This window comes from Nocardia sp. NPDC049149, from assembly GCF_043197455.1.
GTDB lineage: Bacteria > Actinomycetota > Actinomycetes > Mycobacteriales > Mycobacteriaceae > Nocardia.
This window is the reverse complement of the sequence record NZ_JBICTD010000004.1, coordinates 569,719-684,092: the sequence shown is the minus strand read 5'-3', so window position 1 is coordinate 684,092 and position 114,374 is coordinate 569,719. Positions and strand designations below refer to the sequence as shown.

103 protein-coding genes and 2 pseudogenes (2 of these 105 only partly in view) are annotated in these 114,374 nt (G+C 67.8%); 51 read left to right on the top strand and 54 right to left on the bottom strand.

The features are described 5' to 3' along the window. From ACGFNJ_RS18810 to ACGFNJ_RS18790, 5 genes are all read right to left on the bottom strand, one after another. Nucleotides 1-231, bottom strand: the start of a protein-coding gene (locus tag ACGFNJ_RS18810) for an APC family permease (RefSeq protein ID WP_393449215.1). 1,173 nt of this gene lie to the left of the window's left edge; the window shows 231 of its 1,404 coding nt (coding positions 1-231); it begins with the start codon at nt 229-231; its stop codon lies off the left edge, out of view. Between the two features lie 417 nt (nt 232-648). Further along, complete coding sequence (locus ACGFNJ_RS18805; protein ID WP_393449212.1) at nt 649-1,794, bottom strand: LLM class flavin-dependent oxidoreductase; 1,146 nt, start codon at nt 1,792-1,794, stop codon at nt 649-651. Between the two features lie 11 nt (nt 1,795-1,805). Beyond that, nucleotides 1,806-2,810: an ABC transporter substrate-binding protein gene (locus ACGFNJ_RS18800; protein WP_393449209.1), complete on the bottom strand. Its 1,005-nt coding sequence runs from the start codon at nt 2,808-2,810 to the stop codon at nt 1,806-1,808. After that, nucleotides 2,807-3,487, bottom strand: a complete 681-nt coding sequence (locus tag ACGFNJ_RS18795) for an ABC transporter ATP-binding protein (protein ID WP_393450042.1) — start codon at nt 3,485-3,487, stop codon at nt 2,807-2,809. The genes ACGFNJ_RS18800 and ACGFNJ_RS18795 overlap by 4 nt, the downstream gene beginning before the upstream one ends. Before the next feature lie 230 nt (nt 3,488-3,717). Next, complete coding sequence (locus ACGFNJ_RS18790) at nt 3,718-4,536, bottom strand: ABC transporter permease (protein WP_393449206.1); 819 nt, start codon at nt 4,534-4,536, stop codon at nt 3,718-3,720. A gap of 237 nt (nt 4,537-4,773) precedes the next feature. Between ACGFNJ_RS18790 and ACGFNJ_RS18785 the strand changes: the two genes are divergently transcribed. From ACGFNJ_RS18785 to ACGFNJ_RS18765, 5 genes are all read left to right on the top strand, one after another. After that, nucleotides 4,774-6,282, top strand: coding sequence for a flavin-containing monooxygenase (locus tag ACGFNJ_RS18785; protein WP_393449203.1), 1,509 nt, complete (start codon nt 4,774-4,776; stop codon nt 6,280-6,282). A 254-nt stretch (nt 6,283-6,536) separates the two neighbouring features. Beyond that, on the top strand, nt 6,537-9,758 hold the full coding sequence (locus tag ACGFNJ_RS18780; RefSeq protein ID WP_393449200.1) for a carboxyl transferase domain-containing protein: 3,222 nt from the start codon (nt 6,537-6,539) through the stop codon (nt 9,756-9,758). A gap of 122 nt (nt 9,759-9,880) precedes the next feature. After that, a complete protein-coding gene (locus ACGFNJ_RS18775) occupies nt 9,881-10,117 on the top strand; it encodes a hypothetical protein (RefSeq protein ID WP_393449197.1) in 237 nt (78 codons plus the stop codon). Next, nucleotides 10,117-10,434 (top strand): hypothetical protein, encoded by a 318-nt coding sequence (locus tag ACGFNJ_RS18770; protein ID WP_393449194.1) that lies wholly within the window; start codon nt 10,117-10,119, stop codon nt 10,432-10,434. Before ACGFNJ_RS18775 ends, ACGFNJ_RS18770 begins: the two co-directional genes overlap by 1 nt. 100 nt (nt 10,435-10,534) lie before the next feature. Next, nucleotides 10,535-10,681, top strand: a complete 147-nt coding sequence (locus tag ACGFNJ_RS18765; RefSeq protein ID WP_393449191.1) for a hypothetical protein — start codon at nt 10,535-10,537, stop codon at nt 10,679-10,681. 42 nt (nt 10,682-10,723) lie between these two features. Here ACGFNJ_RS18765 and ACGFNJ_RS18760 read toward each other — a convergent pair whose 3' ends face one another. Continuing rightward, nucleotides 10,724-11,890 (bottom strand): serine hydrolase domain-containing protein, encoded by a 1,167-nt coding sequence (locus tag ACGFNJ_RS18760; protein WP_393449188.1) that lies wholly within the window; start codon nt 11,888-11,890, stop codon nt 10,724-10,726. 217 nt (nt 11,891-12,107) lie between these two features. On the opposite strand from ACGFNJ_RS18760, the gene ACGFNJ_RS18755 reads away from it, so the two are divergent. The 3 genes from ACGFNJ_RS18755 (at nt 12,108) to ACGFNJ_RS18745 (ending at nt 15,106) form a co-directional block, all read left to right on the top strand. After that, complete coding sequence (locus ACGFNJ_RS18755) at nt 12,108-12,752, top strand: pentapeptide repeat-containing protein (RefSeq protein WP_393449185.1); 645 nt, start codon at nt 12,108-12,110, stop codon at nt 12,750-12,752. A 97-nt stretch (nt 12,753-12,849) separates the two neighbouring features. After that, nucleotides 12,850-14,400, top strand: a complete 1,551-nt coding sequence (locus tag ACGFNJ_RS18750) for an alpha/beta hydrolase (protein ID WP_393449182.1) — start codon at nt 12,850-12,852, stop codon at nt 14,398-14,400. A gap of 67 nt (nt 14,401-14,467) precedes the next feature. Then, nucleotides 14,468-15,106 (top strand): hypothetical protein, encoded by a 639-nt coding sequence (locus ACGFNJ_RS18745; RefSeq protein WP_393449179.1) that lies wholly within the window; start codon nt 14,468-14,470, stop codon nt 15,104-15,106. On the opposite strand, the gene ACGFNJ_RS18740 is transcribed toward ACGFNJ_RS18745, so the two are convergent. The 9 genes from ACGFNJ_RS18740 to ACGFNJ_RS18700 are packed head-to-tail and all read right to left on the bottom strand — an operon-like array spanning nt 15,099 to nt 23,742. Then, complete coding sequence (locus tag ACGFNJ_RS18740) at nt 15,099-15,770, bottom strand: hypothetical protein (protein ID WP_393449176.1); 672 nt, start codon at nt 15,768-15,770, stop codon at nt 15,099-15,101. The genes ACGFNJ_RS18745 and ACGFNJ_RS18740 overlap by 8 nt on opposite strands. A gap of 20 nt (nt 15,771-15,790) precedes the next feature. Continuing rightward, nucleotides 15,791-16,774 carry an MlaD family protein gene (locus ACGFNJ_RS18735; protein ID WP_393449173.1) on the bottom strand — a complete coding sequence of 328 codons (984 nt, stop codon included), beginning with the start codon at nt 16,772-16,774 and terminating at the stop codon, nt 15,791-15,793. Next, nucleotides 16,771-17,820, bottom strand: a complete 1,050-nt coding sequence (locus ACGFNJ_RS18730) for an MlaD family protein (RefSeq protein ID WP_393449170.1) — start codon at nt 17,818-17,820, stop codon at nt 16,771-16,773. Before ACGFNJ_RS18730 ends, ACGFNJ_RS18735 begins: the two co-directional genes overlap by 4 nt. Further along, the gene (locus ACGFNJ_RS18725) at nt 17,817-18,914 is read right to left on the bottom strand and encodes an MlaD family protein (protein ID WP_393449167.1); all 1,098 of its coding nucleotides are present in this window, start codon (nt 18,912-18,914) and stop codon (nt 17,817-17,819) included. Before ACGFNJ_RS18725 ends, ACGFNJ_RS18730 begins: the two co-directional genes overlap by 4 nt. Continuing rightward, nucleotides 18,914-19,960, bottom strand: a complete 1,047-nt coding sequence (locus tag ACGFNJ_RS18720) for an MlaD family protein (RefSeq protein ID WP_393449164.1) — start codon at nt 19,958-19,960, stop codon at nt 18,914-18,916. Before ACGFNJ_RS18720 ends, ACGFNJ_RS18725 begins: the two co-directional genes overlap by 1 nt. After that, nucleotides 19,948-20,970: an MCE family protein gene (locus ACGFNJ_RS18715; RefSeq protein ID WP_393449161.1), complete on the bottom strand. Its 1,023-nt coding sequence runs from the start codon at nt 20,968-20,970 to the stop codon at nt 19,948-19,950. The genes ACGFNJ_RS18720 and ACGFNJ_RS18715 overlap by 13 nt, the downstream gene beginning before the upstream one ends. After that, the gene (locus tag ACGFNJ_RS18710; protein WP_393449158.1) at nt 20,967-22,019 is read right to left on the bottom strand and encodes an MlaD family protein; all 1,053 of its coding nucleotides are present in this window, start codon (nt 22,017-22,019) and stop codon (nt 20,967-20,969) included. Before ACGFNJ_RS18710 ends, ACGFNJ_RS18715 begins: the two co-directional genes overlap by 4 nt. A gap of 5 nt (nt 22,020-22,024) precedes the next feature. After that, the gene (locus ACGFNJ_RS18705) at nt 22,025-22,891 is read right to left on the bottom strand and encodes an ABC transporter permease (protein ID WP_393449155.1); all 867 of its coding nucleotides are present in this window, start codon (nt 22,889-22,891) and stop codon (nt 22,025-22,027) included. Beyond that, nucleotides 22,891-23,742 carry an MlaE family ABC transporter permease gene (locus ACGFNJ_RS18700; RefSeq protein WP_393449152.1) on the bottom strand — a complete coding sequence of 284 codons (852 nt, stop codon included), beginning with the start codon at nt 23,740-23,742 and terminating at the stop codon, nt 22,891-22,893. Before ACGFNJ_RS18700 ends, ACGFNJ_RS18705 begins: the two co-directional genes overlap by 1 nt. Nucleotides 23,743-24,133: 391 nt before the next feature. Here ACGFNJ_RS18700 and ACGFNJ_RS18695 point away from each other — a divergent pair, with 391 nt between their 5' ends. The 13 genes from ACGFNJ_RS18695 (at nt 24,134) to ACGFNJ_RS18635 (ending at nt 40,293) form a co-directional block, all read left to right on the top strand. After that, on the top strand, nt 24,134-24,736 hold the full coding sequence (locus tag ACGFNJ_RS18695; RefSeq protein WP_393449149.1) for a TetR/AcrR family transcriptional regulator: 603 nt from the start codon (nt 24,134-24,136) through the stop codon (nt 24,734-24,736). A 4-nt stretch (nt 24,737-24,740) separates the two neighbouring features. After that, the gene (locus ACGFNJ_RS18690) at nt 24,741-25,397 is read left to right on the top strand and encodes a TetR/AcrR family transcriptional regulator (RefSeq protein ID WP_393449146.1); all 657 of its coding nucleotides are present in this window, start codon (nt 24,741-24,743) and stop codon (nt 25,395-25,397) included. Nucleotides 25,398-25,503: 106 nt separating this feature from the next. Beyond that, nucleotides 25,504-26,547: an AraC family transcriptional regulator gene (locus tag ACGFNJ_RS18685; protein WP_393449143.1), complete on the top strand. Its 1,044-nt coding sequence runs from the start codon at nt 25,504-25,506 to the stop codon at nt 26,545-26,547. Nucleotides 26,548-26,676: 129 nt separating this feature from the next. Next, nucleotides 26,677-28,095 carry an MFS transporter gene (locus ACGFNJ_RS18680; RefSeq protein WP_393449140.1) on the top strand — a complete coding sequence of 473 codons (1,419 nt, stop codon included), beginning with the start codon at nt 26,677-26,679 and terminating at the stop codon, nt 28,093-28,095. Nucleotides 28,096-28,212: 117 nt separating this feature from the next. Then, nucleotides 28,213-29,472 (top strand): hypothetical protein, encoded by a 1,260-nt coding sequence (locus tag ACGFNJ_RS18675; RefSeq protein WP_393449137.1) that lies wholly within the window; start codon nt 28,213-28,215, stop codon nt 29,470-29,472. After that, the gene (locus ACGFNJ_RS18670; RefSeq protein WP_393449134.1) at nt 29,469-30,440 is read left to right on the top strand and encodes a glutamate ABC transporter substrate-binding protein; all 972 of its coding nucleotides are present in this window, start codon (nt 29,469-29,471) and stop codon (nt 30,438-30,440) included. The genes ACGFNJ_RS18675 and ACGFNJ_RS18670 overlap by 4 nt, the downstream gene beginning before the upstream one ends. Next, nucleotides 30,437-31,618: a hypothetical protein gene (locus ACGFNJ_RS18665; RefSeq protein WP_393449131.1), complete on the top strand. Its 1,182-nt coding sequence runs from the start codon at nt 30,437-30,439 to the stop codon at nt 31,616-31,618. The genes ACGFNJ_RS18670 and ACGFNJ_RS18665 overlap by 4 nt, the downstream gene beginning before the upstream one ends. Next, a complete protein-coding gene (locus tag ACGFNJ_RS18660) occupies nt 31,615-34,197 on the top strand; it encodes a tetratricopeptide repeat protein (RefSeq protein WP_393449128.1) in 2,583 nt (860 codons plus the stop codon). Before ACGFNJ_RS18665 ends, ACGFNJ_RS18660 begins: the two co-directional genes overlap by 4 nt. Before the next feature lie 397 nt (nt 34,198-34,594). Continuing rightward, entirely contained in the window at nt 34,595-35,683 is a 1,089-nt protein-coding gene (locus ACGFNJ_RS18655) for a protein phosphatase 2C domain-containing protein (RefSeq protein ID WP_393449125.1), read from the top strand. Continuing rightward, nucleotides 35,680-36,966, top strand: a complete 1,287-nt coding sequence (locus ACGFNJ_RS18650; protein ID WP_393449122.1) for a VWA domain-containing protein — start codon at nt 35,680-35,682, stop codon at nt 36,964-36,966. Before ACGFNJ_RS18655 ends, ACGFNJ_RS18650 begins: the two co-directional genes overlap by 4 nt. Beyond that, nucleotides 36,966-37,727, top strand: coding sequence for an FHA domain-containing protein (locus ACGFNJ_RS18645; protein ID WP_393449119.1), 762 nt, complete (start codon nt 36,966-36,968; stop codon nt 37,725-37,727). The genes ACGFNJ_RS18650 and ACGFNJ_RS18645 overlap by 1 nt, the downstream gene beginning before the upstream one ends. Before the next feature lie 118 nt (nt 37,728-37,845). After that, complete coding sequence (locus ACGFNJ_RS18640) at nt 37,846-39,732, top strand: CocE/NonD family hydrolase (RefSeq protein ID WP_393449116.1); 1,887 nt, start codon at nt 37,846-37,848, stop codon at nt 39,730-39,732. Between the two features lie 33 nt (nt 39,733-39,765). Beyond that, a complete protein-coding gene (locus ACGFNJ_RS18635; RefSeq protein WP_393449113.1) occupies nt 39,766-40,293 on the top strand; it encodes an AAA family ATPase in 528 nt (175 codons plus the stop codon). A 23-nt stretch (nt 40,294-40,316) separates the two neighbouring features. Here ACGFNJ_RS18635 and ACGFNJ_RS18630 read toward each other — a convergent pair whose 3' ends face one another. Together ACGFNJ_RS18630 and ACGFNJ_RS18625 are read right to left on the bottom strand one after the other, a co-directional pair. Next, nucleotides 40,317-40,835, bottom strand: a complete 519-nt coding sequence (locus ACGFNJ_RS18630; protein WP_393449110.1) for a cupin domain-containing protein — start codon at nt 40,833-40,835, stop codon at nt 40,317-40,319. A 284-nt stretch (nt 40,836-41,119) separates the two neighbouring features. After that, the gene (locus ACGFNJ_RS18625) at nt 41,120-42,625 is read right to left on the bottom strand and encodes an FAD-dependent oxidoreductase (RefSeq protein WP_393449107.1); all 1,506 of its coding nucleotides are present in this window, start codon (nt 42,623-42,625) and stop codon (nt 41,120-41,122) included. 90 nt (nt 42,626-42,715) lie between these two features. Here ACGFNJ_RS18625 and ACGFNJ_RS18620 point away from each other — a divergent pair, with 90 nt between their 5' ends. After that, a complete protein-coding gene (locus ACGFNJ_RS18620) occupies nt 42,716-43,792 on the top strand; it encodes a P1 family peptidase (RefSeq protein WP_393449104.1) in 1,077 nt (358 codons plus the stop codon). A 3-nt stretch (nt 43,793-43,795) separates the two neighbouring features. Here the strand turns inward: ACGFNJ_RS18620 and ACGFNJ_RS18615 are convergent, their stop codons facing one another. The 4 genes from ACGFNJ_RS18615 to ACGFNJ_RS18600 form a co-directional block, all read right to left on the bottom strand. After that, nucleotides 43,796-43,990 carry a hemerythrin domain-containing protein gene (locus ACGFNJ_RS18615; RefSeq protein WP_393449101.1) on the bottom strand — a complete coding sequence of 65 codons (195 nt, stop codon included), beginning with the start codon at nt 43,988-43,990 and terminating at the stop codon, nt 43,796-43,798. A gap of 34 nt (nt 43,991-44,024) precedes the next feature. Then, nucleotides 44,025-44,345, bottom strand: a complete 321-nt coding sequence (locus ACGFNJ_RS18610) for a hypothetical protein (RefSeq protein ID WP_393449098.1) — start codon at nt 44,343-44,345, stop codon at nt 44,025-44,027. Between the two features lie 2 nt (nt 44,346-44,347). Continuing rightward, nucleotides 44,348-44,794: a hypothetical protein gene (locus ACGFNJ_RS18605; protein WP_393449095.1), complete on the bottom strand. Its 447-nt coding sequence runs from the start codon at nt 44,792-44,794 to the stop codon at nt 44,348-44,350. Between the two features lie 65 nt (nt 44,795-44,859). Continuing rightward, nucleotides 44,860-45,201 carry a hypothetical protein gene (locus ACGFNJ_RS18600; RefSeq protein WP_393449092.1) on the bottom strand — a complete coding sequence of 114 codons (342 nt, stop codon included), beginning with the start codon at nt 45,199-45,201 and terminating at the stop codon, nt 44,860-44,862. 173 nt (nt 45,202-45,374) lie between these two features. Between ACGFNJ_RS18600 and ACGFNJ_RS18595 the strand changes: the two genes are divergently transcribed. Next, a complete protein-coding gene (locus ACGFNJ_RS18595; RefSeq protein WP_393449089.1) occupies nt 45,375-45,899 on the top strand; it encodes a DUF6328 family protein in 525 nt (174 codons plus the stop codon). A 224-nt stretch (nt 45,900-46,123) separates the two neighbouring features. Here the strand turns inward: ACGFNJ_RS18595 and ACGFNJ_RS18590 are convergent, their stop codons facing one another. After that, entirely contained in the window at nt 46,124-47,347 is a 1,224-nt protein-coding gene (locus tag ACGFNJ_RS18590) for a glycosyltransferase (RefSeq protein WP_393449086.1), read from the bottom strand. 631 nt (nt 47,348-47,978) lie between these two features. Further along, nucleotides 47,979-50,193 (bottom strand): annotated as a pseudogene (locus ACGFNJ_RS18585) (molybdopterin oxidoreductase family protein). A 585-nt stretch (nt 50,194-50,778) separates the two neighbouring features. Between ACGFNJ_RS18585 and ACGFNJ_RS18580 the strand changes: the two are divergent. The 4 genes from ACGFNJ_RS18580 (at nt 50,779) to ACGFNJ_RS18565 (ending at nt 54,991) form a co-directional block, all read left to right on the top strand. Continuing rightward, nucleotides 50,779-52,248, top strand: coding sequence for an ArnT family glycosyltransferase (locus ACGFNJ_RS18580; RefSeq protein ID WP_393449083.1), 1,470 nt, complete (start codon nt 50,779-50,781; stop codon nt 52,246-52,248). A gap of 129 nt (nt 52,249-52,377) precedes the next feature. Then, nucleotides 52,378-53,067: a response regulator gene (locus ACGFNJ_RS18575; RefSeq protein ID WP_393449080.1), complete on the top strand. Its 690-nt coding sequence runs from the start codon at nt 52,378-52,380 to the stop codon at nt 53,065-53,067. Continuing rightward, nucleotides 53,064-54,509 carry an ATP-binding protein gene (locus ACGFNJ_RS18570; RefSeq protein ID WP_393449077.1) on the top strand — a complete coding sequence of 482 codons (1,446 nt, stop codon included), beginning with the start codon at nt 53,064-53,066 and terminating at the stop codon, nt 54,507-54,509. The genes ACGFNJ_RS18575 and ACGFNJ_RS18570 overlap by 4 nt, the downstream gene beginning before the upstream one ends. Further along, a complete protein-coding gene (locus tag ACGFNJ_RS18565) occupies nt 54,506-54,991 on the top strand; it encodes a hypothetical protein (protein WP_393449074.1) in 486 nt (161 codons plus the stop codon). Before ACGFNJ_RS18570 ends, ACGFNJ_RS18565 begins: the two co-directional genes overlap by 4 nt. Before the next feature lie 118 nt (nt 54,992-55,109). On the opposite strand, the gene ACGFNJ_RS18560 is transcribed toward ACGFNJ_RS18565, so the two are convergent. Further along, nucleotides 55,110-55,988 carry an SGNH/GDSL hydrolase family protein gene (locus ACGFNJ_RS18560; protein WP_393449071.1) on the bottom strand — a complete coding sequence of 293 codons (879 nt, stop codon included), beginning with the start codon at nt 55,986-55,988 and terminating at the stop codon, nt 55,110-55,112. A gap of 103 nt (nt 55,989-56,091) precedes the next feature. Between ACGFNJ_RS18560 and ACGFNJ_RS18555 the strand changes: the two genes are divergently transcribed. Then, nucleotides 56,092-56,745, top strand: coding sequence for a hypothetical protein (locus ACGFNJ_RS18555; protein ID WP_393449068.1), 654 nt, complete (start codon nt 56,092-56,094; stop codon nt 56,743-56,745). Further along, entirely contained in the window at nt 56,742-57,173 is a 432-nt protein-coding gene (locus tag ACGFNJ_RS18550) for a hypothetical protein (protein ID WP_393449065.1), read from the top strand. The genes ACGFNJ_RS18555 and ACGFNJ_RS18550 overlap by 4 nt, the downstream gene beginning before the upstream one ends. A 112-nt stretch (nt 57,174-57,285) precedes the next feature. On the opposite strand, the gene ACGFNJ_RS18545 is transcribed toward ACGFNJ_RS18550, so the two are convergent. Beyond that, nucleotides 57,286-57,915, bottom strand: coding sequence for a YitT family protein (locus ACGFNJ_RS18545; protein WP_393449062.1), 630 nt, complete (start codon nt 57,913-57,915; stop codon nt 57,286-57,288). A gap of 609 nt (nt 57,916-58,524) precedes the next feature. Beyond that, a complete protein-coding gene (locus ACGFNJ_RS18540) occupies nt 58,525-59,709 on the bottom strand; it encodes a YncE family protein (protein ID WP_393449059.1) in 1,185 nt (394 codons plus the stop codon). A gap of 150 nt (nt 59,710-59,859) precedes the next feature. Here ACGFNJ_RS18540 and ACGFNJ_RS18535 point away from each other — a divergent pair, with 150 nt between their 5' ends. Further along, on the top strand, nt 59,860-60,639 hold the full coding sequence (locus ACGFNJ_RS18535; RefSeq protein WP_393449056.1) for a cyclase family protein: 780 nt from the start codon (nt 59,860-59,862) through the stop codon (nt 60,637-60,639). A gap of 89 nt (nt 60,640-60,728) precedes the next feature. Here ACGFNJ_RS18535 and ACGFNJ_RS18530 read toward each other — a convergent pair whose 3' ends face one another. The 5 genes from ACGFNJ_RS18530 to ACGFNJ_RS18510 all read right to left on the bottom strand — a co-directional run bounded on the left by ACGFNJ_RS18530 (nt 60,729) and on the right by ACGFNJ_RS18510 (nt 63,528). Continuing rightward, the gene (locus ACGFNJ_RS18530) at nt 60,729-61,256 is read right to left on the bottom strand and encodes a hypothetical protein (protein WP_393449053.1); all 528 of its coding nucleotides are present in this window, start codon (nt 61,254-61,256) and stop codon (nt 60,729-60,731) included. A gap of 304 nt (nt 61,257-61,560) precedes the next feature. Continuing rightward, nucleotides 61,561-62,001 carry an SRPBCC domain-containing protein gene (locus ACGFNJ_RS18525; protein WP_393449050.1) on the bottom strand — a complete coding sequence of 147 codons (441 nt, stop codon included), beginning with the start codon at nt 61,999-62,001 and terminating at the stop codon, nt 61,561-61,563. 19 nt (nt 62,002-62,020) lie between these two features. Continuing rightward, nucleotides 62,021-62,359 carry an ArsR/SmtB family transcription factor gene (locus ACGFNJ_RS18520; protein WP_393449047.1) on the bottom strand — a complete coding sequence of 113 codons (339 nt, stop codon included), beginning with the start codon at nt 62,357-62,359 and terminating at the stop codon, nt 62,021-62,023. Continuing rightward, nucleotides 62,356-62,820 (bottom strand): SRPBCC family protein, encoded by a 465-nt coding sequence (locus ACGFNJ_RS18515; protein ID WP_393449044.1) that lies wholly within the window; start codon nt 62,818-62,820, stop codon nt 62,356-62,358. Before ACGFNJ_RS18515 ends, ACGFNJ_RS18520 begins: the two co-directional genes overlap by 4 nt. A 78-nt stretch (nt 62,821-62,898) precedes the next feature. Further along, nucleotides 62,899-63,528, bottom strand: a complete 630-nt coding sequence (locus ACGFNJ_RS18510; RefSeq protein WP_393449041.1) for a histidine phosphatase family protein — start codon at nt 63,526-63,528, stop codon at nt 62,899-62,901. A 230-nt stretch (nt 63,529-63,758) separates the two neighbouring features. Here ACGFNJ_RS18510 and ACGFNJ_RS18505 point away from each other — a divergent pair, with 230 nt between their 5' ends. From ACGFNJ_RS18505 to ACGFNJ_RS18490, 4 genes are all read left to right on the top strand, one after another. Beyond that, nucleotides 63,759-66,008, top strand: a complete 2,250-nt coding sequence (locus ACGFNJ_RS18505) for a serine/threonine-protein kinase (RefSeq protein WP_393449038.1) — start codon at nt 63,759-63,761, stop codon at nt 66,006-66,008. 370 nt (nt 66,009-66,378) lie between these two features. Next, entirely contained in the window at nt 66,379-67,095 is a 717-nt protein-coding gene (locus tag ACGFNJ_RS18500) for a metal-dependent hydrolase (protein ID WP_393449035.1), read from the top strand. 306 nt (nt 67,096-67,401) lie between these two features. Beyond that, nucleotides 67,402-68,400, top strand: coding sequence for an SMP-30/gluconolactonase/LRE family protein (locus ACGFNJ_RS18495; protein WP_393449032.1), 999 nt, complete (start codon nt 67,402-67,404; stop codon nt 68,398-68,400). Nucleotides 68,401-68,496: 96 nt separating this feature from the next. Then, nucleotides 68,497-69,744: a lipase family alpha/beta hydrolase gene (locus ACGFNJ_RS18490; RefSeq protein WP_393449029.1), complete on the top strand. Its 1,248-nt coding sequence runs from the start codon at nt 68,497-68,499 to the stop codon at nt 69,742-69,744. A 719-nt stretch (nt 69,745-70,463) separates the two neighbouring features. Here ACGFNJ_RS18490 and ACGFNJ_RS18485 read toward each other — a convergent pair. Next, a complete protein-coding gene (locus tag ACGFNJ_RS18485) occupies nt 70,464-71,555 on the bottom strand; it encodes a hypothetical protein (protein ID WP_393449026.1) in 1,092 nt (363 codons plus the stop codon). A gap of 154 nt (nt 71,556-71,709) precedes the next feature. Between ACGFNJ_RS18485 and ACGFNJ_RS18480 the strand changes: the two genes are divergently transcribed. Next, nucleotides 71,710-72,519 carry a HugZ family protein gene (locus tag ACGFNJ_RS18480; protein WP_393449024.1) on the top strand — a complete coding sequence of 270 codons (810 nt, stop codon included), beginning with the start codon at nt 71,710-71,712 and terminating at the stop codon, nt 72,517-72,519. Between the two features lie 3 nt (nt 72,520-72,522). On the opposite strand, the gene ACGFNJ_RS18475 is transcribed toward ACGFNJ_RS18480, so the two are convergent. After that, the gene (locus tag ACGFNJ_RS18475; protein WP_393449021.1) at nt 72,523-72,909 is read right to left on the bottom strand and encodes a VOC family protein; all 387 of its coding nucleotides are present in this window, start codon (nt 72,907-72,909) and stop codon (nt 72,523-72,525) included. 260 nt (nt 72,910-73,169) lie between these two features. Then, complete coding sequence (locus ACGFNJ_RS18470) at nt 73,170-73,784, bottom strand: helix-turn-helix domain-containing protein (RefSeq protein ID WP_393449018.1); 615 nt, start codon at nt 73,782-73,784, stop codon at nt 73,170-73,172. An 88-nt stretch (nt 73,785-73,872) separates the two neighbouring features. Between ACGFNJ_RS18470 and ACGFNJ_RS18465 the strand changes: the two genes are divergently transcribed. The 3 genes from ACGFNJ_RS18465 to ACGFNJ_RS18455 are packed head-to-tail and all read left to right on the top strand — an operon-like array spanning nt 73,873 to nt 76,689. Further along, nucleotides 73,873-74,376 carry a VOC family protein gene (locus ACGFNJ_RS18465; protein ID WP_393449015.1) on the top strand — a complete coding sequence of 168 codons (504 nt, stop codon included), beginning with the start codon at nt 73,873-73,875 and terminating at the stop codon, nt 74,374-74,376. Further along, entirely contained in the window at nt 74,367-75,818 is a 1,452-nt protein-coding gene (locus ACGFNJ_RS18460) for an FAD-binding protein (RefSeq protein WP_393449012.1), read from the top strand. Before ACGFNJ_RS18465 ends, ACGFNJ_RS18460 begins: the two co-directional genes overlap by 10 nt. A gap of 1 nt (nt 75,819) precedes the next feature. Continuing rightward, nucleotides 75,820-76,689 (top strand): TIGR03619 family F420-dependent LLM class oxidoreductase, encoded by an 870-nt coding sequence (locus ACGFNJ_RS18455; RefSeq protein ID WP_393449009.1) that lies wholly within the window; start codon nt 75,820-75,822, stop codon nt 76,687-76,689. Between the two features lie 78 nt (nt 76,690-76,767). On the opposite strand, the gene ACGFNJ_RS18450 is transcribed toward ACGFNJ_RS18455, so the two are convergent. The 4 genes from ACGFNJ_RS18450 to ACGFNJ_RS18435 all read right to left on the bottom strand — a co-directional run bounded on the left by ACGFNJ_RS18450 (nt 76,768) and on the right by ACGFNJ_RS18435 (nt 81,971). Then, entirely contained in the window at nt 76,768-77,154 is a 387-nt protein-coding gene (locus ACGFNJ_RS18450) for a hypothetical protein (RefSeq protein WP_393449006.1), read from the bottom strand. Nucleotides 77,155-77,600: 446 nt separating this feature from the next. Then, entirely contained in the window at nt 77,601-79,844 is a 2,244-nt protein-coding gene (locus ACGFNJ_RS18445) for a molybdopterin-dependent oxidoreductase (protein ID WP_393449003.1), read from the bottom strand. A gap of 272 nt (nt 79,845-80,116) precedes the next feature. After that, entirely contained in the window at nt 80,117-80,740 is a 624-nt protein-coding gene (locus ACGFNJ_RS18440) for a TetR/AcrR family transcriptional regulator (RefSeq protein WP_393449000.1), read from the bottom strand. 328 nt (nt 80,741-81,068) lie between these two features. Further along, the gene (locus ACGFNJ_RS18435; protein WP_393448997.1) at nt 81,069-81,971 is read right to left on the bottom strand and encodes an alpha/beta fold hydrolase; all 903 of its coding nucleotides are present in this window, start codon (nt 81,969-81,971) and stop codon (nt 81,069-81,071) included. 125 nt (nt 81,972-82,096) lie between these two features. On the opposite strand from ACGFNJ_RS18435, the gene ACGFNJ_RS18430 reads away from it, so the two are divergent. After that, nucleotides 82,097-83,953 (top strand): Na+/H+ antiporter, encoded by a 1,857-nt coding sequence (locus tag ACGFNJ_RS18430; protein ID WP_393448994.1) that lies wholly within the window; start codon nt 82,097-82,099, stop codon nt 83,951-83,953. Here the strand turns inward: ACGFNJ_RS18430 and ACGFNJ_RS18425 are convergent. Then, nucleotides 83,929-84,504, bottom strand: coding sequence for a TetR/AcrR family transcriptional regulator (locus ACGFNJ_RS18425; RefSeq protein ID WP_393448991.1), 576 nt, complete (start codon nt 84,502-84,504; stop codon nt 83,929-83,931). The genes ACGFNJ_RS18430 and ACGFNJ_RS18425 overlap by 25 nt on opposite strands. 166 nt (nt 84,505-84,670) lie before the next feature. Further along, nucleotides 84,671-85,822 (bottom strand): AI-2E family transporter, encoded by a 1,152-nt coding sequence (locus ACGFNJ_RS18420; RefSeq protein WP_393450039.1) that lies wholly within the window; start codon nt 85,820-85,822, stop codon nt 84,671-84,673. A gap of 177 nt (nt 85,823-85,999) precedes the next feature. On the opposite strand from ACGFNJ_RS18420, the gene ACGFNJ_RS18415 reads away from it, so the two are divergent. Then, the gene (locus tag ACGFNJ_RS18415; RefSeq protein WP_393448988.1) at nt 86,000-86,782 is read left to right on the top strand and encodes a crotonase/enoyl-CoA hydratase family protein; all 783 of its coding nucleotides are present in this window, start codon (nt 86,000-86,002) and stop codon (nt 86,780-86,782) included. 326 nt (nt 86,783-87,108) lie between these two features. On the opposite strand, the gene ACGFNJ_RS18410 is transcribed toward ACGFNJ_RS18415, so the two are convergent. Continuing rightward, a complete protein-coding gene (locus ACGFNJ_RS18410; RefSeq protein ID WP_393448985.1) occupies nt 87,109-87,813 on the bottom strand; it encodes a dienelactone hydrolase family protein in 705 nt (234 codons plus the stop codon). Between the two features lie 383 nt (nt 87,814-88,196). Next, on the bottom strand, nt 88,197-90,440 hold the full coding sequence (locus tag ACGFNJ_RS18405; protein ID WP_393450036.1) for a copper-translocating P-type ATPase: 2,244 nt from the start codon (nt 90,438-90,440) through the stop codon (nt 88,197-88,199). Between ACGFNJ_RS18405 and ACGFNJ_RS18400 the strand changes: the two genes are divergently transcribed. Continuing rightward, nucleotides 90,321-90,869, top strand: a complete 549-nt coding sequence (locus tag ACGFNJ_RS18400) for a hypothetical protein (RefSeq protein ID WP_393450066.1) — start codon at nt 90,321-90,323, stop codon at nt 90,867-90,869. The two genes, ACGFNJ_RS18405 and ACGFNJ_RS18400, sit on opposite strands and share 120 nt — an antisense overlap. Nucleotides 90,870-91,160: 291 nt before the next feature. Here the strand turns inward: ACGFNJ_RS18400 and ACGFNJ_RS18395 are convergent. Then, nucleotides 91,161-91,676 (bottom strand): annotated as a pseudogene (locus ACGFNJ_RS18395) (heavy-metal-associated domain-containing protein); the annotation flags it as partial. Nucleotides 91,677-92,013: 337 nt separating this feature from the next. Between ACGFNJ_RS18395 and fadD11 the strand changes: the two are divergent. Continuing rightward, nucleotides 92,014-93,834 (top strand): fatty acid--CoA ligase FadD11, encoded by a 1,821-nt coding sequence (fadD11, locus tag ACGFNJ_RS18390; RefSeq protein ID WP_393448982.1) that lies wholly within the window; start codon nt 92,014-92,016, stop codon nt 93,832-93,834. A gap of 117 nt (nt 93,835-93,951) precedes the next feature. Here fadD11 and ACGFNJ_RS18385 read toward each other — a convergent pair whose 3' ends face one another. The 8 genes from ACGFNJ_RS18385 to ACGFNJ_RS18350 form a co-directional block, all read right to left on the bottom strand. Then, nucleotides 93,952-94,251 carry a hypothetical protein gene (locus ACGFNJ_RS18385; RefSeq protein ID WP_393448979.1) on the bottom strand — a complete coding sequence of 100 codons (300 nt, stop codon included), beginning with the start codon at nt 94,249-94,251 and terminating at the stop codon, nt 93,952-93,954. A 206-nt stretch (nt 94,252-94,457) separates the two neighbouring features. Beyond that, entirely contained in the window at nt 94,458-95,504 is a 1,047-nt protein-coding gene (locus ACGFNJ_RS18380) for an MBL fold metallo-hydrolase (protein WP_393448976.1), read from the bottom strand. Between the two features lie 695 nt (nt 95,505-96,199). Next, entirely contained in the window at nt 96,200-96,964 is a 765-nt protein-coding gene (locus tag ACGFNJ_RS18375) for a class I SAM-dependent methyltransferase (protein ID WP_393448973.1), read from the bottom strand. 499 nt (nt 96,965-97,463) lie between these two features. Then, the gene (gene mshC, locus ACGFNJ_RS18370) at nt 97,464-98,702 is read right to left on the bottom strand and encodes a cysteine--1-D-myo-inosityl 2-amino-2-deoxy-alpha-D-glucopyranoside ligase (protein ID WP_393448970.1); all 1,239 of its coding nucleotides are present in this window, start codon (nt 98,700-98,702) and stop codon (nt 97,464-97,466) included. Nucleotides 98,703-100,005: 1,303 nt separating this feature from the next. After that, the gene (locus tag ACGFNJ_RS18365) at nt 100,006-100,809 is read right to left on the bottom strand and encodes an SCO1664 family protein (protein ID WP_393448967.1); all 804 of its coding nucleotides are present in this window, start codon (nt 100,807-100,809) and stop codon (nt 100,006-100,008) included. 3 nt (nt 100,810-100,812) lie between these two features. Further along, on the bottom strand, nt 100,813-101,397 hold the full coding sequence (locus tag ACGFNJ_RS18360) for a DUF3090 domain-containing protein (RefSeq protein ID WP_069166636.1): 585 nt from the start codon (nt 101,395-101,397) through the stop codon (nt 100,813-100,815). A gap of 78 nt (nt 101,398-101,475) precedes the next feature. Beyond that, entirely contained in the window at nt 101,476-102,225 is a 750-nt protein-coding gene (locus ACGFNJ_RS18355; protein WP_393448963.1) for a histidine phosphatase family protein, read from the bottom strand. A gap of 13 nt (nt 102,226-102,238) precedes the next feature. Next, nucleotides 102,239-103,183: an undecaprenyl-diphosphate phosphatase gene (locus ACGFNJ_RS18350; protein ID WP_393448960.1), complete on the bottom strand. Its 945-nt coding sequence runs from the start codon at nt 103,181-103,183 to the stop codon at nt 102,239-102,241. Between the two features lie 330 nt (nt 103,184-103,513). Here ACGFNJ_RS18350 and ACGFNJ_RS18345 point away from each other — a divergent pair, with 330 nt between their 5' ends. The 5 genes from ACGFNJ_RS18345 to ACGFNJ_RS18325 all read left to right on the top strand — a co-directional run bounded on the left by ACGFNJ_RS18345 (nt 103,514) and on the right by ACGFNJ_RS18325 (nt 108,465). Continuing rightward, entirely contained in the window at nt 103,514-104,482 is a 969-nt protein-coding gene (locus ACGFNJ_RS18345; protein ID WP_393448957.1) for an aldo/keto reductase, read from the top strand. Nucleotides 104,483-104,928: 446 nt separating this feature from the next. Further along, entirely contained in the window at nt 104,929-105,999 is a 1,071-nt protein-coding gene (locus ACGFNJ_RS18340) for a hemin ABC transporter substrate-binding protein (protein ID WP_393448954.1), read from the top strand. A gap of 77 nt (nt 106,000-106,076) precedes the next feature. Beyond that, nucleotides 106,077-106,508: a hypothetical protein gene (locus tag ACGFNJ_RS18335; protein WP_393448951.1), complete on the top strand. Its 432-nt coding sequence runs from the start codon at nt 106,077-106,079 to the stop codon at nt 106,506-106,508. 86 nt (nt 106,509-106,594) lie between these two features. After that, entirely contained in the window at nt 106,595-107,611 is a 1,017-nt protein-coding gene (locus tag ACGFNJ_RS18330) for a FecCD family ABC transporter permease (protein ID WP_393450033.1), read from the top strand. Then, nucleotides 107,608-108,465 (top strand): heme ABC transporter ATP-binding protein, encoded by an 858-nt coding sequence (locus tag ACGFNJ_RS18325; RefSeq protein WP_393448948.1) that lies wholly within the window; start codon nt 107,608-107,610, stop codon nt 108,463-108,465. The genes ACGFNJ_RS18330 and ACGFNJ_RS18325 overlap by 4 nt, the downstream gene beginning before the upstream one ends. A gap of 169 nt (nt 108,466-108,634) precedes the next feature. Here ACGFNJ_RS18325 and ACGFNJ_RS18320 read toward each other — a convergent pair whose 3' ends face one another. The 3 genes from ACGFNJ_RS18320 to ACGFNJ_RS18310 all read right to left on the bottom strand — a co-directional run bounded on the left by ACGFNJ_RS18320 (nt 108,635) and on the right by ACGFNJ_RS18310 (nt 111,669). After that, entirely contained in the window at nt 108,635-110,725 is a 2,091-nt protein-coding gene (locus ACGFNJ_RS18320) for an MMPL family transporter (RefSeq protein ID WP_393448945.1), read from the bottom strand. 62 nt (nt 110,726-110,787) lie between these two features. Next, the gene (locus tag ACGFNJ_RS18315) at nt 110,788-111,309 is read right to left on the bottom strand and encodes a hypothetical protein (RefSeq protein ID WP_393448942.1); all 522 of its coding nucleotides are present in this window, start codon (nt 111,307-111,309) and stop codon (nt 110,788-110,790) included. A gap of 6 nt (nt 111,310-111,315) precedes the next feature. After that, entirely contained in the window at nt 111,316-111,669 is a 354-nt protein-coding gene (locus ACGFNJ_RS18310) for a hypothetical protein (protein ID WP_393448939.1), read from the bottom strand. Between the two features lie 191 nt (nt 111,670-111,860). Between ACGFNJ_RS18310 and ACGFNJ_RS18305 the strand changes: the two genes are divergently transcribed. From ACGFNJ_RS18305 to ACGFNJ_RS18290, 4 genes are all read left to right on the top strand, one after another. Next, entirely contained in the window at nt 111,861-112,856 is a 996-nt protein-coding gene (locus tag ACGFNJ_RS18305) for a hypothetical protein (protein ID WP_393448936.1), read from the top strand. Further along, on the top strand, nt 112,856-113,149 hold the full coding sequence (locus tag ACGFNJ_RS18300; protein ID WP_393448933.1) for a DUF5703 family protein: 294 nt from the start codon (nt 112,856-112,858) through the stop codon (nt 113,147-113,149). The genes ACGFNJ_RS18305 and ACGFNJ_RS18300 overlap by 1 nt, the downstream gene beginning before the upstream one ends. Nucleotides 113,150-113,153: 4 nt before the next feature. Next, the gene (locus ACGFNJ_RS18295) at nt 113,154-114,230 is read left to right on the top strand and encodes a quinone-dependent dihydroorotate dehydrogenase (protein WP_393448930.1); all 1,077 of its coding nucleotides are present in this window, start codon (nt 113,154-113,156) and stop codon (nt 114,228-114,230) included. A gap of 102 nt (nt 114,231-114,332) precedes the next feature. Then, nucleotides 114,333-114,374, top strand: partial view of a PfkB family carbohydrate kinase gene (locus ACGFNJ_RS18290; RefSeq protein WP_393448927.1) — the beginning only. The gene runs 951 nt beyond the window's last position; the window shows 42 of its 993 coding nt (coding positions 1-42); it begins with the start codon at nt 114,333-114,335; the stop codon falls past the right edge of the window.

Sequence of the window (114,374 nt, the reverse complement as noted above, 5' to 3'; positions counted from 1 at the left end):
GACCAGCACGCACACGGTTCCGGCGAGCAGGAACGACAGCACGATCGAGGGGCCTGCCTTCTCCGCGGCGGCCACACCGGTGATGACGAAGATGCCCGCCCCGACGATGGTGCCCACACCCATCGCGGTGAGATCGAGGCGGCCGAGCCTGCGCGAGAGTTTCGGCGTCCCCTCGGCTGTGACGGTGTCGGGTAGGCGGCGGCGCCATCGCTCGGCTCGTGCGGTGGTCATGACTCCCTTACGAAAACAGTCCAGCGGCCCAGCGGAAGGCCGGGCCGGATGTCCATTCTCGTAGGTGGTCTATCGAGATCACTAATTGGGGTGTTTGCGCAGGCTGCGTCGCTGCATCGAGTGCACGAGGCCGCCGCGTAGCGCGTCGATTGCCGAGAAAGCTCGCGCCCGCGACCACATGGTCACGACTGGCTGGGAACGTCGCTGGGCTCCACCAGTCCGGATGGTATGGCGACGCCCGAGCAGTCCGGATGGTGTGGCGACGGCCGAGCTCGAACCGTCTACAGAGGATGCGGCGCGTCCGGCACCGCGCCGCATCGACTGCTGTGGGTGCGAGCCCCTGCCGGCGCCGCACGGCACCGACCGCCGTGGCTGCGGCGTCGAGCACCGCACCGACGACCCACCGGCTCGACTCGGTCAGCTGCTCGACGATGCCGCGAACGGTGTCGCGGCCGGCTGAACCGGCTTGCGCGACGGGTGCTTCCACACACCCTTGCGCTCGAGGATCGGCAGCACACCCTCGCCGAACCAGTACGCCTCTTCCAGGTGCGGGTATCCGGACAGGATGAACTGAGTGATGCCGAGCTTGGCGTATTCGAGCAGCCGCTCGGCGACCTCGGCGTGCGAGCCGACCAGCGCGGTGCCCGCCCCACCGCGCACCAGCCCGACACCGGCCCACAGGTTCGGCGCGATCTCGAGCCGGTCGGTGCTGCCGCCGTGCAGTTCCGACATCCGCCGCTGGCCTTCGGATTCGCTGCGGGCCAGGCTGGCCTGCACGCGTTCGACGTCGGCGGGATCGATGCCTTGCAGCAGTCGATCCGCCTCGGCCCACGCCTCTTCGGAGGTGTCGCGGCTGATCACGTGGATGCGCAGGCCGTAGTCGAGGACCCGGCCCTCATCGACGGCGAGGCGGCGGATCCATTCGAGTTTCCTGCTGACGGCCAGCAGCGGTTCACCCCAGGTGAGGTAGGTGTCGGCGTAGCGGGCCGCGACCGGACCGGCCGGGGCCGAGGAGCCGCCGAAGAACACCGGAGGGATCGGGTCGGGCCGGTTGCTGAGTAATGCGTCGCGGACGTGAATGTGCTCGCCCTCGAAGGTGATCGGCTCGTGCGAGCGCCACAGCTCCCGCACCACGTGCAGGAATTCGCCGGTGCGCGCGTAGCGCTGCGTCTTGTCCAGGAAGTCGCCGTAGGCCTGCTGTTCGTGCGGTTCGCCGCCGGTCACCACGTTGAGCAACAGTCTGCCGCGCGAATGCCGTTGGAAGGTGCCCGCCATCTGCGCAGCCAGCGTCGGGCTGGTCAGGCCGGGACGCAACGCAACGAGGAACTTCAGCGTCTCGGTGGTCTCGACCATCATCGCGGTGGTCAGCCAGGCGTCCTCGCACCAGGCGCCGGTCGGGGTGAGCACGGCTTCGAAGCCGTTGTCCTCGGCGGCGGCGCCGATCTGATTCAGGTAGCGCAGCGAGGCCGGGCGGTCGCCGGACATGAAGGTGCCGTGCCCGCCTGCGACCAGGCCGCGGGAGTCGCCGTAGGTGGGTAGGAACCAGTGGAACGACAAAGTCATGGGCCAACTCCTCAGGATGCGGGGAACAGGTCGTTGAAGCGGGTGTCGGTGTAGTCGGCGATGTCGACCTTGCGCGGGATCAGCCCCGCGTCGGAGAACGCGTCGGCGACGCCTTGTTCGGCGGCGATGGTGGCGGGGTTGAGTTGATGGTCGAGGTAGCGGCCGCGTTTGACGACGGTGAGGATCACGTCGTAGGGCAGGCCGGTGAGTTCGGCGTAGGTTTGCGCCCACTGTTCGGGATGGTCGTTGACCCAGGTGTGTGCGCGTCCGATGCGGGCGAGCAGATCACGCAGTGCGGCGGTGGTCCCTTTGTTGTTCAGTGCTTTGTCGCCGGCGACGTAGAAGACGTCACCGGGGATGTATCCGTTGCCGTCCACCAGGATTCGGGCGTTCGCCTGTTGTTGGGCCTGGGCGGTGTAGGGATCCCAGATGTCCCATGCATCAACCCGGCCGGTGGTCAGCGCCGCGAGTGCGTCCGCGGGCTGCAGGAACTGCGGTTCGATCTGGTCCCACTTGATCCCCGCCTTGGTCAGCACGGTCAGCAGGTGGTGGTGCGCCGAGCTGCCCTTGGTGACGGCGATCTTCTTGCCGCGCAGGTCTTCCGGGGTGCGCAGCGGTGAATCCTTGGGGACGACGACGGCCTGGCCGTCCTTGCCGGACTGGTAGGCGCTGACGATCTTGATCGCCGACTTGGCGGCCGCGGCGAACACCGGAGGGGCGTTGCCGACGCCACCGAAATCGACCGCGCCGGAGTTGATCGCCTCCAACATGGGCGGGCCCGCCGTGTACTGCGACCACTCGATCTTGTAGGGCGTCTTGTCCAGTTCGCCTGCGGCGGTGAGCAGCGCTTGCAGCCCGGTGCCCTTCTGGTCGCCGAGGTGCAACGTCACCTGGGACAGGTCGACCGTGCCGTCGGGGCGGACCGCCGCGTCCTTGGACGTGTCGGACCCACAGGCTGTGCCGACCGCCACGACCAGAGCGAGAGTCGTTGCGAGCAGCAGCCTTCTGGCGTTCATTGGGTTCCTTCCGGTGCCACGCCGAGCTCGGCGAGCAGGGTTTCGCGCAGGGAAATCAGGTGGGGATGGTCGCCGCGGCGCGGGCGCGGCAGGTCGATGCGGGATTCGTGGGCGATGCGGCCCGCGCCGAGCACCAGCACTCGATCGGCGAGGCGCAGTGCCTCGTCGACGTCGTGGGTGACCAGCAGGACGCCGGGGCGGCGGCGCTGCCACAGGTCGATGACCAGGCGGTGGATGGTGATCCGGGTGAGCGCGTCCAAGGCGCTGAACGGCTCGTCGAGCAGCAGCAGATCCGGTTCCCTGACCAGGGCGCGGGCCAGGCTGACGCGTTGGGCTTCGCCGCCGGACAGGGTGAGCGGCCAGGCCGCGGCGCGTTCGGCCAGCCCGACCTCGTCCAGTGCGGCGCGGGCCGCGGCCTTGGGGTCGGTGTGCTTCAGCCCGAGAAAGACGTTGGCCAGCACGCGTTTCCACGGGACGAGGCGCGGTTCCTGGAAGGCGACGGCGATCGTGCCCTCGGTGGTGAGCTCGCCTTCGACGCCGCGATCGAGGCCGGCGAGGGCACGCAGCAGCGTGGACTTGCCTGAGCCGCTGCGACCGAGCAGGGCGACGAATTCGCCTGGGGCAATGTCGAGATCGAGGTTGTCGAGGACGCGGCGACCGTCGAAGTCGCGGACCAGCTTGCGGACACGGGCAACGGGTGCCGCGTCTACGTCAGAAACCGTTGTGGTGGAGTCGGTTCCGACGAGGTCGGACGTCGTGGCGGAGTCGGTTCCGGCAGGTTCAGGTGCCGCGGTGGAGTCGGTTTCGACGGGCTCAGGCGTTGTGGTGGTGTCGGCGTTACGGGTCGGTGCACCCGAGGTGTCCGCCTTCGGACCCGCCGCGTCGACATCGGCCGCCGTCTCGGTGATCACTGCCCCAGAAATCCGCGTCGCCATGCCAGCGCCTTCCCTTCGATCAGTCGGACGAGTGCGTCGGTGAGCAGGCCGAGCACGCAGTAGACGAGCAGCCCGACCACGATGACGTCGGTGCGCAGGAATTCGCGGGCATCGTTGATCAGAAAGCCGAGTCCGGCATCGGCATTGACCTGTTCGGCGACGATCAGCGCCAGCCAGGCGATGCCTAGCGATTGCCGGAGTCCGACGAGGGTCTGCGGCAGTGCGCCGGGCAGCACGATGTGCCCGATCAGCGCCGCCCTGCTCAGTCGTTGCACGGCGGCGAGCTCGGCGAGTTTGCCGTCGACGCCGCGAATTCCGGCGAAGGTGTTGAGGTACAACGGAATGGCGACGCCGAACGCGACGAGCACCACCTTCGGCAGTTCGCCGATGCCGAACCACAGGATCAGCAGCGGGATCAGGCCGTAGAACGGCACGGTGCGCAGCATCTGCATGGGCGGGTCGACGAGGTATTCGCCGAGCGTGCTCAGCCCGGCCAGGATCGCGAGCCCGATGCCGAGCACGGCGCCGATCGCGAATCCGGTCGCGGCCCGGCCGAGTGACACCGTGATCGCTTCCTGCAACGTGCCTTCCTGCAGCAGGTCCCAGGTGGTCCGCGCGATCGTGGTCGGTGCGGCGAGGAGGCGTTCGGGTAGCGCCCCGGTGGCGCTGGCGAGTTGCCAGGCGATGACGATGATCAGCGGGCTGACGACCCGGAACCAGGTCTTGCCCGGGCGCAGGCGCGCAGCCGACCGAGCCCGAATCGGTGTCGGCTCCACGACAATTGATGACACACGACACCTCGGGTAGGGAACAGGCCGACGGCGCGGCACATGCCGCGCCGCAGTCATCAATGCTCAGCGCAGAGTGTGTCGGAGTCACCGGTTGCAACCACCGCGGTTTTAATTGGTGCCGAGCCGTGCCGGGGGCGTTACGGGCCAGACTAGACGTGACATCGTGTAACACGTATCCTCGGTCGCAGCTAGCGGTCGAAGGCGACCGGAACGTGACCAGACGAAACGAGTACCTCAATGACGCGGCATGTCGACGTACTGATCATCGGCGCCGGCCTGTCCGGAATCGGGATGGCCTGCCACCTGACCAAGGAGAACACCGGGCGCAGCTACGCGATCCTGGAACGGCGCAGCGCGATCGGCGGCACCTGGGACCTGTTCCGGTACCCCGGCATTCGCTCCGACTCGGACATGTACACCTTCGGATTCGGCTTCCGGCCCTGGAACGGCACCAAGGTGCTCGCCGACGGCCCGAACATCCGCCAGTACATCAGCGACACCGCCGACGAATACGGCGTCACCCAGCACATTCACTTCGGCCGCAAGGTGACCACCGCCAGCTGGTCCAGCGCGAGCAACACCTGGACCGTCACCGCGCTCGACGAGCAGACCGGCGCCGTGGAGACGTTCACCAGCAACTTCCTGGTCGGCTGCACCGGCTACTACGACTACGACAACGGTTACCGGCCCGAGTTCCCCGGCGAGGCCGACTTCGGCGGGCTGATCGTGCACCCGCAGCACTGGCCCGAGGATCTGGACTACCGCGGCAAGCGCGTGGTGGTAATCGGCAGCGGCGCCACCGCGATCACCCTGATCCCGGCGATGAGCGGCGACGCCGAGCACGTCACCATGTTGCAGCGCTCGCCGACCTACATCACCGCGCTGCCCGCCGACGATCCGGTCGCGGTCGGCATGAAGCTGGCCAGGGTGCCTGCGAAGCTGGCCTATCAGATCGGGCGCAACCGCAATATCGCGTTGCAGCGCGCCAGTTTTCAGCTCTCGCGCACCAATCCCGCTGCCGCGCGCAAGCTCTTCCTGGCCGGGGTGCGGATGCAGCTGGGCGGCAAGATCGACATGCGGCATTTCACGCCGACCTACAACCCGTGGGACCAGCGGCTGTGCGTGGTGCCCAACGGTGACCTGTTCCGGGTGCTGCGCAACGGCAAGGCCTCCATCGTCACCGACCGCATCGAGACCTTCACCGAGACCGGTATCCGGCTGGCGTCCGGCGAGGAATTGCCCGCCGACATCGTGATCAGTGCGACCGGTCTGCGGATGCAGATGCTCGGTGGTGCAACGCTCGAGGTGGACGGCGAGCCGGTGATCACGCGCGATCGGGTCGTCTACAAGGGCGCCATGCTCAACGGTGTGCCGAACGCGGTGATGGTGCTCGGCTACACCAACGCCTCCTGGACCTTGAAGGCGGATCTGGCGGCCGAATACTTCTGCCGGGTGCTCAACCACATGCGTGCCAAGGGCTACACCCGGATGGAAGCCATCGCCGAAGAGAGCGACCGCTCCACCGAATCGGTGATGGGCAGTGCCTTGACCTCAGGTTATATCCAGCGCGGCGATGCGATCATGCCCAGGCAGGGCACCCGCGGTCCGTGGCAGGTCGTCAACAACTACTTCCGCGACCGCAAGATGCTGCGCAAGGGTCCCATCGACGACGGCATCCTCACCTTCACCCATGCCGCCTCGGTCGCACCTGTCGACCCACCCCTCGAGGCCTCCCGCACCGCCTGACCGCCAGCTCGGCGACTCGTCGTCGACTCGGCGTCGTCGACTCGCCCAGCAGATGATGGCGGGTTCCGTCATGTCCCGCTTCGTGCGCCACTCGCCCGCGAGTGGGACCTGGTGGAGCCGACACGACGCGGACGCCTCCGTCATGTTCCACTCGTGGAGCAGACCTCGCCCGCACGACACCACGATTGGCGGTAGACACGACCGCCAGAAGTTCCGCGGCGCGACCAGACGGAAGGATGCGCAAGACTGGTGGCATGCGCGTCGTGGTGGTCAATCGAGGTGAGGTCGCTGTCCGAGTAGTGCGGACCGCGCGGGAGCGTGGGTGGGAGACGCTGGCGGTCTACACGGCCGAGGAACGCGACGCACTGCATGTCCGGCTGGCCGACGATGCGGTGGAACTGCGCGGCAGCGGGGCCGCGGCGTATCTTGAGGTGAGCGAGGTGGTCGCTGCCGCACGCAAGGCCGGAACAGGGGCGCTGGTGCATCCGGGATACGGGTTCCTCAGTGAGAGTGCCGATCTCGCTACCGCCTGTACTGCGGCGGAACTGGTGTTCGTGGGGCCCGCGCCGGAGGTGTTGCGCACGTTCGGCGACAAGGTCGCCGCGCGTGCGGCGGCGCAGCGGGCCGGTGTCGGGGTGCTTGCGGCCACTGCGGCGGGGGTGGGCGTTGGCGAGATCGCCGAACTGCTTGCCGCGCATCCGGAAGGGGTGATGGTGAAAGCCGCCGCCGGGGGTGGCGGGCGTGGGATGCGCGTGGTGCGGGAACCGGGGGCGGTCGATGCGGCGTATGAGCGATGCCGGGCCGAGGCATTGGCGGGCTTCGGTGATGACGCGGTGTATGCCGAAGCGTTGGTCTCTGATGCTCGCCACATCGAGGTGCAAGTGGTCGCGGACGGCGTGCGTGCGGTTGCCCTCGGCGACCGTGATTGCAGCGTGCAACGGCGGCATCAGAAACTCGTCGAAATCGCACCTGCACCGAATCTCAGTGCAGCGCTGCGGGAACGGCTGCACGGTGCTGCGGTGCGGCTGGCGGAATCGGTGAGGTGCCGAGGAGTGATTACCGTCGAGTTCCTGGTGCGTGGGGACGAGGCGTGGTTCCTCGAGGTGAATCCACGGCTGCAGGTGGAGCACACGGTCACCGAAGAGGTGACCGGGGTCGACCTCGTCGCGATCCAATTGGATCTGGCGCGGGGATACAGCCTCGCCGAGCTGGGTCTGCCGGCGGAGGTGGATCGCCGTTCAGACGCTGAAGTGGGTATCGCGGGCGGCTCGCGTGGGTATGCGGTGCAGGCGCGGGTGAATGCCGAGATCCTCACTGCGGGTGGGGATGTGCTGCCCAGTACGGGGACTGTTGTTCAGTTCGGTGCGCCGACCGGGGTGGGTGTGCGGGTGGATACCGCGGCTTATGCCGGGATGCGGCAAGGGGCGCAGTTCGATTCGCTGTTGGCGAAGGTGATTGCGCGTGGTTCGTCGTATTCGGCTGCGCTGCGGCGGTGTTCGGATGCGTTGGCCGAAACCGTGGTGGTGGGTGTCGATACGAATGCGGCGCTGCTGCGCGCGGTGCTGGACTCGCTGTCCGAGGGATCTGTGGTGTCGACCACGTGGTTCGAGCAGCACATCGATGAACTCGCCACCCGTGCAGGCGAGTACGCGCCGGCCCCGCATGCCGAGACGCAGGTGGCGGCGGTCGCCACGGAATCGGTTGCGCTGCACGATGATGAGCAGATCTTGCGCTCACCCATGGGCGCGACGGTGGTGAGCCTGGTCGAACCTGGCACCGTTGTTGCGGCGGGCGCCGAGGTCGCGGTGCTGGAAGCGATGAAGATGCAGCATGTGCTGCGCGCCGAGCACCCGCTGCAGGTGCGCAGGCATGTGGCGGCCGCGGGAGCAATCGTGGATCCCCATGCGCCCCTGCTGGTCTGGATCGCGGCCGACCACGACGGCGGTGTCGCCGACAGCGCTGCGGTGGATCTGGACGCGATCCGCGCTGACCTCGCCGAGGTGCACGAGCGCCACCGCATCGGTCTCGATGCGGCGCGGCCCGCGGCGGTGGCCAAACGGCATCGGCTCGGCAGACGCACCGCCCGCGAGAACCTCGCCGACCTCGTCGATGCCGACAGCTTCGTCGAATACGGTGCGCTGGCGGTCGCCGCGCAGCGGTTGCGGCGCAGCCCCGAGGACTTGATCGCGAACACGCCCGCCGACGGCCTGATCGGCGGCGTCGCCACCATCAACGCCGACCGCTTCGGCCCCGACCGCGCCAGGGTGGTCGTCATGTCCTACGACTACACGGTGCTGGCAGGCACCCAGGGCATGCGCAATCACGCCAAGACCGACCGCATGCTCGAACTCGCTCGCGCCCAACAACTTCCGGTGGTCTTCTACACCGAGGGCGGTGGCGGCCGCCCCGGCGACACCGACTACGGCGGCATTTCCGGTCTCGATGTCACCACCTTCCGCGCGATGGGCGCGCTCTCGGGGCGGGTTCCGTTGGTCGGCATCGTGTCTGGGCGCTGCTTCGCGGGCAACGCCGCGCTGCTCGGCATGTGCGATGTCGTGATCGCCACTCCCGACGCGAATATCGGCATGGGCGGTCCGGCGATGATCGAGGGCGGCGGGCTGGGCGTCTACGCGCCCGAGGACATCGGCCCGATCGAGGTGCAACGCCGCAACGGTGTCGTGCACATCGTCGCCGACGACGAAGCCGACGCCGTCCGCATCGCTCAGCGTTACCTTGCGTACTGCCAGGGCCCCGTGGACACGTGGACCGCGCCGGATCCACGCTTGGCTCGCCACGTCGTCCCGGAAAATCGCCTGCACGCCTTCGATATTCGCGCCGCCATCGACGCCGTCGCCGACGTGGACTCGGTTCTGGAGTTGCGCCGCGACTGGGCGGTCGGCATCGTCACCGCTCTGATCCGCGTCGAGGGCCACCCGTATGGCCTCATCGCCAACAACTGCCACCACCTCGGCGGTGCGATCGATGCCCCCGCCGCCGACAAGCTCAGCAGTTTCCTGCGCCTGTGCGAGTCCTACGGTCTGCCGATCGTGTCCTTGTGCGACACACCAGGTTTCATGGTCGGCCCCGATGCCGAGAAGGACGCCACGGTCACCAAGTTCAGCCGCCTGTTCATCGACGCCGCCGCCTTGTCCGTCCCCTGGGGCACCGTCATCGTGCGCAAGGGCTACGGTCTGGGCGCTCAAGCGATGGCCGCGGGCTCGTTTCGTGCGCCGCGCTTCGTCATCGCCTGGCCCACCGGCGAGATCGGCGGCATGGGCCTCGAGGGCGCGGTCCGTCTCGGCTTCGCCAAGGAATTGGCCGCACTCACCGACCCCGCCGAACGCCAGCAGGCATTCGACAACCTCGTCGCCCTCGCCTACGCCAACGGCAAAGCCCTCACCGCGGCCACCGTCCTGGAACTCGACGACGTCATCGACCCCGCCGAAACCCGCCGCTGGATCCGCACCCTGCGCTGATCGCCGCACCGACTCGCACCCTGCGGTGATCGCCGCACCGACTCGCACGGATTCGGCCCGGGCCGCTGCGCCCGCCCACAGCTCACCTGCGGTGTACCGCTGCCAGCGGTATGGTGAGCGGTATGGCTGGACGCAAGACTTCGGTGTCTCTGGACGAGGAAACCCTCGAGATCCTCAAGCGCCGCGCCGACGCCGAAAACCTCGACCGCTCGGCTTACCTGGCCAAGCTCATCCACCGCGACGACCTGCGCCAACGCCTCGCCGCCGACTCCGCGACGCTGAACGCCGCCGGCTATACGCCCGAACGCGCCACGTCGGTCACCGCGTCGCTGCTCACCGAGCGCCGATCCGCCCGCTGATGCCGCTGCCCCGCTTCGGCGAAGTCTGGCACGCCCCCTCCGGTTCGGTCCTGCCCGGCGGGATGCTGTGCCTCATCGTCAGCTCCGACGACTACAACCGGATCCGCCGCCAATTCATCATCGTCGAGGTCGTCGCCGACCCGCTCTCGGGCGATGCCATCATCTGCCCGCTCGGCTCGGTGGGTGTCGCTCTCACCGGCGCGCCTTTCACTGTCGGCGCCACGTGGTTCGACGGCGCCGACGACCCGGTCGCCGTCTTGGACGACGACACCGCCCGCCGCGCCGCCGACCAGATCCGCGCGATCCTCGGCCCGTAATCCCGGCACTGCGCGCCCGAAGATCGGCTGCGCCAACAGCATCCACCCGTCGTCGGACATGCCGGGATTCCAGTGCGTCGACCTGCGGGACAATCACCAGGTGACCGACAACGTGTCCGACCCTCGAGACCGCCGTCGCCAACTTCTCCGCGCCGAACTCGAGGCGCTCCCGGAACAACCCGACATCGAGTGGACGGTCGAGGCCGAACAGGTGGCTGAACAGGTGCTGTTCGGCCGAGCCGACTGATCCCGGAACGCGGCAGGCAGGTGCCACAATCCATGCGCCGGGCTAGCCGAGCGCACTCTCCATCGCGTCGACGAGGTTGCGGGCGCGCAGGTCGACGGCGTTTTCGATGATGTAGTTGGGGGTGTAGGCGAAGGCAAGACCTCGGGTGGGGTCGGCGAAGGCCAGGGAGCCGCCACGGCCGGGGTGGCCGAAGGAGTGCGGCCCGCCGAGGGGCAGTTCGGGGGTGGGGAGCATGTAGCCGGTGGCGTAGCGGTCTTCGAGGGTGATGACCAGGTCGGTGCCTGCGACCTGTTCTCTGGTTGCGGCGCTGAGGGTTTCGGGGGTGAGCAGGCGGTGCCCGTCGAGGTCGCCGACCAGGGCGGCGTAGAGGCGGGCCAGACCGCGGGCGGTGCCGATGCCGTTGCTCGCGGGGATTTCGGCGGCGTGTACATCGGGGGAGTTGAAGTCGAGATCGGGCGGGTCGGTGATCTGGAAGGCGCGGTTGGCCAGGGAATCGGGGTCCTGCAAGGCCGCCAGCACCGGGCGCAGGCGTTCGGGGATCAGGTCCTCGGGGATCGCGGCGAAGTCGGGTTGCGGGGCGAAGACCAGGCGACTGACGCGATACTGCTCGGCCGGTGGCAGGCCGATGAAGAAGTCGACATCGTAGGGCGCGGCGACGTCTTCGGCGAGGACCTGTCCGACGGTGCGCCCGGTGACCCGGCGGATCACCTCGCCGACCAGCCAGCCGAAGGTGCGGCCGTGATACCCGTGGGCGGTGCCGGGCGGCCAGTTCGGGGCTTGGGCGGCCAGCGCCTCGACCATGGGTGTCCAAGCCAGTGCGTCGACGAGGCGGACCGGCTTGTCGAGGGCGGCGAGTCCGGCCTGGTGGGTGAGCAGCCAGCGCACCGGGATCGCGTCCTTGCCCGCGGCGGCGAACTCGGGCCAGTACTGCGCGACAGGTGCGTCGAGGTCGAGCAGACCGCGCTGGACCAGCAGGTGGGCCAGTGTGGTGGTGACACCTTTGGTGGCCGAGTAGACGAGTTGGATGGTGTCGCGTTCCCACGCCCGGCCGGTCTCGGGGTCGGCGATTCCGCCCCACAGATCGACCACCGGCCGCCCGTCTCGATACACGCACACCGCGGCGCCGACCTCGCCGTGTTCGGCGAAGTTGGCGGCGAACGCCTCGCGTACCGCCTCGAATCCCGGCGCAACCGTCCCGTCGATCTTCATGTGACACAGCATGTCACGTGGCACGCACTGCAGAAATGTCTCGGTTGCGAAAAACTGTGCGTGTCGAGCGCGGGATCGGCCGACGGCTCCGAGGTTCCTGCCGAGCACAGCCACCGGTACCGCAGCGGGCCGGTCGACGGGCGCTGCGGGCGCGAACTTGTCGGTGCCGCCCGCAATACTCTGGTGCCGTCACCCATGATCATCGGAGGAATCCCGCATGCCCCACGAGCTCGAAGACCTGCCTTACGCACGCCATCTGACGGTGTTCGACGGCGAGCTCGAGTCCGCAGGCGACTACGACTGTGTGCACGTGGACGGCGGGGATTTCGACGAGCTCGACGCGCAGCACGCCCGGTTCAGCGAGTCGGCGTTCACCTCGACGGTGTTCCAGCGAGGCAGCATGCGCCACGCCACCTTCGCCGATGTGTGGCTGCGGCATGTCCGCTGGGTCGGCACCGAACTGGCCGACACCGGCTGGCAGGACGGGGAAATGATCGACGGCGCCATGTCGGGGGTGGATCTGGGTGGTGCGGGCTTGCGCCGGATGCGGTTCGAGGGCTGCAAATTCGATTCGGTGAACTTCCGCAGCTCCAAACTGCGGGATGTCTCGTTCGTCGAATGTGTGCTGCGCGACTGTGATTTCGGCGATGCCGCGTTGACGAAGGTGACCTTTCCCGGCTCGACGGTGGAAGGTCTTGTCCTGCCTCGGGCCACGCTCACCTCGGTCGATCTGCGTGGCGCGCGAGCACTCGACATCATCGACGGACTCGATGCACTGCGCGGGGCCACCATCGACAGCGGTCAGCTGATGGACTTGGCTGCGGCCTTTGCCCGCCATCTGGGCGTCGTGGTGCGCGACTGACCCGGCCGATCCCGGCGCGACCGGCCCGAGGTTGCTACTGTGTTGCCACGAGTCGCGTTCTGTTCTGCTCGTCCGCCAGCAGCGAGGAGACCGGCCCATGCAGCTCCAGCGATGTGCAGCCCTCGGCGCGGTTCCGCTAGCCGCCGCGGGGCTGCTGGTCGGCTGCTCGACCGACAGCTCCGATCACGCCGGCGCGCGGGCCGCGTTCTACAGCCAGCCCGTCGCGTGGCTGCCGTGCACGGAAGGTCAAGCGCGCCACTGGTTCTCCGATGCCCCGGCCGACGGGCGGACCTGCGCGCTGGTCCGTGCCCCGTTGGACTATCACCAGAGCGGGACGCTGTCGCCGGAGGCGGTGGACACGGTGTCGCTGGCCGTTGCTCGCCGTCCGGCCGAGGAGGACAAGCGCGGCACGCTGTTGCTGATCGGTGGCGGGCCCGGCGATCCTGGCCTGCCGATGCTGGATATGCCCTTTCCCGAGCAGGTGCGCAAGCACTACGACATCGTCTCCTACGATCCGCGCGGTGTCGGGCGCTCGACCCCGCCGATCGTGTGCGATCCCGCGGGCGGTGACCTGGTCGAGGACCAGGACTCGGTGACCGCGACCGAGACCGCGCGGCGCGCGTTCGTCGCGTCGTGTGTGCACGGCACCGGCGCGAAAGAGTTGCGCCACATCGGTTCCGACGAGGCCACCGACGACATCGACGTGCTGCGCGGGGTGCTCGGCGAGCAGCAGCTGAATATTCTGGCGGCCTCCTACGGCACCCAGGTCGCGGCGATGTATGTCCAGCGGTATCCGGGCGGCTATCGGGCCGCGGTGCTCGACGGTGTCGTCGATGTGACCGAGAACAACACGCAGATGCGGGTCGGCCAGAACAAGGGCTACCAGGACACGTTCAATCGGGTGGCCGCATTCTGCGTCGACCGTTACCGGGCGCAGGGTCGCCCCGACTGTCCGCTCGGTGCGGATCCGGCCCAGGCGCAGAACGTCTTTCACGCCATCTTGCGCGAGACGAAGGATCACCCGGTGCCGGCCGGGGCGACCCCGCCGATCGAGCCCAACGACGTCCTGCAAGCGTTGAGCACCAGCTTGCTGTGGCCCGAAGGCTGGACGCCGTATCTGGACGCGCTGGCCGCGGTGCGCCGCGGCGACGGGACCCCGATGCGGGCGTTGGCCAGCGAGCAGCCCGAACAGTCACCGCGCCAGGCCCCGTCGGCCCCGGACACCAAAGCCAATGCGCTGGCGGCGATCACGTGCGCCGACGTGGCGGAGCCGACCACCGATCGGGCCTCGCGGCAGGCCGGTGAGGCGCAGCTCCACGACGCGGCGACCTACGACGATTTCGAGCCGCGCCCGACCGAATTCCCGCTCGACACCTGCGATCTGTGGCCGACTCCTGGCACCGCCAAGGCCTACCAGCCGCATCGGGGCGAGGGGTCGGCGCCGGTGTTGTTCGTCGGGACGCGCCACGATCCGACCACGCCGGTGCGCAATGCCCAACGGATGGCGAACTATCTCGACAGCCCGCTGGTGATCCGCGAGGGCGATGGGCACACGTTCGTGTTCGCCGGTGTCAACGCGTGCGTCGACGATCTGGTGGTGCGTTATCTCGACGATCCCGGCTCGACGAGTGACGCGGTGTGCGAGTAGAGATGGCTACGTAGGGCACTGATCGCCGCCGCGGGCGACGGCAGGAGTTCGGCGAAAGCGAGAACCCATGGACAGCACTGTCATCCGGCGCACCACCGGCGCGGCGGGACTGGTCGCCACCCTGCTGATGCTGGTGGAGCTGCCGCTGTATTTCGTCTACAGCGGGCCACCGCCGGACTGGAACATCTTCACCCGCAGCATCTTCGGGCTCCTGGGCAACACCGTGCTCGTGGTGTTCATGGTCGGGCTGCCGCACCTGCTGAAACCGGCGGGCCCACAGTACGGGTGGCTCGGTTCGATCAGTGCTACCGCGGGTCTGATGTGGCTGACCGTCAGCTCGATCTCGACCAGTCTCGAGGTCGGCGCCGCGATTGCCGCGCCCGAGCCGATCGATACGACCATCGCGGTCACCGGCACCTATGTGCTCTACGGTGCGCTGTCGAAGTTGTTGATCGCGCTGTTCCTGGTGGCTTTCGGCGTCGGTGTCGCCGGTGCGGGGGTGCTGCCGCGTTGGACGGCGTGGACGGCGTTCGCGCTGGCGGCGATCCAACTGGTGTTCGTGCCGTCGATCTTCGCCGGGAACGATCCGGCAAATTTCTACGCGGCCAACGGCTGGGGCACGACCGCGAGCACGGGCGGGCTGATCATCCTGTGGATCCTCGCGATCAGCGTCACCGTGTTGCGCACGCCGGCGCGCACTACTTGACCGGCAGCGCCGCGCCGAGCCCACCGACCTCGGTGACCTGCCAGCCCGCGTGCTCGTCGACGGTGACGGTGTAGGTCGCGGTCACGAACGCGGCCTTCGGGTTCTGCACGTTCGACACACTGAGATTCACGAACACATTCACGGTGTAGACGCCGTTGGTGCGGGCACTGACCGTGGCGGTGACCGGGGTGGCGGTCGAGGTCCATTTCAATGGCCCGAGCAGCTGGCCCATTCTCGGGCCGACGGCGTCGAATTTGGCGCCGAGAGACGGGCTGGTGTTGGTCTTCAGTTTGGCGACCCAGGTGTTGAGGTCGGCGTAGTCGATGGTCGAGGCGCCGATCGCGTAGTCGGTGGCGACCTGTTCGGCGTGCCGGTCGGCGGCCGCCGCGGCAGCGCTGTCGGCGAGGTCATTACGGGCGATGACGAGGAAGACCGACAGCGCGGCGACGGCGAGCACGAGCACTGCGATGACGGCGCTGCGCACCAGTGTCGCGATCTCGAGGTGCATCGACCGCCCGCGTGCCTGCGCTGTCGGGTTGACCGTTGGCTGCTCTGTCCGGTTGACCGTTGGTTCCTTTGTCGGGCCGACCGTTGGTTCCGGCACGGACGGTTGCGGCACCGAAGGTGTTGGCGCAGTGTCTTTGTCGAGTCTGATCTCGGACATGGTGTCGGGGCTCCGTGACGCTATTTGACGGTGATCTGCAGGGTGAGGGCACCGTCGGGACTGGTGGCGTGCAGTGCCTGGCTGATCAGGGCACCGAGGTCGAGCTGGTTGGCCGCGCCGGTGGTCGTGGTGACCAGCGGCTGCAACACCGGAAGCAGGGTCCGCAGTTCCGGGCCGAGTACCGCGAGCTTGGCGGCGATTTCGTGCAGCAACGGCACCAGCCCGATGGCCTGGTCGGTCTGGGTGAGATAGCTGGGCGTGTTTTCCGCGCGCACGATCCGGGCGACGGCGGCGGCGACTTCGTCGACGCGCGGCCCGAATTCAGCCCACGGCCCGGACGCTTTGGCCAGTTCCGGTCCGGCCCACCACATGTCGGTGGCGCGCGACTGCATGGCGATGAGCATGTCGCGGATGACTTGGGTGCGGCTGAGCAGGGTGGCGGCGAGCAGGTCGGTGGAGCGCGACAGCGGCGGCATCATCGCCTCGGTGCCTGCCAGTGCCTGTTCGAAGGTGGTGACGATGCCCGCGAGCGCGGCGGGGTCGACCTGGTCGAGCAGCTGGGTGGCGGTCCGCGCGACCTCGGCGATCGACACCGGGGCCGCGACGGTGGCGGCGTCGATGCGCTGCCCGTCGCTCAGATACGGTCCGCCTGCCGCGGTGGGTCGGAATTCCAGGTAGGGCTCGCCGATGGCCGAGAGTGCTTCGATGCGTGCCGAACTGGCGACGGGCACGCGATAGTCGCCGGTGATCCGGAATGCCACCTGCACGGCGGGCCCGACGTGGGTCACCGAGGTCACTTCGCCGATCTGGATGCCCGAGAGCAGCACCTTCGAGCGTGGCATCAGCCCGCCGGAGTCGGCGAGCACCATGGTCGCGTCGAGGCGTTGCGCGAACCAGTCGATCTTGACCACCCCGAACAGCAGATACGCGCTGCCGAGCACCAGGATCGCGCCGATGGCGCCGAGGGAGGCCAGCGGTCCGGCGTTGCTGCGCACGCGGTTCATCGCACGACTCCGATCATGCGCAGTGCGGTCAGCATGCGCTGGACCTGTTCGTCCGGGGTGGCTGCGCCGTCGATCTCGATCCGAGTGATGTTGACCTTCGGCCCGTGCTCGGCGAAGGGAATCACCTTGTCGCGCAACAGCGTTACTACCCGATTGAGGTTCGACGGCGCGCTCAGATCGAGCGGTCGGTAGGTGAACAGCAGCGGGACAAGCGCTTTGGCGGTGGCATCACCGGCGGCGAGCAGCGGCCCGAGCCATTGCACCGCGGCACCGATGATGCCGAGGCCGCCGACGACACCGAGGGTCAGCACGAGCGATTTGGCGTCGGCGGGGATTTCGACCGCGCCGCGTTCGCTGAGCAGCTCGCCGAGCTCGGTCGGGTTGTCCAGTGCCACCCGCAGATCCTTTTCGACGGCGTCGAGCAGCCGGTCGACCGCGCCGAGGTCGGCGGCGAGATCGCCTGCGTCGCGGCCGAGCACGTCGAAGATCCGTGCGGTGTCGGCCGGTTGCGGGGGCAGCACGGCGTTGACGCGGTCGATGATGTCCTGGGCCTGTTGTATCGCGCCGCCCGCGACGAAGGTCGACATGCCCGCCAGCAGGTCTTCGACTTGCAGCGCGGGCCTGGTCTGGGCGAGCGGGATGGTGCCGCCGTCGGCGATGGTGTCGGTGGAACCCGTTGCGGCGGTGGTGAGTCCGATGTAGATGTCGCCGAGGATGGTGTTCTGGCGCAGTTGCGCGGTGGTGGCGGCAGGCAGCCGGATCGCGCGCGAGATCTCGACGACGGCATCGACGCGACCGCTGCCGGTCGGGCTGGGATCGACCACATGCACCGAGCGCAGACTGCCGATCTGTGCCCCGTTGGCGACGACTTTCGCCTGAGCGGGCAGGTTGAGGGCGTTGGCGAGCTGGATCCGCACCTGATAGGTGGGCCCGGACACGGTCGCACCCGGCACCGGCACGGTCGAGGGATCGAACGCGCACCCCGAGCCCGCGAGCACCGCCGCCACAGTCACGCCGACGATGCCGCAGCGCACCTGCCGGTTCATCGTGCGCCTACCGTGCCGAGGATCAGCGGCGCCAGCTCGGCCACTGACAGCCCGTCGCCCGCGGTGCGGCACTGTCCCGGGGTGATCGTGTCGAGGACGGCGCAGATCTGGTCGGGTTGCAGCTGGGGCAGTGTCACTCTGGGTGGTGCGTAGGTCAGGCGCGGCCAGCCGGTTGCCGGGTCGGTGGTCTGGGCGAAGGCGTTGGCGATCGGCGGGATCATCGTGATGATCTGTTGCAGGGAGCCGACATTGGCGGCCAGCAGCCGCAGCCCGGGTACCGCGCCGTCGAGGGCGCCCAGCAGTGGCCGGCCGTAGGTGTTGGCGAGGCGGTTGAGCCAGGGCAGCAGCACCAGCAGTGAGTCGGCGATCTGGACCACCCGTCCCCAGAGTTCGTTGATGAATCCGATGCCGTCGTTGGCGCGCAGCACCACTCTGGCGATGTCGTCCCAGTTCGCCGAGATGCTCGAGGCGATGGCGGCGAAGGCATCGATGAGCCGGCCGATGTTGCCGATCGCGGCGTCGGGTTGGCGCAGCGCGGTGGCGAGGTCGGTGATCAGGGTGTTGAGTTGCGGGCCGGTGCCGGCGGTCGCGGCGCGAAAGGCGTTGACGCCGTCGCGGATTCGGTGCTGCTGTGCGGGTGTGTCGCCGCCGTTGAGCTGGGCGGCGACCTTGGCGAAGCTGTCGAGGGTCTGGCTGATGCTCTTGGGGGTGAAAGTCTTGGTGAGGCAGCGTCCGCGATCCCACAGCGGCGCACCGGGTTCGCCGAACACGGCCAGGCTGCGGTCGGCGACCAGGGTGTCGGACACGGTGGTGGCGGTGGGTTGGCCGTGCAGGGGATGGTCGGCGTCGATCGCGAATTCGACGCGCACGCCGGTGCCTTCGGGGCGGATCGCGGTGACGGTGCCGACCGGAATGCCGAGGCTGGTCACCTGGTTGCCGGGGTAGAGCCCGATCGCGTCGGGTAGCTGCGCGCAGTAGCCGATGGTCGTCTTGGCTGGTGCGACCACGATCAGATAGCCGGCGACGGCGAGCACGGCCAGCGTCAGCGCGCCGACGACGGTGACGAAGCCCGGTGTGGTGAGGAGTCGTTTCATCAGCACGCCCTTCCCGGCACCGGCACGCAGATCTCGGGTGTGAGCGCGGAGTGATCGATCACGACGCCGTCCGGTCCGGCGGTGGCGGCCACGAGCCGGTCGCGTAGCTCGCGCCAGGCGGGCACCGCGGCATCGAGCTGGGCGCCCAGTTCGGTGAGCTGGGGTAGGGTGTCGCGCAGCTTGCCTGCCAGGGGTTCGAGGACCTCACGCGAGGCCGGTTCCAGCGCGGCGATGCGCGAGAGCAGCTGGGCGGTGATCGAGAGCGCCACCGCGATTTCGCCGCGTTTGTCGAGCCCGGCGACCATCAGCATCCCCAGTGCGCGTACCACTTCACCGACGATGGATTTGCTGTCGTCGAGGGTGGTGAGGTATTCGGTCATCACGCTCAGCGCCCGCGACACCTCGGTGTTCTGCTGGTTGAGGACGTCGACGAACGATTGCACGGCCTTGCCCATGCTGCGCAGTGCGTCGGGGCTCTGTTCGAGCGAATCCTGTAGGGCCGCGAGGTTTTTGCGCAAGGTGTCGCCGTCGATCTGCCCGGTGGGCGCGGCGGCGTCGCGCAGGGTCCGGATCAGGCTGTAGGGCAGCCGGACTCGCTCGGCGGGAATGGTGGTCTTGCCCAGTGGTGTGTTGCCTGCGGGCAGCACGGCCAGGTAGTGGCCGCCGACCGCGGTGAGCATGCGCAGCTCCAGTGTTGTTGCCTCGCCGAGGAAGACGTCGCGGTCGACGGTGAAGGCCATGCGCACCCGATCCGATTGCAGGTCCAGTGCGGTGACGGCGCCGACGGTGACCCCGGCGATGCGCACCTGGTCGCCGACCTTGACCGACTGTGCCTCGGTGAGTTCGGCGGTGTAGGTGGCCTTGCCGAACGGGACGAGGTAGATGGCCGCGGTGATCAGCAGCAGCACCACGACGAATCCGGCGCCTGCCACGCCAAGGCGTAGTTCGCGCCGGTTCTTGGCGGCCTCGTGCCGGTCCAGGGGCGCGTTGCCGGGAATCAGCGTGTGCGCCAAGCGTTTCGGGCGCGCGAGGGTCAGCCGTTGCATATCGTGACTCGCTGTCCGGCGACGAGGATCTGCAGTGCCTGGGGCAGTTCGGCGGCGCCTTTGGTGCAGGTCGTGTTCACCTGGGCGGCGGCGGCACCGGCCGGTGGCAGTGCGGCGCTGAGGGCTTGCAGCAGGCCGGGCAGTCTGCCGAGCAGGTCGAGTGCGGCCTGCGGGTCGGGAAAGAGCAGGCGCAGGTCGGTCATGAGGTCGGGGTTGGTGGTCTCGGTGAAGCCGAGGGTGTCCATGAGGCTGTTGAGCGGGCCGAGCGCGGTCGGTGCGGTGGCGGCGAAGGCGATGAGCCCGTCGAGTTTGGCGCGGAAGGCGGTGAACACGTCGGCGATGCCGCGCAGCAGTGTGACCAGATGCGGTGAGCGGCCGCCGATTTGGCCGGAGATGGTGTGCAGGTTGGCCACGATGGTGCTGATCACCGCCTGGCGGTCGGTGGCGTATCTGCTGAGTTTGTCCAACGATTGCAGGGCGGGCCCGATGCCGGAGCCGTTGCCGTCGATCACCGCGAGCACGTTCTCGGTGAACTGGTTGAGCGCTGCGGGGGAGAATTCGGCGATCACCGGCTGTAATCCGTTGAACAGCTGGGTGATGTCGAAGGAGGGAGTCGTGTTCGCCTCGGCGATGGTCGATTTGGCGGCAAGTCGGGTGCCCGGCCGGTCGGGTTGGCGGATGTCGACGTAGCGTTGCCCGGTCAGCGACTGGTAGCGGATGGCGAGCACGCTGGTGTCGTAGACGGGCCGGTCGCGCTGCACCGTGAACCGCACCAGCGCCCGCGCCCCGTCGAGGTCGATGCCGGTGACCTTGCCGACCTGGACACCGAACATGCGCACTCCGTCACCGGTTTTCAGTCCGCTGACATCGGTGAACTTAGCCTGAAAGCGGTCGGTGTCCCCCTCGATGGGGCGGGTGATCGCCTGGGCGATCACCACCAGCAGCACCAGGGTGACGGCGGCGAACAGGCTGAGCCGCACGATGATCGAGCGCAGCGGCAGTTGCCTCATCGGGGACCTCCTTGGCCCGGTTGGCCTGGTTGACCGAGCAGCGCGGCGCTCAGTCCTGGCATTCCGTGCAGCACCACCGCCACGTTGACCGCGGGCCCGTCGGGGGTGTCGGCGAAGATCCGGTCGAGCCGCTCGAGCAACGTGGTGGTCTCGGCCTGGCTGCGCCGCGGGTCGGGCACGGTCGCGGCGACGGCACGCAGTAGCGGGGTGAGCATGTCGGCGTAGCCGAGCAGCTGGGCGTTGGCGGCGTCGCCGACGGTGCCGATCGCGGGGAACACCCCGTCGACGATCATCGCGATGAAGGCGTCGTAGGCGGGCCGGTCGGTGCGGAACACCTCGATGTTCATGATGGCGTCGAGCAGCCGGAAGGTGGCCGAGGCGAATTCGCCGAGCCCGCCGAAGAACGAGGAGTACTGGTCGAGCAGGTAGGGGACCGGGTACCGCTGAGTCTCGGCGAACGTGCGGCTCATGGTGACGATGGCCTCGAGCAGCGGGGTGAACGCGCGCAGGTCGCGGTGGACCTGGGTGATCAGTTCGGTCAGTGTCGGGGTGAGCACGTCGGTGGAGGTTTCGGTGAGCGCGCGCAGCAGCCTGCCCATGGTCACGTCGGTGACCCGGTCGGCGTGCTGACCTGCCAGGTCGATGACGGCGCCCTCGTGCAGCGCGGTGCCACCCGCGGCGCGGCGCAGGGTCAGCGCGCTGATGCCGAAGAGGTTGTCGGGGGCGTAGTCGATGGTGAATGTGTCGGTGAGGGAGACGGTTTCGGCGCGGTCGAGATCGAGGGTGATCAGTTGGCGGCCCTGGTCGATGCCGGTGACGGCCGCGATGGCACCGACGCGCACGCCGTCCATGCGCACCGTGGTGCCCGCGTCGACGCCTTCGCCGATCTGCTCGGTGCGCACTTGGATGCGCACCCGCTCGGGGTCGGAGTCGTCGAGGCCGCCGCGCCAGGCGAGGCCGATCACGGTGGCGGTGACGAGCGCGCACGCGCCCAGGATGCGGGACCCGCGCCGGGTCATCGCGACGCCGGGCATGCTGTAGTTCGGCATCGGACTCACCCTGGGAATTCGATGGCGGAGTTGACGCCCCACAGCAGCATGGTCACCACCATGTCCAGGGCGACGATGGCGACGAAGCTGGCGCGCACCGCCCGCCCCGAGGCGATGCCGACCCCTTCGGGTCCGCCGGAGGCGAAAAAGCCGTAGTAGCAGTGGATCAGGATCACCGCGACGCCGAACACCAGGATCTTGAGCACCGCGGCCAGCACGTCGTAGCCGCTGGTGAACTGGAAGAAGTAGTGGTCGTAGACGCCTGCGGCCTGGCCGTGCAGCAGCACGACGACCGCCGAGCAGGCCAGGTAGCTGAGCACCAGCGCGATCAGGAACGTGGGCACGATCGCGATGGCGCCTGCGATCACCCTGGTGGTGACCACGAACGGAATCGAGCGCAGGCCAAGCGATTCCAGTGCGTCGATTTCTTCGGAGATGCGCATCGCGCCGATTTCGGCGGTCATCCGGCAGCCTGCCTGGGCGGCGAAGCCGACGGCGGCCGCGATCGGTGCCAGCTCGCGGGTGTTGGCGAAGGCGGAGATGACTCCGGTCATCGGGCCGAGCCCGAGTAGGTCGAGGGCGGCGAAGGATTGGATGCCGACGCCTGCGCCCATGGCCAGGCCGAGCACCACCAGCATCGGCACGGTGCCGCCGCCGACCAGCACCGAGCCACGGCCCCAGGTCATGTCGGTGATGGTGCGCATGGTCTGGGCGCGGTAGCGGTGCAGGGTCAGCGGGATCGCCCACAGTGTGTGGGCGACGAAGCCGAGCAGGAAGCCGGTGTGCTCGAACGGCGCGAAGGCCCGATCACGGTGTCGGACAAGGCGATAGACCCAGCGGAGGCCTTTGGGTGCATAGGGTGTCGCGGTCATCAGGCCACCCGCAGCGGCAGGAACATGGTGACGATCTGGGTGATCACCAGGTTGACCAGGATGATCGCGGCGACCGAGACGACGACCGCGGCGTTGACGCCGTCGGCGACCCCGCGCGGCCCGCCGCGGGCTTCGAGTCCGCGCTGGCAGGCGATGATCACCACGAGGAACCCGAACAGCATCGCCTTGGCCAGGGAGATCCACACGTCGGCGAGCACGGCGAAGGAGCCGAAGGTGGCCCAGTAGCTGCCGGGGGTGACGTTTTGGGCGCCGATGGCAACGGCGTAGCCGGAGACGATGCCGACGAAGATGATCAGGATGTTGAGCAGCGGCGCGACCAGCAGCATGGCGCTCACGCGCGGAATGACCAGCCGGTGCACGGGGCTGATGCCCATGGTGCGCAACGCGTCGATCTCCTCACGGACCGTGCGCGCGCCCAGGTCGGCGGCGATCGCGGAGGCGCCTGCCCCGCCCAGCAGCAGCCCGGTGGCCAGCGGCGCGCCCTGCTGGATGACCCCGAGTCCGCCTGCCGCGCCGATCATCGAGTCGGCGCCGAGCTGGTGAATCAGGTTGCCCACCTGCACCGAGACGACCACGCCGAACGGAACTGCCATCAGCACCGCAGGTATCGCGGTGACGGTGATCAGATACCAGGCCTGGCGCAGCATTTCCGACCACTGGAAGCGGGCGGCGAGCACGTCGGTGACGCTGCCGCGCACCGACTCCAGTCCCAGATCCACCGCACGCCCGAACGTGCGCAGGCTGGAAAGCACAGTGCCGGTGAGGTTCTCGCGAACGAGACGAGCGGCCGAGTCGGTATCGGCCTGCGCGAGCGGTGCGGCGCCCTTCATCAATCCTCCTGCGCCCTCATCACGGTGCGGTGATGAGGTGTGCCCTGCGCGGTGTGGTGGCACCGGCGGAGCTGTGTTCGTACCGGACGGGTTGCTCGGGTGGTGACAGTGGTGGGCAACCGCTCCGATGAGGTCGCGTGGTCGCGCGCCGATCATGGGACCGGTCACTCGAATGTGACCCGCCCCACCAGCACTCGGGCACACCGTAGCACCGGTTCGACCCGAGAACAACAGTGTCAATTTGGCTGTGACACTGTTGATGAGCACGTAGGATTCGACCGTTGATCACCACCTCGGTCCGCGACATCGCCGCGCGCGCCGTCGTAGGATTGATAGCCGATGCGCACCGCTGCGTCGCCTGGTCATCGATCGAGCACCACGGGAGGACACTGTGTCGGCGCGACGCGAACGCATCCTGGATGCCGCGCGCGGGGTGATCGTCCGGGAAGGCTATCCGGGGGTCAGCATGCACGCCATCGCCAGGGCCGCCGGGATCACCCGGCCCGCGCTCTACGCCGAATTCGACGACCGCGACGCGGTTTTCGCCGCCCTGTTCGACCGCGAGCAGGCGCGGGTGCTCGCGATGGCCGCGGACGCGACACCGACCGTGCGCCCCGACACCGATCCCGACGACATCGCCGTCGAGGTCGCCGAAGCCGCGGTGGAGGTCTATCTGGACCTGGTGTTGTCCGCGCCGCAGACCTGGCAGCTGGTGTTGATGCCCGGCGACGGGCTGCCCACCGCGGTGCACGCGCGAATCGACACTGTCCGCACTGAGATTCGCCACCGGATCGCGTCGGTGATCACGATGGTGGCCGCGCTGCGCGAGCGCACGATCGATGCCGAGCTGCTCAGTTACGCGGTGATCAGCATCAGCGAGACCGGGGCGCGGCTGCTGCTGGCCGACGACACCCGCCGCGAGCCGATCGCGACGACACTGCGCTGGCTGACGCGCCGGATGGCCGCCGCCGCACTGGCCATGGATCCGGGGTAGGGCGATGGCAACGGCGAAACCCGAAGGCGGACAACGCCGCCGCTACGCCAAGCGGCTCGCGCCCACCGACCGCAAGCACGCGCTGCTCGATGCCGCGCGCGCTCTGGTGTTCGAGCGTGGCTTCGCCGAGGTGAGCATCGCCGCGGTCGCCGAGCGCGGCGGGGTCACCCGCCCGGTGGTCTACGACTCGTTCGCCAGCCGTGACGAGCTGCTCTACGAGCTCATCGACCGCGAGCGCGCCCGCATGCTGGCCGTGGTCGAGCGATCGCTGCTCGGCGTCGAATCACCCACGCAGGCAACCGATATAGCGGAAGTCGATACGACCGCGGCGCTGTCGGGCGGGCTTGCCCGCTTTCTCGACGAGGTGCGCGCCGAGCCGGGCAGCTGGCGGCTGGTGTATTTCCCGATCGACGGGGTGCCCTCGATGCTGCGCGATCAGGTCGAGCGGGCCCGCGAGGAAGTCCGGGTGCCGCTGAGTTCGCTACTGGGCGAATGGCTTTCGGGTAAACGCGGCGCCGAGCAGGTCGACCTCGACGTGCTGGCGCATCTGGTGCACGGCATCGTCGACACCGCGGCCCGGCTGGTGCTCGATGCACCGGAGGTGTTCGACAACGACCGGATCGTGACCATGTTCGACGAATTCCTGTTGCACCCACCCTGAACAATCGCCCATTTCCAGTTCGCGATTTCCCTGCACCAGCGGCCTCGCCATTGATAGATTTCGCCAAGCCGTCGCGACGGCGAAATTCGATGAGGAATGCGAGTACATGTTCGACCGGGACCTTCGCCGCACCACGTCCGGCGTTCGCGTGTTGATCGCGCTGGCTGACGATCGTGGCATGCCTGCACTCGACTGCCTGTCCGGGACCACGCTTTCACCCGAGGACGAGCACTGCACCACCCATCAGGAACTGCGCGTGGTGCGAAACCTGGTGGAGCGCTTCGGCAATGAGCCAGGCCTCGGCCTCGAGGCCGGGCACCGGCTCGAGCTGCCCCGCTCGGGCCCGTGGGGACTGGCGCTGCTCAGCAGCCGCACCCTGCGCGACCTGATCGATGCGATGGTGCGCTATCTGGACCGCACCCTGGTCGCGGGCCGACTCACCGTCGAGGAAACCAGCGGCGAACTACGCCTGCGTTTCGACGACACCGAAACACCGCCGCCCCTACGGGTTTTCCTCACCGAACGCACACTGGCCGGCATTCCCGCCGTCGGCAGGGAACTCTACGGCGCGGCGCTGTCCACCGCGCGCACCGAATTCCGCCACTCCGCACCCGCCGATCTGCGCCGCCACCGCGAAAACTTCGGCGCCGACCTCGCTTTCGACACACCGGCCAACGCGGTGGTCTTCGACAGCCGCAGGCTCGACCGGCCGCTGCCCCCGCTCGACGAGCGGGCCCGGTTCACCTGCACCCGCTTCTGCCGTGAGCTGCTCGAGCGCCATCGCCCCCGCACCGGGGTCGCGGGCGGGGTCCGCGAGCTGCTGATCCGCACACCGGGCGATATCCCCGATCAGATCGCGGTGGCCAACGAACTGTTCTTGAGCCCGCGCACCTTGTCCCGGCGGCTCAACGAGGAGCAGACCTCTTTTCGCGCCCTGCTCGACGAGGTCCGTCAACTGCTCTCCGAGCAGCTGCTGGCCCACACCGACCTGACCACCGAGCAGGTCGCCGCCCGGCTGGGCTATGCGGAGGCGGCCTCGTTCATCCGCGCCTTCCGGCGCTGGAAGGGCTGCCCGCCGCAGGAGTTCCGGCTGCGCGGCGGTCGCGAGCTCGCGGTGTCGGGGATCCCGGCGCCGGTCGGCGCGCGCTGAGCGATCCGCACAGCACACCGATCACCGCGAAAGTGAAACGCGCGCAATCGGTTAACAATGACACGCCCATTGACGCTGGCGCCCGTGTCGCTGGGCAGACCACGGCAACGATGCTGTCAGTATGCTGGCATGTCGATCAGCGCCCCTGTCGCGCCGAGCACACCGAAGACCGCCCGCCAGGCCGTCATTCTGGCCGTCTGCTGCGCCGCGGTGGTCATGGCCAACGTTGACACCACCGCGGTCAACGTCGCCCTGCCCGCGATCGGTCGCAGCCTGGGCGGATCGCTAGCCGGCGCGCAGTGGGTGGTCGCCGCCTACACCTTGACCCTGGCGTGCCTGCTGACCTTCTCCGGCTCGCTGGCCGACCGCATCGGCAGGCGCACCGTCTTCCAGATCGGGCTTTCCTTATTCGCCGTGAGTTCGCTGGCATGCAGCCTCGCGCCGTCGGTCGGCTGGCTGATCGGGTTCCGGGTGCTGCAAGCCGTCGGCGGGTCGATGCTCAATCCCGTTGCCATGGCGATCATTACGAGCGTTTTCACCGAGCCGGGGCGGCGGGTGCGCGCCATCGGCATCTGGGGCAGCTCGGTGGGGATCGGCATGGCCGCGGGCCCGGTGGTCGGCGGGCTGCTGGTGGAGACCGTCGGCTGGGAGGCGGTGTTCTGGATCAACGTGCCGATCGCGATGGCGGCGCTGGCGTTGACGTTCCTGGTGGTGCCGCAGTCGCGCGCCGAGCGCCCGCGCGCCTTCGATCCGGTGGGCCAGCTGCTGGTGATCGGGCTGCTGGGGCTGCTGGTGTTCGCGATCATCGAAGGCCCGCACCGGGGTTGGCTCGCGCCCGAGACGCTGGGCAGTTTCGCCGGGTCGGCGCTGTGTCTGGCCGTGCTGCTGTGGCACGCCCCGCGCCACCCGCAGCCGCTGATCGAGCTGCGGGTGTTCCGTTCGGCGCCGTTCACCGGCGCGTTCGTGATCGCGATCTTCGGTTTCGCCGCGATGGGCGGGTTCTTGTTCCTGAATACGTTCTATCTGCAGGAGATTCGCCACGATTCGCCGTTGACGGCCGGGCTGGCGCTGCTGCCGATGGCGGCGGCGATGTTCGTGTTCGGGCCGATGTCGGGGCGCCTGGTCGCCGAACGCGGGGCCCGCAGCGCGCTCACCGCGGGCGCGATCGTGGCAACGGCCGCGGCGGCGGTGCTGACGGTGACCTTCGACGGCAGCGGAAAACTGTTGCTGCTGCTGGGCTATGGGCTCTTCGGCGCGGGCATCGGACTGCTCTACACCCCGATCACGGCCACCGCGGTGGCGGGTCTGCCGCCCGCGCAGGCCGGGGTGGCGGCGAGTCTGGCGACGACCTCGCGCCAGGTCGGGCAATCACTGGGTGTCGCGCTGATCGGCTCGCTGATCGCCAGCCACCCCGGCGCGCTGGCCTCGGCCGCGAGCTTCCGCACCCCGGCGCATCTGGGCTGGCTGACCATCACCGCCTTGTGCGTGGCCGCGCTCGTGGTCGCGCGAATCAGCACCACCACCATCGTGATTCACCGCCGCCGCTGACCCGGCGCCGTGGCGGTCGCGGTTTGTGCACTACGCCCGCAATCGATCGGCACACCCCCACGTCCTCCCGTACTATCTCGATCGAGACACCGGCCGGGGAGATGTTAGGAGGACGGTGTGGGACCTCGCATCCGCAACGGGACCCTGTGGTTGCGACGCTTCGCCGGAACGACACCGGGGGTGATCGTTGTCGTCGCCGTCGTGTCGGTGGTGCTGTGCCTGCTGGCCGGTTTCGCCGCCATGAGCCAGATGAGCGGCAAGAACGCCCGTCAGGACAGCGCACTCGAACGCACCGAGCCGCGCGCGTTCGCGGCGCAACGGCTGTATGTGGCGCTCTCGGCGGCGGATTCGACCGCGGCGACCGCGTTCCTGACCGGCGGGCTCGAGGCCGGCGCGGTGCGCGGGCAGTATCAGCAGGCCCTCGCCGATGCCGCTGCCGCGCTTTCGGATGCCACGATCAGCGCCTCCGATGAGCAGACCCGCCAGATCGTGGCCAGGATCAGCGCCGACCTGCCCGCCTACACCGGGCTCGTCGAAGCGGCCAGAGCCAACAGCAGGCAAGGGTTCCCGGTCGGCGCCTCGTATCTGGCCGAGGCTTCGGCGGTGATGCAGTATTCGCTGCTGCCCAACGCACAGCGGCTCACCGAGGCCAGGTTCGCGGCGGTGCGCGCCGATCAGCACGCGATCGGCGCGTTGCCGGTGGTGAGCATCGTGCTGGTGTTGCTGGTGCTGATCGCCTGTGCGGTGGCCTCGGCGCTGCTGGTGCGGCGCACCAATCGCCGCGTCAACGTCGGTGTGGTGGTGGGCGCGGGCGCGGCGGGGGTGGCGCTGCTGTGGCTGGTGCTCGCCTCGAGCGTGGCCGCGGCCAACCTCGACACCGGTGCCTCCGGTGCCAGCAGCCGCTTCGAAACTCTTGCCAAGGCCCGCATTTCGGCCCAGCAGGCGCGCACCGACGAGACACTGCAGCTGGTCACCCGCGGCGACATCACCGCCGGTGAGGAGCGCTACACCACACACGCCGGCGAGCTGCGCGATCGGCTCGCCACGGTGGTCGGCGCGGATTCACCTGCCGCCCAAGCACTCACCAGCTGGACCGAAGGCCATCGCTGGCAGGTGGCCGCCTATCAGTCCGCCGACTATCCGGCCGCGGTGGCGCAGGCGATCGGTGCGACGCCGCAGTCCTCGGCGACTCGTTTCGCCGCACTCGATCGCGCGCTCACCGACAACCTGGCCCAGTCGCGGCGCGACCTGCGTGGCGGGCTGGACACCGCGGGCACGGTGCTGACCTTCAGCCCGGTGGGCACGCTGGCGTTGCTGGTGTTCGCCGCGGCCGCGGTGGTCGCCGGGCTGTGGCCGCGGTTGAAGGAGTTCCTGTGAAGACATCCGCGCTGGCCGCCGCGCTGCTGGCCGCGACGACGATCCTGGTGAGCGGTTGCGGCGCCGGGGAATTGCCGACACCGAGCACCCTGGACGCGGTGCATCCGACGCCCGCGGGCGCAGCAGAGATCACGTCGGCCCCGCAAGCCGAGGGCCAAGCCGACTGCGACGAGGAGGCCTCGTTACGCCCCGGCCCGTTGCCGAAGCCGGGTGCGATGCCGCCGGGCTCGGCGATGGCCGCGATCGTGGCGCGCGGCAGCCTGCGCGTCGGCGTCGACCAGAACACCTACCTGTTCGGGTTCCGCAACCCGGCCACCGGCAGGCTCGAGGGTTTCGACATCGATATCGCGCGCGAGATCGCCAGGGATCTGTTCGGCGATCCGGACAAGATCGAGTTGCGGTCGGTCAATGCCGCCGAACGCATTCCCGCGCTGCGCGAGGGCAAGGTCGACATGATCGTGCGCACGTTCTCGGCAACCTGTGAGCGTCGCCGCGAGGTCGACTTCTCTGCGGTGTATTACCGTGCTGCACAACGCATCCTGGCCCCGGCCGAGTCCCGTATCGCCGCCAGCGCCGACCTGGCAGGCAAACGGGTCTGTGTAGCGCGCGGCACGACCGCGGCGGGTCCGCTGTTCGGTATGGCCAAGCGTCCGATGGTGTTCGGTGTCGCGAACTGGACCGACTGCCTGGTCGCCCTGCAGCAGGGCAATGTGGACGCGATCAGCGGTGATGATCCGATCCTGTTCGGGCTCGTCGCCCAGGACCGCACGCTGCGGGTGGTCGGCGAACCGATCGGTATGGGCGCGTACGCGGTCGGGGTGCCCAAGGGCAGCGCGGAGCTGGTGCGGTTCGTCAACGGTGTGCTCGAACGCCTGCGCGCCGACGGCGGCTGGCAGCGCATCTACACCGACCGGCTGGCCGCGCTTGGTCCCTCACCGGGCCCGCCGATCCCGCGGTATGTGGGATGAGCCCGGCCGTGGCGCCGTTGACCGTCGCCGAGATCGACCGCGAATTGGCCCGGCGCGGCACCGAATTCGATTCGATCACCGCGATCATGCTCGAGCTGGACAAGCATCCGGGGCTGAGCCTGGTTCGGCACTATCCGCCGTCGGGGGTGACCGAGGCACGCTGGGATCCGGTGCGCGAGGCGCTGGCGTTGATGTGGGAGGACCTGGCCAGGATGCGCGCGATCCTCGAGTCCGCGCGTGCGGTGCGCGGCACCCGCGCGCGCCTCGACGACGGCGAGCGGGCGCGGTTGACCGAGATCCTGCGCGGGCGACCGCACGAGGTGTCGCGCACGCCGATCCCGTTGGCGCAGCGCTCGCTGACCGGTCCGAGCGAACACGTGCTGTTCGTCGGGCTCGCCGATACCCTTGATCGCATGCGGGCGACGTTCCCGGTGATCGCCGAGTTCCTCGACGCGGTGGATCAGGTGAACACCCGGGTGATGGCGGGGCTGGCGCCGCTGCAGCACCGGCTCGACCGCGCCGGTGCCCTCACCCCGGAGTTGCGCGCGGTCGGTGACGGGATCGCTGCGCTGCTGAGCCGTTCGGCGACCGACCCGCTGGCCTTGACCGTCGCCGAAATCGATGCCCGGCTGGCCGAACTGGGCCAGGCGCTGGACCGGGAGAGCGCGGTGCTTGCCGAACTCGCGGCGATGAAAGCCAATTGGGCCGCGGCGGTCGCCGAGGTGCGGGCGCGGCTGGGGGTGCTGCTGGCCACCCGCGAGCGTGCCGCGGCGGCCAAGGCCAGCGTCGAGGCCACTCTGGTGTCGGGTCCGTTGCCGGTGCCCGTAGCGGATGGTGAGCGGTTGCGTGCGCAATTGGCGCTGGTGGCCGCCGATCCCGGTGCGGGCGCGGCGCTGATCGATCTGCGCCGCCGCATCGACACCGCGAACGCGGCAGCCCTCGAGGCCGAGCAGCTGGCCACGGGACTGCTCGAGCGGCGCGGGGAACTGCGTGGCCGGTTGGCCGCCTATCAGGCCAAGGCGGCGCGCCTGGGCGTCGGTGAGGACTCGGATCTGCTTGCCGCGCATCAGCGGGCGAGTGAGCTGCTGGCGCGCACGCCGTGCGATCTGGCCGCGGTCACCCGCGCGGTCGCCGACTATCAGCATCTGATCGCGCAGAAATCGGGGAGACGATCATGAGCGAGCAACCGGGAGGGGGAACCATGACCTGCACGGAGCCGGGCTGCACGGGCACCGTCGAGGACGGATATTGCACGGTGTGCGGTAGCGCACCGGCTGCCGCGAGCCAGGCGTCAACGGCGACAACCGCTTCGGGCCCCGCGGCGACCTCGGTCGTCGAAAAGCCTTCAGTCCCCACGACGTCTTCCTTCCCCGAGACGACCTCTGTCACCGAGACGACCATCGAGTCGGTGCCGCGGCACTGCACCGAACCCGGTTGTGGCGGCACGGTCATCGACGGCTACTGCGAGATCTGCGGCACCGCACCGGCGGAAGCGGCCACTGTCCAGTCGCACGCAACCACCCCCGCGCCGGTGCGGTGTGAGGAACCCGGGTGCGGCGGAACACTTGTCGACGGCTATTGCGCGGTGTGCGGTGCCGCGCCCGCCCCGGCCACGGCCGCGCTGGTGTCGACGCCGAGCAGCAGGACCGGGTCGCGGTCGGTGCGCACGGCCCGCTCGTCGTCGCGGTCGAGCAGGCGCGGACGTTTGGGCGCGGGCATGGTGGAGGTGCCGCCGGTGCCGCGCATCGATCCGGCCTCGGCGGTGATGACCGAGCCCGAGGTGCCCGAGGCCAAACGCTACTGCGGTAAGTGCGAGAAGCCGGTCGGGCGCAGCCGCGACGGCAAACCCGGTCGCGCCGAAGGGTTCTGCCCGCATTGCGGCACCCGCTATTCGTTCACCCCGAAGCTGGCCAAGGGTGATCTGGTCGCCGGCCAGTACGAGGTGGCGGGCTGTCTGGCCCACGGCGGGCTCGGCTGGATCTATCTGGCGATCGACCGCAATGTCAGCGACCGGTGGGTGGTGCTCAAGGGCCTGCTCAATGCCGGTGACGCGGACGCGATGCTGGCGGCGGTGGCCGAGAAGCGGTTCCTGGCGCAGGTCGAACATCCCAGCATCGTCAAGATCCACAACTTCGTCGAGCACGCGGGCGCCGACGGGGTCGCGGTCGGCTACATCGTGATGGAGTACGTCGGGGGCACCTCGCTCAAGCAGATCCTGCGCAGCCACCGCGAAGCCACCGGCGGGTTCTTGCCGCCTGCGCAGGCGATCGCCTATGTGCTCGAGATGCTGCCGGCGCTGGGCTATCTGCATTCGCTGGGCCTGGCCTACTGTGATTTCAAGCCCGACAACGTGATGCAGACCGACGAGCAGCTCAAGCTGATCGATCTGGGTGCGGTGATCGCGATGGACGATCAGGACAGCCCGATCTACGGCACCATCGGCTATCAGGCGCCCGAGATCGCCGAGACCGGGCCCACCGTGGCCACCGAGGTGTACACGGTCGGGCGCACGCTGGCGGTGCTGCTGGTGGCGGTGCCCCAGCGCGGCGGGCATTTCGGGGCGCTACCGGGCCCGGAAACCGAACCGCTGCTGGCTACCTATGATTCGCTGTACCGGTTCCTGCTGCGTGCCACCGACGACGATCCCGACGCCCGGTTCGCCTCGATGGAGGAGACGGCCGATCAGCTGACCGGGGTGCTGCGCGAGGTGCTTTCGCTCGAGGACGGGGTGCCACGCGCGGGCATGTCGAGCTATTTCGGGCCGCCGCGCGCGGTGTTCGGGGTCGGCGATCCGGTGACGGCTTCCAGTGTTGTTGCGGGGCTTCCGGTGCCGTTGGTCGATCCGAGCGACAGCGCGGCCGCGTTGCTGGCCACCACCAGCGGCACCACTCCGGCGGAGCTGACGCAGGCGTTCGAGGCGGGGTTGCGTGCGGTGGTCACCGGGCGCGGGGAATCGACCGAGATCCCGCTGCGGTTGATCAGGGCCGCCCTCGAGGTGGGCGACACCGCCGAGGCGGACCGGCGACTGACCGAGGCGGCCGCGAGCATTCCCGGCGATTGGCGCCTGACCTGGTATCGCGGCCAATCCCGGCTGCTATCGGGTGATTTCGCGGACGCACGCACCGAATTCGATGCCGTCTACACCGCGTTGCCCGGTGAATCGGCGCCGAAGCTGGCGCTGGCCGCTGTCGCCGAACTGTCCGGCGCCGCCACCGCGGACGCCGAGGGTTTCGCGGCCACTCAGCACCGGCGCAGCGCGGCCCGCTTCTATGAGACGGTGTGGCGCACCGACCGCGGATATTTGAGCGCGGTGTTCGGGCTGGCCCGGTTGCGGGCGGCGGCCGGTGAACGCGAGGGCGCGGTGGCGGTGCTCGATCAGGTCGATGCGGGGTCGGCGTTGTTCACCGAGGCCAGGATCGCCGCGGTGGACACCGTGCTGGCCGATCGGACACCCGAGGAGCTGACCGAGGCGATCCTGCGCGACGCGGGTGATCGGGTGACGCGACTGCGGGTCGATTCGAAATACCGTGCCGCCCAAGTGCGTTTGCGGGTGCTCGAGGCGGCGTTGGCGTGGCTGGGTGCGGGCCGCTCGCGCGCCGATCAGCAGCCGCTGCTGGGCGCCGATCTCGACGACACCGGTGTGCGGACCGGTCTGGAGCGCTGCTACCGCGATCTGGCGCACGAAACCGAGGACATGTGGGCACGATTCGCGTTGGTGGAACAGGCCAACACCGTGCGCCCGAGGACCACCCTGTGAGTCGGCGCGCCGGCACGCGCGATCTCGGGGACCTGCCGACGCGGCGGGGCAGCTCTCGGTGCGGGGGTCGTGATGGGTGAAGACGGCGAAACAGCCACTCGCACACCGTTCGTGGACCGTCTACCGCATCTGCTTGCCGCCGAAGTAGTGACAGGCCCAGCAGCGGGCAGCAGACCGGTGCGGCGGTGCGGGCACGGCGATATCGCGTCGATCGGCCAGGTGATAGTGGGCACAGGTGAGGGGTTGTGGTGAACAGACACGGCAAGACAGCCACGGGCACGACAGCAATGCGTGCACGGATACCGCGGTGGGGTGCGCTACGGTCCGTGCTCGACACGGCGGCGCCCGAGAGTGCGCCGAGGGCCCGGGTGGCACCGGTGATCGGTGAGGGGGCGTGGTGAGCGACAACGACGACACGGTGGAGTCGGTGGTGAAATCCCCAGCGGCCGTACCTGTTTCGCAATGTCCGAGCTGCGCGGCCGAGGTGCACGCGCAGGATCGGTTCTGCGAGAACTGCGGTCAGGAACTGGGCGGCAGGCAGGTGGCGTTGCCCCATCACGAGCCGGGTCCGGCGACCGCGTGCGAGGGATGCGGCGGACTGGACTACGACGGTGACGGCTACTGCGCCGGATGCGGGCAGTTGCGCAGGCCGCCGGATCGTTTCGCCGCCGACCTCGGCGCGGTCGCGGTGATCACCGACCGGGGTATCGCGCACGCCCGCAACGAGGACGCGGTCGCCGCCGCGGTCCTCGACGGCCCCGACGGTGGGCCTGCCGCGGCGGTGCTCGCGGTCGCCGACGGGGTGTCCTCCTCGGAGGATCCGCAGGTGGCCTCGGGTGCGGCGGCCAGAGCCGGTGTCGAAGCCACCCGGGTCGCGCTGCTCGACGGGCAGCCTGCCAGCGAGGCGGCGATGGCCGGGCTGGTGGCGGCGGCCACCGCGGTGCGCGAGAGCGCGGTCACCGACGGCCACGCACCCTCGTGCACGTATGTGTCGGCGATTGTGCGCCCCGAGGCGACCGGCACCGAGATCACCGTCGCCAATGTCGGTGACAGCAGGGCATATTGGTTGCATGCCGATGCGCCCGTGCACCCGGACAACCCGCCGTCGCAGCGGTTGACCGTGGACGACTCGTGGGCTCAGGCGCTCGTCGACGCGGGTGCGATGGACGAGCAGGCCGCGATGAACGATCCCCGCGCGCACACCCTGATCCGCTGGCTCGGCGCCGACGGCCCGGTCAAGCCGTGGTCGGACAGCTGTGTGCGGACCATCCGCACCACCGGGCCCGGGGTGCTGCTGGTGTGCAGCGACGGGCTGTGGAATTACCTGTCCGACGCGATCGCCCTCGCCGAGGTGGCGACCGCGCACCCGCCGGCCGTCGCGGCCCGCGAACTGGTCGAGTTCGCGCTGCGCTGCGGCGGCAGCGACAACATCACCGTCGCGATCGTCCCCGTCCCGTGGACCGTAGATCCAGGAGTAACCCCGTGAGTTCCGTGGCAGGCAATGGTATTTCGGTCGCTGTCGATCAGAACGAGTATCTGGCCGACGGGGTCGGCGTCGTCGATGCGGTGGTGACGGTGGAGACCGCGGCCGATCTGGTGGTCGCCGCGCCTGCGCAGCAACGTCTCGAGTTGCTGATCCTGGACTGCTCGGGCTCGATGGCCACCGGGCGCAAGTTCCCGGGCGCCCGTGAGGCCGCGCTCGCGGCATTGGAGGTGATGGCCGAGGGCACCCAGTTCGCGATCATCGAGGGCACCGCGATGGCACGGCTGGCCTTCCCGAACGACGTGCCGTCGCTGCCTGCCAACTACGAGTCCCGTGCCGCGGCGCGGCGCGCGCTCGACAAGCTCAAGCCCGGCGGCGGCACCGCGATGGGCAGCTGGCTCGGGCTGGCCAGGCAGCTGGCCAAGAAGCATCCCGGCGCGATGGTGCACGCGATTCTGCTCACCGACGGCAAGAACGAGCACGAGGAGCCCGCGGCGCTGGCCGCGGAGATCGCGCAGTCCCAGGGCATGTTCACCTGTGACTGTCGTGGCGTCGGCACCGATTTCCGGGTCGATGAGTTGCGGTCGATCGCCTCGGCATTGCACGGCAGCGTCGACATCGTCGCCGATCCGGCCAAGCTGGCCGCGGACTTCGCCGCGATGATGCAGGGGTCGATGGCCAAGGCGATCCCGGAGCTGACGCTGCGGGTGTGGACGCCCGCGGGGGCGACGGTGCGTTTCGTCAAGCAGGTCGCCCCTGCCATCGAGGATTTGACCGCGCGCCGGGTCGACACGGCCGCGCAGGTGGGTGAATATCCGTTGGGCGCCTGGGGTGCCGAAGACCGCGACTATCACGTGCAGGTGCAGGTGGAACCGGCCGCGCCGGGGCGGGAGAAGCTGGCCGCGCGGGTCAGTGTGGTCAGCGGGGATCAGGTGCTCGGGCAGGGCCTGGTGAAGGCGGTGTGGACCACCGACACCGAGTTGTCGGCCCGGATCAGCAGGCGGGTCGCCCATTACACGGGGCAGGCCGAGTTGGCGCAGGCGGTGCAGGAGGGGTTGGCCGCGCGCAAGAGCGGTGACGCCGACACCGCGACAGCCAAATTGCGTCGGGCGGTCGAGTTGGCGGCGGAGTCGGGCAACGAGAGCACCGCCAAGCTGTTGCGTGGGGTGGTGGAGGTCGATGAGGGCAGCGGGACGGTCCGGTTGCGGGCCAGTGTCGAAGCCGCCGACGAGATGGCCCTGGATGCGCGCTCGACCAAGACCGCGAGGGTCAGGAAGGAGGGCTGATGGGCACCTGTCCGGAGGGGCATTCGTCGAGTGCGCTGGACTACTGCGATGTGTGCGGGGCGCCGATGGCGCCGGTCGCGGCGCCGGTGTCGCGGTGCCCCTCGTGTGGTGCGCCCAGCGGTGGGCGGTTTTGTGAAGTGTGCGGGCATGATTCGGCGCTGCCCGCGCCCGTGTCGCGGCCCGCTGCCACCGCGGAACACGCTGCCGCGGCGCAACCCGGCGCCACTGTGGATCCTGCTTCCGTAGCGGACCCGGCTGCAACAGTGCAACCGGCTACCGCAGTGGAATCCGCTGCCACGGTTCAACCGGCCGCCACGGTGGTCAATGTCGCGGCGACGGTCGCGTGGGTGGCCACCATTACCGCCGACCGCGCGTTCTACGACCGGGTGATCGCGCGCAAGGGTCCCGACGCCGATCAGGTCGGGTTCCCCGACTTCTATCCAGAGCGTCGAATTGTGTTGTCGCGCAGTGAGATCCTGATCGGCAAGCGCAGCGTCTCCCAAGGGGTGCGTCCTGATATCGATCTGGGGATCGCACCGGCCGATGTCGGTGTCTCGCGCACGCACGCCATGCTGCATCTGGATGAGAACGGGTTGACGGTCACCGATCTGGGGTCCACCAACGGCACCAGTGTCAACGGCAGCGACGAACTGATTCCGGCGAAGGTGGCGGTGCCGCTGCGCAGCGGGGATCGCATCCATCTCGGCGGCTGGACCACGATCGTGCTCTCGACCGAGCCCGGTGGCGTCGAACCCGCCTGAGCGACACCGGCTTTCTGCGTCTGGGACAGCATCGGCCATTTCATGGACAGCGGTGTTCGTCGACGCCTATCGTCGAGAGGCCACGACCAGCGTGTGCAGCCGCCGAGAGGACCCTGCCATGGCCCAGCCGCAGCTACCCACCGCGGCGACGGTGCCGCCGCAGCACCGATTCGATATCGGTCCCGCGCGATATCCGACGTTGTTCGCCGCCACCACCGTCCCGATCCCGATGTCGGACGGTGTGGTGTTGACCGCCGATATCCTGCGCCCCGGCGACAAGGCGGGACCGGCGCGCGAGCCGCTGCCCGCGATCTTGAACTTCACCCCCTACAACAAGATGCTCAACCGCCACGGCATGCGCTGGCACAGCCTGCTGCGGGACTGGGCGGGGCGGATCAGGCCCTCGGATCGGCGGCGGTTCACCGCCCGCGACCTGCTCGGCACGCCCGCGGGTGGGATCCTCGAGCCGTTCACGATCAACCGGACCGCGGTGCGCCGCGGCTATGTCGGGTTGATGATCGATGTGCGCGGCACCGGAACCTCCACCGGCGGTTGGGATTTCTTCGCACCGCGCGAGCAACAGGACTACCTGGAGGTGATCGAGTGGGTGCGTCGCCAACCGTGGTGCAACGGTGATGTCGCGGTCACCGGCGTCTCCTATGGTGCGATCGCGGCGTTGATCGCCGCGGGGCTGCGCCCGCCGGGGTTGCGTGCGGTGTTCGCGATCGAGGCCGGGGAGAACCCGATGCGCGAGCTCGGCTTGACCGGTGGGGTGCCGACGCCGGGGATGCTGCTGTGGATCCTGGCGGTCAACGGGTTCAAGTGGCTGCCGTCGTGGCCTGGTCTGATCCGCGCGGGGCTGCTGGGTGCGTTCCTGCGTGATCGGCTGGCCGATCCGGCCAGCTGGGTGCGCCGCGCGATCGAGATCGGGTTGGTCGCCGAGCATCCCGACAGCTATCTGAACCCGATGTGGGCGGCGAAACTGGCCCGTTTCGAAGACATCACGGCACCGACCTGGCTGCACGGTGGCTGGCACGATGTCTACAACCGCTCCAATTTCCGCATGTACGACCGGATTCCGTTGCTGGGCGGCGCCAAACAGGTGCTGGTCGACGACTCCTATCATCTGAGTGCCGGGTCGGGGTTCGGTGCACCGGACAGCCCGCAGGCTCTGGATGAGTTGCAGTGCGCGTGGTTCGACCGGTGGGTCAAGGGCATCGACAACGGCATCGACGGTTTCGGGCCGATCACGGTGCGCCGACAGGGCGAGGGCGGCTGGCACCAGCACCGCGAGTTCCCGGATCCGGCCGCCACCGTGCGCAGGCTCTATCTGGACAGCGAGAACACCGCCACCGCACCGCATGCGGGCACCGACGCCGCGTTGACGGGCCTGCCGAGCGAGATCGAGGCCCGACTACCGGTGCCGACACGGCGAATCCGGATGGCGTCCAACAACACCGGCATCCTCAGCATGGGGGTGACGTTGCTGTTCGGCAGGCGTTTCGGCACCGATGACCGGCATGCCGAGGCGGGCGCGGTCACCTTCACCAGCGCACCGTTGCCCGAGGATCTCGTCGTGTCCGGTCCGATGAACCTGCATCTGTGTGCCGAGGCCGACGGCGCCGATGCGTTCTGGTCGGTCACCGTCTGCGATGTCGAACCCGACGGGGCCTCGGTGCCGATCACTCGCGGGGCGCTGCTGTCGAGTTTGCGTGCCACCGACCTGGCCGCCAGTGACTATGTCGAGGACGAACTGGTGTTCCCGCTGCACCCGCTCACCGCGGAGTCCGCGCTGGCGGTGGTCCCGGGAGAGCCGTTCACGATCGACATCGAGATCAATCCGACCGAGGCGCTGCTGCGGGCCGGGCATCGGCTGCGGGTCGCGGTGAGCCGCGGCAGTTTTCCACGCCACCTGGTTCCGCCGTGGCGGCGGCGCGGGATGGGCGGGCAGACGATCGTGCTCGATCCGCGCGTGCCGAGCTATCTGAGCTTCTGCGCCCGCTGAAAACCGGTTGCCTGGGCTGCGACCATGATCATCATGGTTGCTTCGGTCTATCTGCTCACCGGTATTCAGGCGGCCGGAAAGTCGACGGTCGCCCAGGCGCTGGCCGAACGGTTGCCGCGTTCGGCGCATGTGCGCGGTGACAGTTTCCGGCGTTTCGTTGTCGGCGGCCGGGCGGAGATGAGCCCGGATCCCTCGCCGGAGGCGCTGGATCAGCTGCGGTTGCGGCATCGGCTGGCCGCCCAGACCGCCGACGGCTACGCCGCGGCCGGGTTCACCGCGATCGTGCAGGACACGGTGCTCGGAGAGTTGTTGCCCTACACCATCGCCCAGCTGCGCACTCGCCCGCTGTATGTGGTGGTGCTCGCGCCGCGACCGGCTGCGGTGGCCGCCCGCGAGTCCGGGCGCGCGAAAACCGCGTACGGGGCGTTCACCGTCGAGGATCTCGACACCGTGCTGCGTACCGAGACACCGCCACTGGGATTGTGGCTGGACTCTTCGGATCTCACGGTCGAGGAGACGGTGACACAGATACTTGCTCGCGCGCAGCCAGTGCGGGACTGACTGCGCGCGAACACCCCTCGACGTCAGTGCTGGTGTGGCACTGGGTGATTGGTCAGTGGCGTCAGCTGGTGGATGTCGTGGCGTTCGCGCAGTGCGGCGATCTCGGCCGGGTCGGGTGCGCCGCCGGAGCGCAGCAGATCGGTCAGCTCCTGCAGATACACCTCGTGCCCCGACGGGGAGACCAGGAACAGCATCTTCGCGGTCTCGGTGCCCGGGTTGAAGAACGCGTGCGGGCATCCGGCCGGAACATGCATGAAACTGCCTGGCCCGCCCCGGAATACGGCGGTGCCGTCGTCGGCCTCCCAGCCACGCCAGTCGCCGGTGGGCGCGGATTTGGGGTGGAAGGCGAGCAGGTCCAGTTCGCCGTCGAGCACGAAGAACACTTCCTCGGCGTGGCCGTGCCAGTGCGCGCCGACATCGAAACCCGGTGGTACGTCGGCTTCGAAGGTCGACCAGATCGCCGAGCGTTCCGCGCCGGCTTTCAACGTCATGGTTTGCAGTCGGCGTCCCGCCCCCTGCGGCAGCAGCAGTCCATCGGTCATTGTTCCTCCAGCGCAAGTGATCTGCACTCACGCTAACGACCAGCGCCGGATTCGGTCTTGATACCGCTGCGGTTAGGCAAGATGTTGCTACGCGTGACCCGAATCCCCGGACGCCAGGGCGACTTCCGGGCTACCTGGGCCCCAGTCCCGTGCTCTGCCCCGCCGCGGCGTCAGAGCATGCACTCGTTGCGACCGGTTGGGAGGCCAGTGGTTGGTGGGTGGCTCTGTTTCGGCGCAGGCACCTTCCAACGAACGAGCACCGTCGGCGGCGGGCCTCGGCGTCCTCAGGGGGCGGCGGGCGGCGCCGGCAGCGGGGTGAGGTCGTGAGTGGCCGGTCCTTCGAGCAGGGTGCCGTCGGCGGCGAAGCGGGAGCCGTGCAACGGGCAGTCCCAAGACCGTTCGGCGTCGTTCCAGGTGAGGATGCCGTAGAGGTGCGGGCAGATCGCCGAGACCCGGGTGGTGATGCCGTCGACGGTGCAGGTGGCGGTGGGGCGCAGCCCGTGGCGTTCGACAACGCCGCAGCCTTCGGCGGGAATGTGCTCGCCGCCGTGCGCGGCCGCGCGCAGCCATCCGCCGGTGAGGTGTTGGGCGACAGCGGTATTGGCCATGGCCGCAGCGGCCAGCGCCTTGAGTTCGCCGGGACGCCAGCTGGCCATCGCATCGCTCCAGCGCGGTGGTTTGCCGGTGCGGCGGCCGGCCAGGGCGAGGGCGGCGGCGACACCGTTGGTGAGTCCCCATTTCGCGTACCCGGTGGCGAGCAGGATGTTGTCCTGGCCGGGCAGCAGCGGGCCGACATAAGGCAGCTCGGCGATCGGGGTGTAGTCCTGCGCCGACCATTCGTGCAGAAGCTCCGCGGTGGGGAACCAGGTGCGGGTCCAGGCGATCAAGTCGGCCGCTTTGGCGCGCGGTGCACGGGCACGTCCGACGCCGTGGCCGTTGCCCCCGACGAGCAGCACGTCCCCGTCTGGGGTCGGCGCGTAACGCAGCGACCTGGTGGGGGCGCCTGCGCTGAGGTACATGTCGCGTGGCACCGGTGCGCCGACACGGAAGGCGGCCAGATAGGAGCGTTGGGCCTCGAGCCGGGCGAAGAACCCGCCACGATCCAGGATCGGGGTGCCGGTGGCCAGCACGACCGTGCCCGCGCCGAGCTCACCGTGTTCGGTGTCGATGACCAGATCACCGCCGCGGCCACGGCGCACCCCGCGCACCCGGGTGGATTCGTAGATCGGCGCCGCATGCGATTCGACGCGCGCGGCGAGCGCGGCCAGCAGCGCCATCGGATCGAGTTGCGCCTGATCGGCCAGGCGCACCGCATGGTGGGCCGGGAACGGTGCGTCGAACTCGGTGACGAGTTCGGTGGGCAGCCCGGCTTGCCGGGTCGCGTCGTATTCGGCACGCACCGCGGCGATTTCGGCTTCGGACTGCGCGTAGGTGTAAGCGGCCGCGTGCTGGACCGCCACGCCCTGTTCGGCGCAGAACCGCAGCAACCATTGCTGGCCTGCACGATTGGCGTCGACGTAGGCGCCGAGAGTGGCCAGGGAGTGCCGGGCGCGGATCTGCTGGGCCCGAATTCCCTGGAGCAGACTGATCTTTCCGGTGGTGGCGCCGGTGGTGCCCGCCCCGACCCTGCGGCCTTCGACCACCGCCACCTGCACACCGTTCTCGGCCAGCAGCAGCGCGGTCACCAGACCGGTGAGGCCGGCCCCGATCACGACAGTGTCGAAGCGCGAACCGGGCGTGAGCCGCAGCCGCGCCGGGACCTGGGCGTCGGTCAACCACAGTGAGGTCATAGACCGGACATAACCGGTGTGTGCCACGGCAAACACGGCCCGCCCCGAAAATGGCGGGCGGCGCCGAGGCCGGTTGCCTAGGCTCGGGCCATGAACCTACGCGCGCGCGAGCACGGCCTGGAATTCCCCGGGGTGCCAGGAGAATTGAACGCGATCACCGATGTGCCCGGCGTCGAGGTCGGCTACACGACGTTGATCCGCGGTGAGGACGTGCGCACCGGTGTCACCGCGATTCTGCCGCGCGGCAAGGCCGGGGTGTTCACTCCGTGTGCGGCGGGCTGGTTCTCGCTCAACGGCAACGGCGAGATGACCGGCACCACCTGGCTCACCGAGACCGGGTCGCTGACGTTGCCGGTGCTGATCACCAACACCCATGCGGTGGGTACCTGTCATCGCGGCATCATCGACTGGCTGGTCGGGGCGTTTCCCGAGCTGCCAGAGGATTGGTCGCTGCCGGTGGTCGCCGAGACCTGGGACGGCTATCTCAACGATATTCGCGGCGCGCATGTCACCGCGGCCGATGCGGTGGCCGCGATCGAGTCCGCGGCGGGCGGGCCGGTCGCCGAAGGCAGTGTCGGCGGCGGCACCGGCATGAACTGCTATGCCTACAAGGCGGGTAACGGCACCTCTTCGCGCCGTGTCGATTACGGCCCGGACACCTACACCGTCGGCGCGTTCGTGCAGGCCAACTTCGGTGCGCGCCGCGAACTGGTGATCCGTGGTGTGCCGCTGGGCAGCCAGCTCGCCGACGACGACCCGATGCGCGAGTGGGTGGCGCCCTCGGGCTCGGGGTCGGTGATCGTGGTGCTCGGCACCGACGCGCCGCTGCTGCCGGGGCAGCTGACCGCGATGACGCGGCGGGTGTCGCTGGGGCTGGCCCGCACCGGAACCACCGGCTCGCATTTCTCCGGCGATATCTTCCTCGGCTTCTCCACGGCCAACGCGGGTGCGCTCACCAGCGCCTTTCCCGACGGCGACCATCGATACGAGCAGCTGCGGTTCATTCCGTGGGGCCAGCTCAACCCGTTCTACGAGGCGGTGGTGCAGGTGGTGGAGGAGGCCGTGGTCAACGCCTTGTTCGCCGGGCAGACCATGATCGGGCGCGACGGTCACCGCGCACCGGGCATGCCGGTGGACACGGTGGTGAAACTGCTGGCCGCACACTGACGTTCACGGCGACCCGACCGGATACCGCATCAGCTCGGCCTCGGTGGCCTCGTGCACGGCCAGCCAGCGCACGAACTCCTCGAACGACTCCCTGCGTTCGGCGCCTGCGCTGGCCAGCATCTCGTCGAGCAGCTCACGCATCCGAGTGTGTTGCAGCACAAGCAGTTCCACCACGTTTCGATGATGCCGCGTGCTCATTGTCTTTCCTCGTTCTCCGACCGCGATGTCGGGGCTATTTCGGGACCAGGATCCCGGTCAGGTCGGCCTTGCTGATCGGGGTCGACGGGTTGGCCTGGGCGGTGCACATCAACTTGATCGAGGCGATCGCGGCGTCCACCCTGGTCGCGTCGGTGGCCGAGCTGTTGTTGCCGCGTTGTTCCTGTTCCAGGAATTTGGTGACGGTGATGCGCTGCTTGTCGGCGTCCTGGGCGAGGAATTCGGTGCACGGGGTGTCACCGCCCTTGTTGACGAGCTTCTTCGCGTCGTCCCCGCAGCCGCCGAGCAGCAACGTCGCGGCCAGCGCGGTGAGGACTATCGATCCGGTCTTGTTCATGATCAACCACCCAGCAATGTCGAGGCGAGATTGTCCGCGTCGAGCACCTCGAGAGCCTGACGGCGCACGTCGGCGCAGTGCTGCTCGGTGATGGTGTCGATGATCGCGCGGTTGGTCAGTACGGTGTCGTTCAAGCCGCCGTTGCGAGCGGCCCAGTTGTGCACGGTGCCGTTGAAAGCCACCCGCGCCGCGATCGCGCCCTCGACGCGCCACTTGCCCAGGTCGGTGTTCATCATGTCGCACAACTGTTTTCCGGCCGCAGGACTGACCTGGTCGGGGTCGGGAACTTGGGCTTTCGTCGAGGGCATGGGTAGTGAGATAGTGCGGTCGGTGGGGGTGGCGGGCACCGGATCCTCGGTGGCGGTGTTCGCGCACGCGGCCAGCACTCCGGCGCACGCACCGGCGAGCAGTAAGGCGCGCACCGCGGGCCGGTGGCGATGTCGAGTCATGGTGAGCGTCCTCAGAATTCGATGGGCCAGGCTATGGGCGCAATACCCGTGCCAGGCCCGGCCAATCAGTGACCTGCTTGATCGTGCAGGCGCATCCCTTCGCGGGCCTTGAGCCTGCGGTGTTCGAAGACCACGAGCAGCACACCGACCACGAGCAGCAGCACGGTCGCCACGGCGCCGATCACGGCCCAGCCCGCGAACCCGTAGCCCGCTGCGGTCAGGGTCAGGCCAAGGCCGACCAGACCGAGCGCGACCAGGACGATGCCGGGCCAGTTGCGGGTGTCTTCGATGGATTCCCCGACGTGGGTGCGGGTGGTGCGGGTGTAGTCGGGGAAATTGTCCTCGGGCGGGCTGTGGTGCTCGGCACCGCTGTGTCCCGTGGTCGATTCGTTCGGTCCGGGAAGCATGCTGGATCCTTTCTGGTCCGCCCCCGCAACGGGGGCGTTGCCTCGTATACCCCGCCCGCCCCAGGTCAATCGCGGGCTGGTTGACCACGGGGAGCCCGGGTATGCGATCCGTACCGAGGTCGACGCATGCGACCTGGGCGGCTCCATGCATGATCAGAAGGGAACGACCGGTGATGAGCGAGGATCGGCTCGGGCCCGAGACTGCTGCCGGCGGCGAGCGCGACACCCTGCGCCGCGAGACCGACATCGAACGCCTCGACCGCAATTGGACCAGCCTGGTGCAGGAATTGCGGGTCGTGCAAACCGGCGTCCAGTTCCTCATTTCGGCGCTGCTGATCGTGCCGTTCCAGCAGACCTTCGACCAGCATCTACAGGATCACTTGCCGCTGTTGTATCTGATCACGTTGGGCGCGGCCATCGCAGCGACGGTGTTCCTGGTCGCGCCGGTGGCCTGGCATCGGATCCTGTTCCGGCGCCACCGGCTGGGTGAGGTGGTCGCCGCGGCGCACCGGTGCGCGATCGCCGGGATCGTGTTGCTCGGGGTGGCGTTGATCGGTGCGATGGCGATGGTGTTCGACATGGTCGCCGGGACGGTGGCGGGGGTGACGGCAGGCGTGGTCACCGCGGCGCTGTTCGTGCTGGCGTGGTTGGTCGTGCCGTGGCACTGGCGACGCGGCAGTCCGCCCGAGGACGCCTGACCCGGCACGGCAGTGCGCCAGTGATCGCACCGGGCACTCACCGTTCGAGGCATCTTCGTTCCCGAGTGTGCGTCTGTCTGCGAGCGGCGGTGTTCAGCACTGCGGACTGCGGTGTTCGGCAAATGGTTTCGCCGGGCGACGCACCGCGGCGTCCGGCACACCATGCGGGGCGGTCCTCGCGTCCGTCGTCGAGGTACTTGCGGTTATTGGAGGCGGTCAACCCGTCAGCGCGCGGAGGAGACGATCTCTCCTGCGTGGGCGGGGGCGGCGCGGTGGTAGGCGGTCAAGGTTTCCAAGGCGACCTGGTCCCAGGCGTAGCGGCCCGCGGCACGCTGATAGCCTGCCGCACCCCAGGTTTCGCGCAGTGTGCGGTCCTCGAGCAGCGGGCGGACCGCGCGGGCGAGGGTGACCGGATCCGGTGGTGCGACCAGCCGGCCGGTGACCCCGTCGACGACGGTGTCGAGCAGCCCGCCGACCGCGGTGGCCACCACCGGTTTGCGGCAGGCCATCGCCTCGAGCGCCACCATCCCGAACGGCTCGTACCACGGCGTGCACAACACGACGTCCGCCGAGCGGTACCAGCGCGGCAGCTCGCTGCGGCGCACCGGGCCGATCATCCGAAGTCGTTCGTGCACACCATATTCCATGGCGAGCCGGCGCAACCGCCTGCCTTCGCTGTCGTCGTCGACATCGTCACCGACCGGGCCGCCCGCGATCACCAGCTCGGTGTCGGGCAGCTCGGTGAGCGCTTTGATCGCGACGTCGAAACCCTTGCGCGGCACCAGCCGACCCACCGACAACACCCGGTGCATGCGGCGGCGCTGCCCGCGTTCGGCGGCCGGGCCTTCGGGGGTGAACGCGGACAGGTCGATTCCCGACGGCACGATCGAGACGCGGAACCTCGGCACACCCATCCTGGCCAGCTCGACCACCTCCTCGGAGCAGGTGGCCACGATGTGGGCGGCGCGTCCGGCGATGAGCCGTTCGAAACGGATGCGGCTGCGGGGGCTGGCATCGGCCAACCCGAGGTGACGACGGCGCACGGTGCCCAGGGCGTGGAAGGTGACCACCACCGGTATGCCGTTGGCGCGTGCGGCCAGCTCCGCGGCCAGACCCGACATCCAGAAGTGCGCGTGCACGATGTCGGGAGTGTCCAGACCCCACTGTCGTTGCAGGACGGTGCCGAAATCACCGAGGTGGGGCAGCACACGGTCGCTGGGGATCGGCTCTGGTGGTCCCGCGGTCACATGGACGACTCGGTAGCCCGCGTCGGTGGTCACCTCCCGCGGCAGACTCGGATGGTCACGGCGGGTGTAGACGGTGACCTCGTGCCCGCGCCGGGCGTAAGCCTGCGCCAGTCCGGCGACGTGGACGCTGCGCCCGCCGGTGTCGGTCGCGCCGAGTTCGGCCAGCGGGCTGGCGCACTCGGACACCATGGCAACTTTCACGATGTGCTCCGTTCTCACCACGGGCGCCGGGCGAACCGCGCTGCGGCGCCCGCGACCAGGGCTCGCGTGCGGTGTCTGGAATTCGGCTCCACGCCAGTTATGCCCGCGCGATCGCGAACGAAACCTCCGACTCGGTTCGGCGATCCAGGACCGACAGCGGCCCTATCCACGAAATAGCCACGGGAGCAACAGAATTCGACTCTACAGGGGTCACATGATCGATATGACAACACCGAACGCCACCGCGGTACACACCACGATCACCGCTACCGTCGCGACGATCGCCCCGACACCGGTACCGGGAAAGCTGTGACGGGTCGACTCAGTGTGTTCCATGGGTTAGACGTACCCGCTTGGGCGCCGACCAATCCCGTGACGCTGCAGTGATACGGATTCACTCTTGTTCGCCACCCGCTGGCCAACCCGAATGGGGCGCGGACGGTGACCGAGGCGACCAGCACATTCCCGGCGCGGGCAAACGCGGCATCCAACGACGTCCTGAGCGTCGCGCTGTGCGGTGATGCCGACGCCGGGCGAGAGCCGCCGAGCCGGCTTCGTGCTCGAGTGGGAACTGGTGGCGGACGCTACTCGCGAAACGCCGCCACGGATTCCCACTCGGGCACGAGACCCGCTAGCGCGGTGCGATGACCGCGATGGTTGGCGCGTCCACTGGGACAACAGCTTCGGCAGGTGCGCGGGTGACCGTCACCCAGGTGTTGTTGACCGCGGCGTTGCCGGAGAAGGTGTCGGTGAGGGAAGGGTCGTGCAGCAGGTTGACGTTGGCGCCGGGCAGGGCGGCCGCGACCGACCAGCCGACGCCCGGTTCACGGTGACCCCAGCCGTGCGGGACGGCGATGGTGCCCGCGCGGATCTCGTCGCTGACCTCGAGGGGCACCACGATCGAGCCGGTGGGGGAGGTGACCGCGACACGTTCACCGTCGGCCAGCCCGCGCGCGGACGCGTCGGCGGGGTGCATGAGCGCGGTGCAGCGGTCGCGGCCTTTCACCATCGCGGGGACGTTGTGCAGCCAGGAGTTGTTGCTGCGCAAGTGACGGCGGCCAATCAGCTTCAGGTCGTAACCGTCGACGGGCGTGGTGAGCGCGTGGCCGGCGCGAGCCTCGTCGAGGACGGCACGGGCGGCGGCGAGGAAATCCGGCGGCGCCAACCGCACCTTCCGGTTCCAGGTGCCGATCAGCTTGCGCAACCGAGGTTCGAGCGGACCGAGATCGATACCACCGGCCGACGCGCGTGCCTTGGCCACCGACAGTCCTTTACGCCCGCGCCGCAACACCCCGTGCGGACCGGTCGCCACCCCGACCGTGGCCAGCCGCACCGGACTGGCTTGTCCGAGCACCGCATTCAGCGCGCGCCCAGTGACCCTTCGGGCGGGCAACGGCACCAGCTCGGTCACCATCCGCGCCATGATCTGCCAGTCCTCGAGCCCGTCGGCGGGCGGCTCGAAGACGCGGGCGTCGTAGCGCAGGTTGTTGCGGACACCTGAACAGCGGGAACAGAATGTTGACGTCCTCACGCTCCAACGGCGAGATCGGCGGCAGGATGATGTCGGCATGCCGGGTCGTCTCGGTGACGTACATGTCAACGGCGACAAAGAAATCCAGCGAATCCAACGCCGCACCCAGGCGCCCGCGCTGCGGTGTCGAGAGCACCGGGTTGCCCGCATAGGTGATCATCGCGCGGATCCGGCCCTCGCCTTCGGTGAGAATCTCCTCGGCGAGCGCGGCCACCGGCAGTTCGGAGCGAAACGACTTGTGCGCGCCGGAACGATCGGTCCACGCGCCGTAACCCATCGGCAGAAACTTCGCATACCGTGCCGCGTCGACCGGCGGCGTCGCGAACATCTGCCCGCCCACCCGATCGAGATTGCCGGTGACCGCGTTGATCGTGTTCACCAGCCAATGGGTGAGCGTGCCGGTCACCTGCTGGCACACCCCGATCCGCGCATACAGCACCGCTGAGGGTGCGGCGACGTGCTCGCGGGCGAGTTGGCGGATGGTGTCGGCATCGACACCGGCATAACCGGCCATCCGTTCCGGGTCGGCATCGGCGACCAGGGCCCGCAGCTCCGCCCAGCCGGTGCTCTGCTTGCCGATCGCGCGTTCGTCGCACAGGTTCTCGGTGACCAGCACATGCAGCATCCCCAGCAACAGATACACATCACCGCCGGGACTGACCGGCACATGCTGATCGGCCAGTCGCGCGGTCTCGGTCCGGCGCGGGTCGATGACGACGACCTTCCCGCCGCGCCGGCGCACCTCCCGAATCCGCTGTTTGGCGTTGGGCATCGTCGTGATCGACCCGTTCGACACCGCAGGATTCGCGCCGAGGATCACCAGCCGATCGGTGCGATCGATGTCGACGATCGGCATCAACACATTCGACCCGAACATCCGCCACGCCACGAACTCCTGCGGGAACTGGTCGATCGAGGACGCCGAATAGAAGTTGCGGGTCAACAACACCGCACGCAGCAGACCCCCGTAGATCACCGACGAACTGTGCGCGGCGGGATTACCCAGATACATGCCGATCGCGCTCGGCCCGTACGCGCGCCGGATCGCGCGCAGCCGCTGCCCGATCTCAGCAAACGCCTCGTCCCACCCGATCGGCTCGAACCCCTCACCCACCCGGCGCACCGGGGTCCGCAACCGGTCCGGATCATGATGCAGCCCACCCATCGCGGTCGCTTTCGGGCAGATGTAGCCCGCCGAGAGCACGTCGTCGGGGTCGCCTTCGATCCGGGTGACTCGGTCGTCCTCGACGGTTACCAGAATCCCGCAGTGCGCCTCGCACAGTGTGCACTGGCGGGCAGTCGTGGTCGCGCTCATGAGCTTTCACTCCGCATCGGTCGAACCGCTTGTGTCGGGCGCCGCCGGAGCAGGCCCTGGCCTTGTGTCGAGCTTATCGGCCGAACGCCAATAACACACCTGGGTGTCTGGGACGAATGATGTCGCCACAGTAGCTGGCCCGGTGCGCCCGCACATCGCCTGATCAGGGGACGGCGCATTTCAGCAGGTGAGGTCCGCGCAGAAAAAGACCGCGCAAAAAGAAGTGTCGTTTACCGCGACATTGCCGGCGAAGGTATTTATTGGAGAGATCGTGCAGCAGGTCCTCCCGAAGGTCCTCCCGATGCCGTCGGAGCCCGGCGGTGCCTCGCCGTGCCCAGCGGCTGAACCCGCGCCAACGAGCTTTGCGACACGACTGCGACATTCTCACCACCGCGCCCGGACATCGGACCGGCAGTTTCGTGGCATGACCACATTCGACGGAGTTCGACGTCGCACCGACACGGGCAGCGGCACAGGGGATAAGAGGGATCAGTCTTGACCACTGTCGTAAGAGGGCCAGGTCGGCTGCGGGTCACTCCGGTATCCGATCTACGGTTTCATGTTCGCGAGGTCGGTGCGATAGCCGTGCTAGCGGCGATAGCGCTGACCGTTACGCTCACGCGCTACGAATTCTTCGGCGATGAATTGTATTTCCTGGCGGCCGGACGCCGACTCGCCTTCGGCGGCGCCGATCAAGGCCCGCTGGTGCCGATGATCGCCCACCTGACGCAGCTGATCGCACCGGGATCACTGCTGGCACTGCGTATTCCCGTTGTCGTCCTGAGCGTGGCAGGCATTGTGCTGAGTGCTGCGATCGCCCGCGAGTTCGGCGGCGGCAGACTTCCGCAAACCCTCGCGGCGACCGCCTACGCCACGTCTCCGTTCATGGTCAATCAGTCGGCGATGCTGAGCACTTTCGCCTTCGACGCGACCTTCCTGGCTGTGATCACCTGGCTGTTGGTGCGCTGGGTCCGGACGCGCCAGGACTGGTTACTCTTCGTGTCCGGGGTAGTCGCGGCCATCGACATACAGGTGAAGTGGCTGATTCCGGTGGCCTGGGTGTGCCTCGGGATCGGTGTCGCGGTGTCGGGACCGCGGGCGATGCTGCGTCGTCGCGCATTGTGGTGCGGCTCAGCTGTTTTGGCCGCGGCGGCGATCCCGGGGCTGGTCTGGCAATCGGCGCACGGGTGGCCGCAACTGGCCATGGGTGCCGTGGTCGGCGCCGAGCAGGACGCCACCGGTGGTGGACGGATCGGCTGCGTGGTCCAGATGGTCGGACTGGCCGGGCTCCTCGGTGCGCTCTTGCTGGCGTTCGGAATCTGGGGCGCCTTCCGCGTGCACAGTGTGGCGCCCTATCGGTTTCTGGTGCTCGCGTTGCTGCTGTATGCCTGGCTGATCGCCCTCAGTGACGGGCGGCCCTATTACCTGGGCGGGATGTTTCCGGTGGCGTTCGCCGCAGGCGCAGTGAGCCTTTCGCATGTCGGCGTCGAACGGTGGATGCGCATCACCGGGATCCCGGTCGTCGCGATATCGGTGACGACCGTCGTTGCCGCGCTGACCGCGCTCCCGCTGCCGGGTTCCTGGCTCCGCACGCCGATCGACACTGCGAGCCAACTCGTCCAGCGGGTGTCCCTGCACGGCACCGAAGGCTGGTCGCAGCTGACCGAAACGGTCGATGACGCCTACCGGACGTTGACTCCGATCGAACAGCTCGACACCGTCATCATTACCCAGAATTATTGGCAGGCAAGCGCTCTGGAACAGTTCGGCAAACAGTATCGTCTCCCGGCCATCTACAGTCCGAACCGGGGCTTCGGCTACTTCGACACACCGCCGGATTGGGCGTCGACGGTGCTCTACGTCGGCGTGGACAACGCCGCGGCCGCATTACGCGCCGACTTCGCCTCCGTCGAGCCCGTGGCCCGACTCGACGAACGCCTCGGGATCCCGGGGATCAACCGCAAGCTCACCGTCTGGAAATGCGTGCGCCCCACCTACCCGTGGTCGCAGACCTGGACGCGCATGATGGCACCCGAGCTCGAGCAGGGTGTCTGACGTGACCGATTCCCGATGCCGGCGGTCGGCTGTTGTCACATCATTATCTGCTCACCGCAACGTCAATACCGACCATACGGTGGGGTTTCGGCCGACCTGCCCGCGCTCGCTCGATGCCAGAATTGCTGGATGGTTACCGTGCTCTTGATAGAAGATGATCATCAGGTCCGGCGCGGGTTGGAACTCGCACTCGGCCAGTACGGTTACACGGTCCACGGCGCGGCGACGGGCGCGGACGGAATACGCGAATTCGCTACGGTCGCCGCGGATGTCGTGATCCTGGACATCATGCTGCCCGGCGTCGACGGCTTCGAGGTGTGCCGCAGGCTGCGCTCGGACGCCTCGGTGCCGATCATCATGCTGACCGCACGCGACGACGACATCGACGTCGTCGTCGGACTGGAGGCAGGCGCCGACGACTATGTCTGCAAACCGGTGCAGCCGCGGGTACTCGACGCACGGATCAAAGCGGTGCTGCGCCGCGGGCCCACGGCGCCCGCCGAGGCACGGAAGGACCAACCCACCGACCACGCGGGACTGGTCATCGACCCCGATTCGCTGGTCGTGACCCGCGACGGCACCCCCGTCGCGTTGACGCCCACCGAGTTACGGCTGTTGCTGGAACTGTCCGCCGCGCCGAAACGGGTGTTCACCCGGTTGCAGTTGCTCGAATCCGTCTGGGGCCACCAGTATCTCGGTGATTCACGCCTGGTCGACAACTGCGTCCAGCGAGTGCGGGCAAAGATCGAGAACAATCCGGCCACACCGGTATTCGTGCAAACGGTGCGCGGTTTCGGCTACCGATTCGGCCCGGTATGAGGTCACCGCGTGCCGTGCTCAGTCGACCGAAAACACTCAAGGCACGCCTCGTCCTGGCCTTCGTGTCGGTCAGTGTGATCAGCGCAGGCGCCGTGGGCGCCGCCGTCTACGTCTCGTTTCGCGATGCGCTGGTGACCAACGCCGAACAACAGTCCGTCGACGACGTGCGCTCCCGAATCGGTATCCTGACACCGGATTTGCACTATCAATCCGAGGCGCATTTCCAGCCCGATCAGCAGGAGCTCGACAGGTTCCGCAGCGCCCTGGGTGGTGCGGCGCTGGTGACCTACGGTTCGGTGATTTCCGCGGACGCCGGCATCGCCGAGGTCGTGAGCGCCGATCTGCGTGGGGCGGTGGCCGCAGGCAACGATCTGGTGTACCAGCGGGTGAGTTCGGCGACCGGACCCACCCTGGTGATCGGCACACCGATCATGCTGACCGCACTGGACGGCTCTCGAACTCCTTCGGGCATCGACGTTTACGTCGTCCGCGACCTCGCCTCGACGGTGCGGACGCTGGATTCCGCCGTGCGCACCGCTGCGTCGGCGGCACTGCTGACGTTGGCGGCGGCGGTCCTGCTCGCACTGCTGTCCGTGCGCGGAGTGCTGCGGCCGGTACGGCATCTGCGCGATACCGCAAGACAACTCGCGGACGGCGATCTCGGCGCCCGCTCCCGCGTGCCGGGCGCCGACGAACTCGCCGAGCTCGCAGGCACCTTCAACGAGATGGCGACGGCATTGCAGCACTCGGTCGCGGAACTGCAGCAACGGGAAGCGAACTCGCGACGGTTCGTCGCCGATGTCTCACACGAGCTGCGGACCCCGCTGACGACCCTCAACATGGTCGTGCACGTCCTGCAGTCCAGTGTCGAAGGGATGGGAGAGATCGAGCGGGAATCGACCTTGCTCACCGTCGACGAGGTCGATCGACTCACCCAGCTGGTGGCGGATCTGATCGAGGTCTCGCGCTTCGACGCCGGAACCGCCCGCGCGAACCTGGAGGAGGTCGACCCACGCCGGGTCATCGAGGACTGTCTGGACCTGCGGCACTGGCGCGATCACGTCGAACTGACCGGCCCGATCGACACCGTCGCGGTCCTGGACCGCCGCCGGGTGGACGTGCTGGTCGCCAACCTGGTCAGCAACGCGCTGCGACACGGACAACCGCCAGTCCAGGTGACGCTGACGGTCGACGAGTCGACGGTGCGCATCGAGGTGACCGATCACGGACCCGGGCTACCGGAGTCGGCGATCGCGCAGGTATTCGACCGGTTCTACAAACACGACACCGCGCGGACACGATCGGAGGGCAGCGGCCTCGGGCTGGCAATCGCGCAGGAGATCGCCCGACTCCACGACGGCGACATCACCGCAGGCAACAGCCCGGCCGGTGGCGCGCGGTTCGTCGCGACACTGCCCAGATTCCCACGGAGGATTCGATGAGAAGCGTTCGCACGGTCTGTTTCTCGATCGTCGCGGCATTGACGCTCGGCGGCTGCGGGATCAACCCGAGCGGAGTGATCAACGGCGGGAAGGCGCCGACCGGCGTCGCTGCCGGGATGAGCCTGTACTTCCTCGACGAACACAACAACCTGCAACCGATGCTGATCTACATGAGCAGTCTCGGCACCGTCGCCGCCGCCGTCGACACGCTGCTGCGCGTCGACAAGCCGATCAAACCCGGGCTGCACACGGACCTGCCGAAGCTGGAGACCTTCGGACCGTGGACAACGAAAACGGACCCGACGACAATCGTCATCCACCTGAATGTGGTTTCCCGCAAGGAAGTCGGAGCCCGAGGCGTCGACCAGATCGTGTGCACCGCCCTAGGCGTCGCCCGGCAGAGCGGAGATGCCCAAGCAACCCACGCCGCGGTGGAGTTCGCCTTCGACACCACAGGCCCGCAAACCTGCCCACAACACTGAACCGGACGCACGGGGTCGTGGCCGGTCCGGGGTTGTCACAGGTTACCTGCGTCCCGGGCGTCGACAGCGGCCGATTCAGGTGAGGTGTCGGCTGACGGGCCCACCCCAGTCGGCGACGCTACTGACGACCCAGCGCCGCGAGGACGCTGCGGGCTTGATGGTCGGCGCCGAGTTGGTTCGGATGGAACGGGACCGCCGGGCCCATGGGGGTCGTCGAGAACGGCACCAAACCCTCCACCCAGCGGACGCCTGGTGGCTGGCAGCCGTCGTGGCCTGCGCTGGTGCTGTAGGTGTCGACGAACTCCGCGTTCGTCGCTGTGGCGACGCGAGCCAGCATCGTGTTCAGCTCGATCATCTTGCGGCCGAGCCAATCGGCGTCGGTGTCCGAGATCGGCACCTCAGGGAAGCAGCCTCGCTCGAGCCGGATGCCTTGGAAGTAGTCCAGGAGCAGAATCCGCGCGTGCGGCGAACGCTCCCGCACACCCTCGACCACCGCCCGCACCTTGGGTTCGGCCGCGGCGATATTGAGCGAGATCTGATCCACTCCACCGGACACCACCGCGTCCAGACACGGCGACGCCACCGCATTCACCGTCAAACACTGCGCGACCACAGCCGCCAAACCCGCGTCGTTGCCGCCGATTTCGAGCGTCACCAGATCCGTCGACGCAGTCAACCGATCGAACTGTGGGGGATTGACCCCGAGCAGCGACTGCTGGGGCACCGTCATGTGCTTCGACAACGCCCCACCACAGCTGGCATCCCGAAACACCGGGACCGCCAGCGCCGCCGCCACCTGCCTGGCGAAATTACCGGCACTCTGCCCACACCCGTATGGCGCGAACTCGACCGCAGGCCGCATCGGCGACGCATCCGCCGCCCACGAATCGCCCAGCGCCACATACTCACCGACCACCGGCGCCGCCGACACCACCGGCGCACCGCCGCCCGACAACACCACACCCAGCGCCAGACACGCCACCACCGTCACGCGCACAATGTCTCCCTACACCGGCCCGACTCGGAAAGGTCATCCGACGCTGGAACATAGCATGGGCAATGGTGACCGCCAGTAACCACCGGGCTATACGATGCAGCCCATGCGACATCGTCGCTCCCGCCTCATCGCGATGGCCGGAGCACTGCTCATCACCGCCACCGGATGCATTGGCGCCGTTGACCGCGCCGATTTCGAAGCCGACCTGCGCGCACGCGGCGGCGGACTCGTCTCCGCACTGCCGACCGCCGCCATCGACACCCTCCGGCAACGCCTCGGCGTCACCGACATCCAAGCCAGCGTCCTCGTGCTCACCGCCCCCGATTCCACCCAGTCCCGGCTGACCGTGGCCTCCTCACCACAACTGACCCGCTACCTCGCCGACCACCCCGACTTCACCGGCCAGGACGCCACCGTACGGCTACGCATCCGAGTACCGAACCAACCGAACCAGCAAGACGACTACACCTTCGCCAACAACGCCCTGCACGGCCCCACCCCGGTCCACGTGTCGGCCTTCGACCGCCTCGACGACGAAAGTTTCGACCTCCGAGACGCTTCCGGACTCCACCGGCTCGAACAACTCCTCGACACCGCACGCACCGAAGCCGCACTCGACAACGGATACATCCCGGCCGTCATCGTCGACCGCACCGCAGCAGGCCTGCGGATCGCCGTCACCGTCACCTCACCACGCAGCACCGTCATCGCCTACTTCGACGGCGCAGGCACCTTCCAACGAACGAGCCCGGCATGAGCGACGAAAACCCCACCAGCGCAACCGAATACCGCTCCGCCGACGTCGACGAACAGGTCTCGGACGCGGCACCGCGCCGCTCACCGCGCATCCTGGCCACCCTGGCGGTGATCCTGTTCAGCACCGCGATGCTCGGCTGCATCCTGCCCATCGCCATCTGGCCCGGCGAGGCGAAACTGACCGCGCCGCTGTTCTGCAGCGAGCCCTACACCGAACCGATCGTCGTCTCCGACACCTATCACGACTCCGAAGGGCAGAGCACCAACTACTCGATGTACTGCGTGGGCGAGCGCGGTCAGTATCGAGAGGTGGGGTTCCTGCGACCATGGCTCGCGCTGTGGGCGCTGCACACCGCGCTCGTAGTCGGTCTCGTCGTGGGTGTGCGAGTGCTGCGATGGCGGCCCGGCAGACCGACAACGCTCAGCTGAGCGGGGAAACCAGCACTCTTTCTGTCACAGTGACGTTTTGAACGGGTCTCCTGGGTGCACCGACGGACAGCGGGGGAGCCGACCAGCTATGCACCCCGGCCCATGACACCACTCACGCCGAGACCGCAGGCACCTGATCCGGCTTCGGATCGACATGGAACCCGGGCAGGAACCGATTGGCCACCGGAATCATCAACTGAATCAACGGCCCGATCCCGAACGCATACACCAGCGTCCCGATCCCGACACTCCCGCCGAGCACCCATCCGACCGACAGCACCGTCACCTCGATCACCGTCCGCACCACCCACACCGACACCCCGGTCCGCCGAACCAGTCCAGTCATCAGACCATCCCGCGGACCCGGACCCATCCCAGCCCCGATATACAGCACCGTCGCAACAGCATTCAGCACCACAGCGACACCCATCGCGCCGACCCGCGCCGAAATCGCCTCCCACGCAGGCAACAACCACAGCCCGACATCCACCGACACGGCAATAACCACGACATTGCTCACCGTCCCCAGCCCTGGCCGCTGCCGCAGCGGGATCCACGCCAGCAACACCGCGACACCCGTAATCGCCGTCACCGCACCGAAACTGATCGGCACATGCCCGGCGACCCCCTGATGGAACACATCCCACGGATCCAACCCCAACCCGGCGCGCACCATCACCGCCATCGAGAACCCGTACAACCACAAGCCCACATACAAAGCACCAAGCCGCCGAATCAACACCAGCTCATAATGATCGACAACTGGCCCGCCGAAACAGAGCCACCCACCAACCACTGGCCTCCCAACCGGCCTCACCACTGGTCTCGCACCCTGCTCGCTGAGACCAGATCCGGCGGGTGAATCGTCATCGCGGACGTGCAGCACGCCAGACGCAGCCGATTCGACGATATTCGCCACGCCCACAACGAAATTCGAGGGACCACCGACCTACCTTCATTTCGTCACAGTGACGTTTTAATGAGGGGGGAGTTGGATCCAGGGGAGGACCTCGAACATCCCAATCCGGAACCTGCTCAAGACTTTCCGGCAATCCGGCACGACGGCAGGAATATTTACATCAGCGATAATTACCTCAGGGGAGATCGACATCGAACCGCATCACGCAGCGCGATGAGCTCACCAGGCGAGCCGCCGGGGCGCTGAGCCGAGGCGGCCGAGCATGGGCGGATACCAACGTGACACGAAACAAACACAGCCCGCTCATCGGCACCGTTTCTCCGCCGATAATCAACATTATGTCAACTAGTGGTAACGAGGACACCTCCGCTAGACCGATCAGCTCTCTCCTACCTCTACCCCGGAACCACTCGGCGGGCCACAGCAATTTGTTCAGGCGTAGCGATGAATATCTATGGCCACCAGGTCGGATGCCTGACCGTAGTCCTCGACCCCGTACAGCCGCCGCCCATCCGGCGCGATCACGATGGCCGACACTTCTTTGGGGACGCCGATCGTTTCAACCACCTCCCCTGACTTCGCGTCGATCACGTCCACGCAGCCCTCGTACCTGTGGGTGGCATGCCCGTAGCAAAGCCCGGCACCGAATACATAGCGACCATTCGGTGCGACCGCGACTGAACGAATTGCGGTCCTCCCGCGCAGCGACGCGACGACGGCGTTCTGGATGGTGTCGATGACGCGCACCTCGGTGTCAGGACGGGCAAGACCGCCGTTTGGAAGGTAAAGGAACCGCCCGTCACGGCTGGTCGTCATGGCCTCGGACATGGATTCCACCGAGATATCGGCTGTCCGGGCATTGGTTGCTGTGTCCAGGACCGCGATATGGAGGTCACTGCCGGAGAGCACCTCGACGAAAACGGTACGCCCGTCCGGTGCCATCCTCGTGTCGAGGACCGAGTACTTCTTGTTCTCAAAAGAGCCGGTGAACATTTTCGCCAGCACCGCACCTGTTCGCAGGTCCACGACCGACAAGCCGTCGAGCGCCGCGATGTAGGCGCGGCTGCCGTCCGGAGTAACGGCCACATTTTTGATCCCGATCCCAATAGCAATTTTCGGACCGATCGTCACAGTGTTGTTCTGTTCGATCGTGGCCACCTGGCCGGCCGATACGGTATCAAACCTGGTGACGAATACCAGCACCCTGTCGTCGAGCGGCAGCACCTTCCCCAGTTCACCGTACCGATAGGGTCTGCCGAGATCCGGCAACGGCAGCAGGGATTCCGTCCTGGTGACCGTATCGACGACTGCGACCGCGGCGTTTCCGGTCAAATACACCCTTCGGCCATCCGGCGATATCGCGATATCACGCCACCGTGACAGATCCACATCCACGGAAATCGGGATCAATTCCGGCGCCGCGACGGGCTCCAGGATGACGGGATGGGTGTGCGTAACAAAGACGGCCACCCCAGCGACAACCGCGAGTACCACTGCCGCCGCGGCACTGGCGACGGCAAGTACTCGGCGCCACGATGCCGGTGGCTGAGAAGGGGGAATCTTTGCCGCCACTACGGCATCGACCGGCGGATCCTGCTGCGGGACAACTGGTTCCACTCGACCTCCTGCGACATGAAGCTACGCGGCACAGTCAAGCAGCAGAACCATAGGCGCACCAGCCGTCAGAAGGCGGGGCAGTTGACCGGCGACCGACAGGTCGGACGACGACGGCCTCTGCCCATCACGCCCGGCGCTATGCTCGGTCGCATGCGCACATTGGTAGACATTTCGGCACCACTGATGGCCGGAATCGCCTCTGACCCGCCAGGTCTCGTGCCTTCGATCGAATACCTCACGCATACTGACACCGTCGATGACATGTTGCGGTTCTTCCCCGGCGCCACCGTCGACGACCTCCCTGACCGCGAAGCCTGGGCAATCGAACGAGTGTCCATGACGACGCACAGCGGCACCCACCTCGACGCCCCCTACCACTACGCCTCGACGATGAACCACGGGCAGCGAGCCATCACCATCGACGAGGTGCCACTCGACTGGTGCTTCCAACCGGCGGTGAAGCTGGACTTCCGCCACTTCGACGACGGCTATGTCGTCACCCCCGCCGACATCGACGCCGAACTCGACCGGATCGGTCACACGGTGAGTCCGTTGGAAATCGTCGTGGTCAACACCAGCGCCGGAACCCACTACGGGCAGGACGATTACGTCAGCAAAGGCTGCGGCATCGGACACGACGCCACACTGCACCTACTCTCCCAGGGCGTCCGAGTGACCGGCACCGACGGATGGAGCTGGGACGCTCCGTTCCAGTTCACCGCCGCCCGCTACGCGAAAGACCGAGACAGCTCGATCATCTGGGAGGGCCACAAAGCCGGCCGCGAGATCGGCTACTGCCACATCGAGAAGCTGCACAATCTCGAACAACTCCCCGCCACCGGCTTCCACATCTCCTGCTTCCCGGTCAAAGTGCACGCGGCCTCGGCCGGCTGGACCCGTGCGGTGGCGATCTTCGATACGGACGAGTAGCGGTTCCTCAGCGGATCACCGCGGGCACGTGACGATTCGGAAGTCGGGTCGGCCACCAGCGCGCATCCGGTGGCCGACCCGACGCAGTGCTACCGGAAGGTGGCGGTGATGTTGTTGGCTACCAGCTGGGTGAGGCCGGTCGAGCAGTCCCCTGTTTGGCTGCTCGGGGTGACGTCGAAGGTCGCGGTGTCGCCGGCCAGGGGGCCGGAGGCGACCATGACCATGAAGGAACGCTGCGGCGGGAAGACCGAGAAGTCGACGGCCCAAGTCACCCTGCTTGGGCTGTTGCCGTTGTTCCAGAGGATGCGGCCGGTGCCGCGGGCTTTGGTCGCCGCGCAGCTGGCGGTGGTGGTGACCGGGTCGAGAACGAAAGTGCCGCCGGTCATGGTTTTGCCGGTGGTCGAGGTGCACGCAGTGGCCGGGTCGGCATTGACGCCGAGCTGAGCGGTACCGGAGATGCTTGTCGCGGCAGCGTTGAAGGTGACTCCGGGCTTGAAGTCGACCGTCGCAGTCCCCCGGCAGGTCAGGTCGCCGGGAGCGGCCTGGGCCGGTGCTGCGGCGAGGCCGCTGACGAGGGCCGCCGCGGAGACGGCGGACATCGCACCGGCGGCCAGCATCCTACGTACATTTGTTTCACGGGAGGTGTTGGCGGAAAGGAACTTTGGACGAATCAAATCTCGCATCGTGGCCTCCTCATCAGGCCGGGCGCCGGTTCCCATTTCCCGGCTCGTACCCGGGCGATCGGAGCGTAACAGCGAGGTACTGGTTCGCCTTCTTCCCACTTGCGCTCCGCAACAACCGAAGACGAGTCAACGGTGTCGAATCAGATTGCACCCCAACATATCTCCATCGTCGACGAGTCACCCTCGCCAGTTGAACGTGGCTCGTCCGGCTGACATACCGGACGAGCCACGCACTCCCCTAACCCCAGTTGTCGATATGGACATCGCGCGGATACGGTGCCCCCGTACCGGTTTCGACCAACGACTTGAGACTCATCAGGAACACGCCCCACTTGGTGGTGCAGTGATGCATGAACTCGACCGGTTCCTTCCAGCCCTGATGCTTGAACAGGATGATCGCGTACTCACCGTCCTGCTTCAGGTCGAACACCACCTCGGTGCCGATCCACTCCGGCGGCCCGCCGATGACCTCCCACCGCACCTGCTTGCCCGGCTGCAGATCGGTCACCTTCATATCGAAGCCGTCCGCCTTGAAGCGGAACTGCACGACTCCCCCGGCATTCGGGTCGCCTTGCGTCTGGTCGGTCCACCAGCCGGCCAGGCCGTCGACCGTCGCCAAGGCCGAATAGACCTCGTCGACCGACGATTTGACCCCGACCCTGTGCAAAATATCTACCATTTCCAGTTCCTCTTTTCGGTTACTTCTTCTTGCTGTGCTGGATCGCTTCGGCGATCCGCTTGATGCGCTGCAGCCTGGCGTCCCACGTCTGCCCGACCGCGTTGAGTTGCGCCACGGCGCGGGCCAATTGCGCGTCGTCGATGCGATAGCGCCGTTCCCGGCCTGCGGGAGTTCCGTGCACGAGGCCGACCCGGTCGAGGACACTGAGATGTCGTGCGACGGCTTGCCGAGTGACCGGTAGCCGCTCGCTGAGCGTGGTCGCTGTCCCCTCACCGTCGGCCAGGAGCAGGTCGAGCATGCGTCGCCTGGTCGGATCTCCGATCGCCGACCACAGGTCGTCGTCGACGATGCCGGTCATTTGCTCGCGACCAACTTGCCGACGTAGGCGACCAGATCCGGCAGGTGCTTGTCCCAGCCGCCGACGTGGTCGTTGTAGTGGTGTTCCAGGGTGGCGATCTCCCAACCGCGTTCGCGGAATCCGCTTTCGGTCATCCGCAGCGTCGTGCCGGTCCCCGATGGAACCATTTCGAATTCCACGAGCAACGAGTTGGCGGGAACCGCGACTTCGTCGGCCGGATGGCCCCAGCGGAAGGAGAACAGCCGGGGCGGGCTCGCGTCGACGACGGTCAGCGGCACGATGTACACGTCGGGCGAAGACCTGTCCCCCCAGACGAATTCGCCGGCGCTGCCGGGTACCGCGTCGAGCACGGCCTCGTCCGGAAACCATTCCTTGATGTGCTCGGGGCTGCTCACCACCTCGTAGACCACGTCGGGTGTGGCTTCGATGTACATCGAGCGTTCGATCGTTCCGTACTCCATGTCGACCTCCTATTCGCAACAACTTGTTGCGTGTGACGGTAGTCGGCATACCCTCAATGCGCAACACTTAGTTGCGTATTAGGTTCTCAGATGCGCGACATCGGCCAGACTCACCACGGCACGATTGCGCCAGTAGTCATCGAGCCGAAGATGCGTGATCGCACCGGGACTGGTCGTGAACGCCACGAACCCGGACGCCGCCACCGGGACCTGCAGCCACGTGGTGACCACGAACGTCAGCGCGTAACCGTGGGTCACGACGACATGATCGTGCTCGATATCCGCCATCAGCTCACCGACACACCCACCCACCCGGCTCGCCACCTCCCGCCGCGTCTCCGCACCCGGGATCGGGCCACGATGGTCGAGCCGATCATCATCGGGAGCAGGCACCTGCCGCTCCGCAAGCCAGGCATTCGGACGCCCCTCGGCCACACCGAAGCTGATCTCACGCAACCGAACATCCTCCGCCACCGGCACATCCAGCGTCGCGGCGATGATCCGCGCGGTCTCGGCACAGCGCGCCAGATCCGACGTGGTGATCCGCAGCGGCCGCCGCGCACCGGACCGCCGCCGCGCCAACTCCTCGGCGACCGAACCCGCGTCCCGCCGCCCGCGCTCGGTCAGCGTCGAGTCGTACCACCCACCGACAAGATCACGCTCGGAGTGCTCCGCGTGCGGATGACTCACGACGTACAGATCCTGCATGGACACTCCTCGAGCACGGACGAGATCGACGATCAAGACTACTGACCCGCCCCTGCCGCACCACCGGAAAAGTAGGGGCATGCGCCGACCATCAGCCCGCGGACCGGCCATTACCCAGGCATCGCCGCCTGCCAAAACCCCCGGTAGCGGGAAAATACCGTTTCACCAGGGTGTTGATCGTTTATCCTCGGTTGGGGGTTCGGGATGAAATTTTTGATCGGGTGGGCCACATGGAGATGCACATCGGTGCTGACCGGGTGGCGGCGACGCAAAACGCGTTGACGCGGCTGGTCGCAGGGTTCGACAACGCATGGGAGGACGCGGACGAACCCCCCGATCTGGCGGCACACCTGCCTGCCGAGACCAGGCTGCGCCGCACGGCGCTGATCGAATTGATCAAGGTCGACCTGCAGCATCGCTGGCGCGAAGCCACCAAAGGCAAACGCCTCGCCGACTACCGTGCACAGTTCCCCGAACTCGACATCGCCCCGCTCCCACCGGATTTGATCTACGAGGAGATCACCGCGCGCAGCCGCAGCGGCGACCTCGAACTCGACCTCACCGAGTACGAACACGACTTCGCCACCCAGATGGCGCAGATCGCCGACCAACTCGGCACCGGCGACCACACCGCCGAGAACTTCCGCACCACCGTGCTCGCCGACGCCACCGCAAGCAACGCACTCGACACCATCGCGCCCGGCGCCACCGTCGACGACTTCGACCTGCTGATCCTGCTCGGCCAAGGCGCCTTCGCGCGGGTCTTCCTCGCCAGGCAGCGCTCCATGCAACGGCTTGTGGCAGTGAAGGTTTCCCGCGATCGCGGCAGCGAACCGCAGACACTGGCGCAGCTCGATCACGAGCACGTCGTCCGCGTCTTCGATCAACGCCAGATCGAAGCACAGCACCTGAAACTGATGTACATGCAGTACGTGCCGGGCGGCACACTGCTCGGCGTGCTCCGCAAGGTCCGCAGCACACCCGTCGCACAGCGCTCCGGCCAACTGCTGCTCGACGCGGTCGACGCCGCCGTCAGCTCCGGCGGAGTGCTCACGCCACAACCCTCCAGTACCCGAGCCGACATCGCCAAGCTCAGCTGGTCCGAAACCGTCGCCTGGCTCGGCAGCCGACTCGCCACCGCACTGGACTACGCCAACCGCTCCGGCGTGCTGCACCGCGATATCAAACCCGCCAACGTGCTGCTCACCGTCGACGGCCAACCCAAGCTCGCCGACTTCAATATCAGCTTCAGCGCCCATATTCCGGGCGCGAGCCCCGTCGCCTACTTCGGCGGCTCGCTCGCCTACATGTCACCCGAACAGCTCGAAGCCTGCCATCCGACCATCCCCACCACGGCCGCCGACCTCGACACCCGCAGCGACCTGTACGCGCTCGCCGTCGTGCTGTGGGAACTGCTCACCGGCAGGCTGCCGTTCGTCGACGAGCTCGGCATCGGCGAAACCGACACCTCACTCACCAGGATGATCGAACTGCGCCGCCAGCCGCTCGACGCGCGCCTGGAAGCCACCGTCCCGGCCGACTGCCCGCAGATCCTCCGGCACGCGCTCCTGACCTGTCTCTCCCCCGACCGCGACGACCGCTACGCCTCCGGCGCCGACCTGGCACAGCATCTCGACCTCACCCTCGATCGCACCGCGCGCGACCTCGTCGACCCGCCGTCACGCAGCGTCCGCGGCAGGTTGCGGATGCGGCCCATGCCGGTGGTGACCCTGTCCAGCGCGATCGGGCAGCTGCTCGGCGGGCTGTACCTCTCCGCGCACAACACCAGGCTGCTCGACCTCGAACTCAGCGTCGACGGGCGACTGCAGCTGCAACGGCTAGCGCTGCTGGTCGCCGCCATCGGCTATCCCGTCGGGATCGGGTTGCTGCTGTACTGGTGCAGGCTGGTGTTCTTGGTGCCCAACGGTTTACGCCGCGGGCAGCACTATGACGAGCAGACCCTCGCCAAGGCGCGGGCCGACACCCTCGCGGTCAGCGACCGCATCGCCATCGTGGCGTTCTCCGGCTGGGCGGTCGCGCTGGTGGTGTTCCTGATCAAGTTGCACGAGATCGCCGACCTGTCTGGGACGTTGCTCATCAACCTGATCGCGTCGCATCTGGTGGCGGCCGCGGTGGCGGTCGTCTACACCTACTTCCCGGTGACGTTCTTCGTCCTGCGTTGGTACTACCCGGGATTGGTCGCGGCAGGGCACAGTTCCCCCGGCGAAGCGGTACAGCTGCATCGGCTGGCTCGGCGTAGCCGGGTGTACCTCGGTATCGCCGCGTCGGTACCGCTGTTCGGTGTGGCCGCGGGGGTGGCGTTCCTCGACCCCACGCAGCAGCAGACGGTGATCGCTTCGATCGTGGCGCTCTGTGTCGGTGGGCTGTTCGCCTTCGTCGGCGCACTGCGGGTGTTCTACACCCTCGAATCCGACCTGCACGCGTTGGACCGCATCGTCAATCCTCAGACCCGTCGCTGAACGCGCCCCTGGGCTCCCTGCGGTTTTTATAGAGGTTGAAGGTGTCGTGACCAGCTTGAATAGAGTTTATATGCATATATACGCACGATTACGTAACCAGATGTCTTATCCCTATTGCTTAACCGAGACCAACATACGAGCCGCCCTTGTCCCGAGGCTTATGAGAACTCTCGTCTGATCACGAGATGCGCACGCACACTTCCCCTTCCACACACAGTGCCCGTGCGGGCCACTCCCCTCCCCTGACACTTCAGGCGACTCCGCCTTGCGCACAGCCCTTCCCACCAGCCGGTACCCTGATCCGCCTGCCCGACAACAGCACTGAACCAGCATTCGCTGAACAATGCTGAGCTGAACTAACGTTCACTCGGTGCTAGGACATTCACATGCGACCAGCGGCGCTTTCGCCTGGTCGGGGGCGGCAGCGGCGCTGCCCGTAGCGATCTTGACCTACCCGGCAATCCAAGGCGCGACAGGGCATCTCGGCCCCGTCGACCTTCTGCTCGGGACATTCCTCACGGCAGGCGCCGCGCTCCTCCCGGACGCCGACCACCCGAACGGAACGATCGCGCATGTGCTCGGGCCCATCTCGTACTACCTCTGCAAGCTGATCTCCTGGATCTCCGGCGGACACCGGCACGCCACCCACTCCTTCGCCTTCGTCGCCGCGGTCACCTACGGGACGTGGGCGGGCGAGCACTGGATCGGCCGCTGGTTCACCCTCGGGCTCGTCTTCTTCCTGCTGGCCTTGGCCGTACGCGCACTGCACCTCTGCCCGCCCGGCGACGGAGTCGAGGCGTGGGGCACCGTGGTGGTGCTCGCGGTCGCGGGCACCTTCGCGATGGACCACTGGATCGCCGACAAACCCGTCTGGCTGCCCTTCTCCGTCGGCCTCGGCGCACTGACCCACCTGCTCGGCGACTGCCTCACCGACCGCGGCTGCCGGCTGTTCTGGCCCTTCAAACTCCGCACCAGCCTGCCGATCATCGATCGCACCGGGAACAAGCTCGAAACCTGGGTCCTGTCACCACTGTTCGTCCTCGGCACCCTCGCCGTGCTCTGGTACGCGATCACCCACCAGCCGTAGGCCCCGCATTGACGGGAGTCCAATGGTGGACGCCGAGGTGCGTATCGCAACCATTGAACTCCCGTCAACGCGGCGACAACGATCGATCGCAGAGGTCCAGTCGCCCTCGCCCTCTCTCCTGGTCCTTGCGGGTTTTAGTCGTGACCACAGAGTTGTCGTGAGATTGAATAGGTAGAGCCTAAATGCGTAGATGCGCATATCTACGTAAGGCAATGTTTTTCTTTGATCTTCCGACGTCGAGGCCGCCTTCAGAGCTGCAGGCCTCAGGACCCCTCGGACTCACCAATCCCGCAGTTACGCTGAGGCGTGCCCGTTTCATCGATGAATCCGCAACGCTGGACACCACCCTCCGCTCCCCCGCGAGCGCGCCAAAGCCACAGCACGCCACCGCTTCCGGAGGTCACCCGGCTCGCACTCCCCGGCCACGGTCCGGAGGATGTCGTGCTCGGACCCGACGGCCGGCTGATCACCGGAATCGCCGACGGATCCATCCTCAGCGTCGACCCGGGCAGCGGTGACGTCCGCGAGCTCGTCAACACCGGCGGTCGTCCCCTCGGGCTGCATGCCGACCCGGACGGCACGATCCTGATCTGCGACTTCGAGCGCGGCCTGCTCGAATTGCGGCCGGACGGCGAGCTGACGGTTCTCGTCGACGAGGTCGACGGCGTGCCACTCCCCTTCGCCAGCAACGTCGTTCGGGACAGCGACGGCACCATCTACTTCTCGTCGTCATCGTCTCGATACTCGCTCGAGGATTACACGGGTGACCTGCTCGAGCATTCGAAGACGGGCAGGTTGTTCCGCCGCGATCCGTCCGGCAAGGTCGAAACCTTGATCGATGACCTGGTCTTCGCGAACGGCGTGGTCGTCGCCCCTGATCGCTCGTGCGTGGTCGTCGCCGAGACCGGCGGCTATCGACTGTCCCGCTACTGGCTGACCGGCCCACGGGCGGGTACCAGGGACTTCCTGGTGGAGAACTTGCCCGGCTTTCCCGACAACCTGGGCCTCGGCAGCGATGGACTGATCTGGATCACCCTGCCGTCCACCCGGAATCCATTGCTGGACCGGCTGCTTCCGCTGCCGGGGATGCTGCGGCAGCTCGTGTGGCTGCTGCCGAAGTGGACGCAGCCGAAGCCTGCGCGGACCATCTGGGTGCTCGCGGTCGACTTCGACGGCAACGTCGTGCACGACTTGCAGCGGAAGGGCACGAATTTCCAGATGGTGACGGGTGTTGTCGAGCACGAGGGTGTGCTGTATCTGGGTAGCCTCACCGAGTCGGCCGTTGGGGTCAGCCGGGTCCCGTGAACGGGAACCGCCGGTCGATGCTGTAGCAGGCGCCGAAGGGCGGCAAGGCGTTCCGCAGGCACGCGAGATTCAGTGAACGCTTGTACACTCAAACGTATGGCTGAGCAGACACACCAGCGTAAGGCCGAGGTCCGGGCCCTCGCCCGGCTCGCGGGCGATGAGCTCGGCGGCGCGGTCGACGGCATCGCCGCCGTGCATCGGGCGATTGCCGGGCGCGTGTTCGCTGCGGTGCGGTTGGGGGTCGGTCCGGCCGCGATCCCGGTACAAGCGGTGCACGACGTGATCACCGACGGGGTGTATCGGATCGTCAGCGGGACGGCGGTGGTGGCGGGTCAGGTCGCCGAACGCGCCGTAGATCTCCCTGGCGCCGAGGTGCCGTCGCGGACCGTGTACGGCGCAGGCTTCCTCGGCGCGTTGCAAGGGCTCATCGGGGACAGTCTCGAGGATTCGCGGCCGATCCTTGCCGGGCCGATGACGGTGCGGGTGGACGGTGCGCCGGTCGCTCCCGAGCAGGTCGGCACCGTGGTCGCGCGGCCGAGTCGGCGGGTGGTGGTGTTTCTGCACGGGCTGGTGGAGACCGAGCATGCGTGGCGGTTCGGTGGCCGGGCGAGTTACGCCGAGCGGATCGAGCAGGACCTCGGGTACAGCACGCTGCAGATCCGGTATAACAGCGGCCTGCACATCTCCGAGAACGCTCGTCAGTTGAGCGAGCTGCTCGCACGGCTGGTCGAGCACTGGCCGGTCGAGATCGAGCAGTTGTCGTTGGTCGGTCATTCGATGGGTGGGTTGATCGCGCGCGGTGCGTGTTTCGATGCGAACGAGGCGAAGCTGCCGTGGGTGCAGCGGGTGCGGCATCTGGTGTGCCTCGGGTCCCCGCATCTTGGTGCGCCGCTCGAGCAGCTCGTGCATTTTGCGTCGGCGGCGTTGGTCCGGGTGCCCGAGACGAAGCCGCTTGGTCGGCTGTTACGCAGGCGCAGCGCGGGGATCCGCGATTTGCGCCATGGTTCGCTGGTCGACGAGGACTGGCACGGCGCCGACACGGACTCGTTGCGCCGCAGAGCGATTCGCGAAGTGCCGTTGCTGGACGGCGCCGATCACTATTTCGTGACCGCCTGCGTCACCCGCAGCCCGCGCCATCCGCTCGGCCGCATCATCGGCGACGGTCTCGTGCTGACCCCGAGCGCGTCTGGCCGAAACCGAGCCCGCCGCATCGGTTTCGACGACGCCAACGGCCTGCACATCCCTGCCGCCAACCATTTCACGCTGCTCAACCACGAGGCCGTGTACGAGGGCCTGCGCCGCTGGTTGAGCACCGACCCGGAAACCGCCGCAGCAGCACGATAATTCACTGCACCAACGCCCAACACACTCCCGCGATGACCCGACGGCATCCGCGTGCACCGGCCGTGTCCGCCGCTCAGCCGACACCACCCGCTTGGCCGCATCATCGGCGACGGCGCCGTGCCCACGCGAGCGCGTCAGGCCCAATCTGCACCCGCAGCGAACCCGGCACCTCGCCACGCCCGCAGGGCTGCTGAACATCCGCACCGATTCTGTGGATCCGCACTCCTTTCGGGCCGTCAGAGTGGGTGCGGATCGCCAGAACTGGTGCGGATGAGCGGGACTACGGATCACGTTGCGGGCTTGGCTAGGTGGGACTGCCGCCAAACATCCGCACATGCTCTGGGGATCCGCGTTCCTTCTGGGCTGCCAGAACGCGTGCGGATCCCCAGAACGCGTGCGGGTTTGCAGAATGGGTGCGGGTTTGCAGAATGGGTGCGGGTTTGCAGAATGGGTGCGGGTTTGCAGAATGGGTGCGGGTTTGCAGAATGGGTGCGGATGTCGCTGTGGCACATCCGCATCGGTTTTGTGGATCCGCACGCATTCTGGGATGTCAGAGTGCGTGCGGATCCCCAGAATCGGTGTGGATCGGCAAAGTGCGTGCGGATCTGCGCTCGGCCGCAACCCGCTGCGCGATGGGTCGCACGCGGAGCGATCCAGGGCTCGGTCGAGATGCTCCGCCAGGTCCGCGCCGGGGTGGACGGGTCCGCCCCAAGTGCGGGTTACAGGAGGTGTTCGGGGTCGGAGTCGGCTTCGAGGCGGACGTCGGCGGTGAACAGGGCTTCCACGTCGGGGTCATCGGTGTGGGCTGCGTAGAGCAGCAGGCAGCCGCGGATGCCGTCGAGGAGGTCTTCCAGAAGGTCGAGGGCGGGACGGGACGGGTCTAGGCGGCTGATCCGGAAGCCGGCCAGCATGGCGGCGCGGGTGTCGGCGTCGACCTCGAATTTGCGGGCCTGCTCTTCGATTTCGGCGACGCGGGCGACCAGGCCCCACGGTGCGGGCACGCGGCCTTCGTGCACGGCCATCGCCTCGGCGATGAGGTCGACGACGACCTCGGTGGGGCTTTCCCCTTCGTCGAGTCGTTCGAGCACCAGGGTGGGGGTCTCCACTTGCAGTGCTTCGATGTCGTCGGCTTCGACGACCACGTCGGTCGCGGGCACGCCTGCCATTTCCCCGGCGACCTCGGCGGCGGCGAGTAGCCAGTGTGCGGCTGCGACGGCGGCGGAGGCGGGGTCGAGTTCGGTGAACAGTTCGATGGAGCCGAGTGGGTCGGCGCGTAAGAGGTCGTCGGCGGCTTGCACCTGGGCGGGCGAGACGTCGGGGCGGGACAGTTCGACGGCTTGGCGGGCGCGGCCGGACAGGTCGCCGCGTTCGGCGGATTCGATGGCGGCTTGTTCGGCGCCGACCTCGGCGATGATGGTGTCGCGCAGGGCGCGGTCGTCGATGTCGTGCAGGGTGCGGCCGAGGCGGTGCGCGGATTCGACGACGCCGCTGTAGGAGACGACGAGTCCTTCCTCGGTGGGCAGGTTGGGGGTGCGCAGGCCTGCTTCGACTTCCTTGAAGTTCCTGCGTTCCTCGGCGCGGCGCCAGGCTTCGCTGTTGGGGATGTCGGGGTCGCCTGCCGCGCTGGCCGGGTGGGTGTAGGTGCGCCACTGGAACCGCGACAGCGTGGTCAGGTTCGACGCCAGATTTGTTGCTTGATCCTGGGTTACCGCCGGGGGCAGCGCGGCAACCGTCTGCGCGAGGTCACCGCGTCCGGTCGCCCAGGTGGCGATCAGTACGGTCCGGTCGGCGTCGAATGCGTATCGGGTCACCCGGCAAGTCTGGTCTATTCCGGCGCGATCCGCGCGCTCAATCCCATCCATTGATCGCGGGGCGCACGGCGATTCGAGGTGGCACGCTGGATAAAGTCCGGTGTCAGGCATACCCGTTGGCGGCATGTCGGGCGGGCAGGAGAGGATGGACGGCATGAGCCTCGACCACGGTGATCCCGGTGATGCGCCTTCGATTCCGCAGCCGACCGCGCCGGTAGCGAATGCCGCCCGCCCTTCGGCGGCCGAGGAGGCGAGAACGGTTGCCGCAGCGACGAACACCGCGACGCTGGCGAGTTTGAGCGAGGACGGCACTCCGTGGGCGTCGTTCATCACGTATGGGCTGCTGGACGGCCAGCCGGTGTTGTGTGTGTCGCGGATGGCCGAGCACGGCCGCAATCTTGCGGGCGATCCGCGGGCCAGTATCGCGATCGTGGCGCCGGATATGCCTGCGGATCCGCTGGCGGGGACGCGGATCACGTTGGCCGGTGTGGTCGAGCAGCCGGTGGGCGCGGAGGCCGAGGCGGCGCGTGCGGCGCATCTTGCCGCGGTGCCTGCGGCGAAGTACTACATCGACTACAGCGATTTCTCGGTGTGGATTTTGCGGGTGCGGCGGGTCCGCTGGGTCGGCGGGTACGGCCGGATGGATTCTGCGACGGCCGAGCAGTACACGGCCTCGGTGCCTGACCCGGTTGTGCCGTTGGCAGCGGGCGCGATCGATCATCTCAACGACGATCACAGTCCGGCGTTGCTGGCGATGGCGCAGGCGCTCGGCGGTTATCCCGATGCGACCGAGGCGAGCTGTGAGCGCGCCGACCGTTACGGGTTGGATCTGCGCGTGGTGACGCCGCGTGGTGTCGCGCGCACCCGCGTCGGGTATGCCGAGCCGATCGATACCATCGACGAGTTGCGTGCGGCGACAGTCGAATTGGCGCGGCGGTCGCGGGGGATGTTGCAGAGCTCGTAGCGCTCAGACCTCGTAGAGCTCCAGCGGCAGGTTGTCGGGGTCGAAGAAGAAGGCCATGCGCTTGCCGGTGATCTCGTCGACGCGGAGTTCCTCGGTGCGCACGCCCTTGGCGGACAGTTCTTCGAGGGTGGCGGCGACGTCGCGGGTTGCGAAGGCGAGGTGGCGCAGGCCTGCGGCTTCGGGCCAGCTGGCGCGGTCCGGTGGCTCGGGGAAGGAGAACAGTTCGATGCGGCTGCCGCCGGGGATCGCCAGGTCGAGTTTGTAGGAGCGGCGTTCGGCGCGGTAGTGCTCGGCGATGACCGCGAGGCCGAGGGTTTCGGCGTAGAACCGCTTGGACCGCACATAGTCGGACGCGATGATCGCCACGTGATGAATGCCTAGTAGTTCCACGCTGCGACCGTATCTCAGCGCCGACGCGCGTTTGGCCAACCCACCGCTGCGGGGACGAATCGTGTTCCGTGATACCGGCGATCGAAGGGTCGGATCCGCAGCTCGCCGGTGGATCCGCCCACGTTCCAGCAGCCCGGAACGGGCACGCCTGGCTGGTCGGGCGAGTAGATCTCTCGCGCGTGGTGATCGAGGGGGTACTGGCGCAGGCGACTACTCGGTCGATGCCGACATCAGTACCCCCTCGATCCTGACAAGTGGTTTCAGGGGTGGGTGGGGACGTGCAGCATGGCGACGACCATGGCGACGATTTCGGTGGCGTCGTCGGGATGGGGTGTGCGGGTGCCGGATTCGAGGGTGCGTTCGTAGTCGGCGATGAGGGCGAACATGACGGTGGTCATGGTTTCGAGGCGTTGGCGGCGTCGGCGGGCGGGCAGGTGGGTGAGGGTGGCGGCCAGGCGGGTGGCGATGATGCGGACGGCGGCGCGGTCGGCGCCTGCGAGGCGGCTCGCATCGGTGACCACGGGGTGGGCGCGCACGACGTCGAGGAAGCGGCCGTAGTGGGTGACCTCGGGTTCGGTGATCAGGTCGAGGATCGGGGTGACCAGCATCGTGACGAGGGTGTCCAGGTCGTTGGCGGTGCCGTCGGCCTCGTGCCGGGCGAGTAGCTGCATGCGCCGGTTCTCGAGGGTGTTCATCCGGCGTTCCACGATGGCTTCGATCAGGCCGGTGCGGGAGTCGAAGTAGTAGTGGACCGCGGAGTTGTTGCGGTGTCCTGCCGCGGCGGCGATGTCGCGGAGCGGGACGTCGACGCCGCGTTCGGCGATGAGCCGCTCCCCCGCGTCGAGCAGGATTCCGCGCGAGTCGGTGATGAGCATGGGTGCACTGTACTAAAGCCGATCCTTGACTGCATTAAACACAAGTGTTTAGTTGAGGTGTGCACAGTGAGCGAGTCCGGAGCGCGCGATGATCGCGGACGGCCCGATATTTCAGCTCTGCTGGGTGGTCGAGGACATGGCTGCCGCACAACAGCGGTTCACCGAGCACTACGGAGTGGCACAGTGGTTCACCGTTCCCGACGTGCGGTTCGGCCCGGAGTTCTGCGAATTTCGTGGTGCGCCTGCCGATTACACGATTACTGTCGCCCTGGGGTACGCGGGCGGACAGCAGCTGGAGCTGATCGAGCCGCGCGGCGGGGCCAGCCTCTATGCCGAGCAGCTCGAGCAGATCGGCCCCGGCCTGCATCACGCGGCCTGGGTACCCGAGGACTATGACGGAGCGCTCGACGCAGCGCGGGCGGCGGGTATCGAGGTAGTGGCACAGGGCAGGTTCGAGGGCATCGGGATGGAGTTCGCCTATCTGGCGGGCGGCCCGATCGGGTCCCATATCGAGCTGATGCGCCTGTCCGACGACATGAAAGCGATGTTCGACGCCATGATCCCGGAAGGCTTTTCGAATCCATGGCAGTAGGAACCGCACTCCCCGAACTGATCTCGCCACCGCCGGACTGGGCCGATGCCGCCGATGTTGTGGTCGTCGGTTTCGGCATCGCCGGTGCGTGCGCGGCGATCGGTGCGGCCGAGGCGGGGGCGCGGGTGTTGATCCTGGAGCGCACTGGCGCGGCGGGCGGGGCGTCGGCGCTGGCGGCCGGGCATTTCTATCTCGGCGGCGGCACGCCGGTCCAGCAGGCCACCGGGCACGACGACTCCGTCGCCGCGATGCGCGACTATCTGACGGCGGTGACACCGGATCCCGATCATGCCAAGCTCGGCGCCTACTGCGCGGGCAGTGTCGCGCATTTCGGGTGGCTGGAGGCGCAGGGGCTGAGCTTCGAGCGCTCGTTCTATCCCGGCAAGGCGGTGGTGCAGCCGGGCACCGAGGGGCTGATGTGGACCGGCAACGAGAAGGTCGCGCCCTATCGGGAATCGGCGAAGCCCGCGCCGCGCGGGCACAAGGTGAACGCGCCCGCCGAACGCGGTGGCGCCGAGATCATGCGAGTGCTTGCCGCTCGGGTGCGCGCGCTCGGCATCCGGGTGCGGTTCGAGACGCGCGTCGAGCATCTGGTGATCGATCGCGGGCAGGTGGTCGGTGTGGCGTGGCCCGGCGGTGCCGCGTCGGGCGCGGTGGTGCTCGCCGCGGGCGGGTTCGTGATGAACCCGGACATGCTGGCCGCCTATGCGGCGCGGATGTCGCGGCACTTCCTGCCGTTGGGGGTGCCGACCGATGACGGCCTCGGGATCCGGCTCGGGCAGTCGGCGGGCGCGGCGACCGCGCACATGGACGGGGTGTTTCTGACCGCCTCGTTCTATCCGCCTGCCGAACTGCTGTACGGGATCATCGTGAACAAGGCGGGGCGACGGTTCGTCGCCGAGGATTCCTATCACGGGCTGACCGCGGGTGAGGTTGTCGCGCAGCCGGATTCGACGGCCTATCTGATCGTGGACAGCAAGCACATGGTGTGGCCCGAGCTGCCGATGGTGCGGTTCATCGACGGCTGGGAGACGGTCGCGTTGATGGAGGCGGCGCTCGGCATCCCGGTCGGCGCGCTGCAGGAGACGGTCGCGAACTACAACGTCGCGGCCGCCGACGAACACGATCCCGAGTTGGACAAGCACCCGGACTGGATTCGTCCGTTGACCGAAGGACCGTGGGGCGCTTTCGATTTGACGCCCGGCACGGCGACCTATGTCGGGTTCACCCTCGGTGGCCTCCGGACCACCGTCGACGGCGCCGTGCAACGCGGCGACGACTCGATCATTCCGGGCCTGTACGCGGCCGGGGCCTGCGCGTCGACTATCGCGCAGGACTGCGGCGGCTATTCCAGTGGTACCTGTCTCGGCGAGGGCTCGTTCTTCGGGCGCCGCGCCGGGGCCGACGCGGCGCGGCACTCGCGGCGCCAGGAAGGCGACTGATATGCGCTTCACCTATGCCGAGACGATGACGGACCCGGCCTACTACCTACCGTTGGCCAGGGCGGCGGAGGAGGCGGGGTATTCGTCGATGGCGGTCGCCGACAGTGTCGCCTACCCGAGGGACTCCGACGCCAAGTACCCCTACACGCCCGACGGGAGCCGGGAGTTCCTGGAGGACAAGCCGTTCATCGAGGCGTTCGTGCTGAGCGCGGCGATGGCGGCGGCCACCACCACGTTGCGGTTCACGCCGTTCGTGTTGAAGCTGCCGATCCGCCCGCCGGTGCTGGTCGCCAAGCAGGCCGCGTCGGTGGCGGCGTTGAGCGGCAACCGGTTCGGGCTCGGTGTCGGGATCAGCCCGTGGCCCGATGATTTCGAGATCATGGGGGTGCCGTTCGACAAGCGCGGTGCGCGGATGGACGAGTGCATCGACATCGTGCGCGGGCTGACCGCGGGCGGGTACTTCGAATTCCACGGCGAGTTCTACGACATTCCGCCGATCAAGATCAGCCCGGTGCCGACCGAGCCGGTGCCGATCCTCATCGGCGGGCACAGCAAGCCCGCGCTGCGGCGGGCCGCCCAACGCGGCGACGGCTGGATGCACGCGGGCGGCGACGGCGCCGAGCTCGACCGGCTGCTGGTCGAATTGGATGCGTTGCGTGCCGAATACGGGACGCGCAAGGACTTCGAGGTGCACGTCATCTCGCTCGACGGATTCACCGTGGACGGGATCAAACGGTTGGAGGACAAAGGCGTCACCGATGTGATCGTCGGCTTCCGCCTGCCCTACACCCTCGAACAGGACACCGAACCGTTGCAGACCAAGATCGACAACCTGTCCCGTTTCGCCGAAAAGGTCATCGCGCGAACCTGACCCGGGTCGTATCCACAGACCGTTCATACGGTTCACAGAGGCTCTGCGCTCTGTGAACCGTATGAAACCTCTGTGGGTCTAGCGCGACTGGACGGTGACCCGGTAGCCGAGGCGGATCTCGCGGCCGATGTAGGCGGCACCGCCGACGTAAAGCCAGCGGTCGGTGCCGCCGCGCGGGTCGGGGAGGTAGGAGCCTTCGACGTGGGCCACGCCGAAGGGGAAGTTGCCGGAGACCGACGTTGCGATGCCGGTCATGAGGGAGGCCTCCGCCAGCAGCCGCGGTTCCTCGGCCCCTTCGGGTAGCGGGGTCGCGGTGGGCACGAAGAAACCGAACTGTTCCGGCGGCGCACCGGAACCCTGGACGAGCATGCCCGTCACGAACAACCGCACAATCCCGGTGTGTACCAAGCATTCCGGCGTCAACTGCAAGGGTGGAGCCGGTAGAACTTCGAGCTGAAACGCCATGAGCGGAACTTTACGGTCACCCACCTGCGCTGTCCCCATGAGAGCCACCGATTTGCCCGGCTCGTTATGCACGCCTCACCGGTAGACCACTCTCTCGCCATCTTGCCGAGTCCGCCTCGCGACGGTTTCGTGATCGAGTGGGAACTGGTGGCAGAGGCTACTCGCGAAATGCCGCCACCAGTTCCCACTGTGGGTCAGGCGGAGCACCCGCGTCGGCTGTGCTGATCGAGTAGTGGATCGACCCGTCGACGTGGCAGTGGTGACAAGACGGTCCGGGAGCCGTCAATTGGGCTGAGCGCGGTGGGCAACCGTGTCCGGCTGATCATGTGGTGCCTCAGCTCATGAGCACACGCCGCCGATCACGCGGCGCGCCCGACTCGTGCGCACGGCAGCGGATCACGCGGCGCGCCCAATTCGTGAGTACGCGCCGTTGCTCGGGTGTGCGTTCAGGCCTGCGGGAGGGGCTCGATGCGGGCGGGGACGTGTTTGTGCCATGGGGTGCCTGCGATGGCGTCGCGCCAGGTGAGGTCGGTGAGTTCGTTGGCGGCGACGCCGGTGCGGTGGGTGGTGTCGCCGGTGGGCAGGTCGAGGCCCAGACCGTTGGGCAGCGAGGCGTGACCTGGCTGCATGCGGTCGTTGATTTCGACGGCGGCGATCGCCGAGCCGCGGCGGGTGGTGATGCGGGCCTGGTCGCCGGTGCTGAGGCCGAGGCGGTCCGCGTCGTCGGGGTTGAGGCGCAGCGCGCCTTCGGGGTCGCGGCGGCGCCAGGTGTCGTCGCGGAAAATGGTGTTGGCGGTGAAGGATCGGCGTTCGCCGGCGGCGAGGACGAACGGGAACTCGGTAGTCGTGTGGGTGGCCGGGGTGTCGGCGAGGCCGCGTAGCGCGGGCAGGAGTTCGGTGATCGCCACGGGGATGCGCTTGTCGGGGTGCGGTAGGTAGTCCCAGGCGTCGGCGTAATCGTCGACGGTGAAGGTGACACCGGAGCGCCCGGCGAGGATCGCGTCGAACAGGGCGTCGGCGTCGCGGTGGCCCGCGCGGCGCATGGCCGCCGGGTACACCTTGGCGATGCGCTGGGCCAGCGCCCACAGCACCGCGGCGGCGCGGGCGTCGTCGGGCAGGGTCGGGCCGAGCGTTTCGTACAGCACGTACGGCGCAACCCCGGCCAAGGACTTGTCGGTCGCGAGCAAGGCGGCGAAGGCCCATTTGTACGGGCGGCGACCGAGTTTCGCGGCGGTGCGCAGCACGGCGAGCTTGCCGCTGCCGACGACGCCGAGCTCGCGCAGCAGCCGCGCGTACATCTCCGGCTCGGACAGGGTGCCCGGCAACGGGTCGAGCACGGGGGCACGCAGGTGGAAGGTGTTGTGCGGGAACTCGAGATTGAAGAAGGTGGCTTCCCACTTCTCGAATTGGCTGGCCGCGGGCAGCACGTAGTCGGCATACCGTGCGGTCTCGGTCATCGCGACATCGATGACGACGACGAGTTCGAGCGCGTCGAGCGCCTGCCGAAAGGCGGCCGAATCCGCCAGCGAGTGTGCGGGATTCGAGGATTCGACGATCATGGCCCGGAAGCGAGCGGGATGGTCGGTGAGGATTTCCTCGGCGATCGAATTGCACGGCACCATGCCGCCGAGGATGCGCGCGCCGGTGACCGGGGTGCGTTTGACCTCACGGCTGTAGCCCGCCAGCGGTGCCATCCACGAATGCGGGTGCATGCCACCGGGTTTGGCGAAGTTGCCGGTGAGCAACCAGAGCAGCTTGTTCAGGTAGGAGATCAGGGTGCTGTTGGGGCTCTGCTGGACGCCGAGGTCCTCGTAGGTGGCGACGCTGGCCGCGGTGCCGATGCGCTGGGCGGCGGCCCGCACGAGTGCCTCGGGGACACCGGCGGTTTCGGCGTAGGCGGCGACGTCGATGCCGGACAGCTCGTGCAGCACCGCCTCGGATCCGCTGGTGTGCTCGGCCAGGAACGCGTGGTCGACGAGGTCGTCCTGGACCAGCACCGCCAGGATCGCGGTCAGGCACCACGCATCGGTGCCTGGGCGCAGCTGCAGGTGGATATCGGCCAGGTCGGCGGTCTCGGTGCGCACCGGGTCGAGCACGATCATGGTGCGGGCGGGGTCCTTGGCGATCTGCTGCAACACCGTGCGGGCCCGCGGCACCCCGTGCGACTGCCATGGGTTCTTGCCGAGGAACACCGACACCTCGGCATGCTCGAAATCGCCGGTGGTGTGGCTGCCGGTGAGGTGCGCGTCGACCCAGCCTTCGCCGGTCTTCTCCTGCGCCAGCGCGCTGGAGCGGTAGCGGGCGCCGAGGGCGCGACGCAGGGCGGTGCTGTAGGCGCCGCCCAGGTGATTGCCTTGTCCGCCGCCGCCATAGTAGAAGATCTTGTCGCCGCCGTGTTGGTCCCGAACCGCGGTGAGGCGTGCGGCGACCTCGGAAATGGCGGTATCCCAGTCTATTTCGGTGAAGCTGCCGTCGGCTTCGCGGCGCAGCGGTGCGGTGAGGCGGGCGCCGCCGTTCTGGTAGTGGTCGAGGCGCAGCGCCTTGTTGCAAGTGTAGCCGGCGGAGGCGACGTGCTCCTTGTCGCCGCGGATCTTGGCGAAGCGGCGGTCCTCGAGTTGGATCAGCAGGCCGCAGTTGTTCTCGCAGAGGATGCACGCGGTCTTGTGCCACTCCCCCTGTACCGCGGTCATCGAGCCACCTGCTGGCCCAGGTCGGTGCGTGCGAGCGCGCGGCTCCTCGTCGGCAGATCTGTGGACATCAGCGGCTCCTTCGATGCGCATGGCAACGGCCGGCACGAGAACGCTCTCGCCTCAGTCGAACCCGGACCCGTTCTTGACTATGGCCTACACCATAATAGGCGTGTCAAGCGGCACCCTGCTGGAGAATGCCGATCAGGCTCGGGGTGCGGGAAGGACGCCGCTGAGCAGGCCGTGAAGCTCGTCGACAACCTGGAGAATGCCGATCAGTCTCGGGATGCGGGAACGACGGCCCCGAGCAGGCCGCGAAGCTCGTCGACAACATCCTCGAGCGGGGTGATGTCGTGCTGAGCGCGAGCCAGGGCGATCGCGCCCTCGAACGACGCGACCGTGAGCGTGGCCAGACGGTTCGCCCTGGCCTGCGCGACGTTCTCGCGAACGAGCATCTCGGCGAGCGCGCGGTGCCAGCGGGCGAAGATCTCCGCGGCGGCATGCGCGAATTCCGGTGTGTCGTCATTGGTTTCGACGGCGACCGCGAACACCGGGCAGCCGGACCGGAAATCGCTGTCGAGCAAGGTGCGGCGCCAGAACGTGGCGAATTCGTCGAGCGCGGTCAGCGGATCGTGCTCGCGGGTGAGCTGCTCGATGAAGGTGCTCATGAACGAGCCCGCCGCGGCGATCGCATCATTGATGAGCTCGGTGCGCCCGCCGGGGAAATGGTGATACACCGAGCCGCGCGGTGCACCCGTGCTGGCGAGCACCCGATCGACGCTGGTTGCGCTGGCGCCGTGGCTGCGCAGCGACTCGATCGCGCCCTCGACCATCCGCCGTCGCGCGTCTCCGGTGCGCGGCCGCACAGATCCATCACCACGGGTTCGTCGAGTCGTCATACCGCCATGTTATGGGATACCCCATAAACGTGACGCGGCATGGGTCGATTCGCACCGGTCAGCGCGGCGTCGGTGCGCGTCCCGACTTCTCACCGGACAGCAGATCGACGGAAGACGACCACGCTCGACACACCCGTCGAATCGACAGAGGACGGCCGCAGTCCGGATGCCCCGTCGATCAGAGTCAGCCCGCGCAGTGGGCAACACACACCGCTTCAGACCAAGTGGGCGACACACACGACCTCGAACCGTGGGCCGAACGCCCCCACGTACCCCCCGCCCCGATCGACGGGACATCGAGGCCATCCGCATGTCCCGTCGACCAGGTTCAACTCGCGCGGTGAGCGACCCGGGTGGCGTGGAAGTCCAGGAACGCCGCGAGGACGTCCTTCGGGGCTTCCACCTGCGGATAGTGGCCGACCTTCGCCAGCTCCACCACGTCGGGCTCGGGAATCAGTTCGCGATAGCGGCGAACCATGTGCGCCCCGGACACCGGATCGAGCAAGCCGTCGATCAGCCGAGTCGGGACCGGCGCGTCACGCAGCGCGCCGACCCACCGCTCACGATGCTGACGACGATCGGCCATGTAGCGAATCAGCTTGTGCCCGTTACGCTTCCCGCGTTTGCTGCACCACAGGATCCAGAACTGGTGCAGCTCTTCCTCGCTCGGCTTGGTGTCGGGACCGAAGATCGCCGCCAAGCTACTGGTGAACGCGCGCTCGGTGCCGACGAGCCCGAGCAGCGGGCCCAGCGGACTGGCCAGCAACTTCTGCACCGGCCGAGCGCGGTGCGTCTCGGGGAACAAGCCGCCGTTGAGCAGACACACCGATTCGATCACCAACGACTCGTCACCGGCGACCCGACGCTCACCGTCGCGCGCGAGCAACTCCTGCGTGACCGTGTCTCCGTAGTCGTGCGCCAGGATGTGGAACCGGCTGATCCCCTGCGCACGCAACAGGTTCTCGTGCATATCGGCCTGATCGGCGATCGAATACTGGTAGTTCAGCGGCTTCGCCGACCACCCGAAGCCGATCATGTCCGGTGCGATCACCCTGGCGAACCGCTCGCACAGGCCGGGCCACACCGCATGCCAATCCCAGGACGCGGTCGGGAACCCGTGGATGCAGAGCAGTGTGCCGTCGGGACCGTCCCCGCCGTCTCGCCAGAAGATCTGATGGCCGCGGTGGGTGAACCGCCTGCCATGCGCCCGCCAGGACGCGAACTCCTCCATGCCTACCTCCTTGTCGCCGACAAGCATGGACCCTCGACCCCGCTTTCACAGGAAATCCGTCGACAGCGGACACGTCATGTACCGCGCGCGAGTTCGCCAGCGGGACGCTCTGCGAGAATGCGACGGTGCATGTCGCGATCGGCTTGGTGGTTCTCGTTGCCTCAGCGGCAGCGTTGGCGGCGCTCGCCCGCCGGTTCGGGGTGTCCGAACCGCTGGTGCTGACCCTGGCCGGAGTGGCGGCGTCGTATCTGCCGTTCGTGCCCGCGATCCATCCCGACCCGGAGATCATCCTGCTCGGGCTGCTGCCGCCGCTGCTCTACACCGCGGCCATCCGGACCTCGCTGGTGGACTTCCGGGCGAACGTGCGCACCATCGCCTCGTTGTCGGTGGGGTTGGTGTTGTTCACGACATTCCTTGTCGCGACGGTGGTCTGGTGGTTGCTTCCGGTGCCGTTCGCGGTCGCGGTCGCCCTGGGTGCGGTGGTGGCGCCGCCGGACGCGGTGGCCGCGACGGCGGTCGCGCGCCGGATCGGGATGCCGCGGCAGATCGTCACGATTCTCGAGGACGAATCGCTCTTCAACGACGCGACCGCGCTGGTGGCGTTGCGCACGGCGATCGCGGCCTCGGCCGGTGCGGTGTCGGTGTGGACGGCAGGCGGGGATTTCCTGCTCGCCGCTGGCGGCGGCGCGGCGGTGGGCGTGGTCGTCGCGTATCTGCTTGCGCTGCTGCGCCGCCGGATCACCGACCCGGTGCTCGACACGACGCTGTCGTTCCTCGCACCGTTCGCTGCGTACCTGCCCGCCGAGGGCATCCACGCCTCCGGGGTGATCGCGGTGGTCACCTGCGGCATGATCCTCGGGCACGGGGCGCCGGTGTGGCAGAGCGCGGCCTCGCGCATCGCCGAGCGCACCAATTGGCGCACCATCCAGTTCATTCTGGAGAGCTCGGTGTTCGTGATCATCGGGTTGCAGGTGCGTGGCATCCTCGAGGGTGCGTGGCGCAGCGGGCTCGATCACACGACGCTGGTGATCAGCGCGGTCGCGGTGCTGCTCGCGGTGATGGTGGCGCGGCCGCTGTGGATCTTCCCGTGGTCGTTGCTGTATCGCAAGATCGGGCACCACACCGCGGTGCCGTTGCGGCATTCGACGGTGGTGTCGTGGGCGGGCATGCGTGGCGTCGTCACCCTCGCCGCGGTGCTGTTGCTGCCCGCGGACACCCCGCAGCTGCCGGTGTTGAAGTTGCTCGCGTTGGTGGTGGTTGCGGGAACGCTACTGCTGCAAGGCACTTCACTGCCGTGGCTGGTGCGGCTGCTGGATCTGCGTGGGCCGAGCCGTGCCGAGGACGCGCTGCGCAAAGCGAGCCTGCTGCAGCAGGCCGCCACCGCCGGGCTCGCCGCGCTCGACGAAGAAATCAGGCCGGATACGCCGCCGGGGGTGGTGCAGCAGCTGCGGGATCGCGTGTCCTGGAAAGCCAATGCCGCCTGGGAGCGGCTCGGGCGGGCCGAAGCCGAGCAGGCGACGCCGACCGCCGAATACCGCAGGCTGCGACTACAGATGCTGACAGCTGAACGCGAAACCGTGCTGCGCGTTCGTGATTCGGGGACGGTCGACTACGAGATCCTGCAGCACGTGCTGGCCAGGCTCGACCTCGAGGAATCGATGATCGACCGCTTCGACGAGGCCGACGACGACCGCGTCGAGACCCTGGCCGGACCGCTCGCGGCGGAGAACTGCGCGCACCTGCAGGCCGCGCCGCTGGTGCTCGAACCCGTCGAACCCGGCGAGTGCGCCGAATGCCTGGCCGAGGGCATGACGTGGGTGCACCTGCGAATGTGCCTGTCCTGCGGGCACATCGCGTGCTGCGACTCCTCGGTCGGCAACCACGCCACCAAGCATTACCAGAGCACCGAGCATCCGGTGATGCGCAGCGTCGAGCCGGGCGAGGCGTGGCGCTGGTGCTATGTGGACGAGCTGCTCGGCTGAGTGGTGCGGGGGGCGTGCGAATAGATCAGGCGCGCATACTCGGTGAGCAACCGGTCCAGGGACAGGTTTTCCCCGCCCGCCGCGATCTGCTGGTAGCCGATCAGCATCGCCATGCCCAGCGAGGTCACCACCTCGGCGGTCTCCTCGTTGGCGACGACACCCATGATCGCCTTGTGCACAGTGCGCCTGCGGGATTCGTCGACCCGCTTGAGCGCCAGGTTCACCGATTCGTCGTTGGCGGCCCATGCGCGGATCGCGGCCTCCGCGGCGTGGTGCAGGCCGACGGCCAGATCGGACATGGCGCGGATGTCGTCATCGGGGTTGCCCTGGTTGAACTTCAGCGTGCGCAGGATCAGCACCTGCCGGTTCTCCCAGTGCTCCAGCAGCGTGTCGACGAAGCCCTGCCAGCTGCCGAAGTGGTGATAGAACGAGCCGCTGGTGACGCCGAGCCGCCGGCACAGCACGCCGATATTGAGGCCCTTGAAACCGAACTCGGCCAGCACCTCCAGAGCGGTGTCGAAGTACTGCTCCTTGGTGACCACTCGTGACATGCGCTGGCGCCGTTCTGTTCGTTCGGATGGGGGGACGGGTGGGGCCGCGAGGACCGAACAGTACCCCATCGAGATTGTCGGCGCGGTACGAGGTCCACGGCATTGTCCAGCGAAACCGCTGGTAGCAGTTACCTCGTGAAATATGTAGCGCACCTGGGCAATCGACCTACTTCGGTGCGGGCTCGATCTCCTCGTCCGACTCCAACGGCGGCGCAGTGAGCACATCGATCTGCTCGCCGATATAGCGGATCACGACCGCCACGACCGCCACGACCGGAACAGCGAGGAACGCGCCGACAATGCCGTACAGCGAACCGCCCGCGGTGACGGCGAGCAACACGATCACCGCGTGCAACTTCATGCTCCGACTCTGCAACACCGGCTGCAGCACATTGCCCTCGAGCTGCTGCACCGCGATGACGATGCCGACCACGATCAGCGCCGTGGTGAAACCATTGCCGACAAGAGCGACGAGCACCGCGAGCGCACCGGCCACGACCGCGCCGACGATCGGGATGAACCCGCCGAGGAACGTCACCACGGCAAGCACCAACGCCAACGGCACCCCGAGGATCACCAGCCCGCCGCCGATGAACACCGCATCGATCAAACTGACCAGTGCCTGGGTCCTGATGAAACCGCCGAGGGTGTCCCACACCCGGTGCGCCACCTCCTCGACATGGCGGCCGCTGCGGCTGCCGAACACCGCGTGCATCCACGGCATCAAGCGCGGGCCGTCCTTGACGAAGAAGAAAGCGAGCACCAGCACGAGAAACAGCGTGATGATCGCCGACGTCGCCGCGCTCACGCCGCTGAACACCCCCGTCGCGATCTGCTGGGCGCTGGACTGCAGCCGCGAGACGATCGCGTCGACCGCCGAATCGAGCTGCTCGTCACGGATGCGCAGCGGCGGGCCCTGCAACCAGTTGCGCACCTGGTTGACGCCCGCGGTCGCCTTGTCGGCCAACTCGGGCGCCTGGTCGACCACCGACGGCACGATCAACGCGATGACACCGGAGAGCAGCGCGATGAAGCCGACCACGGTGATCGAGGCGGCCAGCGCGGGCGGCAAGCCGCGCCGGGTGAGCCATCGCGTCGGCGGCCACAGCACGGTGGCGACGACGACCGCGAGCGCCACCGGCAGGATCACCACCCACAGTCTGCCGACGACAGTGCCGAGCACCCAGGTGCCCGCTGCGATCGCGACGATGCACAGCGCCCACTTCGCCATCCAGATGATGCCGGAACCGATCACGTCGCCGCGGTCGGGCGGGGTGGGGCGGTTCTGCGGCGCGGGAGTGCTGTCGGCGTCGCCCATTTCGTGCTGAATGTCTGTGTTAGGCCCACTCACGCGCCCAGTCTCGCACGGGAGGAGGGTGCGGAGCGGGCATCGCGGGGCGGGTCTCGTGAGGAATGCCGGCTCGGCCACTGAGACACCGCGACGCGCGGCCGTGCTGTGCCGGTAGGTTCGGATGATCACGAAGGAGGGTCCGCCTTGACCGACGCCGCAACCCTGGAACGCCATGGCCACATCGCCATCATCACGCTGAATCGGCCCGACGCGATGAACGCGGTGAACGCCGCGTTGTCGAGCGCGGTCGGTGCCGCACTCGACGAACTCGCCGCCGACCCCGCACTGCGGGTCGGGGTGATCACCGGGGCCGGGCGGGCGTTCTGCGCCGGCGCCGACCTCAAAGAATTGGCGCGCGGCAACGGGATTCACGATCCGGCGCACCCGGAATACGGGTTCGCCGGGCTGGTCCAGCATTTCGTGGACAAGCCGCTGATCGCCGCCGTCAACGGGTTCGCGCTCGGCGGCGGCACCGAGATCGTGCTGGCCAGCGATCTCGCGGTGATGAGCGACGCAGCCTCGCTCGGGCTGCCCGAGGTCAAGCGCGGATTGGTCGCCGCAGCAGGCGGATTGCTGCGGCTGCCGCGTGCCGTGCCGCCGAAGATCGCGCTCGAGATGGCGTTGACCGGGACGCCGATCGATGCCGCCCAGGCGCTGCACTGGGGTCTGGTCAACCGGGTCGTGCCCGCCGACCAGGTGCTGCCGAGCGCGCTCGAACTCGCCGAGACCATCGCCGCCAACGCACCGCTGTCGGTCCGCGCCTCCAAGCGAATCATCCACCGCGTCAACGACTTCGGCTCCGACTGGGACACACCGATCTGGCAGATGAGCTTGGCGGAAGCCACACCGGTGTTCGTCAGCAAGGACGCCGTCGAAGGACCACGCGCATTCGCCGAGAAACGCACGCCGCGATGGCGCGGGGAATGAGCACCATTGGCGGGGTCAAGCGCACGCAGACGAACGGGCCGGAAACCGCGACGCCCGGCGTTCCATGGAAGACCGGCCCACCGCGCGGTGCTGCGAAACTATCTGTAGGGCAGGCCGATACGATGCGCGGTCAGGGTTTGGGCGGCTCCGGCACCGAGCGCAGTGCGGATTCGATCGGCTCACGCAGGTAGGTTCCGGCCTGCCGGGCGCTGCTGCTTTCTGGGCCGACCGGTGTGCGATGACAACAGTCGCCGTTTCGCCTGGCTACTCCAGCTTGCCGCCCGCTTCGCGACGCCCTCTGCGGGACAGGCGAACACCGTGCACGGTCAGGGTTTGGGCGGCTCCGACAGGTGGGTGTCGAAGAAGGCGAAGATGCGCTGCCAGGCGTCGCGGGTGGCGTCCTCGTTGTAGCCGAGGCCGGTGACGCGCAGCAGCGGGTCGGCGGGTGTCAGGTTGGCGAAGGCGTGGGTGACCTTTGGATAGACCTTGAGGTCGTGCTCGACGCCGTGTTCGGTCAGCGCCTCGTCGAGTTTGCGTGGTGCACCGATCAGCATCGGGTCGCGCTGCGCGTAGCTGGCGACCACCGGGCAGGCGCCCTCGAGCAGCGTGCGGTAGTCGCCGTAGAGCGTCGGGTAGAACGGCGCGGAGGCGTCGAAGCCCTTGGGCGCGACCAGCAATGCGAAACCACCGCCCATGCAGAAGCCGATGACCGCGGTGCGGCCGGTGCAGTCGGGGTCGGCGACGAGCCGGTCACGGGCGGCGATCACATCGCGCACCGGCGGACCCTCTCCGGTCTGCACGAGAGCCTGATAGATCGTGCGAATGCAACGTACCCGCCCGCGCGAGAACAGATTCGGCGCGATCGTCAGGTACCCGTAGTCGGTGAGCATCCGCACCGTGCGGCGCAGATCCGCACTGAACCCAACACCGTCGTGGATGACCACCACACCTGGCCACGGACCAGCCCCGGACGGCCGCGCCATGATCGCCTCGAGCCGCCCATCGGGCGCGGTCAACTCAATCGTGTCCATAGCCACCGAATGTAGGACAGCGTCTCAGACATGTACAGACCGGTCCGTCGAGCAACCAACGCCTGCCGTCGGCGACCACCAGGCGCCACGACCACTCATACGGAGTTGGTCGACTGATCACTGGGAACTGGTGGCGGCATCGGCCGAAGCCCCCGCCACCAGTTCCCACTCGGCACGAAACCGCCCCCTTCGATCCCACATAACGGGATCGCTGGTGCCCTGCGACCGCGGCCAGCCCCGCCAACGCCCGAAATCCGCACTCCTACTGTGAATCCGCACCCGTTCTGGAGTTGGTCGGTTGATCACGAGGCACTGGTGGCGGCATCGCGCGAGAGGCCCCCGCCACCACTGCCCCCTCGAGGCGAAGCAGGTGCTGGGGGCGTTCAGCGGGGGGTGTCGGCGGAGGGCAGGCGGAGGCGCTTGAGGGACAAGGCGTTCAGGGCGACGATGATGCTCGAGCCTGACATCGACATTGCCGCGATCTCCGGGCGCAAGGTGAAGCCGAAGGCAGGGACGAACACGCCTGCGGCGATCGGCAGGGCGATCGTGTTGTAGCCGACGGCCCACGCCAGGTTCTGGTGCATCTTGCGCAAGGTGCCGCGGCCGATGCGCAGGGCAGTGGGGACATCGAGCGGGTCCGAGCGCATCAAGACCAGATCCGCGGTCTCGATGGCGACGTCGGTACCCGCGCCGATCGCGATGCCGAGATCGGCGCCCGCCAGTGCAGGCGCGTCGTTGACGCCGTCACCGACCATCGCCACCTTGCGGCCACCGCGTTGCAGCTCAGCGATTTTCGCTGCCTTGTCACCGGGCAGCACCTCGGCGATGACGGTGTCGATGCCCAAGTCTGCGGCGATGCGTACGGCGGTGGCGTGGTTGTCGCCGGTCAGCATGACCACCTCGATGCCGAGGTCGTGCAGTTCGGCGACCGCGGCGGCGGAGGTCTCGCGGGGCGCGTCGGCTAACGCGATCACTGCGGCTGCCGTGCCGTCGATTGCGGCGAGGACCGCCGTGTGGCCCGAATCGGCGAGCCGATCGCGGTGCGCGGCAAGTGATCCCAGATCGATGTGCTCGCGCTCGAACAGGCGGCGGTTGCCGACCACCACGCGATGCCCGTCGACCTCGGCGATCGCGCCGTGGCCTGGCACGTTCTCGAACTTCACCGCGGACAGGGGTGTGGCGCCTGCGCGAGCAATCTTCGCGGCAGTGGCATCCACGTCTTCCGCGTGTCGGACGATGGCGGCGGCGAGGGGGTGCTCGGATTCGCGTTCGACCGCGGCAATCAAGCGCAGTGCCTCGTCGGCGGCGAAACCTTCGGCGGTCACCACGTCGGTGACCTCCGGTTCACCCTTCGTCAGGGTGCCGGTCTTGTCCAGCACCACCGTCTGGATGCGTGCCGCGGACTCCAACGCCAGCGCATTCTTGAACAGCACACCGCGTTTCGCGCCGAGCCCGGTGCCGACCATGATCGCGGTCGGGGTGGCGAGGCCGAGCGCGTCGGGGCAGGTGATCACCACGACCGTGATCGCGAACAGCATGGCCTTGGCGAACGAGGCACCGGCAAGCAGCCAGACGGTCAGCGTCAACGCGCCGCCGATCAATGCGGCCAACACCAGCCAGAAAGCTGCCCGATCAGCAAGCTGCTGTCCCGGCGCCTTCGAATTCTGCGCCTGCTGAACCAGTTCCACGATCTGCGCCAAAGCAGTGTCCGCACCGACCTTGGTGGCGCGAACGCGCAACGTGCCGTTGACGTTCAACGACGCACCGATCACCGTCGCGCCGGATTCTTTGTGCACCGGCAGGCTTTCGCCGGTCACCATCGATTCGTCGACCTCGCTCTCGCCCTCCTCGACGACGCCGTCGACCGCGATCTTCGCGCCGGGTCGCACCAGCAGCAGATCGCCGACCACCACCTCGGCGGTGGGCACCTCGACCGGTGCGCCGTCGCGAATCACCTCGGCCTTGGGTGGCGCCAGATCGATGAGCGCCCGGATCGCGTCGTTGGCGCCGCCGCGGGCCCGCATCTCGAACCAATGTCCGAGCAGCACGAACGTGGCCAACATCGTCGAGGCCTCATAGAACACCTCGCCGCCGCCGGTCACCGTGATCGCCAGCGAATACAGCCAGCCCGCCCCGATCCCCACCGCGACCAACACCATCATGTCCAACGTGCGCGCCCGCAACGCCGCCACCGCACCGGTGAAGAAGATCGCCGACGAGTAGAAGATCACCGGCAGACTCAACACCAGCGCCCAAACGTCCTGCCGCAACCCGAACGGCACCGGCAGATGCACCCCGAACATGTCGGTAGCCATCGGCGACCACAACATCACCAACACCGAGAACACGGCCGCCACCACAAACCGATTCCGCATATCGGCCGCCATCGCAGCCATCGACATCCCCCCATGCCCGGCATGACCACCATGCCCTGCACCCCCACCATGACCCGCATGGTCACCATGCCCACCCGCAGCCGAACGAGCCGCTCCCCCACCATGCCCGGCGTGCCCCGCAGCCGAATGACCCGCACCCCCACCATGACCCGCATGGTCGCCACGCCCACCCGCAGCCGAATGAGGCGCAGCCGCACCATGACCGGCGGGGTCACCGTGTCCACCCGCCATCCCATGACCCGCGTCCTCGGCTACACCGTCACCGTGGCCCGCATGGCCACCATGCCGAACTGCCGCCGCATGACCCGCACCTTCGGCCTCACCATGACCCGCGTGGTCAACGCCGTCCGCCGCGGCCGCATGCCGGCCGAAACCCTCGTGGCCCGTCACCACCGTCTGCCCCGCATCCGCGGCTACGTCGCCGATATCGCCCGCGTGGTCGCCATGCTCCGCCGCAGCGGTGTAATCCGCTGCGGCGGTGGGCCCTCTAGTCGCCGCACCGGCGTGACTCTGGCCCGCATGGTCGGGCTGCGCTGCATGCCCGAGCTCGACCGCATGGCCGGTCGGCTGCGCGTGGCCTGCGGGATCGGTGTGCCGCGGTCCGCCCTCAGCGCGCGAGGGTTCGGGTTTGGGCGCATGGCCCGCTGCCGAGAGGTCTGACTGCGAAGCACCATCGGTGGGGCCAGCTTCTGCGGCCGAACCCGGCTCGCGCCGTTCATGGTTGGCGATATCGGATTGGGTGGGCCGGCCCGGCCTGTCTGTGGGGTCGACGTGTGGCGCGTGTCCCGCGTGATCGGTTGCGGCCGTTTCACCGGGCTTGTCGTTGCGCGGCGTCGCTGGGTCGCGTGACTCGGACGCGTCGAGGTGGCTCGAGTGGTCGGGGGTAGCGGGTTCGATCAGGGGGTCGCAGAGGTGGGTGGGGACCGAGCGGCCTGCGCAGTGGTAGCCGCAGTCGCGGATCCAGGCGGTCAGGGTGGGGACCGAGGTGCGGGCGGGGTCGTAGGTGATGGTGGCGGTTTGGGCGGTCGGGTTGGCGGCCACCTCCAGTACGCCGGGGCGGCGGAGGAGGACAGCGGTGACGACATTCGCTTGGCTTGCCCAGTGCAGCCCGTGCACGTCGAAGACTGCGGTGCGGCGTAGCGCCGGATTGCGGTGCTCCCTGTCGTGTTTCACGGACCTCACTCCTCGCTCGGGACGCTCGGCTCGGACATCGAGCCAAGGCGTGCTGTCGGTCAGACCAACCAGTTGACCATATACCCCTACGGGGTAGGTGTCTAACAAACATCCTCGAACTGCACAAAGTCGCAGACCATCCGTCCAGAACCCAGCCCTCCCCCGCACACCACGACACACCCGGGTGGCACCACCCCCCTCGCCACGCACGAGTGGCACATGGCTGCGGCAAAACGCGAGTACAGCTCTCCACCATGTGCCACTCGTCAACTCTTCGGCCGTCCGCCGGGACATGACGGCGGCGACACTCCGACAACGGCGTCGTGATATCCCGCACGACGCGACGCATCGTGGCCGACGGGACATGGCCGATGGCGCGCACTGCCGCACTTGCGCTACATGGCAGGCACACCGAGCTGAGTGTGGTCGCTGCGCAGCGGCACGCCCCACGGCTCGCTTACCCGCGCGACTCCGCGGATCACCTGCGACGCATCGTGGTCGACGGGGCATGGCGGATGACGCGCGCTGCCGCACTTGCGCTGAGGGGGAAGGAAATCAATCGAAACGTCCCCGGGTCGGATCGTGGCCTTTACCGTCTGAGATAGATCGATGGATGGAACGGGGTTGTGCGATGAGCGAACCGACTACGTCTTGTGCCGCATTCCAGCGGGTGGCGAAGATCGATCCGGACGCGGTCGCCGTCCGATCGATCGGCGGCGCACAAGCATTGACCTGGCGGGAGTACGCCGACCAAGTCCGGGCGATCACGGCGGGGCTCGCGGCGCTCGGCATCGGCCGCGGCGACACCGTGGCGCTCATGATGGCGAACCGGGTCGAGTTCTATCCGCTCGAAGTGGGCGCACAGCACACCGGAGCGACGTCGTTCTCGGTATACAACACGTTGGTGCCGGAGCAGCTGAACTACGTGTTCGGCAACGCGGGCAACCGAGTGGTGATCTGCGAGGCGCAATACGTCGAACGAGTCCGCGCGGCCGGAGTGCCGATCGAAACGATCGTCAGCCTCGACGGCGCGCCGGACGGCACGATCAGCGTCGAAGAACTGAAAGCATTGGGCCGCAGCGACTTCGACTTCGAGGCGAGCTGGCGCGCGGTGCAGCCCGACGATATCGTGACGCTCTGCTACACCTCGGGAACGACCGGCAATCCGAAAGGTGTCGAGCTCACCCACGCCAACGTGATCTTCGACGCGCACGCCTTCACCTCCGTGCTCCCCGTCGAATTCGGTGACCGGCAGACCTCGTATCTGCCGACCGCGCACATGGCCGACCGATTCACCGCGCTGTACCTGCAGGAGGTGTTCGGCACCCAGATCACCGTTGTCCCCGACCGTGCTCAACTGCTCGCCGCGCTGGTCGACACCAGGCCGACGATCTGGGGCGCGGTGCCGCGGGTGTGGGAAAAGTTCAAGGCCGCACTCGAATTCGCGGCCGCCAACGAACCCGACGAGACCATCCGCGCCGGCCTGCAATGGGGTCTCGGCGTCGCACGCCGCAAGGCCGTCGCGCAGCTTGCCGGCACACCCATCGACGACGAGCTCGCCGCCGAATGGGCCAAGGCCGACGCCGCCGTGCTGTCCAAGCTGCGCGCGAAACTCGGCCTGGACCAGGTGAAGTGGGCGATGTCGGGTGCCGCGCCGATACCGGCGGAGACTCTCGGTTTCTTCTTCGGGCTCGGCGTCCCCATCTGCGAGGTGTGGGGCATGTCCGAAGTGACCTGCGTCGGCAGCGTCAGCGCACCGGACGACTCCCGCCTCGGCACCGTCGGCCGGTTGCTGCCCGGCCTCGAATCCACCATCGCCGAGGACGGCGAATTCCTGGTGCGCGGACCCTCGATCATGCGCACCTACCGCGACGAGCCGGTCAAGACGGCCGAAGCCATCGACACCGACGGCTGGCTGCACACCGGCGACATCCTCACCCAGGACGCCGACGGATACTTGCGCGTCGTCGACCGCAAGAAGGAACTCATCATCAACGCCGCCGGAAAGAACATGTCCCCGGCCAACATCGAGAACGCCATCAAGGCGGCGACGCCGCTGATCGGTTCCATCGCCACCATCGGCGACCGGCGGCCGTTCAACACCGCGCTCATCGTCATCGACGCCGAAACCGCCGAACCCTATGCGGCCCAACACGGTCTGTCCGACGCCTCGGCCGCCACACTGGCCGCCGATCCGCGGGTGATCGCCGAGATCGCGCGCGGCGTCGCGGCAGGTAACACCAAACTGTCGCGGGTGGAACAGATCAAGCGCTTCACCGTGCTGCCCGCCTTCTGGGAGCCCGGCGGCGACGAGATCACGCTCACGATGAAGTTGCGGCGCAAGCCGATTGCCGCGAAGTACGCACCCGACATCGAACGCCTCTACACGGCCGATCTCACGCCAGGAGTCCACGAGCCTGTTGCGCCTGCCGAGGCCGCGACGGCGGGCTAGCCCTTTCGGACAAACTAACGGATTGCCGTGCGCCCCATCACTTTCGGCAGTGCATGCATTGCGGCATCCCGTGCACTCATGCCGCGCATGCCAATTCGACAGGGTCCGCCGTTCCGGTCAGCGCAGCGGCACGGCCAGCTCGTAGACGATGTCGGCGGAAGTCGCGGCGGCCGGGTCGAGCAGGAAGATCTGCCGCGGCGTCCAGGTGGCCTGTTCGTTGTGATCGATGAGCCATTGGTGCAGTGACTCGAACCCGAGTGCGGTCATCATGTCGACCTTGGGCACGCGAATGAACGCCTCCCGCACGGTGGGTTCGAAGCTCGTTGCCATGTCCGGGAAACGGCCGGCGACGTCGGCGATATCGGCATCGTCGATCGGGCAGCAGAACTCGACCGCCGCGTCACTGTCGGCGCTCACCTCCCCGTGGTAGCGCAGAAACGGGAGCCCGGCCGCCCCTGCGGGCCGTGGGATGGTCGGGCCGCCGAACAAGGCGAATAGCAGCCCCAGACCGATGTGTGCTGAGCACTCAGGTTATCCACGACGGTCGAGAGGGACCTCAGAGTGCAAGGCCCCAGGCCGATGTGCACCAGGCGCTCAGGAATGCGCCACGGCCAGGGGCGACCTCAGAGGTGGAAGGTCAGGCGGTCGGGGCGGATGTAGTCGGCGGGGTCGTGCAGTGCACGCAACTCGGGGCGGCTGGGGGCCGGGATGCGGGCCAGTTCGTCGAGCAAGGGTGGGTCGTAGTTGGCGGCGCCTGCGGTGATGCCGGGCAGCCAATTGTCGTGGTGGGTGGGAACGAACAAGCTCGGGCTGATCGCCTCGAGGTAGCGGCGCGGATCGCGCAAACCGTTGGTGATCTGGTTGAAGCCTTGGACGGCACCGATCTGCAGGTCGGTCGGCGGCAGGCTCGCGAAGACGTCGAAAACCTCGGGCGCCTTCTCCGTCAACGGGCCCGTGGAGTCATGCCACACCAACGAAAACCCAGGCACCCGGAACTGGTAGAGCAGCGAACCGCCCTCCGGATCGTTCAGGCGTGGCACGCTCTGCAAAACCCCTGCCAGCGTCGGCGGATGCTGCACCAGCGCACAGAGTTCCGGCAGCGGAAAGAACGGGGACGAGCCACCCGGCCGCTCCGGTGCGGTCGGCGCGGAATGCACGTGCCTGACCGCAGTCACCTCGACCCCGCCCACAGTGAAATCGTGCCGCTCCCCCGGCCGCGAATTCGCGTCGCCGAGCGCGACGGTCCGAAATCCCGGATCACTCACCTGCGCACGAATACTCACGCCGTGATCAGCCGTCCCGTACACCACCGCACCGGACGCCTGCGCGATCCGCCCCGCATCGCCGGCATGATCGAAATGCCCATGCCCGATGAAGATCGCCTCCGGTGCGAGATCCGCCAGATCCTGCGGCGTCGCAGGCACATACCCGGTGCTGGTGAGCCGAGGAACCCACGCGTCGAGCAGAAACACCGACCCGCCGATCGCCATCGCATACGTCGTGCACCCCACCCACGACAGCACCACCCGATCCGCCCGCACCACACCGGTTTCCGCATCGACCGCCTCGGCCCCGAAGAACCGCTGCCGCGCCGCCACCGTCCGCGGCGCAGACACCTCAGCCGACGCCACCAACCGCCCCGCCGCCAACAACACCCCCGCCCCGAACACGCCCCCCAACATCGTCCGCCGCCCGATCAAGCCCCGCCCAGGAATGTTGCACACCCCTGCACCCCACCACGGAACGCCACCCCAATCAACCATTTCCCGACCGCCAAACAATTCGACCTGCCCGCCACCGGATCGCCCGCAACCCAACTCCCGCCGCCCGCTCACCCATCGGCCGCCCGATCGCGCGCCCCTCAGCCGCCGACCGCACACCGCTCAATCGCCGCCCGACCGTCCGCCGATCAGTGCCTCCGCCTCCGCCGCGCCCAACACTTTCGGAGCCCGCCTTCGCCGCCGCCATGCCCCCTTCGACCGCGCGCACCGCCGAACGGGACGTCGGGCAGGCACCCGCCCCACACCAAGCCCTCCGGAACCCGCGTCAAAGGCTGCATGCCCCTTCAACCGCAAACACACCGCCGAACGAGACACCACCGCAACGCCAAACGCCTCCATACCCCGTTCGACCACAAGCACACCATCGAACGAGACATCATGGAGGCTTCGACAGCTGTCGCCTCGTCGACCGGCAGATCACCGCAAAGCCAAACGCCTCCACGTCCCGTTCGACCGCCACCACACCATCGAACGGGACATCATCGAGGTGTCAACGGCGAGTCGCCTCGACCATGTCCCCCTCGGCGGACGGGGAGTTGACGGGCGGCATCACAGAGGTCCATTTGTGGCGGGCGTCAGCCACGTTAGCTCCGATCAGGTGGGACGCGGAGGTGCGTGGTGCAGACACGCAAGGTGAATACGGCTGTGGCGGGGGTGTTCTCGGGGAAGAACGGGGCGATCTCGGCGGTCATGGCGCGATGGGGATCGACGTGGTCGTCGGTGGCGGCGACCATGTTGCTCTGGCTTACGAGGTAGGCGGCCATCGCCTCGCTGGTCAACGGTACGTGCCATTGCTGGTCGGCGCGGGTGGTCGGGCCGAATCCAGCCGTCGTGGCGGCTTCGGGATCGAAATGCGGTCCGCGGCGCACCGAGGGATAGCGAGATGTGTATTCGCTGCGGAACCAGTCCGCGAATTCGGGTCGGTGCAGCAGGTGACCGTCGAAGTAGTCGCTGTAGACGACCAGTCCGCCGCCGGGGCGCAGGACGCGGGCGAGCTCGGAAAGCACCTTCGGTTGATCGAACCAGTGAAATGCGGCGGCGACCGTCGCCAGGTCGGCTGCCGCGTCACGTACCGGGATCTGCTCTGCGGTGGCCGTGATGAACTGCGCGCGTGGATGTCGTTCGGCGGCGTGCACCATCGCCGCCGAGGCATCGCACGCCACCACGCGATCGGCGACGTCGAGGACCGCCCTGGTGGACAGGCCGGTACCACAAGCGATGTCCACCGCGACGCCTACTCGATCGATCCGCAACTGCCGCAACGCGATTCGCAAGGCTTGCGAGTGATAGTAGAGCCGCCCGCGCACATAGCGTCGCGCGATCACTTCGGCATCGAACGGGTTGATCACCGCGCCCCCTCACCCCGCCCGCCTCGCGGGCTTCAGCACCGTTGCAGACAGCGAGCCAGCCCGCACCAACCACGTTCTCGCCCAGCCACTTTCACGGTACAACCGACCCGTCCTTCGCCAGAATCACCTGTCGCCGATCTCACAACCACAACCTGCCAACGCAATTCGATCGCGAACCCCGCGGCCAAGGGCCAGAGACCAGCCGCCGGGGCAGGTGCCCCCACCACGGGAGCCGCCACCGGCCAAGCCCAGCCCAGCCGCAGTCACGCCCGCCGCACCCCGGAGCCGTTGATCCGGGAGCCCTTGAATCGCGGGGCCCGCTAGGGCCCGAAGCTGGTCAGGAGCCGGGGACCCGCGCTAACCGCCGCTGTGCCCAGCGCTTCCGAAGCCTGCGTCAGGCGCTGCCATGTCCCCTTAGGCAGCTATCGCCTCGTCGAGTGGGCGAGGGTTTATGGGCGGGACATGGCGGAGAGTCGATCCGGTTGCCTGGGTGGTGGGGTCAGAGGGTGATGCCCAAGAGGGCGTCTGCGGCGGTGGCGATTGTGGTGGGGGCGTTGGTGTCGGTGCCGGCGTAGGTGAGGGCTTGGTGAGCCCAGTTGTCTATGGTGTCGAGGGCTTTGGGGGTGTCGAGGTCGTCGGCGAGGTGTTGGCGGAGGCGGGCGATGGTGTCGGTGGCGGCGGGGCCTGCGGGGAGGGCGGTGGCGCGGCGCCAGCGGTCGAGGCGGGCCTTGGCTTCGTCGAGGACTGCGTCGGTCCACATGCGGTCTTGGCGGTAGTGGCCCGCCAGTAGGCCGAGGCGGATGGCGGCGGGGTCTACGCCTTCGCGGCGCAGGGTGGATACGAGCACGAGGTTGCCCTTGGACTTCGACATCTTCTCGCCGTCCAAGCCGATCAGGCCGGCGTGCACATAGTGGCGGGCGAAGCGGCGGCCCGCGATCAAGGACTCGGCGTGTGCGGCGGAGTATTCGTGATGCGGGTAGATCAGGTCGCTGCCGCCGCCTTGGATGTCGAACTCGGGGCCGATCCGGTTGAGCGCGATCGCCGAACACTCGATGTGCCAGCCTGGCCGACCCTCTCCGAACGGTGCCTGCCAGGACGGCTCGCCGGGGCGTGCGGCCCGCCACAGCAGGGCGTCGATGGTGTCGCGCTTGCCGGGACGGTCGGGGTCGCCGCCGCGTTCGGCGAACAGCCGCTCCATCGTGGCGCGGTCGTACCCGGATTCGTAGCCGAACTGTTCGGTGGCGTCGGCGCGGAAGTAGATGTCGGGGAACTCGGCGTCGTCGACGATGTAGGCGGCACCCGAGGCCAGCAACTTCTGCACGAATTCGACGACCTCGTCAACGGATTCGATGGCGCCGACGTATTCGCGGGGCGGCACGATGCGCAACGCGGTCATGTCCTCACGGAACAGATCGATCTCTCGGCTGCCCAGATCACGCCAGTCCACGCCGTCGCGTTCGGCGCGCTCGAACAGCGGGTCGTCGACGTCGGTCACGTTTTGCACGTAGTGCACGTCATGGCCTGCGTCGCGCAGCAACCGGTTGACCAGATCGAAGGTGAGGTAGGTGGCGGCGTGACCGAGATGGGTGGCGTCGTAAGGCGTGATCCCGCAGACGTACATGGTGGCGGTGGCGCCGGGGGTCACCGGCCGCACCTGTCGGTCAGCGGTGTCGAACAACCGCAACGGCGGCCCTGCTCCGGGGATGGTGGGTAGGGCGATATCGGACCAGGACTGCATGTTTCAAGGTTAAAGGTGTGGTCGAGATCATCGTGCCGCGCCCCAGCCCAGTCAGCCCGCTGCGGCCCTGACCTGCCGGTCCCGACCTGCGGATTTCAGCAAATCATGGGATGTCAAGGTTTTTGCTCTCGCAGAATCAAGTGTCGGCGGTGGGGACATACAACCGCGTTGATGCACGTCACACCTCTACCAATCGCGACACCGCACCGAGCGCCACCACAGAAACTGCGTGTCCGGCGGGGTAACCCCACCCACGGGAAGGCGTGTCCGGCGACGGTAACCCCCACCCGCGCGAAGAGCAACGACCAATGACACGGACACCCATGATCGAGTGGGAACTGGTGGCGACATCAGCCGAGAAGCCACCAGTTCCCACTTTGCGCGAACACCCGATCCCCCTTACCCAGGCCACGAGCACTTCCCCAGCCCAGCAACCACGCGGGCACCATGATCAAGAGGCAATGGTGGCGGCATCGCCCGAGAAGCCCCCGCCACCAGAGCCCCCTCACCCGATGCACCCCACCCAATCCCACATACCGAGACCGCGCTTCCCTCGGAGACCGACAACCGCGGTCGACCCCCTCAACCCCGAATCCGCACCCTTTTCGGCGTATCCCACAGAGGTTCCATGCGGTTCACAGAGCCCACAGCCTCTGTGAACCGTATGGAACGTCTGTGAATTGCCAGGTGCGGATCCGAGAACGCGAATAGCCCACCGGCGCAGAGCACCACGATCGAATGAGTGCGGATTCGAAGTGTCTGATCGTGCAACCCCGGCAACCGCACACCTTTTGCCTTCGCGCATACGATTTTGTCGGCGATTCGCTGTGCGGGAAATCAGAAGGTGTGCGACTCAGAGTCTTTGACCTTGACGCGTTCGAAACGGGACCACAGCCAGATGACCCGGCTGGAACGAGAGGTCAGGTCACTGACTGCGGAGGTCAGCCGGGTACGGCAGGCGACGCAACCACGCTGATCCGGTGCATACCCCGAGACTGCCGCACTCACAGGAAACCGTAGAGCCGAGGAGTCTTTCAGCTTTGCCGTGCCACCGATCTTCGAGAGGTGATCTTGGGAATGTCGGCGTGAGAGAAATGGCGGTGTCGCAACCCGCGGCGCAACCACTTCTCTCACGCCAACGACGGTGAGCAACTACTTCTCTCACGCCGATAACGGCAACCAACCACTTCTCTCACGCCGATCCAGGACAAGCGCAGTTTCAGCACAACGTGCCAGCCCGCCGACGATGCAAACATGCACCCAATGCCGAACAGCACCGAAACCACCCCGCCGGCAAAACCTTTCAGAACGCCGGCCACGGAATCGGCCGAGACGTCCGCGGTATCGGCATCACCGGATCATCGAGCAACTCCTGCGTCCGATCCACCAACGCCTCGATCTCCGCATCGGTGATGTGCTCGGCAAGCTCGTCCGCCACATCCCCAGGCAGCTCCTTGGCAAACGCGGTGATGTCCTCAACAAGCGCCTCGCTCAACGCCTGCCCAGCCCACCCCCACAGCACCGTGCGCAATTTGTGCTCACTGTGCAAACAAATACCGTGATCGACCCCATAAACCTGCCCGTCGACACCTTCCAACGCATGCCCGCCCTTGCGGTCGGCGTTGTTGAGCAAAACGTCCAGCACCGCCATCCGCTGCAACCGCGGATCGTCGGCATGAATCAACGACACCTCGTTGCCCGCCGGATCCTGCGCCCGCAACACCTCACGAAAACCCGCAGGCACTGCACCGGGCGGACACAGATCGACCAGGTCGAGCCGATCACCATGTTCGGTGTGGTTGTCCACGCCGTCCACCCACCGCTGCACCATGCCCACCCCGTACGGCCCGTCGCGCAGAATCGTCTCCGGGATCACCCCCCACCCCAACGCCGCAGAAACCCGATACGAGGCCACCTCCCGACCTGCGAGCGTGCCGTCGGGAAAGTCCCACAGCGGCCGTTCCCCACGCACGGGCTTGTACACCACCCGCAGCGGCGGCTCGGCCTCGTCGAGGATGTCGCAGACCAGGGTCACGTTGCTGGCGGTGCTGATCCGCCCGATCACTGTCAGCTCACCGCTGTGCAGCCGGTCCCCGGCCCGCGTCACCGTTCACTCCTCTAGCTCGGCCGCGCCGAAGATGTCCCCGCGCTTGTATCCGTTGGTGCGCACGCACATATGCCCGCGCGACGACAACGGCTCCCCACACAGCGGGCACGGCGGGCGGCCCGCCGCGATCACGCGTGTCGAGCGCAACGCGAACTCGCGAGCCTGGATCGGGGTGAGGAACACCCGGACCGCATCCGGGCCTTCCTCGGTGTCGTCGAGCACCACGGACTCGTCGACCTCGGTCTCGGTGATCGCAAGCAACTCCACCACGACGGCATTGGCGTCGGCGTCCCAGCCGAGGCCCATGGTGCCGACCCGGAACTCGGCGTCGATCGGCGTCACCAGCGGAGCGCTGTCGCTGATGTCCTCGGCCTGCGGCGGCACCTCGGCGCCGAAGCGGCGGGCCACCTCGTCCAACAGCAGACCCATCCGGTCGGCGAGCACCTTCACCTGCTGCTTCTCCAGCAACACACTGACAACCCGCGGTTCCTGGACGGCCTGCAAGTAGAAAGCGCGATCGCCCGGCTCACCGACGGTCCCGGCGACGAAACGATCGGGGGTGCGAAATACATGGATTGCGCGTGACACATGCACCTCCTGATACGTGACCCTGATCGACTACCCACGGCGCTGGGATACAACGCCCATTACCGTGTACAAGGAATCTCAACGCTCCGCATTCCCATTATCCGCACTCCCGGTACCACCCAGCTCACCGCCGGGAATCGGTCCCGAGGTATCGGCATCGGCCTTGTCCGCTCCAGCATCCGGATTCGCCACGGGCGCAGGCGGAATCAACGCCGACAGGTCGGTGCCGGTGTCGTTGAGCCGCCACACGTACGGTGCGGTCGGGGTGTAGCGGACGACGCTGATCGACGCGGGCTCCACCACGATTCGCTGGAAGCCGTCCAAATGGATGCCCAGTGCGTCGGCGAGCACGGATTTGATGACGTCACCGTGGGTGCACGCCACCCACAGTGCGTCGCGGCCATGTTGCTCGGCCAACGCCCGATCGTGCTCGCGCAGCGCGGCTACCGCGCGGCTCTGCACCTGCGCCAAACCCTCACCGCCGGGGAACACCGCGCCGGAGGCGTGCCGCTGCACCACTTTCCACAGCGGCTCGGCCAGCAGCTCGGCGATGGGTCGGCCCGTCCACTCGCCGTAATCGACCTCGATGAGCCGATCGTCGAAGACCGGTTCCAGCCCGAACTTCTCCGCGAGCGGCGCCACAGTTCGCTGACAGCGCAACAGCGGCGAATGCACGATGCGTTCGATCGGGAGCCCGGCGAGGCGGTCGGCGACGGCCCTTGCCTGCTCTTCGCCGCGCTCGGTCAGCTCGACGCCGGTGCTGCGTCCGGCCAGAGTGTGGGCGGTGTTCGAGGTCGACACACCGTGTCGCAGCAGAATCACCGTCATAAAGCCAGCCTAGTCATGTGGCAGACACGACTCCGCCGGCCAGCAATCCCATCATCACCAAACCCAGCACGATCCGGTAGCCGACAAACCAGTTCAGCGAATGCTTCGCGACGAACTTCAACAACCACGCCACCGACGCGTAACCGACGAAGAACGCAAGCACGGTCGCGACAAGCAATTGCGGTCCACTGGCATTGAGTCCCTCACCGGCCGGTTTGAAAGCATCGGGGATGCTGAACAGACCCGATGCGGTCACCGCGGGAATCGCGAGCAGGAACGAGAACCGCACGGACGCTTCACGGGTCAACCCGAGGAACAAGCCCGCCGAAGACGTGGCGCCCGAGCGCGAAACACCGGGGATCAGCGCGAGGCACTGGGCGAAACCCATCACCAGGCCGTCGCGGGTAGTGAGCTGTTCGATCGGACGGAGTTTGCGTCCGTAATATTCGGCCGCCGCGATGACGAGCGCGAACGCGATCAGCATGAACGAAATCAGCCACAGATTACGGGCCGCGGTGCGGATCTCGTCCTTCAGCAAGTAGCCGATCAGACCGATCGGGATGGTGGCGATGATCACATACCAGCCGACGCGGTAGTCCAGCTGGCGCTGGGCCTCCTCGTCGAAGTAGCGGTCCGCCTCCGCCGACGTGATCACCGGCAGCCGGGTAGTGACCTGATCCGTGATCGGGACGGTCTCGCGCACCGCGTTCACCTTGCGGAACAGCACGGTGAACCAGGCCTGCACGATCCGCCAGATGTCCTTGGCGAAATACACCAGGACGGCGGCCTCGGTACCCAACTGGGTGACGGCCGTGAACGAGGCGCCCGCGTCGTCGCCGAAGAACACGCCCGACACGATCCGCAGATGCGCCGACGACGAGATCGGCAGGAACTCCGTCAGCCCCTGCACCAAACCGAGCACCAGCGCCTGCACCCAGGTCATCGATTCGCCTGTCATGCAGCCTCCTGGTCTCTCATGCGCCGCCTCCGTGTGGTTGGTGTACCGAAAGAACTGTTCCGCCTAGGCAATTCGCGAGGCGCACCTCGTTGCTCGCCGCCACAATCCCGCAGCGACAGTACAGTGTCGACGCGGGTACGGCATGCTCGGCTGCGGCATCGTCGGCAGTAACCCGGTTCGCCGCAGGCGGTTCGGTGCGGTAGTCGGCTGCCACGAGCGTGGCGATCGGTGCAGCCGCCACGCGGTCATGCTGGACCTGAGCGAAGCGACGCGTAAGCATGGCCGTGCACGCTCTAGGCTTGGCGGCGTGACGATTGTGCGGGCACGGTGATGGAACAGCGGACGGTTGGCCGCAGCGGTTTACGGGTGTCCAGGATAGGGCTGGCGACTCACACGTGGGGTTCGCACACGGACGCCGACGAGGCTGCCGTGCAGTTGGTGGCGTTCGTCGAAGCGGGCGGCACGCTCGTCGACACCTCGCCCGCCTACGTGGGTGGTGGCGCGCAGCGGATTCTGGCCGAATTGCTCGGCGATCTCGTGTCCCGCGACGATCTCGTCCTCAGCGGATGCGCGGGCGTCGCGCCCCACGTGCTGCCCGCGCCCGCAGGGCCTGCCGTGCCGCAACCGACACACGCCGCGGTGGACACCTCACGACGCGCGCTGCTGCGTCAGCTCGACCGGACGCTGCTCGAGCTCGGCACCGACCATCTCGACATCTGGAATGTCGCGGTCTGGGATCCGCGGACCCCGCTCGACGAGGTCGCCGCCACCCTGGAACAGGTGGTGCGGGCAGGGAAGGTGCGCTACGCGGGAGTCCGCGGTTTCAATGCCTGGCAGCTGGCCAGCCTCGCCTCCGTCGTCCCGCTCGGTGCCGCGCAGACGCCGTATTCGCTGCTGGCTCGCAGTGCCGAAACCGATTTCGTGCCCGCCGCGCTGCACCACGGCGTCGGCGTGATCGCGTCGGCGCCGCTCGCGGGCGGCATCCTCACCGGCAAGTACCGCGACGGTGTGCCCGCGGACTCGCGCGGCGCGGACGAAGCCACCGCCGCCGAAATTCGCAGCAGACTCGATGAACGCGCGACCCGCGTGGTCGATGCGTTGGTCACCGCCGCCGACGGTTTGGGCACGTCACCCCTGGCCGTCGCGCTGGCGTGGATTCGTGATCGTCCCGGTGTCACGAGCATGATCGTCGGCGCGCGCGATATCGGCCAGCTCACCGGCGTGCTCGCCGCTGAAACGCTTGAACTCCCCCGCGCTATCGCCGCTGCCCTCGACGACGTCAGCGCTCGCACCGAATAACCGGGTGAGTCTGCACGACTGGTACATGACGGAGGGCTCGCACGGCGTGTCGCCACAGTCATGTACCACTCGCGCTGACAGGCGCCCGAGGACGTCATGGCCCCGACTGACTGACGCCCGATGACGTCAGCGCCCGCACGGAAAAGCTCACCGCCGGGCGGTCCGGGCCACGAGTGGCACATGACGGAGGCCTCCCGCGGCGTGTCGCCACAGTCATGTACCACTCGCGCTGACAGGGGCCCGACGAGGTCATGGCCCCTGCTGGCGGACGACCGATGACGTGAGCGCGTGTGCGGAATAGCGCAGCGACGCGTCGGACCGGGGCCACGAGTGGTACGTGACGGAGGGCTGGCACGGCGTGTCGCCGCAGTCATGTGCCACTCGTGGGGGCGGGTCGGTGTTGGGTGGGTGTGGGGCGGTGGGTGGGACGTCTTAGGCTGGCCTATATGAGGTGTGCGAGGGCGGAGGAAGCGGGCGGGCGGGGTCGGCGGGCGGGGTCGGGTCGATCTTGGTGGGCGCGCGGGGTTCTCGCAATTCTTGCGGTGAGTCTGGTGGTGGGTGCGGCTGGTTGTGGGAAGGACAGTTCCGCTTCTACCGCTGGGCAGCGTGGGCCCGCCACTGCGACGTTGACCGATCTCGATCCGACGCCGGTCGGGCCGCTGCCGACGCCGACGCTGCCTGCGACGGTGCGTTCGTTCGATGGGACGGACGTGACCGTCACCGATGCCGATCGCATCATCGCGGTCGATCGGTACGGCACCCTCGCACAGATTGTCTGGGCGCTCGGGATGGGACCCAAGCTGGTCGGGCGCAGCACCAGCGCCGCGTTTCCCGCGGTTCGCGAGGTGCCGAACGTGGCAGGTGGCAACGGCATGTTGAGCGTGGAATCGCTACTGGCGCAGCGGCCTTCGGTGTTCTTGACCGACACCGTCAGCGTCACGCCCGCGATTCGTGACCAGCTCAAGGCGGCGGGCGTCACCGTGGTGTACTTCGATCCGCAACGCACGATGGACGGTGTGGTCCCGCAGATCGAGGCGGTCGCGAGCGCGCTCGGTGTGCCGGAACGCGGGCAGGCGCTCGGGCAGCGCACCCGCGACGAGATCGCCGCCGCCACCGCCGCGGTGCCCAAGCAGGATCCGGCGCTCACCATGGCGTTCCTGTACTTGCGTACCACCTCGATCGCGTTTCTGGCCGGGCCGGGTTCCGGCGCGGACGCGCTCATCGCCGCGCTCGGCGGCAAGGACGCGGGCGCCGCGTTGCAGGAACCGTTCGTTTCGATCACCAGCGAAGCCATGATCGCGGCCGCACCCGATCTGCTGATCGTGATGTCCGATGGCTTGAAATCCGTTGGGGGCGTGGACGGTTTGCAGAAGATCCCCGGTATCGCGCAGACTCCGGCCGGGCGCAACAAGCGCGTCGTCGACATGTCGGACTCGGTGCTGTTCAGCTTCGGCCCCAACACCGGCAAGGTGATCGCGGCCCTGAGCAAGGCCATCTACGGCCCCGTTCCCGCATGATCAACGCTGCCGTCCGTGTCCACACGACCCACGCTCCCGACCGCGCGCATACGAGCAACGCTGCCCACCATGCCCGCATGATCGACGCTGCCGACCGTGCGCATATTGCCAGCACTCCCGAATGCGCCCGCACGACCGACGCTGCCCACCATGCCGACGCGACCGGCGATCCTGACCGCGCTCGCATGACCGAGACTGCCCACGCCGCGTGCACGACCGACGCTGCCGACCACGCCTGCGCAACCAACACTCCCCACCGCGCCCACGCGACTCACCATGCCCGCACGACCGGTGCTGCCGACTATGCCTCCACAACCAACGCTCCCAGCCGCGCCCAGGCGACCGACCATGCCCGGATGACCAGCGCGGCCCACCATGCGCGCATGATCAACGCTGCCGACCGTGTCCATGCAAGAGTCGGGGTGCGCTTGGCATACCGTGCCCTCATGTCAGTCCACTGGGGTTGTGGGATCGAGCGGGCCAGCGCGGCGGAAACTGTGGGCGCATGATGGAATCCGCCGCCACCGAGACGAAAGCGGCTGTGGCAGTGGAGCCGCCGGCCGCGCCTAAGTCGCGGCGGCGGTCGCGGACCACGATGGCGTTTGTGGTGGCGATCGCCGGGTTGATTGTGTTGGCGCTTGTTTCCGCGGCGATCGGGCAGGTGCCTACGACGCCTGCTGAGGTGGCGGGGAGTGTGTTGCATCGGATCGGGCTCGATTGGGGGCCGATGCCTGCTCATCCCGCGGGCGAGGTCACCTTGTGGGAGGTGCGGTTCCCTCGGGTGCTGTTGGCGATGCTGGTGGGTGCGGCGCTCGCGACGGCAGGCGGGCTCCTGCAAGGCGTGTTCGCGAATCCGCTCGCCGAACCCGGGGTGATCGGGGTGTCGGCCGGTGCGGCGGTCGGTGCGGGCACCGTCATCGTGATCGGTGGCGCGTTCGTCGCCGCTTGGTCGGTGGCTGCCGCCGCGTTCGTTGCCGGGCTGGCGACCACCTTGCTGGTCTATGTGCTCTCGCGCTCCAACGGACGGACCGAGGTGGTCACGTTGGTGCTCACCGGGGTCGCGATCAACGCCTTCGCGGGCGGGCTGATCGCCTACCTGCTGTTCGTCGCCTCCCCCGCCGCGCGGGATCAGCTCGTGTTCTGGCAGTTGGGTTCGCTCAACGGCGCCAACTGGGATTCGGTGACCATCGTCGCCTGCCTCACGGCCGTCGGCGTCACCGCTGCCATTCTCATCGCGCCACGACTGGACCTGCTCGCGCTCGGCGAAGCGGCCGCCCGAAACCTCGGCGTCGACGTGGAACGCTTGCGGCGCAACGTCATTCTGGTGGTTGCGCTTCTCGCGACCGCAGGCGTCGCGTTCAACGGCATCGTGCTGTTCGTCGGCCTCATCGTCCCGCATCTCGTCCGCATGCTGGTCGGACCGGCCCACCGCGTGCTGATCCCGCTCAGTGCGATCGTCGGCGCAGTCGTCCTGCTGGCCGCCGATGTCGGCGCCCGCTCGCTGGTGCACAACGCCGACCTCCCCCTCGGCATGCTCACTTCCCTCGTCGGCGGACCCTTCTTCTTCTGGCTGCTGCGCCGCACCCGAGCACGGGCCGGAGGTTGGGCATGAGCGGGGTTCGGCAGCTGGGTGGGGTGTTCGCGCGGACGCACGAGTTGCCCGAAGCGCCGCAGAAGGGCGCGGTCACTTTGCGGGCGCGGGGGGTGAGTATTGAACGGCGGGGTGCTAACAGTGCGGGGCGGCGTGTGCTCGATGGTGTCGACTTCGATGTTGTCGCAGGGGAAATCGTTGCGTTGGTCGGTCCCAACGGGGCGGGTAAGTCGACGTTGCTTGCGGCGTTGGCCGGGGAACTCACGCCGAGCGCGGGGACGGTTGAGCTGGAAGGGCAGGCGTTGACGCATTGGTCGACGCTGGATATGGCGCGGCGGCGGGCGGTGCTGCCGCAAACGCACACTGTCGGTTTCCCTTTCACCGCTCGCGAGGTGGTTGCGATGGGGCGGGCGCCGTGGTTGCGCACCGAGCGGCGGGCACTCGACGACGAGCGCATCGCCGCCGCGATGGCGGCCGCCGACGTGGAACACCTTGCCGCCCGGTCGTTTCCGACCTTGTCCGGTGGTGAACGGGCCCGCGTCGCGTTGGCTCGAGTACTGGCGCAGGACACCGGAACTCTACTGCTCGACGAACCGACTGCCGCGCTGGATCTCGGCCATCAGGAAGCGGTGCTGCGCCTTGCCACTGCGCGTGCCGCGGCAGGCGCCGCTGTCGTTGTCGTCCTGCACGATCTCGGCATTGCCGCCGCCTATTCGGATCGTGTCGCCGTGCTCGACGCGGGTCGCATCGCCGCGGACGGCCCACCACGCGAGGTGCTCACCACCGCGTTGCTCAGCCGCGTCTACCAGCATCCGGTCGAGGTGTTGAACCATCCGGTCACCGGCGCACAGCTGGTCCTGCCTATTCGACGCTGAACACCCACTACGGCAGCGCCTCCCGAACCCACGGTCACGACCAACGCCAGCACCACGAACATCAGTCGCCCAGTGGTGAATCCGACCGACTCAGCGCCACATCAGCACCACGGTCACGACCAACGCCAGCACCACGAACATCAGTGGCCCAGAGGCGAATCCGATCGACTCAGCGCCAGATCAGCTTCAACACCGCAGGCGTCAGCAGCATCCGAATCACCGTGGCATCGAGGATCAGCGCGGCGATCATCCCGTAGGCGATGTATTTCATCAACACCAGATCCGAGAACCCGAACGCACCGGTGACGACGATGAGAATCGCTGCAGCAGAAGTGATCACGCTACCGGTATGGGCGATGCCGTACCGGATCGCCTCGGGCGGGTCCGCACCACCGCCCCGCGCCTCGGCCACCCTGGACAGCAAGAACACCTCATAGTCGGTCGACAGACCGAACACCACGGTCACGATCAACGCCAGCACCGCGAACATCAGCGGCCCAGGAGTGAAATGGAAGAACCCCGCCCCGTGCCCTTCGACGAACACCCACGTGAGCACCCCCATCGTCGACACCAAACTCAACGCGCTCATCGCAACGGCCTTGACCGCCAACACCATCGACCGGAACGCGGCGTACATCAGCACCAATGCCGCCGCCGCAAGCAGCGCCACCAGCACCGGCAGCCCGGCCAGCAACCCGTTGATGCTGTCGCGTTCCAACGCGGGCACCCCGGCCACCATGACGTCCACCCCCGGTGGTTCCGGTATCGCCCGCAATGCGTTGATCACCCGGTCGGAGTCCTGCTTGTCGGCCAGCCCGGCCTGTAGCACGTTGACGCCGTCCTTGGTCGCCACCGACGGCTCGAATCGTCCGGTGAGCCCGGGGATCTGGCTCGCCGCGTACCGAATATCGCTGAGCTGCTCCGGGTTCGCGCCCAGCACAACAAGTTTCAGCGGTTCGGTGCGGAAACTGGGGAACAGTTCGTCGAATCGCTCCTGCGCCACCCGCGCCGGATTCTGCGCGCCGAGATATTTCTCACTGATCCCGCCGAACTCGATGTGGCGGATCGGAATACTCAACGCGAGCAGCACCAGCACGATCGGCACCGCTACCGCCCACGGCCGCCGCATCGACCACTGCGCCAGCCTGGAGAAGAATCCCGCGTCGATCTGCGCCTCGGTCTGGGTGCGGGAGAACCGTTTCCACCCGAGCAGATCGATGCGCCGCCCGGCGATGCCGAGTGCGGCGGGCAAGGCCGTCACCGAAAGCAGCGCCGCCAACAGCACGGAACTGATGCCCCCGTAGGGCACCGACCGCAGCACCCCGTTCGGGAAGATGAACAGCGCACCGAGACTGACCGCGATGATCGCCGCCGAGAACAGCACCGTGCGCCCAGCAGTGGCGACGGTGCGTGCGGTCGCCTCCTCGACGGTCCGCCCGGCGGCGAGCTCCTCGCGGAATCGGGTGACCGTGAAAAGTCCGTAGTCGATGGCCAATCCGAGACTGACCAACGTCATCACCGTGCTGGCGAACACGTTCACGTCGATGAACTCGGTGAGCCCGCGCATGATTCCGGCGGTGCCCATGATCGTCATGCCACCGATCAGCACCGGAAGCAACGCACCGACTACCCCACCGAACACGAAGTACAACAGGAGCGCCACCAACGGCAGCGCGATCAGCTCGGCACGGTGAATGTCGTCCTGCATACCGGTATTCAGGCCGGCGAGCACCGGCTGCAACCCGGCCAGCTGCACCGTGGTGCCGCCGGGTCCGCCACCGGCACGCCCGGCACCGAGGTGGTCCTTGATCGCCGAGTAGTTCTCGACGGTCGCGGTCCCTTCACCCCGCAACCCGACACTCGCGAACGCATGGGTGTGCGAGGCATCGGTGGCGTTCGCCGCGAACGGGCTGTCCCAATAGCTGTCGATCTTCAGGATGTTGTCGGGAAACTTCGCGAGTAAACCGTTCAGCGCACCGGTCACCGCGCTACGCACCGCCGGATCGTCGACGGTGGTCCCGGCGGGCGCGGTGTAGAGCAGGATCAGGTCGCTGTCGGTGTCGCGCCCGAAGGTGGCGTCGGCGATCTTGGAGGCCGCCACCGATTCGCTGGTCTCGTCGAACCAGCCCTCCTGCGTCAACCGATCCGCGAGGCCACGCCCGTACAGCCCGGACAGCACGACCGCGAGCGCGAACACGCCGAGGACAACGAACCGGTGCCGGTAGACCCACCGACCCCACCGCAGCAATCCGGAGTGCACCTTCGAATCCCCTTGCGGCACTGCGCGTACCGAGGGCGCGCTGCGTAAGTCGGACACCCGGGTCAGCCGCAGGCCGCGGTGCGGTAGTCGGCCGAACGCAGGATCCCGCACAGGTCGGTGCGCGAGATCTTCCACTTACCGTCGTGCAGCACGAAGTGCACGACGGTGGTGCGCACCGCGGACCCCGACCCGTCTTTGTCCAAGCGCATCGTCGCGGTGAGCGTGCCGTCGTGGTTGTCGAACACCGGGTCGGTGACCCCGTAGACGGCGCGCGGATTGTCTTGCAGCGCCTTGTACATGTCCGGGATCGCCGTCTTGAACGCGTCGCCGTCCTCGATGAGGTCGGTGCGTTCGCTGTCGGGCAGCGCGGGGTCGAGCGCCCGCTTGATCTGCGCGTCCAGCTGGGCAGCCGTCGGCAGCGGCGGGTGCGCGGCGATCGAGGAGGTGGTGACCGAGGCGGACAGGGAAGCATTGGCCGCCGAACGCGCGGCGTCGACGGCCGCCTCGTCCGGCCCGGTGCTGCAGGCGGCGCAAGCAAGCAGGACGAGGGTGGCCGTGGTCAGGGCGCATCGTGTGTATGGCATCCCCATCTACATACCATCAATCACGGAACTGATCCGACCGAGCAACGCGCGCACAGTTGTCACGTCACGATTCGGGACCGCGACCGGCGCGGCGTCGGGGATCAGGTCCCGGACCAACGCGACGACGCTGCGTTCGTCGTCGAGGTCGATATCGGTGACCCGCGCCTCGGCGACCGCGACGACATCCTCCGGGCTCGGCACCGCGCTGGTGAGGTCGGGCCGGTAGATCTCCAGCGTCAGCGTGGATCGGACCGTACGAAACGCGTAGGGCCTGCCATCTCCGGTCGTCCCGAACCCATGAGCGAACGGACCAACGGTTATGTCATCGATGGCAAAGCCCGACGTATGGTCGGCTATCAACCGGATCTCCCTGATTTGGACACTGATTCAACTCAACGGTAACGCCCGTCACCCACATTCTCCCCCAGCCGACACCCCGGTAGGCCGTGGTGTTGCGCCATCATGGTCAGATGGTGACGTTGCGGTTTATTCGTCGGTAAGAAGGAGTTCGCTGGATGCGCCCTCGCGGCTGGGTTCAAGTGGCGGCGTCAATGGCATTCGTCCTGCTCACCGGATGTTCCACCAGCTCCAACGGTGACAACCTGCCCACCAGGGACCCCGCCGTCGCCGCGACCGCGCCCGCACCGACCGCCGCACCCGCAGGCGAGGTCACCCCACTCGGCACCCCGATCGCAGGCCTGTTCGCCGAGGCGAGCACCGGCCGGCTGACCGCACTCGACGTCGGCACCTCGAAGAGCAGCACGCTGCTGGTCATCGATCCCGCGAAACTCGCAGGCACGCCCAGTGTCGACGCTGTCTCCCTCCCTGCCCCCGGCGTCGCCATCAGCCAGGGCAAACCCGGCGAAGTATTGATCCCGGCCGCCAAACGAATCCTTCGCGTCGACCTCGCCACCCGCGCGGTCACCGAAGTCCCGGTCGCCGGCGATGCCCGCTCGGTCCAATACCTCGACGACGGCAGACTGCTCGTCGGCACCGCCGACGGCAAGGTCCGCACCCTCTCCCCGCAGGGCGCGGTCGTCTCCACCGTCGACGGCCTCGCCTCCGCCGACGCGCTCACCTACACCGACCACCGCGTCACCGTGCTCGACCGCCGCCAGACCTCGGTCACCGAGATCGAGCCGGGCAAAGACGGCCTCGGCCTGTCCCTTCGAGCAGGCGACGGCGCAACGACGATGATCTCCGATCGGTTCGGCCGGATCCTGGTGACCGACACCGCGGGCGGCGAACTGTTGGTCTTCAGTGCCGCACCTCTCGTCCTGCGTCAGCGGTTCCCGGTAAACTCTTCCCCTTACGCGCTTGCCTACGATCAGCGGTCCGACACCGTGTGGGTGACGTGCACGCAGAGCAACGAAGTCGTCGGATTCGACCTGTCGACGGGTATACCGAAAGAGGTGGGACGGTACGCCACCGTCCGGCAGCCGAACTCGGTGACCATCGAGCAGCGCACCGGTGACATGTTCGTGGGGTCCGCGACCGGCGACGGCCTGCAGCGGATCCGCGCGGACGATCGGAAGAGAGGGCACTGATGACTCGGGCAACGCGCGCGGAGGATGAACCGGCAGCACACGAGCCGGCCGACCGGCAGACGCGGCGACGCGGCCTGCCTGTCGGCTGGGAAACCACCAGTGACGATTATGAATACGTGCCGCTGCGACTGCCGCCGGACGTGACCAGAGTGACCGCGTCCATGCGGCTGGCCATCCAGGCCGAGTTCGGGGGCTGGGAGCTGTCCCGCGTTCGTGCCTACACCGACGGCAGCCGCCGGGTGCTGCTGCGCCGCCGAAAGACCGCGCTACCCCAGCCGGAACCGGGAATGTGAGCTGATGTACGCCCTGCTATTACGCCTGATGTTCCTGGTTCCGCCGGAACGCATCCACCACATCGTCTTCGCCACCATGCGCTTGGCCGCGCGTTTCGCGCCGAGCCGCGTGGCGATGACCAAGCTGCTTGCGGCCGACGATCCGATCCTGCGCAACACCGCGTTCGGCATCGACTTCCCCGCGCCGCTCGGCTTGGCCGCTGGCTTCGACAAGAACGCCGACGGCGTCGACGCGTGGGCGCCGCTCGGTTTCGGTTTCGCCGAGATCGGCACGGTCACCGCGCAGGCCCAGCCGGGCAATCCCGCGCCGCGCCTGTTCCGGCTGCCCGCCGATCATGCGCTGATCAACCGCATGGGCTTCAACAACTTCGGTGCGTCGGCCGCCGCCGAGCACCTGCGCGGGCGCCGCGGCGACGTGCCGATCGGCGCCAATATCGGCAAGACGAAGATCGTCGAAGCGGCCGAGGCCGCAGGCGATTACGCGATCAGCGCGGCGCTGCTGGGTCCGCTCGCCGACTTCGTCGTCGTCAATGTCAGCTCGCCGAACACTCCGGGTCTGCGCGATCTGCAGGCCGTCGAATCGCTGCGGCCGCTGCTGCAGGCGGTGCTCGACAGCGTCGAGGTGCCGGTGCTGGTGAAGATCGCGCCCGACCTGTCCGACGAGGACATCGACGCCGTCGCCGATCTCGCCGTCGAGCTCGGCCTCGCGGGTATCGTCGCCACCAACACCACCATCCGCCGCGACGGCCTGCGCACGCCCGCCGCCGAGGTCCAGGCGATGGGCGCGGGAGGGCTGTCCGGTGCGCCGGTCGCCGACCGTTCTCTCGATGTGCTGCGCCGGTTATATCGCCGGGTCGGCGATCGCGTCGTGCTCATCTCGGTCGGCGGTATCGAATCTGCCGATCAGGCCTGGGAGCGGATCCAGGCGGGCGCTACGCTGCTGCAGGGCTACACCGGCTTCATCTACGGCGGCCCGTTCTGGACCCGCAAGATCCACCGCGGCCTCGCGGAGCGCTTGCGCGCCAACGGTTATCAGAACATCGCCGACGCCATCGGGGCGGAGCACACCGCCAACGCCTGAGGTCGCCGCCCGTTCCGAATGGTGGAGGATCGCGGCGGGATCGGGCCTGCGCGGCCTATTCTGGTTGGGGCACAACCCAACAGGCACCCGAGGGGGCGGCGCATGGTCTCCGGGGATCGAGGCGTGCTCACCATCATGGGCGAC

What these genes read in the sequence shown, in the direction of transcription:
- ACGFNJ_RS18805 (WP_393449212.1), bottom strand. Translation starts at nt 1,794, where the DNA reads ATGACTTTGTCGTTCCACTGGTTCCTACCCACCTACGGCGACTCCCGC.
- ACGFNJ_RS18800 (WP_393449209.1), bottom strand. Translation starts at nt 2,810, where the DNA reads ATGAACGCCAGAAGGCTGCTGCTCGCAACGACTCTCGCTCTGGTCGTG.
- ACGFNJ_RS18785 (WP_393449203.1), top strand. Translation starts at nt 4,774, where the DNA reads ATGACGCGGCATGTCGACGTACTGATCATCGGCGCCGGCCTGTCCGGA.
- ACGFNJ_RS18780 (WP_393449200.1), top strand. Translation starts at nt 6,537, where the DNA reads ATGCGCGTCGTGGTGGTCAATCGAGGTGAGGTCGCTGTCCGAGTAGTG.
- ACGFNJ_RS18775 (WP_393449197.1), top strand. Translation starts at nt 9,881, where the DNA reads ATGGCTGGACGCAAGACTTCGGTGTCTCTGGACGAGGAAACCCTCGAG.
- ACGFNJ_RS18770 (WP_393449194.1), top strand. Translation starts at nt 10,117, where the DNA reads ATGCCGCTGCCCCGCTTCGGCGAAGTCTGGCACGCCCCCTCCGGTTCG.
- ACGFNJ_RS18760 (WP_393449188.1), bottom strand. Translation starts at nt 11,890, where the DNA reads ATGAAGATCGACGGGACGGTTGCGCCGGGATTCGAGGCGGTACGCGAG.
- ACGFNJ_RS18755 (WP_393449185.1), top strand. Translation starts at nt 12,108, where the DNA reads ATGCCCCACGAGCTCGAAGACCTGCCTTACGCACGCCATCTGACGGTG.
- ACGFNJ_RS18750 (WP_393449182.1), top strand. Translation starts at nt 12,850, where the DNA reads ATGCAGCTCCAGCGATGTGCAGCCCTCGGCGCGGTTCCGCTAGCCGCC.
- ACGFNJ_RS18745 (WP_393449179.1), top strand. Translation starts at nt 14,468, where the DNA reads ATGGACAGCACTGTCATCCGGCGCACCACCGGCGCGGCGGGACTGGTC.
- ACGFNJ_RS18740 (WP_393449176.1), bottom strand. Translation starts at nt 15,770, where the DNA reads ATGTCCGAGATCAGACTCGACAAAGACACTGCGCCAACACCTTCGGTG.
- ACGFNJ_RS18735 (WP_393449173.1), bottom strand. Translation starts at nt 16,774, where the DNA reads ATGAACCGCGTGCGCAGCAACGCCGGACCGCTGGCCTCCCTCGGCGCC.
- ACGFNJ_RS18730 (WP_393449170.1), bottom strand. Translation starts at nt 17,820, where the DNA reads ATGAACCGGCAGGTGCGCTGCGGCATCGTCGGCGTGACTGTGGCGGCG.
- ACGFNJ_RS18725 (WP_393449167.1), bottom strand. Translation starts at nt 18,914, where the DNA reads ATGAAACGACTCCTCACCACACCGGGCTTCGTCACCGTCGTCGGCGCG.
- ACGFNJ_RS18720 (WP_393449164.1), bottom strand. Translation starts at nt 19,960, where the DNA reads ATGCAACGGCTGACCCTCGCGCGCCCGAAACGCTTGGCGCACACGCTG.
- ACGFNJ_RS18715 (WP_393449161.1), bottom strand. Translation starts at nt 20,970, where the DNA reads ATGAGGCAACTGCCGCTGCGCTCGATCATCGTGCGGCTCAGCCTGTTC.
- ACGFNJ_RS18710 (WP_393449158.1), bottom strand. Translation starts at nt 22,019, where the DNA reads ATGCCGAACTACAGCATGCCCGGCGTCGCGATGACCCGGCGCGGGTCC.
- ACGFNJ_RS18705 (WP_393449155.1), bottom strand. Translation starts at nt 22,891, where the DNA reads ATGACCGCGACACCCTATGCACCCAAAGGCCTCCGCTGGGTCTATCGC.
- ACGFNJ_RS18700 (WP_393449152.1), bottom strand. Translation starts at nt 23,742, where the DNA reads ATGAAGGGCGCCGCACCGCTCGCGCAGGCCGATACCGACTCGGCCGCT.
- ACGFNJ_RS18690 (WP_393449146.1), top strand. Translation starts at nt 24,741, where the DNA reads ATGGCAACGGCGAAACCCGAAGGCGGACAACGCCGCCGCTACGCCAAG.
- ACGFNJ_RS18685 (WP_393449143.1), top strand. Translation starts at nt 25,504, where the DNA reads ATGTTCGACCGGGACCTTCGCCGCACCACGTCCGGCGTTCGCGTGTTG.
- ACGFNJ_RS18680 (WP_393449140.1), top strand. Translation starts at nt 26,677, where the DNA reads ATGTCGATCAGCGCCCCTGTCGCGCCGAGCACACCGAAGACCGCCCGC.
- ACGFNJ_RS18665 (WP_393449131.1), top strand. Translation starts at nt 30,437, where the DNA reads ATGAGCCCGGCCGTGGCGCCGTTGACCGTCGCCGAGATCGACCGCGAA.
- ACGFNJ_RS18660 (WP_393449128.1), top strand. Translation starts at nt 31,615, where the DNA reads ATGAGCGAGCAACCGGGAGGGGGAACCATGACCTGCACGGAGCCGGGC.
- ACGFNJ_RS18645 (WP_393449119.1), top strand. Translation starts at nt 36,966, where the DNA reads ATGGGCACCTGTCCGGAGGGGCATTCGTCGAGTGCGCTGGACTACTGC.
- ACGFNJ_RS18640 (WP_393449116.1), top strand. Translation starts at nt 37,846, where the DNA reads ATGGCCCAGCCGCAGCTACCCACCGCGGCGACGGTGCCGCCGCAGCAC.
- ACGFNJ_RS18635 (WP_393449113.1), top strand. Translation starts at nt 39,766, where the DNA reads ATGGTTGCTTCGGTCTATCTGCTCACCGGTATTCAGGCGGCCGGAAAG.
- ACGFNJ_RS18630 (WP_393449110.1), bottom strand. Translation starts at nt 40,835, where the DNA reads ATGACCGATGGACTGCTGCTGCCGCAGGGGGCGGGACGCCGACTGCAA.
- ACGFNJ_RS18625 (WP_393449107.1), bottom strand. Translation starts at nt 42,625, where the DNA reads ATGACCTCACTGTGGTTGACCGACGCCCAGGTCCCGGCGCGGCTGCGG.
- ACGFNJ_RS18620 (WP_393449104.1), top strand. Translation starts at nt 42,716, where the DNA reads ATGAACCTACGCGCGCGCGAGCACGGCCTGGAATTCCCCGGGGTGCCA.
- ACGFNJ_RS18615 (WP_393449101.1), bottom strand. Translation starts at nt 43,990, where the DNA reads ATGAGCACGCGGCATCATCGAAACGTGGTGGAACTGCTTGTGCTGCAA.
- ACGFNJ_RS18610 (WP_393449098.1), bottom strand. Translation starts at nt 44,345, where the DNA reads ATGAACAAGACCGGATCGATAGTCCTCACCGCGCTGGCCGCGACGTTG.
- ACGFNJ_RS18605 (WP_393449095.1), bottom strand. Translation starts at nt 44,794, where the DNA reads ATGACTCGACATCGCCACCGGCCCGCGGTGCGCGCCTTACTGCTCGCC.
- ACGFNJ_RS18600 (WP_393449092.1), bottom strand. Translation starts at nt 45,201, where the DNA reads ATGCTTCCCGGACCGAACGAATCGACCACGGGACACAGCGGTGCCGAG.
- ACGFNJ_RS18595 (WP_393449089.1), top strand. Translation starts at nt 45,375, where the DNA reads ATGAGCGAGGATCGGCTCGGGCCCGAGACTGCTGCCGGCGGCGAGCGC.
- ACGFNJ_RS18575 (WP_393449080.1), top strand. Translation starts at nt 52,378, where the DNA reads ATGGTTACCGTGCTCTTGATAGAAGATGATCATCAGGTCCGGCGCGGG.
- ACGFNJ_RS18570 (WP_393449077.1), top strand. Translation starts at nt 53,064, where the DNA reads ATGAGGTCACCGCGTGCCGTGCTCAGTCGACCGAAAACACTCAAGGCA.
- ACGFNJ_RS18565 (WP_393449074.1), top strand. Translation starts at nt 54,506, where the DNA reads ATGAGAAGCGTTCGCACGGTCTGTTTCTCGATCGTCGCGGCATTGACG.
- ACGFNJ_RS18555 (WP_393449068.1), top strand. Translation starts at nt 56,092, where the DNA reads ATGCGACATCGTCGCTCCCGCCTCATCGCGATGGCCGGAGCACTGCTC.
- ACGFNJ_RS18550 (WP_393449065.1), top strand. Translation starts at nt 56,742, where the DNA reads ATGAGCGACGAAAACCCCACCAGCGCAACCGAATACCGCTCCGCCGAC.
- ACGFNJ_RS18535 (WP_393449056.1), top strand. Translation starts at nt 59,860, where the DNA reads ATGCGCACATTGGTAGACATTTCGGCACCACTGATGGCCGGAATCGCC.
- ACGFNJ_RS18530 (WP_393449053.1), bottom strand. Translation starts at nt 61,256, where the DNA reads ATGCTGGCCGCCGGTGCGATGTCCGCCGTCTCCGCGGCGGCCCTCGTC.
- ACGFNJ_RS18525 (WP_393449050.1), bottom strand. Translation starts at nt 62,001, where the DNA reads ATGGTAGATATTTTGCACAGGGTCGGGGTCAAATCGTCGGTCGACGAG.
- ACGFNJ_RS18520 (WP_393449047.1), bottom strand. Translation starts at nt 62,359, where the DNA reads ATGACCGGCATCGTCGACGACGACCTGTGGTCGGCGATCGGAGATCCG.
- ACGFNJ_RS18515 (WP_393449044.1), bottom strand. Translation starts at nt 62,820, where the DNA reads ATGGAGTACGGAACGATCGAACGCTCGATGTACATCGAAGCCACACCC.
- ACGFNJ_RS18510 (WP_393449041.1), bottom strand. Translation starts at nt 63,528, where the DNA reads ATGCAGGATCTGTACGTCGTGAGTCATCCGCACGCGGAGCACTCCGAG.
- ACGFNJ_RS18505 (WP_393449038.1), top strand. Translation starts at nt 63,759, where the DNA reads ATGGAGATGCACATCGGTGCTGACCGGGTGGCGGCGACGCAAAACGCG.
- ACGFNJ_RS18490 (WP_393449029.1), top strand. Translation starts at nt 68,497, where the DNA reads ATGGCTGAGCAGACACACCAGCGTAAGGCCGAGGTCCGGGCCCTCGCC.
- ACGFNJ_RS18480 (WP_393449024.1), top strand. Translation starts at nt 71,710, where the DNA reads ATGAGCCTCGACCACGGTGATCCCGGTGATGCGCCTTCGATTCCGCAG.
- ACGFNJ_RS18470 (WP_393449018.1), bottom strand. Translation starts at nt 73,784, where the DNA reads ATGCTCATCACCGACTCGCGCGGAATCCTGCTCGACGCGGGGGAGCGG.
- ACGFNJ_RS18465 (WP_393449015.1), top strand. Translation starts at nt 73,873, where the DNA reads ATGATCGCGGACGGCCCGATATTTCAGCTCTGCTGGGTGGTCGAGGAC.
- ACGFNJ_RS18460 (WP_393449012.1), top strand. Translation starts at nt 74,367, where the DNA reads ATGGCAGTAGGAACCGCACTCCCCGAACTGATCTCGCCACCGCCGGAC.
- ACGFNJ_RS18455 (WP_393449009.1), top strand. Translation starts at nt 75,820, where the DNA reads ATGCGCTTCACCTATGCCGAGACGATGACGGACCCGGCCTACTACCTA.
- ACGFNJ_RS18450 (WP_393449006.1), bottom strand. Translation starts at nt 77,154, where the DNA reads ATGGCGTTTCAGCTCGAAGTTCTACCGGCTCCACCCTTGCAGTTGACG.
- ACGFNJ_RS18445 (WP_393449003.1), bottom strand. Translation starts at nt 79,844, where the DNA reads ATGACCGCGGTACAGGGGGAGTGGCACAAGACCGCGTGCATCCTCTGC.
- ACGFNJ_RS18440 (WP_393449000.1), bottom strand. Translation starts at nt 80,740, where the DNA reads ATGACGACTCGACGAACCCGTGGTGATGGATCTGTGCGGCCGCGCACC.
- ACGFNJ_RS18435 (WP_393448997.1), bottom strand. Translation starts at nt 81,971, where the DNA reads ATGGAGGAGTTCGCGTCCTGGCGGGCGCATGGCAGGCGGTTCACCCAC.
- ACGFNJ_RS18425 (WP_393448991.1), bottom strand. Translation starts at nt 84,504, where the DNA reads ATGTCACGAGTGGTCACCAAGGAGCAGTACTTCGACACCGCTCTGGAG.
- ACGFNJ_RS18420 (WP_393450039.1), bottom strand. Translation starts at nt 85,822, where the DNA reads ATGGGCGACGCCGACAGCACTCCCGCGCCGCAGAACCGCCCCACCCCG.
- ACGFNJ_RS18410 (WP_393448985.1), bottom strand. Translation starts at nt 87,813, where the DNA reads ATGGACACGATTGAGTTGACCGCGCCCGATGGGCGGCTCGAGGCGATC.
- ACGFNJ_RS18405 (WP_393450036.1), bottom strand. Translation starts at nt 90,440, where the DNA reads ATGGCGGGTGGACACGGTGACCCCGCCGGTCATGGTGCGGCTGCGCCT.
- fadD11 (WP_393448982.1), top strand. Translation starts at nt 92,014, where the DNA reads ATGAGCGAACCGACTACGTCTTGTGCCGCATTCCAGCGGGTGGCGAAG.
- mshC (WP_393448970.1), bottom strand. Translation starts at nt 98,702, where the DNA reads ATGCAGTCCTGGTCCGATATCGCCCTACCCACCATCCCCGGAGCAGGG.
- ACGFNJ_RS18355 (WP_393448963.1), bottom strand. Translation starts at nt 102,225, where the DNA reads ATGACGGTGATTCTGCTGCGACACGGTGTGTCGACCTCGAACACCGCC.
- ACGFNJ_RS18350 (WP_393448960.1), bottom strand. Translation starts at nt 103,183, where the DNA reads ATGACAGGCGAATCGATGACCTGGGTGCAGGCGCTGGTGCTCGGTTTG.
- ACGFNJ_RS18345 (WP_393448957.1), top strand. Translation starts at nt 103,514, where the DNA reads ATGGAACAGCGGACGGTTGGCCGCAGCGGTTTACGGGTGTCCAGGATA.
- ACGFNJ_RS18340 (WP_393448954.1), top strand. Translation starts at nt 104,929, where the DNA reads ATGAGGTGTGCGAGGGCGGAGGAAGCGGGCGGGCGGGGTCGGCGGGCG.
- ACGFNJ_RS18335 (WP_393448951.1), top strand. Translation starts at nt 106,077, where the DNA reads ATGATCGACGCTGCCGACCGTGCGCATATTGCCAGCACTCCCGAATGC.
- ACGFNJ_RS18330 (WP_393450033.1), top strand. Translation starts at nt 106,595, where the DNA reads ATGGCGTTTGTGGTGGCGATCGCCGGGTTGATTGTGTTGGCGCTTGTT.
- ACGFNJ_RS18325 (WP_393448948.1), top strand. Translation starts at nt 107,608, where the DNA reads ATGAGCGGGGTTCGGCAGCTGGGTGGGGTGTTCGCGCGGACGCACGAG.
- ACGFNJ_RS18315 (WP_393448942.1), bottom strand. Translation starts at nt 111,309, where the DNA reads ATGCCATACACACGATGCGCCCTGACCACGGCCACCCTCGTCCTGCTT.
- ACGFNJ_RS18305 (WP_393448936.1), top strand. Translation starts at nt 111,861, where the DNA reads ATGGCATTCGTCCTGCTCACCGGATGTTCCACCAGCTCCAACGGTGAC.
- ACGFNJ_RS18300 (WP_393448933.1), top strand. Translation starts at nt 112,856, where the DNA reads ATGACTCGGGCAACGCGCGCGGAGGATGAACCGGCAGCACACGAGCCG.
- ACGFNJ_RS18295 (WP_393448930.1), top strand. Translation starts at nt 113,154, where the DNA reads ATGTACGCCCTGCTATTACGCCTGATGTTCCTGGTTCCGCCGGAACGC.